The 115343-nt window shown below is 67.1% G+C and carries 90 protein-coding genes, 1 tRNA gene and 2 pseudogenes (2 of these 93 cut by a window edge); 44 read left to right on the top strand and 49 right to left on the bottom strand.

What is annotated here, in order from left to right:
* Positions 1 to 412, bottom strand: the beginning of a protein-coding gene (gene purB, locus FB461_RS08725; protein ID WP_142121187.1) for an adenylosuccinate lyase. The gene continues 1061 nt to the left of window position 1, outside the view; 412 of the gene's 1473 nt are visible here — the first part of the coding sequence; its start codon is at positions 410 to 412; its stop codon lies off the left edge, out of view.
* Between the two features lie 100 nt (positions 413 to 512).
* Here purB and FB461_RS08720 point away from each other — a divergent pair, with 100 nt between their 5' ends.
* The 8 genes from FB461_RS08720 (at position 513) to FB461_RS08685 (ending at position 11617) form a co-directional block, all read left to right on the top strand.
* Positions 513 to 2678 (top strand): MMPL family transporter, encoded by a 2166-nt coding sequence (locus FB461_RS08720; protein ID WP_142121184.1) that lies wholly within the window; start codon positions 513 to 515, stop codon positions 2676 to 2678.
* Positions 2675 to 3130: a pyrimidine dimer DNA glycosylase/endonuclease V gene (locus FB461_RS08715; protein ID WP_142121181.1), complete on the top strand. Its 456-nt coding sequence runs from the start codon at positions 2675 to 2677 to the stop codon at positions 3128 to 3130. Before FB461_RS08720 ends, FB461_RS08715 begins: the two co-directional genes overlap by 4 nt.
* Before the next feature lie 139 nt (positions 3131 to 3269).
* Positions 3270 to 3788, top strand: a complete 519-nt coding sequence (locus FB461_RS08710; RefSeq protein ID WP_142121178.1) for an FMN-binding protein — start codon at positions 3270 to 3272, stop codon at positions 3786 to 3788.
* Between the two features lie 8 nt (positions 3789 to 3796).
* Entirely contained in the window at positions 3797 to 4876 is a 1080-nt protein-coding gene (locus FB461_RS08705) for an FAD:protein FMN transferase (RefSeq protein WP_142121174.1), read from the top strand.
* On the top strand, positions 4873 to 6567 hold the full coding sequence (locus FB461_RS08700; RefSeq protein ID WP_142121171.1) for an FAD-dependent oxidoreductase: 1695 nt from the start codon (positions 4873 to 4875) through the stop codon (positions 6565 to 6567). The genes FB461_RS08705 and FB461_RS08700 overlap by 4 nt, the downstream gene beginning before the upstream one ends.
* Before the next feature lie 84 nt (positions 6568 to 6651).
* Entirely contained in the window at positions 6652 to 8952 is a 2301-nt protein-coding gene (locus FB461_RS08695; protein ID WP_142121169.1) for a heavy metal translocating P-type ATPase, read from the top strand.
* A 45-nt stretch (positions 8953 to 8997) separates the two neighbouring features.
* Complete coding sequence (locus FB461_RS08690) at positions 8998 to 11217, top strand: heavy metal translocating P-type ATPase (RefSeq protein WP_425466911.1); 2220 nt, start codon at positions 8998 to 9000, stop codon at positions 11215 to 11217.
* Entirely contained in the window at positions 11207 to 11617 is a 411-nt protein-coding gene (locus tag FB461_RS08685) for a metal-sensitive transcriptional regulator (protein WP_170222680.1), read from the top strand. The genes FB461_RS08690 and FB461_RS08685 overlap by 11 nt, the downstream gene beginning before the upstream one ends.
* Positions 11618 to 11685: 68 nt before the next feature.
* Here FB461_RS08685 and FB461_RS08680 read toward each other — a convergent pair whose 3' ends face one another.
* Positions 11686 to 14676, bottom strand: coding sequence for an ElyC/SanA/YdcF family protein (locus FB461_RS08680; RefSeq protein ID WP_170222679.1), 2991 nt, complete (start codon positions 14674 to 14676; stop codon positions 11686 to 11688).
* Positions 14677 to 15074: 398 nt separating this feature from the next.
* Positions 15075 to 15626 carry a helix-turn-helix domain-containing protein gene (locus tag FB461_RS08675; protein ID WP_246046159.1) on the bottom strand — a complete coding sequence of 184 codons (552 nt, stop codon included), beginning with the start codon at positions 15624 to 15626 and terminating at the stop codon, positions 15075 to 15077.
* 158 nt (positions 15627 to 15784) lie between these two features.
* Between FB461_RS08675 and FB461_RS08670 the strand changes: the two genes are divergently transcribed.
* On the top strand, positions 15785 to 16753 hold the full coding sequence (locus tag FB461_RS08670; protein WP_211349878.1) for a cation diffusion facilitator family transporter: 969 nt from the start codon (positions 15785 to 15787) through the stop codon (positions 16751 to 16753).
* Between the two features lie 111 nt (positions 16754 to 16864).
* Here FB461_RS08670 and FB461_RS12310 read toward each other — a convergent pair whose 3' ends face one another.
* The 3 genes from FB461_RS12310 to FB461_RS08650 form a co-directional block, all read right to left on the bottom strand.
* Entirely contained in the window at positions 16865 to 18355 is a 1491-nt protein-coding gene (locus FB461_RS12310; RefSeq protein WP_246046158.1) for a chromate transporter, read from the bottom strand.
* A 251-nt stretch (positions 18356 to 18606) separates the two neighbouring features.
* On the bottom strand, positions 18607 to 19209 hold the full coding sequence (locus FB461_RS08655) for a DNA-3-methyladenine glycosylase I (RefSeq protein WP_142121161.1): 603 nt from the start codon (positions 19207 to 19209) through the stop codon (positions 18607 to 18609).
* Between the two features lie 68 nt (positions 19210 to 19277).
* Positions 19278 to 19652, bottom strand: coding sequence for a VanZ family protein (locus FB461_RS08650; RefSeq protein WP_142121159.1), 375 nt, complete (start codon positions 19650 to 19652; stop codon positions 19278 to 19280).
* 95 nt (positions 19653 to 19747) lie between these two features.
* Between FB461_RS08650 and FB461_RS08645 the strand changes: the two genes are divergently transcribed.
* Complete coding sequence (locus FB461_RS08645) at positions 19748 to 20089, top strand: DUF4342 domain-containing protein (RefSeq protein WP_142121157.1); 342 nt, start codon at positions 19748 to 19750, stop codon at positions 20087 to 20089.
* A gap of 129 nt (positions 20090 to 20218) precedes the next feature.
* Here FB461_RS08645 and nhaA read toward each other — a convergent pair whose 3' ends face one another.
* Both nhaA and FB461_RS08635 read right to left on the bottom strand, forming a co-directional pair.
* A complete protein-coding gene (nhaA, locus tag FB461_RS08640) occupies positions 20219 to 21514 on the bottom strand; it encodes a Na+/H+ antiporter NhaA (RefSeq protein ID WP_170222678.1) in 1296 nt (431 codons plus the stop codon).
* A 187-nt stretch (positions 21515 to 21701) separates the two neighbouring features.
* Positions 21702 to 22106, bottom strand: a complete 405-nt coding sequence (locus FB461_RS08635; protein ID WP_142121151.1) for a hypothetical protein — start codon at positions 22104 to 22106, stop codon at positions 21702 to 21704.
* A gap of 148 nt (positions 22107 to 22254) precedes the next feature.
* On the opposite strand from FB461_RS08635, the gene FB461_RS08630 reads away from it, so the two are divergent.
* The 4 genes from FB461_RS08630 (at position 22255) to FB461_RS08615 (ending at position 34361) form a co-directional block, all read left to right on the top strand.
* Positions 22255 to 25236, top strand: coding sequence for a PD-(D/E)XK nuclease family protein (locus tag FB461_RS08630; protein WP_142121148.1), 2982 nt, complete (start codon positions 22255 to 22257; stop codon positions 25234 to 25236).
* On the top strand, positions 25233 to 28742 hold the full coding sequence (locus FB461_RS08625; protein WP_142121144.1) for a UvrD-helicase domain-containing protein: 3510 nt from the start codon (positions 25233 to 25235) through the stop codon (positions 28740 to 28742). Before FB461_RS08630 ends, FB461_RS08625 begins: the two co-directional genes overlap by 4 nt.
* 331 nt (positions 28743 to 29073) lie before the next feature.
* Positions 29074 to 32520, top strand: coding sequence for an amylo-alpha-1,6-glucosidase (locus FB461_RS08620; protein WP_142121142.1), 3447 nt, complete (start codon positions 29074 to 29076; stop codon positions 32518 to 32520).
* Positions 32517 to 34361, top strand: coding sequence for a hypothetical protein (locus tag FB461_RS08615; RefSeq protein ID WP_142121140.1), 1845 nt, complete (start codon positions 32517 to 32519; stop codon positions 34359 to 34361). Before FB461_RS08620 ends, FB461_RS08615 begins: the two co-directional genes overlap by 4 nt.
* Before the next feature lie 29 nt (positions 34362 to 34390).
* On the opposite strand, the gene FB461_RS08610 is transcribed toward FB461_RS08615, so the two are convergent.
* Both FB461_RS08610 and FB461_RS12135 read right to left on the bottom strand, forming a co-directional pair.
* Positions 34391 to 34918, bottom strand: coding sequence for a type 1 glutamine amidotransferase domain-containing protein (locus FB461_RS08610; RefSeq protein WP_142121138.1), 528 nt, complete (start codon positions 34916 to 34918; stop codon positions 34391 to 34393).
* Positions 34919 to 34965: 47 nt separating this feature from the next.
* Positions 34966 to 35562 carry a hypothetical protein gene (locus tag FB461_RS12135; RefSeq protein ID WP_211349877.1) on the bottom strand — a complete coding sequence of 199 codons (597 nt, stop codon included), beginning with the start codon at positions 35560 to 35562 and terminating at the stop codon, positions 34966 to 34968.
* 383 nt (positions 35563 to 35945) lie between these two features.
* On the opposite strand from FB461_RS12135, the gene FB461_RS08600 reads away from it, so the two are divergent.
* Together FB461_RS08600 and FB461_RS08595 are read left to right on the top strand one after the other, a co-directional pair.
* Positions 35946 to 38438 carry an Ig-like domain repeat protein gene (locus FB461_RS08600; protein WP_142121135.1) on the top strand — a complete coding sequence of 831 codons (2493 nt, stop codon included), beginning with the start codon at positions 35946 to 35948 and terminating at the stop codon, positions 38436 to 38438.
* Between the two features lie 336 nt (positions 38439 to 38774).
* Complete coding sequence (locus FB461_RS08595) at positions 38775 to 39578, top strand: alpha/beta fold hydrolase (protein ID WP_142121132.1); 804 nt, start codon at positions 38775 to 38777, stop codon at positions 39576 to 39578.
* 20 nt (positions 39579 to 39598) lie between these two features.
* On the opposite strand, the gene clpB is transcribed toward FB461_RS08595, so the two are convergent.
* Positions 39599 to 42181, bottom strand: a complete 2583-nt coding sequence (gene clpB / locus FB461_RS08590) for an ATP-dependent chaperone ClpB (RefSeq protein WP_142121129.1) — start codon at positions 42179 to 42181, stop codon at positions 39599 to 39601.
* A gap of 161 nt (positions 42182 to 42342) precedes the next feature.
* Here clpB and FB461_RS08585 point away from each other — a divergent pair, with 161 nt between their 5' ends.
* Positions 42343 to 43074, top strand: coding sequence for an Ig-like domain repeat protein (locus tag FB461_RS08585; RefSeq protein WP_142121127.1), 732 nt, complete (start codon positions 42343 to 42345; stop codon positions 43072 to 43074).
* 270 nt (positions 43075 to 43344) lie between these two features.
* Positions 43345 to 44349: an alpha/beta fold hydrolase gene (locus FB461_RS08580; protein ID WP_170222677.1), complete on the top strand. Its 1005-nt coding sequence runs from the start codon at positions 43345 to 43347 to the stop codon at positions 44347 to 44349.
* A 17-nt stretch (positions 44350 to 44366) separates the two neighbouring features.
* On the opposite strand, the gene FB461_RS08575 is transcribed toward FB461_RS08580, so the two are convergent.
* The 13 genes from FB461_RS08575 to FB461_RS08515 form a co-directional block, all read right to left on the bottom strand.
* On the bottom strand, positions 44367 to 45845 hold the full coding sequence (locus FB461_RS08575) for an endonuclease/exonuclease/phosphatase family protein (protein ID WP_142121122.1): 1479 nt from the start codon (positions 45843 to 45845) through the stop codon (positions 44367 to 44369).
* 151 nt (positions 45846 to 45996) lie between these two features.
* Positions 45997 to 46338 carry a hypothetical protein gene (locus FB461_RS08570; RefSeq protein ID WP_142121118.1) on the bottom strand — a complete coding sequence of 114 codons (342 nt, stop codon included), beginning with the start codon at positions 46336 to 46338 and terminating at the stop codon, positions 45997 to 45999.
* 13 nt (positions 46339 to 46351) lie between these two features.
* A complete protein-coding gene (locus FB461_RS08565) occupies positions 46352 to 48889 on the bottom strand; it encodes an ABC transporter permease (RefSeq protein WP_170222676.1) in 2538 nt (845 codons plus the stop codon).
* Positions 48890 to 48897: 8 nt separating this feature from the next.
* Positions 48898 to 49683, bottom strand: coding sequence for an ABC transporter ATP-binding protein (locus tag FB461_RS08560; protein ID WP_142121114.1), 786 nt, complete (start codon positions 49681 to 49683; stop codon positions 48898 to 48900).
* A 214-nt stretch (positions 49684 to 49897) separates the two neighbouring features.
* Positions 49898 to 50281: a monovalent cation/H(+) antiporter subunit G gene (gene mnhG, locus FB461_RS08555; protein ID WP_142121112.1), complete on the bottom strand. Its 384-nt coding sequence runs from the start codon at positions 50279 to 50281 to the stop codon at positions 49898 to 49900.
* Positions 50278 to 50694 (bottom strand): MrpF/PhaF family protein, encoded by a 417-nt coding sequence (locus FB461_RS08550; RefSeq protein WP_142121109.1) that lies wholly within the window; start codon positions 50692 to 50694, stop codon positions 50278 to 50280. Before FB461_RS08550 ends, mnhG begins: the two co-directional genes overlap by 4 nt.
* Complete coding sequence (locus FB461_RS08545; RefSeq protein WP_142121106.1) at positions 50691 to 51278, bottom strand: Na+/H+ antiporter subunit E; 588 nt, start codon at positions 51276 to 51278, stop codon at positions 50691 to 50693. Before FB461_RS08545 ends, FB461_RS08550 begins: the two co-directional genes overlap by 4 nt.
* Positions 51275 to 52774 carry a Na+/H+ antiporter subunit D gene (locus FB461_RS08540; protein ID WP_142121103.1) on the bottom strand — a complete coding sequence of 500 codons (1500 nt, stop codon included), beginning with the start codon at positions 52772 to 52774 and terminating at the stop codon, positions 51275 to 51277. The genes FB461_RS08545 and FB461_RS08540 overlap by 4 nt, the downstream gene beginning before the upstream one ends.
* Positions 52771 to 53247 carry a Na(+)/H(+) antiporter subunit C gene (locus tag FB461_RS08535; RefSeq protein ID WP_142121102.1) on the bottom strand — a complete coding sequence of 159 codons (477 nt, stop codon included), beginning with the start codon at positions 53245 to 53247 and terminating at the stop codon, positions 52771 to 52773. Before FB461_RS08535 ends, FB461_RS08540 begins: the two co-directional genes overlap by 4 nt.
* The gene (locus FB461_RS08530; RefSeq protein ID WP_142121099.1) at positions 53244 to 56180 is read right to left on the bottom strand and encodes a Na+/H+ antiporter subunit A; all 2937 of its coding nucleotides are present in this window, start codon (positions 56178 to 56180) and stop codon (positions 53244 to 53246) included. The genes FB461_RS08535 and FB461_RS08530 overlap by 4 nt, the downstream gene beginning before the upstream one ends.
* 69 nt (positions 56181 to 56249) lie before the next feature.
* Positions 56250 to 57281: a hypothetical protein gene (locus tag FB461_RS08525; RefSeq protein WP_142121096.1), complete on the bottom strand. Its 1032-nt coding sequence runs from the start codon at positions 57279 to 57281 to the stop codon at positions 56250 to 56252.
* 15 nt (positions 57282 to 57296) lie between these two features.
* Positions 57297 to 57872, bottom strand: a complete 576-nt coding sequence (gene dcd / locus FB461_RS08520; protein ID WP_142121094.1) for a dCTP deaminase — start codon at positions 57870 to 57872, stop codon at positions 57297 to 57299.
* Positions 57873 to 57971: 99 nt separating this feature from the next.
* Positions 57972 to 58487 (bottom strand): DUF4870 domain-containing protein, encoded by a 516-nt coding sequence (locus tag FB461_RS08515; protein ID WP_142121092.1) that lies wholly within the window; start codon positions 58485 to 58487, stop codon positions 57972 to 57974.
* Positions 58488 to 58547: 60 nt separating this feature from the next.
* On the opposite strand from FB461_RS08515, the gene FB461_RS08510 reads away from it, so the two are divergent.
* Positions 58548 to 58621 (top strand) — tRNA-Gly (locus tag FB461_RS08510).
* A 688-nt stretch (positions 58622 to 59309) separates the two neighbouring features.
* Positions 59310 to 59897: a TetR/AcrR family transcriptional regulator gene (locus FB461_RS08505; protein ID WP_142121089.1), complete on the top strand. Its 588-nt coding sequence runs from the start codon at positions 59310 to 59312 to the stop codon at positions 59895 to 59897.
* Positions 59898 to 59904: 7 nt separating this feature from the next.
* Here the strand turns inward: FB461_RS08505 and FB461_RS08500 are convergent, their stop codons facing one another.
* On the bottom strand, positions 59905 to 60861 hold the full coding sequence (locus FB461_RS08500; RefSeq protein WP_142121087.1) for a polysaccharide pyruvyl transferase family protein: 957 nt from the start codon (positions 60859 to 60861) through the stop codon (positions 59905 to 59907).
* Positions 60862 to 61086: 225 nt separating this feature from the next.
* On the opposite strand from FB461_RS08500, the gene FB461_RS08495 reads away from it, so the two are divergent.
* Complete coding sequence (locus tag FB461_RS08495) at positions 61087 to 61722, top strand: biliverdin-producing heme oxygenase (RefSeq protein ID WP_142121085.1); 636 nt, start codon at positions 61087 to 61089, stop codon at positions 61720 to 61722.
* A 501-nt stretch (positions 61723 to 62223) separates the two neighbouring features.
* The gene (locus FB461_RS08490) at positions 62224 to 62550 is read left to right on the top strand and encodes a hypothetical protein (RefSeq protein ID WP_142121082.1); all 327 of its coding nucleotides are present in this window, start codon (positions 62224 to 62226) and stop codon (positions 62548 to 62550) included.
* 53 nt (positions 62551 to 62603) lie between these two features.
* Here FB461_RS08490 and FB461_RS08485 read toward each other — a convergent pair whose 3' ends face one another.
* A complete protein-coding gene (locus FB461_RS08485; RefSeq protein ID WP_246046157.1) occupies positions 62604 to 64607 on the bottom strand; it encodes a bifunctional copper resistance protein CopD/cytochrome c oxidase assembly protein in 2004 nt (667 codons plus the stop codon).
* A 242-nt stretch (positions 64608 to 64849) separates the two neighbouring features.
* On the opposite strand from FB461_RS08485, the gene FB461_RS08480 reads away from it, so the two are divergent.
* From FB461_RS08480 to FB461_RS08450, 7 genes are all read left to right on the top strand, one after another.
* Complete coding sequence (locus FB461_RS08480; protein ID WP_142121077.1) at positions 64850 to 69217, top strand: Ig-like domain repeat protein; 4368 nt, start codon at positions 64850 to 64852, stop codon at positions 69215 to 69217.
* 336 nt (positions 69218 to 69553) lie between these two features.
* Positions 69554 to 70585, top strand: a complete 1032-nt coding sequence (locus tag FB461_RS08475) for an AAA family ATPase (protein WP_170222675.1) — start codon at positions 69554 to 69556, stop codon at positions 70583 to 70585.
* On the top strand, positions 70585 to 71478 hold the full coding sequence (locus FB461_RS08470) for a DUF58 domain-containing protein (RefSeq protein WP_246046156.1): 894 nt from the start codon (positions 70585 to 70587) through the stop codon (positions 71476 to 71478). Before FB461_RS08475 ends, FB461_RS08470 begins: the two co-directional genes overlap by 1 nt.
* Positions 71471 to 71953: a DUF4381 family protein gene (locus FB461_RS08465; protein ID WP_142121072.1), complete on the top strand. Its 483-nt coding sequence runs from the start codon at positions 71471 to 71473 to the stop codon at positions 71951 to 71953. The genes FB461_RS08470 and FB461_RS08465 overlap by 8 nt, the downstream gene beginning before the upstream one ends.
* The gene (locus FB461_RS08460) at positions 71947 to 72999 is read left to right on the top strand and encodes a vWA domain-containing protein (RefSeq protein ID WP_142121069.1); all 1053 of its coding nucleotides are present in this window, start codon (positions 71947 to 71949) and stop codon (positions 72997 to 72999) included. The genes FB461_RS08465 and FB461_RS08460 overlap by 7 nt, the downstream gene beginning before the upstream one ends.
* Positions 72996 to 74015 carry a vWA domain-containing protein gene (locus tag FB461_RS08455; RefSeq protein WP_142121067.1) on the top strand — a complete coding sequence of 340 codons (1020 nt, stop codon included), beginning with the start codon at positions 72996 to 72998 and terminating at the stop codon, positions 74013 to 74015. The genes FB461_RS08460 and FB461_RS08455 overlap by 4 nt, the downstream gene beginning before the upstream one ends.
* A gap of 25 nt (positions 74016 to 74040) precedes the next feature.
* Positions 74041 to 75081, top strand: a complete 1041-nt coding sequence (locus tag FB461_RS08450; protein WP_142121065.1) for a hypothetical protein — start codon at positions 74041 to 74043, stop codon at positions 75079 to 75081.
* Positions 75082 to 75171: 90 nt separating this feature from the next.
* Here the strand turns inward: FB461_RS08450 and FB461_RS08445 are convergent, their stop codons facing one another.
* The 3 genes from FB461_RS08445 to pdhA are packed head-to-tail and all read right to left on the bottom strand — an operon-like array spanning position 75172 to position 78806.
* Entirely contained in the window at positions 75172 to 76614 is a 1443-nt protein-coding gene (locus FB461_RS08445; protein ID WP_142121062.1) for a dihydrolipoamide acetyltransferase family protein, read from the bottom strand.
* 18 nt (positions 76615 to 76632) lie between these two features.
* Positions 76633 to 77661: an alpha-ketoacid dehydrogenase subunit beta gene (locus tag FB461_RS08440; RefSeq protein WP_142121060.1), complete on the bottom strand. Its 1029-nt coding sequence runs from the start codon at positions 77659 to 77661 to the stop codon at positions 76633 to 76635.
* A complete protein-coding gene (gene pdhA / locus FB461_RS08435; RefSeq protein WP_142121057.1) occupies positions 77658 to 78806 on the bottom strand; it encodes a pyruvate dehydrogenase (acetyl-transferring) E1 component subunit alpha in 1149 nt (382 codons plus the stop codon). Before pdhA ends, FB461_RS08440 begins: the two co-directional genes overlap by 4 nt.
* Positions 78807 to 79127: 321 nt before the next feature.
* Here pdhA and FB461_RS08430 point away from each other — a divergent pair, with 321 nt between their 5' ends.
* The 4 genes from FB461_RS08430 (at position 79128) to FB461_RS08415 (ending at position 83147) form a co-directional block, all read left to right on the top strand.
* Entirely contained in the window at positions 79128 to 79940 is an 813-nt protein-coding gene (locus FB461_RS08430) for an alpha/beta fold hydrolase (RefSeq protein WP_142121055.1), read from the top strand.
* 33 nt (positions 79941 to 79973) lie between these two features.
* Positions 79974 to 80747, top strand: coding sequence for an NAD-dependent protein deacylase (locus FB461_RS08425; RefSeq protein ID WP_142121053.1), 774 nt, complete (start codon positions 79974 to 79976; stop codon positions 80745 to 80747).
* A 37-nt stretch (positions 80748 to 80784) separates the two neighbouring features.
* Positions 80785 to 82080 carry a hypothetical protein gene (locus FB461_RS08420; protein WP_142121050.1) on the top strand — a complete coding sequence of 432 codons (1296 nt, stop codon included), beginning with the start codon at positions 80785 to 80787 and terminating at the stop codon, positions 82078 to 82080.
* A gap of 134 nt (positions 82081 to 82214) precedes the next feature.
* Positions 82215 to 83147 (top strand): hypothetical protein, encoded by a 933-nt coding sequence (locus FB461_RS08415; RefSeq protein WP_142121048.1) that lies wholly within the window; start codon positions 82215 to 82217, stop codon positions 83145 to 83147.
* A 24-nt stretch (positions 83148 to 83171) separates the two neighbouring features.
* Here FB461_RS08415 and hisC read toward each other — a convergent pair whose 3' ends face one another.
* Positions 83172 to 84272, bottom strand: coding sequence for a histidinol-phosphate transaminase (gene hisC, locus FB461_RS08410; RefSeq protein WP_142121046.1), 1101 nt, complete (start codon positions 84270 to 84272; stop codon positions 83172 to 83174).
* Between the two features lie 339 nt (positions 84273 to 84611).
* On the opposite strand from hisC, the gene FB461_RS08405 reads away from it, so the two are divergent.
* A complete protein-coding gene (locus FB461_RS08405; protein WP_142121044.1) occupies positions 84612 to 85016 on the top strand; it encodes a phage holin family protein in 405 nt (134 codons plus the stop codon).
* A 388-nt stretch (positions 85017 to 85404) separates the two neighbouring features.
* Positions 85405 to 85662, top strand: a complete 258-nt coding sequence (locus FB461_RS08400) for a hypothetical protein (protein ID WP_142121042.1) — start codon at positions 85405 to 85407, stop codon at positions 85660 to 85662.
* 104 nt (positions 85663 to 85766) lie between these two features.
* Here FB461_RS08400 and FB461_RS08395 read toward each other — a convergent pair whose 3' ends face one another.
* From FB461_RS08395 to FB461_RS08375, 5 genes and pseudogenes are all read right to left on the bottom strand, one after another.
* Positions 85767 to 86687, bottom strand: coding sequence for an ROK family protein (locus FB461_RS08395; protein ID WP_142121040.1), 921 nt, complete (start codon positions 86685 to 86687; stop codon positions 85767 to 85769).
* 11 nt (positions 86688 to 86698) lie between these two features.
* Positions 86699 to 87718 (bottom strand): SIS domain-containing protein, encoded by a 1020-nt coding sequence (locus tag FB461_RS08390; protein WP_142121038.1) that lies wholly within the window; start codon positions 87716 to 87718, stop codon positions 86699 to 86701.
* Positions 87719 to 88207: 489 nt separating this feature from the next.
* A pseudogene (locus tag FB461_RS12430) lies at positions 88208 to 88496 on the bottom strand (ATP-binding cassette domain-containing protein); the annotation flags it as partial.
* A gap of 485 nt (positions 88497 to 88981) precedes the next feature.
* Positions 88982 to 90142, bottom strand: a complete 1161-nt coding sequence (locus FB461_RS08380; RefSeq protein WP_142121033.1) for a winged helix DNA-binding domain-containing protein — start codon at positions 90140 to 90142, stop codon at positions 88982 to 88984.
* A gap of 41 nt (positions 90143 to 90183) precedes the next feature.
* Entirely contained in the window at positions 90184 to 90432 is a 249-nt protein-coding gene (locus FB461_RS08375; protein ID WP_142121031.1) for a hypothetical protein, read from the bottom strand.
* Between the two features lie 52 nt (positions 90433 to 90484).
* On the opposite strand from FB461_RS08375, the gene FB461_RS08370 reads away from it, so the two are divergent.
* From FB461_RS08370 to FB461_RS08360, 3 genes are all read left to right on the top strand, one after another.
* The gene (locus FB461_RS08370; protein WP_211349876.1) at positions 90485 to 90997 is read left to right on the top strand and encodes a GNAT family N-acetyltransferase; all 513 of its coding nucleotides are present in this window, start codon (positions 90485 to 90487) and stop codon (positions 90995 to 90997) included.
* An 82-nt stretch (positions 90998 to 91079) separates the two neighbouring features.
* The gene (locus FB461_RS08365; protein ID WP_142121029.1) at positions 91080 to 91442 is read left to right on the top strand and encodes a YidH family protein; all 363 of its coding nucleotides are present in this window, start codon (positions 91080 to 91082) and stop codon (positions 91440 to 91442) included.
* A gap of 144 nt (positions 91443 to 91586) precedes the next feature.
* A complete protein-coding gene (locus tag FB461_RS08360) occupies positions 91587 to 92522 on the top strand; it encodes an aldo/keto reductase (RefSeq protein ID WP_142121027.1) in 936 nt (311 codons plus the stop codon).
* A gap of 29 nt (positions 92523 to 92551) precedes the next feature.
* Here the strand turns inward: FB461_RS08360 and FB461_RS08355 are convergent, their stop codons facing one another.
* The 4 genes from FB461_RS08355 to ku form a co-directional block, all read right to left on the bottom strand.
* Positions 92552 to 94027 carry a hypothetical protein gene (locus tag FB461_RS08355; RefSeq protein ID WP_142121025.1) on the bottom strand — a complete coding sequence of 492 codons (1476 nt, stop codon included), beginning with the start codon at positions 94025 to 94027 and terminating at the stop codon, positions 92552 to 92554.
* A 96-nt stretch (positions 94028 to 94123) separates the two neighbouring features.
* The gene (locus tag FB461_RS08350) at positions 94124 to 96088 is read right to left on the bottom strand and encodes a hypothetical protein (RefSeq protein ID WP_142121023.1); all 1965 of its coding nucleotides are present in this window, start codon (positions 96086 to 96088) and stop codon (positions 94124 to 94126) included.
* 273 nt (positions 96089 to 96361) lie between these two features.
* Positions 96362 to 97243: an MFS transporter gene (locus FB461_RS08345; protein WP_246046175.1), complete on the bottom strand. Its 882-nt coding sequence runs from the start codon at positions 97241 to 97243 to the stop codon at positions 96362 to 96364.
* Between the two features lie 158 nt (positions 97244 to 97401).
* The gene (gene ku, locus FB461_RS08340) at positions 97402 to 98310 is read right to left on the bottom strand and encodes a non-homologous end joining protein Ku (RefSeq protein WP_142121019.1); all 909 of its coding nucleotides are present in this window, start codon (positions 98308 to 98310) and stop codon (positions 97402 to 97404) included.
* Positions 98311 to 98417: 107 nt separating this feature from the next.
* Between ku and FB461_RS08335 the strand changes: the two genes are divergently transcribed.
* Entirely contained in the window at positions 98418 to 100970 is a 2553-nt protein-coding gene (locus FB461_RS08335) for an ATP-dependent DNA ligase (protein WP_142121018.1), read from the top strand.
* Positions 100971 to 101170: 200 nt separating this feature from the next.
* On the opposite strand, the gene FB461_RS08330 is transcribed toward FB461_RS08335, so the two are convergent.
* The 3 genes from FB461_RS08330 to FB461_RS08320 are packed head-to-tail and all read right to left on the bottom strand — an operon-like array spanning position 101171 to position 104344.
* Positions 101171 to 102649, bottom strand: coding sequence for a phytoene desaturase family protein (locus FB461_RS08330; RefSeq protein ID WP_142121017.1), 1479 nt, complete (start codon positions 102647 to 102649; stop codon positions 101171 to 101173).
* Positions 102642 to 103145, bottom strand: a complete 504-nt coding sequence (locus tag FB461_RS08325; RefSeq protein WP_142121016.1) for an SRPBCC family protein — start codon at positions 103143 to 103145, stop codon at positions 102642 to 102644. The genes FB461_RS08330 and FB461_RS08325 overlap by 8 nt, the downstream gene beginning before the upstream one ends.
* Positions 103145 to 104344, bottom strand: coding sequence for an alcohol dehydrogenase catalytic domain-containing protein (locus tag FB461_RS08320; protein ID WP_142121014.1), 1200 nt, complete (start codon positions 104342 to 104344; stop codon positions 103145 to 103147). Before FB461_RS08320 ends, FB461_RS08325 begins: the two co-directional genes overlap by 1 nt.
* A 252-nt stretch (positions 104345 to 104596) precedes the next feature.
* Between FB461_RS08320 and FB461_RS08315 the strand changes: the two are divergent.
* Both FB461_RS08315 and FB461_RS08310 read left to right on the top strand, forming a co-directional pair.
* Positions 104597 to 104941, top strand: a pseudogene (locus FB461_RS08315) (DUF6766 family protein); the annotation flags it as partial.
* 63 nt (positions 104942 to 105004) lie between these two features.
* A complete protein-coding gene (locus FB461_RS08310) occupies positions 105005 to 105358 on the top strand; it encodes a VOC family protein (protein WP_142121013.1) in 354 nt (117 codons plus the stop codon).
* 180 nt (positions 105359 to 105538) lie between these two features.
* Here the strand turns inward: FB461_RS08310 and FB461_RS08305 are convergent, their stop codons facing one another.
* Both FB461_RS08305 and FB461_RS08300 read right to left on the bottom strand, forming a co-directional pair.
* Positions 105539 to 106216: a type 1 periplasmic-binding domain-containing protein gene (locus FB461_RS08305; RefSeq protein ID WP_142121011.1), complete on the bottom strand. Its 678-nt coding sequence runs from the start codon at positions 106214 to 106216 to the stop codon at positions 105539 to 105541.
* A 76-nt stretch (positions 106217 to 106292) separates the two neighbouring features.
* The gene (locus FB461_RS08300; protein ID WP_142121009.1) at positions 106293 to 109214 is read right to left on the bottom strand and encodes an immunoglobulin-like domain-containing protein; all 2922 of its coding nucleotides are present in this window, start codon (positions 109212 to 109214) and stop codon (positions 106293 to 106295) included.
* A 377-nt stretch (positions 109215 to 109591) separates the two neighbouring features.
* On the opposite strand from FB461_RS08300, the gene FB461_RS08295 reads away from it, so the two are divergent.
* The 3 genes from FB461_RS08295 (at position 109592) to FB461_RS08285 (ending at position 113873) form a co-directional block, all read left to right on the top strand.
* Positions 109592 to 110536, top strand: coding sequence for an ATP-binding cassette domain-containing protein (locus tag FB461_RS08295; protein ID WP_142121007.1), 945 nt, complete (start codon positions 109592 to 109594; stop codon positions 110534 to 110536).
* A 1-nt stretch (position 110537) separates the two neighbouring features.
* Positions 110538 to 113153 (top strand): YhgE/Pip domain-containing protein, encoded by a 2616-nt coding sequence (locus tag FB461_RS08290; protein WP_142121005.1) that lies wholly within the window; start codon positions 110538 to 110540, stop codon positions 113151 to 113153.
* A 162-nt stretch (positions 113154 to 113315) separates the two neighbouring features.
* On the top strand, positions 113316 to 113873 hold the full coding sequence (locus tag FB461_RS08285; protein ID WP_142121003.1) for a TetR/AcrR family transcriptional regulator: 558 nt from the start codon (positions 113316 to 113318) through the stop codon (positions 113871 to 113873).
* Between the two features lie 16 nt (positions 113874 to 113889).
* Here FB461_RS08285 and FB461_RS08280 read toward each other — a convergent pair whose 3' ends face one another.
* From FB461_RS08280 to FB461_RS08265, 5 genes are all read right to left on the bottom strand, one after another.
* On the bottom strand, positions 113890 to 114276 hold the full coding sequence (locus FB461_RS08280) for a type II toxin-antitoxin system VapC family toxin (protein WP_142121001.1): 387 nt from the start codon (positions 114274 to 114276) through the stop codon (positions 113890 to 113892).
* Entirely contained in the window at positions 114273 to 114536 is a 264-nt protein-coding gene (locus FB461_RS08275; RefSeq protein ID WP_142120999.1) for a ribbon-helix-helix domain-containing protein, read from the bottom strand. The genes FB461_RS08280 and FB461_RS08275 overlap by 4 nt, the downstream gene beginning before the upstream one ends.
* Before the next feature lie 120 nt (positions 114537 to 114656).
* Positions 114657 to 115037 carry a type II toxin-antitoxin system VapC family toxin gene (locus tag FB461_RS08270; RefSeq protein ID WP_170222674.1) on the bottom strand — a complete coding sequence of 127 codons (381 nt, stop codon included), beginning with the start codon at positions 115035 to 115037 and terminating at the stop codon, positions 114657 to 114659.
* A complete protein-coding gene (locus FB461_RS12010) occupies positions 115034 to 115189 on the bottom strand; it encodes a hypothetical protein (RefSeq protein WP_170222673.1) in 156 nt (51 codons plus the stop codon). Before FB461_RS12010 ends, FB461_RS08270 begins: the two co-directional genes overlap by 4 nt.
* Positions 115190 to 115235: 46 nt before the next feature.
* A protein-coding gene (locus tag FB461_RS08265; RefSeq protein WP_142120995.1) for a hypothetical protein crosses the window boundary here: on the bottom strand, positions 115236 to 115343 show its 3' end. 546 nt of this gene lie beyond the right edge of the window; 108 of the gene's 654 nt are visible here — the last part of the coding sequence; the start codon falls outside the window, past its right edge; its stop codon occupies positions 115236 to 115238.

Here is a 115343-nt window from a genome sequence, read left to right as displayed (position 1 = left end):
GCAGCGACGTGCCCTCGCCGAGGTGCTCGGGGGCGGCGGCCAGTCGCCGCTTGATGAAGTACTCGACGGCCTTGACGTCGTGCACGGTCTCTCGCTCGATCTCAGCCAGTTCCGCTATCTCACTGGCGCCGAAGGTGGCGGGGATCGCGCGCAGGTAGGCGATCTCGTCCTCGGTGAGGGTGGGAGCACCGGGTACGACGGGCTCGCCGCCGGTGATGGCCCCGGTCAGCGCGATGAGCCACTCGACCTCGACGTGGATCCGCTCACGGTTGAGAGCGGCCTCGGAAAGGTAGTCGACGAGGGGTGCGATGGTCGAACGGTAACGGCCGTCCAGGGGGCCGAGTGCGATGGCAGGTTCGGCGCTCGCAAGCGAGACGCGTTCAGGAGTCGATGCGGCTGAAGAATCGGGCATGACTGTATTCTCCCATGCGGCCATAAGGGCGATCGCGCCGCTGGGCCGAATGTCGGGGCCGCCGATACTATTGCCTGCAGGCTACTGAACGAGGCGGCGAATGACTCCCGGTGCAACACGAGGCAAGCGATGGCTGCGAACCATGATTCCGGCCCTGATCGTCGTGGCGTGGTTGACCGCGGCCGGCATCGGCGGACCGCTTTTCGGCAAAGTGTCGGAGGTCTCGTCCAACGATTCCACCGCCTACCTGCCCTCCTCAGCGGAATCCACCCAGGTCAGCCGGCATCTGACCGACTTCGCCGGGGATGGCGGCGTGCCCGCCGTCGTGGTGATCGCGGCCAGCGAGCCCCTCGCCGGCGCGGGACTGGCCGCGGCCGACAGCGCGCTCGCGGCAGCCGCCGAGGTGCCCGGCGTGCTGGCGGACTCCCCGGCGATCCCGTCCGAGGACGGGCGGGCAGTGCAGGCCTTCCTGTCCGTCGACTCCGATACGGAAGTCGCGACCGTGGTCGAGGCGATTCGTGCCGCACTGGAGCAGGATCTGCCCGCGGGGCTCGACGCGTACGTGACCGGACCGGCGGGCTTCGCCGCCGACCTCGGTGGGGCATTCGCGGGGATCGACGGCCTGCTCCTGCTCGTGGCGCTCGTGGCGGTGCTGGCGATCCTGCTTCTGGTCTACCGGTCGCTGCTGCTCCCCTTCGTAGTCCTGATCACCTCGGTCTTCGCGCTGTGCGCCGCGCTCGCGACCGTCTTCTACCTCGCCAAGGCGGACGTGATCCTGCTGAGCGGTCAGACGCAGGGCATCCTGTTCATCCTCGTGATCGGAGCCGCGACCGACTACTCGCTGCTCTATGTGGCGCGCTACCGCGAGGAGCTGCGCGAGGTGCGCGCGCCCCTGGCGGCAACCAGGCGCGCCTGGCGCGGCGTGGTGGAGCCGATCGCCGCATCCGGCGGGACGGTGATCGCGGGACTCCTGTGCCTGCTGCTGTCCGACCTGAAGTCGAACAGCACGCTCGGGCCGGTCGCCGCCATCGGCATCGTCGCGGCAATGATCTCCGCGCTCACCCTGCTGCCCTCGCTGACGTTGCTGCTCGGCCGGTTCGCGTTCTGGCCGCGCGTACCCCGGTTCGCCCCGACCGCGATTGGAGAGGGCGACGAGCACCTGCGCCGCGGCCTGTGGGTCAAGGTCGGACGACTGGTTGCGCGCCGCCCGCGCTTGACGTGGGCTGGCGTCACGGTGGTGCTCCTGCTCGGGGCGGTCGCCGCGACCGGCTTCCGCGCGAGCGGAGTCCCGCAGTCCGAGCTCGTGCTGACAGCATCGAGCGCGCGCGATGGGCAGGCCGCCTTGGGTGAGCACTTCGCGCCCGGGTCGGGATCCCCTGCGCTCGTGTTGGTTCCTGAGGACGAGTTTCCCGCCGTCGCCGCGGTACTGGCCGAATCGGCGGATGTCGCATCCGTGACTGCTGCGTCGTCAGATTCGCCCAGCGGGCAGGTTGCCCTCGACGCCGACGGCGCAGACGACCAACAAGGCGACGGTGCAGCAGCGACCGTCGTCGATGGGCGCATGCTGTTGCAGGCGACGCTTCGCCATGCGGCCGATTCCGCCGCGGCCGAACAGGCGGTACGCGATCTGCGCAGCGAGTTCCATCGCGTCGCGCCGGGGACACTCGTGGGCGGAGTGACCGCGGCGGCCCTCGACACGAACGATGCCGCGATCCGCGATCGGACCCTCATCATCCCCATCGTGCTGGTCGTGATCCTGCTGATCCTGATGCTCCTGCTGCGGGCGGTCCTGGCGCCGGTGCTGCTGATCATCACGACCGCGCTGTCGTTCGGGACGGCGATGGGCGTGTCCGCTCTGATGTTCAACCATGTCTTCGGCATGCCGGGCGCGGATCCCGCAGTGCCGCTCTTCGGATTCGTGTTCCTGGTCGCGCTCGGCATCGACTACAACATCTTCCTCATGACCCGCGTTCGCGAGGAATCGATCAGGCACGGCACGCGAGACGGCGTACTGCGCGGCCTCGCGGTCACCGGCGGCGTCATCACGTCGGCCGGGATCGTCCTGGCCGCCACCTTCGCCGCGCTCGCGGTCATCCCGATCCTGTTCCTGGCGCAACTCGCCTTCATCGTCGCGTTCGGGGTGCTTCTCGACACTTTCGTGGTGCGGACGTTACTTGTGCCGGCGCTGGCGTTGGACATCGGCTCGCGCATCTGGTGGCCGTCTCGGCTCATGCGCGAGCGGACCGCTGAAGGAGGGTCGGCATGAGGATGTGGAGCCTCGCCCCGGAGCTACTCGATCGGCAGGCGCTGGTGGCCTGCTGGCGCGAGGCGCTGCTGGCGCAGGCGGTATTGCTGGGCCGCACCCGGGGGTACACCAATCATCCGCAACTGATCCGCTTCAAGCTGCAAGCCGATCCGGCTGCGGCCGTGGGTGCGTACCTTCGCGGAATCCGGCTTGAGGCGGACCGGCGAGGCTACTCGTTCGACGATTCCCGCATAGAACGCGTCGCGCCGGACGTGAACATCGACGTCACGACCGATCAGTTGGCCTTCGAATGGACGCATCTCCAGGCGAAGCTGGCGGTTCGCAGCATCGACTGGCTGCCGGTCGCGACGGCGCGGGTGCACGAATCCGTCACGCAGGGACGCCCCCTACCGGTCCATCCGATCTTCACCGCGGTGCCGGGCGGTGTCGAACCCTGGGAACGCGCGGCATAGCCGCTTCACAGCGGACTCCACGGAAACTGTCCGCTTTGGTCGGTAACGTGACCGTTAGATCCTGAACGAGGGATCGGTCGGCCCACCCGCATCGCGCCGGTGAGGAGGGGCGGATCTCGCAGCGACCGGAAGGCCCACCATGCGCACGCCCACAGACCTCGTCCGCACGCGCCGCACGGCGGCCAAGACAACGGCCGTGGCGGCACTCGTCCTCACCGCCCTGAGCGCATGCTCCGACGGCGGCGAAAGTTCCTCGGCGCCCCAGGACCCCGCCAGCACCGCCCCGACGGATGAGGCGAGCACGCCGGACGATTCCCTCAGCGCCGGCGCCGAGGACCCCGCCGCAGACGGCTCGGCGGCATCCTCGGCGTCGGGAACCTACTCGGCGACCGGCGGCTATCGCAGCCCGGGTGGCCAGCAGGAGGTTGCGGTTTCCGTGACGCTCGATAACGGCGTGATCACCGCAGTCGAGGTCACGCCGCAAGCCTCGGACGCCACCTCGCAGGCCTTCCAGGAGGACTTCGCGGCCAACGTCGCCGATCAGGTGGTCGGCAAGGCGCTCGCCGACGCGAAGGTGTCGAAGGTTTCCGGCTCGTCCCTGACCTCGCAGGGCTTCAACGCCGCCCTCGACGAGATCGCCGCCGAGGCCGGCGCCTGAGGAACGCCGTGCACTCGCTGGGATTCGAAGCCATCGGCACGCGGTGGGAGCTGTCCACGCCGCGCCCGATCGCGCCCGAGATCCTGGCGCGCATCCACGCCGTCATCGACGAATACGACCGGACATTCTCCCGTTTCCGGCCCGATTCGGCCGTGACCGCGCTCGCGGCGGGCGCGGGCGAGATCGAGGTTCCGCCCTACGCGGGCGAGCTCTTCGAGCTCTATCACCGGCTCGGGGACCTGACGGGCGGGGCCGTCAATCCGCTGATCGGGCGCTCGCTTGAGGCTCTCGGGTACGACGCGCGGTACACGTTGCGGCCGGTCGGCGAACCCGTGGCGGCCCCGGCTTTCGCGGACTTCGTGGAGTTGGATGGACGAGTCCTCCGTAGCGAGCCCGGAGTGTTGATCGACGTGGGTGCCGCGGGCAAGGGCCAACTCGTTGACCTGGTCGCCGGCGTGCTGGCCTCGGCCGATTCCGACGCCGATGACGCCCCCCTTGCGGGCGGCGCGGTCGTCGACGCGGGCGGTGACATGCGGGTCGTCGGGTCGCTGGTACAGCCGCTCCGCGTGGGGCTGGAGGATCCCGCAGATACCGGTCGCGTGATCGGCGTTGTCGAGCTGAATGGCGGGGCTGGCCGTAGCGACGGCGAGTGGCCTGCACTGGCGGGCTCGGCGCCGAACCGGCGCCGCTGGGCAGGCGGCATGCACCATATTCTCGATGCGGCCACCGGGCTTCCCATTGGGGATCGCGCCGCAATGGCGGCAGGATCGTTCGGCGGAACTGTAGCGACGCTGCCCGCCGCCTCCGGCCTGACGCGGCCAAACGTGTCGACGAGATCGAGTGCGCGCCCGGCGAGCGTGGACGCCGGATCGCCACGCGTCGCAGGGTCACCGATGGTGAATGCGCGGCCACCCCTGGCCACCTGGGCGATGGCATCGTCGGCCATGATCGCCGACGGCGCGACGACGGCGCTCTTCTTCGCCGATCCGGCGCTCGTGGCCGCGGAGCTCGGCTGCGCCGCGATGAGTTTCGACGCGGACCGCCGAGCGATCTGGTCCGCCAACTTCACCGTGGAGGACTTGTCATGACTGAACTTGAGGCGGCCGACTCTCGCCCTGTCGCGGCGGCGGGCGCGGCACTCCCGTCTGACCGGCGACTCGCGGACGCGGGGCGACGTTGGCTGAGCGCCGCCGATGACCTCCTGGCTCGCCAGTCCATGCACCGGCTGACCCTGGTGCTCCTGGCCGCACTGGCGGCCATTGCCATCGCCCTGGCCGCCGCGGACGAGTTGCCGTTCGACCCGGTGGCGATGCTCGCAACGCTTGGTGTGCTGATCGTCGTCAGCGTGGCAGTGACTTGGCTGGGCGGCTTCGTCGTGCGACGTCGACCACTACCCGAATCCGCCCTTATCACCGCGCTTTTGCTGTTCTTCCTCTTCTGGCCTTCGACCGATCCCGCTACCCTCGCCTGGTACGCCGCTGGCGCGGCCATCGCTGCGGCCTCGAAGTACTTGGCTGTCTGGCGCGGGGCGCACATCTTCAACCCGGCAGCCGTGGGCGCCGTCGTGCTTGCGGTCACGGGCAAGGCTGCCGTGATCTGGTGGGTGGGATCGTCCATCCTCATCATCCCGGTGATTCTCGCGGCCCTGGCGGTGACGCGGCGCAGCGGGACGCTGCGGTTCGCCGCGTCGATGTGGCTCGCTGCGACCGCCGTGACAACGGTGACCCTGATCGGCGACGGCGTGGCGGTCCAGGAGGCCGCGCGCACGGCGCTGCTGTCCTATCCCTGGCTGTTCTGGGCCGCCTTCATGGTCACCGAGCCGATGACGGCACCCCGGCGCGTGTGGCACCGGTGGGTGGCGGGCACCGCGATGATTGCGGCGATTGCCCTCCCGGTACGCGTGGACCTGGGCGCGGTGCACATCGTCACCTCTCCCGAACTCGTGCTGATCGCCGGAAACGTCATCGCGTTCGCGCTGGGCAGGCCGCGCGCGACCTGGGCCCGCGTGGTGGCGCGATCCGGCGCGGCGGCCGACTCCGGTGCCGGTCGGGGCGTGCTGGGTGTAACGCTGCTGCCAGACCGGGACTTGGCACTCGATCCCGGTCAGTGGGTCGAGGTGCAACTCGCGCGCGGCGGATTCGATCGGCGGGGCGCCAGGCGCATTTTCACGCCGATCAGGGGCAGGATGACCGTGCCCGGCGATCGCGTTCCCCGCTACGGGGACAGCGCGCCTGGCGAGCTCACCGTCCTGACCAGGCTGCCAGCGCGCCCGAGCCGATTCAAGCGCGCGCTGGCCTCGTCCGAGGTCGGCACCCGGGTGCGAATCACGCGGGCGGGCGGATCGTTCACCCTGCCACTCGAGCGCGAGACGCCGTTGCTGCTGGTCGGCGGCGGCATCGGCATCACGCCGCTGCTGGCGTTCCTGGCGGACCTGGGCCCCTCCTGCGGCGGGCGGGACATCGTCGTGCTGTATCAGATCGGCTCGGCGGGCGTGGTGCTCGGCGAGGGTCTGCTCCGCGCGAGCGGAGTGCGGGTCGTGCTCGTCACGGATCCTGGATCTGGTCTCGACGGGGCGATGCTGGCGGAGAGATCCGATCCGACGTGGACGATCGTGGAGTCCCGCCGCATCACGAGCGACCTCCTCGCCGAGCACGTGGGCGATGTCGTCTGGCGCTCCGCCTTCGTGTCGGGCCCGCCCGCGATGGTGCGGTCGACGGCGCACGAACTGCGCCGTGCCGGTGTGGTGAGCGTGCGGCGGGACGAGTTCTTCGGCGCCTGACCCGAATCCCGGTTGATCCGCTCGCCGTAGACCTCGGGCCACCAGCCACCGGCTAAACATACCCCTAGGGGGTATGCTGGGTGCATGGCGCAACCGGCATTGCAGCATCTGACGTTCGACATCGGCGGCATGTCGTGTGCCTCCTGCGCCAACCGCATCGAGAAGAAACTCAACCGCGTGGACGGGGTCGAGGCCGCCGTCAACTACGCCACCGAGAAGGCCACTCTCACCGCCCCCGCCGAGATCGATCCAGCCGAGCTCATCAAGGTCGTCGAGGACACCGGCTACACGGCCACACTGCCGCCGGCTCCGCAGGTCGCGACGGAGAACTCGTCCGAAAATCCCCCCGCCAACGCTGCCGAACAGGCCCAGGACCGGGAACTCGCGGACCTCCGTCACCGCGTGATCGTCTCGGCCGCGCTCGCCATTCCCGTGATCGCGATGTCGATGATCCCCGCGCTGCAGTTCGACAACTGGCAGTGGCTTTCGCTGACGCTCGCCGCGCCGGTCGTCGTGTGGGCGGCGTGGCCTATTCACCGCGCGACCTGGATCAACCTGCGCCACGGCGCGGCGACCATGGACACGCTCATCTCGATGGGAACCCTCGCGGCATTCGTGTGGTCGCTGTACGCGCTGTTCTTCGGCATGGCTGGTGCGCCCGGTATGCGCCACGCCTTCTCGCTGACCGTGCAGCGCTCTGACGGCGCGGCGAACATTTACCTCGAGGTCGCCGCGGGTGTGACCACCTTCATCCTGCTCGGCCGCTACTTCGAGAAGCGCTCCAAGCGTCGGGCCGGGGCCGCGCTACGCGAATTGTTGGACCTCGGCGCCAAGCGGGTTTCGGTGCTGCGCGACGGGATCGAGACCCTCATCCCGACTGCGCAGCTCGCGGTCGGGGACGAGTTCATCGTCCGGCCCGGGGAGAAGATCGCGACCGACGGCATCGTGATCGCGGGAGGGTCGGCGGTGGACTCGTCCATGCTGACCGGCGAACCCGTGCCGGTCGACGTCGGGCCCGGCGACGCCGTTACCGGCGCCACCGTGAACGTATCGGGCAGGCTCGTGGTGCGCGCGGCGCGCGTGGGCGAGCACACGCAACTGGCCCAGATGGCGCGAATGGTCGAGCAGGCGCAATCCGGGAAGGCCGACATCCAGCGGCTCGCGGATCGCATCTCCGGCGTCTTCGTCCCCGTAGTGATGGGCATCGCTATCGTCACGCTCGTCGCGTGGCTCGCCGCCGGGTATCCGGCTGCCTCCGCCTTCACCGCTGCCGTCGCCGTGCTGATCATCGCGTGCCCCTGCGCGCTCGGCCTCGCAACCCCGACGGCGCTCCTGGTCGGCACGGGTCGCGGCGCCGGAATGGGCATCCTGATCAAGGGGCCCGAGGTGCTGGAATCGACCCGGCGTGTGGACACGATCGTGCTCGACAAGACCGGCACGGTGACGACCGGCCGCATGTCGGTGACGGACGAGTTCTCCGCCGCTGACGTGAACCGTACCGAATTGCTGCGAGTCGCCGGCGCGCTCGAGGCGGCGTCCGAGCACCCGATCGCGCAGGCGGTGGTGCATCGCGCCCGGGAGGCGCTGACGGAAGCGCAGGGCGAAGCGCAGGATCCGGGCGCAGACCCGCCGTCGCTCCCGCCCGTGTCCGACTTCCGCAATCTCGAAGGGCTGGGCGTGCGCGGCGTGGTCGAGGGACGCGCGGTGATCGTCGGGCGGCCGTCGCTCCTGGCTCAGGAGGGGATGGCGCTGCCCGGCGACCTTGGGGACAGGGCCCGGACCGCACAGGAGTTCGGATCTACCGTCATCGCAGTCGGCTGGGACGGCCGCGTGCGGGGCGTCATCGTGATTGCGGATGCCGTCAAGGAGACGAGCGGCGCGGCCATCGCCCGGTTGACGGGACTGGGGCTCACGCCGATCCTACTCACGGGCGACAACGACACCGTTGCCCGATCCGTGGCGGCGCAGGTGGGCATCGATGAGGTCATCGCCGACGTCCTGCCCGCCGGCAAGGTCGCCGTCATCGAGCGGCTCCAAGCCGAGGGGCACGTCGTCGCGATGATCGGCGACGGCATCAATGACGCGCCCGCACTGGCCACCGCCGACCTTGGCCTGGCCATGGGCACGGGTACGGACGCGGCTATCCACGCATCCGATCTGACCCTCGTGCGCGGGGACCTGCGCGTGGCCGCCGACGCGATCCGGCTCTCGCGCGCGACGCTTCGCACCATCAAGACGAACCTGTTCTGGGCCTTCGCCTACAACACCGCGGCCATTCCGCTGGCGGCGCTCGGACTGCTCAATCCGATGCTGGCGGGCGCCGCCATGGCTTTCTCCTCGGTGTTCGTCGTAGGAAATTCACTGCGGCTGCGCCGCTTCGAGTAGGGGTTGCTAGATATGAACGAGCATGAGGACGCCCAGCACGAGCACATGACACACGAATCCATGGGGCACATGCATCACGGCGATGGGCAGCATGGCGCCGATCACGATGTGATCGGCCGAGACGGCGCCGCCAACGACCGTGCGGACCCGGGCGAGGCGGGGCACGCCGACAGGGGGCACGGTTCGATGGGGCACGACGCGATGGATCACGCTGCAATGGGTCACGGTTCGATGGGCAACGGGCACATGGCGCATCACGCCGGGATGTTCAGGCGCTTGTTCATCCTGATGAGCATCGTCGCCGTGCCGGTGGTCGTCCTGTCCCCCATGTTCGCCGAACTCCTCGGCTACGACCTGCCGGATTCCGGGCCGTTCCTCTGGGTCTCACCGGTCCTCGGCACCGTCATGTACCTGTGGGGAGGCAGGCCATTCCTCACGGGAGCCGTCACCGAGATCCGGTCGCGCAAGCCCGGGATGATGCTGCTGATCGCAACCGCCATCACGGTCGCGTTCGGCTCGTCCTTGGGGGCCTCGCTCCACCTGCTCGACCACGGCCTCGACTTCTGGTGGGAGCTGGCGCTCCTCATCGTCATCATGCTTGCCGGTCACTGGCTCGAGATGCGGTCGCTCGCGCAGACGTCGGGCGCCCTCGATGCGCTTGAGGCACTGCTGCCGGATCGAGCCGAACGAGTGACGGAGTCGGGCAGCGAATACGTCCCGCCCGGCGAACTCGAAGTCGGCGACGAGGTCATCGTCAGGCCCGGCGGAAGGATCCCCGCGGACGGCGAGGTCACAGATGGTGCAGCGGCGGTGGACGAGGCAATGGTCACCGGCGAGTCCGTGCCGGTGCGCCGGGAGCGCGGCTCGCGCGTCGTTGCCGGGACGATCGCCACGGACTCCGGGCTTCGCATTAAGGTGACGGCGACCGGCGACGACACGGCGCTGGCCGGAATCGGCCGATTGGTGGCGCAGGCGCAGGAGTCATCGTCCCGCGCTCAACGACTGGCCGACCGGGCTGCGGGCTGGCTCTTCTGGTTCGCCCTCGCCGCCGCCGCGATCACGGCGATCATCTGGACGGCGGTCCACCAACCCGACGAGGCCGTTGTGCGCGCCATCACCGTACTGGTCATCGCCTGCCCGCACGCGCTCGGTCTGGCGATTCCGCTCGTCGTTTCCATCGCGACGCAGAAGGCGGCCCGCTCAGGGATTCTCGTCGCAGATCGGCTCGCCCTCGAACGCATGCGCCTGGTCGACGCGGTGGTCTTCGACAAGACCGGCACGCTGACCCGCGGCGAGCCAGAGGTCGTCGGGATATCCGCCGCCCGCGACTGGGACGAGGCGCGACTGCTCACCGTCGCTGCCGCGGCCGAGGCGCCGAGCGAGCACCCGCTCGCTCGCGCGCTCGTGCGCGCCGCCCGCGATCGTGGCCTCGAACTGCCGCCTGCGACCGAGTTCAACTCGTCACCCGCTCACGGGGTGACCGCGATCGTTGCGGGAAGCCGGATCGCCGTCGGCGGGCCCGCGATGCTTGCGGACGCCGGACTCCAGCGGCTCCAAGCGGCGCACCAGTGGGACGAGGGCGGTGCCACGATCCTCAGTGTGATAGCCGGCGGGGAGGTGATAGGGGCCATTGCCCTGGCCGATGCGATTCGCGACGAGTCGATCGCGGCCGTGCGTGAACTGCACGCGCGCGGCCTGGAAGTGATCATGATGACCGGCGATGCCGAGACGGTCGCGAGATCGGTGGCGGAACGCCTCGGCATCGACCGCTGGTACGCGCAGGTCAAGCCGGAGGACAAGGCGAGGCGAGTGGCGAAACTCGTCCACGAGGGCCGCGTCGTCGCGATGGTCGGCGACGGCGTCAACGACGCCCCGGCGCTGGCGGCCGCGAGCGTGGGAATCGCTATCGGGGCGGGTACGGACGTCGCCATCGCCTCTGCTGGCCTGATCCTCGCCAGCGACGACCCGCGCTCGGTGCTATCCCTGATCGACCTGTCTCGGGCCACCTACCGGAAGATGCGCCAGAACCTCGGGTGGGCGGCCGGATACAACCTTGTTTCGGTGCCGCTCGCCGCCGGAGTACTCGCCCCCCTCGGATTCGTGCTGCCGATGTCGGTCGGAGCGATTCTCATGTCCGCCTCGACCATCGTCGTCGCCGTGAATGCGCAACTGCTGAGACGCCAGGAATTCCGTCAGTCGAACTCGAATCCCCAGCCACACCCGTCAGGCGAACACCACCAAGGAACATCTAGCCATGACCACTGAAGCATCCCACCTGGATCCAGGCATGGGCGGATCTGCGGCGTCGGCGCGCGGCGCGGGGGCTTCCGTCGCGCCGATTCCTGCGGACGAGTCGCCCCACCACAGCGAGCCTGCCGATCATCACGGGCACGGCTACATCTCCGACAAGGATCGCTACCTCGCGCGCCTCAAGCGCATCGAGGGGCAGGCGCGCGGCATCCACCGGATGATCGACGAGGAGCAGTACTGCATCGACATCCTCACGCAGATCTCTGCGCTCACCTCCGCGCTGAAATCGGTGGCGGGCGGGCTACTCGACGACCACCTGCGGCACTGCGTGGCCGACGCGGCCCGCGAGGGGGGCGAGGTCGCCGAAGCGAAGTTCGCCGAGGTCAGCGCCGCCATCGGCCGGCTGATGCGCTGACCGGACGAGAAAAGGCCGGCACGGCGCGCCCGTTGCGGACGCGCCGTGCCGGCCGGCGTTCTCGATAACTACTTGATCTTGACCTTCGATGTCACAGTCTTCTTGGCATAGGTGGCGTTCCCGGTATAGCTGGCCTTCAGCTTTCCCTTGCGAGCAAGCTTCTTCGTCTTGATCGTCGCCTGACAGAACTTGCCCGACTTGCGGATCTTGGCTTTGCCGACCTTCTTCCCGCCGAGTGTGATCGTGACTGCCCCGCTGGGCGCGGCACCGGCAATGGCGGCGATACGGACCCGAAGTGTTACCCGGCTACCGCGCTTTGCCGTGCCCTTGGTCCGCTTCACGGTGATCTTCGGAGCGGCCTTGCCGATCGTGACCGTGCCAGCCCTCGGCACCACCGCGGGCAGCAAAGCGGTGCCCGCTACTGGGAAGTAGCGCACCGAAATCGGGTACTTGCCCACCTTCAGTTTCTTATCGAGCGAGATCGTCGCCTGCCCGGCGGTTATCTTCCCGGTACCGAGGACCTTGGCACCCGTCTGCACGGTCACTGTGCCCGCGGACACGGCCGCGCCGTTCGCCCGCGCCTTGACGGTCACCTTGGCGCCTGCGCCAAATCGGGCTGACGGGGCGGCGACGGTCAGCGTCGGGGCGATGGAGGTGATGGGCGGGGTGGCCGCCACGACGACGACGTCAAGGGTCGCGACCGCCGAGACGCGGCCCACGCTGTCCGTGGCTCGCGCACGGAACTGGTAGCCGCCGACCGGGAGGGTGACCGGTCCGCTGTATGCCTGCCAGGTTCCCGTGGTCGCGTATTCAATCGAGGCGACCGGTCGCTCCGCCAGCGCCGGGGTGGCCGTCACCGTGGCCGTGGCCCCCTGCGGGTAGGTTCCGTTGCCGTTCGCGGTTGTGAGCGTGACCTGTACCGTCGGGACCAATGCGACCAAGCCATCGAGCGCTGCCTGGACGGCGGTCCGTGCGTTCGCCACCTCTTCGCTGGTCGCCTGCAGATCGGCGATCACGGTGCTGGCGTTCGATACCGCCGCCGTGAGCGCGGCGTACGATTCCGCCGTGAAGTCGTCGGGGGTAATGGCGGCGGCCTCGTCCAGGGCGCTCGTCAGCGCATCCACGTTGGCCGCCCGCACTGTGACAGGTACCTGGGCCGACTTGGTGGTTCCGCGGTAGGTGTACGAGACTGCGATGTTCGCCGGTCCCGCCGCGGTGGTGCTCGGCAGCGTAAGCGTGGCGAGGTCCGTGACGTCGACGACCCGAACCGTGCCGTTGTCGAGCTTCGCTTGAACCTTCAGCCCCGTCGTGTCGATGGCGTCGCCGACGACGTATGCCGTCTTGACCGGCGGGGTCGCGGTTATCTCGGCCAGGGTGGAGAGCACCGGAGCCGGAGTGTTCCAGCTCGACAGATCGGACGCCGAGAAATCGAAGAGATCGTCCACGTTGTCGATGATCTGGTTGCGCTTGGTGGAATCGGGGAGGCTCGCGTCGCCGCTTCGGCCGGACAACGTCTCCACGATGTGCCCCGCCAACTCGATCTTCGTCGCTGAGCCCCACGCGTTGCGGCGCAGCATGTCTGCCACGGCGAAGAGCACCAGGGGCCGTCGAACGTAGTCGCCAGACGTGATGAGCGTGTATTTGCTGATGTTGCCCAGCGAGTACAAGGTGTTCATCGACTGGAAGGCTCCGGTCTGGGCGTTGCTCCCAGCCTGGGTGCGGACGATGCGAGAGGCGCTGATTCCCCGGCTGATCAGGCCGTTGTATCCGGCGTCGATCTCTGCCTGGTTGCCCGCCACGACGGCGATCGCGTTCGGGTACTGATTCAGCGCCGTGACGGCGACGTTCAGCCGTCCCGCCGTCGCGTTACCCGTCCCGCTGTCGGCTCCGAGGACGACGAACGCGTGTCCGCTGCCGTTCGATGGGAGGGTCGGTATCGACGGAGTGATGTCGAGCGGGCGCAGTGCAGCGTCCCAAGCTCGGTTCAGTTCGCCGAACTCGCGGCCGTATACCGACGAGACGTCGCCGAGATCGGCGATCGCCCGGCGCAGGTCGGCGGTGTTGTTGCGGGGTGCTGCATCATTCCCGGCGAAGCCCTCTCGCTGGAGGTACACGAACTTGGCGATCGCGCGGCGCAGTCCTCCCGTACCGGTGCGGAACGTCGAGAGTTCGCCGCCGTTGCCGTCACTGCCGCCAACGTTTACGCCGGCCACCTTCGCGACGTTTTGCGCAATCAGGTTGCGTTCGTTGCTGTTCGGGTAGCCGGGGGGATTGACGTAGTCGCCGTTCTGGCACGCGGAGGTGATGCACGCCGCACCGGCTTTGATCTCGATCAGGTGGTCGGCATTGTTGCGAGCCTGGGTCAGCCGCGAGGCGTACTGGTAGAGGATCGTTCCGCGCCGCATGTGCCAGCCCGCTGTGATCAGCGAAATGGAGTCCACCCGGTCGGCGCCGACCATGGTCGGACCGTAGAGGATCGCCATCGACATGGTCGAATTGTCCGGCGTATCTGAGGACTGGTTCTCCACGATGATGCGATTCTCGCTTATTCCGCCGCCGACGAGCAGGTCGTGCATCACCTGCCCCTCGGTGTGGCCGTTGCGCGGCTGACCGCCCGTGACCATGATGCGGGCGTTCGGATACTTCGCCGCCGCCGTCTTGGCTACCTCGACTCGATCGAGCAACTGTTGCTGGGGCGTGCCGTCGTTGTTGAGTACGTGGCCGAGCACTACGAAGACGTGCGAGCGCTGGTTGGGAAGCCCGTCAGGGATGCCAGATGCCTGGGTCGGATCGACGTTGCCCTGGATTTGGTAGTTCACGAGCGAGTTGTTCCAGAAATCGGTCGCAGCGGCGAACGCGACGCCCTCGGCCTGGTTGAAGGTTTTGATGTGCGCGAGTTGCTCCTGCACATCGTCCAGCAGACCGATGCGCTGGAACTCGATCGCGCGCGCCTCGGCCTGGGCGATGCTTGCGGGCGGAAGACTTGCAGCGTTGCTGCTCGGCGCGGCGGCTACGACGAGACCGGGGAGCAACGAGGCGGCGGCCGTCATTGCGATCATCGCTTGTCGTGCACGATGGCGTGACGAGATCATGAAAATCCTCTAAGGAACGAGTTCGCTGGGATATGCAGTCGGGCTGCTGCTGTGCAACCTCGACTATGACAGCGTTGTCAGATGGAATTGCTTAACACGATAAGACACTTCGGCGAACATCTCCACGACAATCCGGAATTCATCGATGAATTGACGCATATTTACGTCCGTAGGGACGTTAATATGCCTGGAAGTGCCGCGTTGATCGAGTTGATCATACCGCTCGACGAGCCCACGCAGTAGCAAAGCCCCGGCTAACATCGTTGTTAACTGGGGCTTCATCACCGAGGCTAGCGCACTAGATCGAGGCACGTCGGGGCTGAAACGCTTCGGCCGGGGAACTTCCTCGAATGTCCTTCATGTCGTCAAGGATTGACGTCGGGATGGATTGCCGTAAACAGCGAGATCGGCGTTCCATCTGGATCCGGAGCCCGTTCCTTGAACTCGTTCACCAGGGCGTAGAGCCGTTCCTCGAGTTCGACGAGATGCTCGTCGCTGAGTCGGAGACCGAGCCAGGAGACGCGCAACTCGTCCGGGTTGAGTCCTTCGATCTGCTGCAGGAATGTCTCAACGAGCAGATGTGACTGCTCGGGGAACGCAGTCCGCCAGGACAGGCCAGTCGCACGGTAGGGAACCTCGCGGGCGCCCTGCGCTCCTGTTCGCTCGCCCTCGGGAGCGAGGAAGCCGGTGCGGACGAGTGTGCGAACGTGGTGCAGCATGGTCCCCGGATTGACGCCGAGCAACTCAGCTAGCTCCTTGTTGGTGCGCGCCTCAAAGCGGCAGAGGCGAATGATCCGCAGCCGAATCGGTGAGCTCAGCGCCCGGGCGCGGGCCTGGATCTCGGCGTCGGTGGAGTCCGCACGCGCAACGATCCGGCCGTGGCGATCGCGCAGCGTCGAATCGGGAGTCTCGGACACACCACCACTTTAGCGCCGGGGCTTCGAGCGGCATCGGGCGCGGCCTGGGAGGCGGTTCCCCCGAACCAGTGCGGGGGGAACACGGCTGTGGGGAACGCCCAAAGTCAGCGGCTTCGCGAACCGGATTCGCACGGAATGCCGCGGGTAGGATCTGGGCCATGGGGATGGGGCATTCGCACGGGATCGACGGGCATGGGTCGGGGGGCCGTGGGTCAGGCGGCCATGGCGATGGCTACGACGCCGTCGATCATCGGCGACCGCTGATCATCGCCTTCTCCATTACAACCACGATCCTCATCGCGCAGGCGATCGGCTCGATCCTCACGGGATCGCTGGCTCTACTCACCGACACCGCCCACATGCTCACGGACGCGCTGGGGCTCGCTGTCGCGCTCACGGCCGCGAACCTGTCCCTGCGCCCGCCCACCGCGGCGCGCACCTGGGGTTACCGCCGCGTCGAGGTGCTCGCCGCCCTGGGGCAGGCGGCCGTGCTGCTGGCCGTCGGGGTTTACGTCGCCGTCGAGGGGGTCACTCGCCTGTTCTCGCCACCCGAGGTGCCAGCTGGCGAACTGCTGATCTTCGGCATTATCGGCCTGGTCGGGAACATCGTCTCGCTGCTAGTGATCGCGGCGCACCGCACCGCTTCGCTCAACATGCGCGCGGCCTTCCTTGAGGTGGCGAACGATGCGCTCGGTTCCGTTGGTGTCATCGTCGCCGCGATCGTCATCTGGGCGACGGGCTGGCAGCGCGCCGATTCCATTGCCGGTCTGTTCATCGCCGCGCTGATCGTGCCGCGGGCGCTGATTCTGCTCCGCGATGCCGCCAATGTTCTTCTCGAATCCACTCCCGCGCACCTGGATCTGGACGAGGTCCGCCGCCACATCCAGTCACTCGATCACGTTCGGGAAGTCCACGATCTGCACGCCTCCACGGTGGCTACGGGCCTTCCCGTCATTTCGGCGCACGTGGTGGTCGATGACGAGTGCTTCCGCACGGGGCATGCCCCAGAGATCCTGCAGCACCTCAAGGAGTGCGTCCAGGAGCACTTCGAGGTGCCGATCGAGCATTCGACCTTCCAACTGGAGAACCAGGCACTCGCATCGAGTGAGAAGCACAACCACGCGTGACGCGGGGGCACCCGAAATCCGGCTCGCCTAAATGCCTCGCCAAAGAACACAGCGGCCTATGGTCGACGCGCCGCGCAGTCTGCCGTCGCCGCGCGCAGTGAACCGAACGCGCTAGCGGAGGGCAAGCCCGGCTCCGGCCGCGCCAGCCACGATCAGCCAGACGGGCACTCGTCGCGAGACCAGCAGGACGAACGAGCCGAGGGCTATCGCCGCAGTGGTCCAGGACGTCACGCCCGTCACGATGACCGGGTCGTAGCAAGCCGCTGCCAGCAGTCCCACGACGGCGGCGCCGACGGCGGCGACCGCTCGCCCGGCGGCCGGATTCGCGCGCAGTCGTTCCCACAGCGGAATCGCCGCGATGACGAGCAGTGCGGACGGCAGGAAGATCGCGACGAGCGCGATCAGGCCACCCAGCGCGCCCCCTGGGCCGACGGTTGAGACCGTGCCGAGGTAGGCGGCGAAACTGAACAGCGGGCCGGGTAATGCCTGCGCCGTCCCGTAGCCGGCCATGAACGTGGACGAGTCCACCATTCCGCTGGGCACCGTCGCCGATTCGAGGAGCGGAAGCACCACGTGCCCACCGCCGAAGACGAGGCTTCCCGCCCGAAAGCACGCGTCGATCAACCGGACCGTGCCGTCGCCCGTAAGTCGCACCGCAATCGGGAGCGCGACCAGCAGAAACCCGAACATAGCCGCCGCGAGAGTGGCAAGGCGCGGCGACACGACGAGGCGGAACGAGCGCGTGCCATCCGGTGAGCCACTCGTCCGATCCAACGCCTCGGCTGAGCCGCTAACCGTTGCCCCTTCGGTCGTGTCGCCGGGTGCTGCCCCTTCGGTCGTGTCGCCGGGTGCTGCCCCTTCGGTCGTGTCGCCGGGTGCTGCCCCTTCGGTCGTGTCGCCGGGTGCTGCCCCTTCGGTCGTGTCGCCGGGTGCCGGCGAACCGATCGTTTCGCCGACTTCCACCGCCTCAGTGCTCGCCATCGAGGTGGACCTGGATCCAACCGGTGCATGACTGGGCGGCTTGCGGAGATTGCTGCGCTTGCGGAACCGGCGCACGGCCGCCCCACGGCGCTGGGGCAGGCCGCTGGCGAATCCGAGCAGTCCGCTGACGACGACGACGGCCACGTGGATCCAGGGAACGGGCCACAGGAGTACCAGGGCCGCAGCGCTCGCCGCAACGGCCAGCCGCTGGGCGTCGGGGGTGAGCACGCGTCCCATCTGGATGACGGCCTGCAGCACGACCGCGGCAGCCACCGCCTTGAGTCCCGAGATCGCACCCGCCACGGCACTGTTTTCGCTGGTCGCCCATGTCTGGCTCGCATAGCCCGCCCCGATCATCAATGCGGCCGAGGGCAACGTGAAGCCGATCCAGGCCGCAATCAGGCCCGTCATACCGCGGCGTCCCAGGCCGACGAGCATGCCGACCTGGCTTGAACTCGCGCCGGGGAGGAACTGGCTGAGGGCCACGGCACCGGCGAAATCCTCGTCCCGCAACCATCGCCTGCGTCCGACGAACTCCTCGCGGAAGTAGCCGAGATGGGCAATCGGTCCACCGAAACTGGTAAGTCCCAGTCGCAAGAAGACGCGAAAGACGCTGTTCATGCGCGCATCCTACGGTGCCCGGGCGAACGCGAGGAGAATAGGCTCGCTCACCTCACGCGCTAGGGCACGACGCCGCCGTCCGCGCGAATGCGGGAAGATCGTGTCCGCCCAGCTCGGGGTGCCGAAGTCGAAACGGCGACCGCGCGAGGATCCCTGCGCCTACGTCCGCGTCCGCCCTCGTGCCTGCGCCTACGCCTCCGCCTGCGATCACCGTCGCCCTTTTGCCCGCCCTCGTCGCCTGCGGTCTGCTTCTACGCGGGCCGCTTGTGCGATCCGATGAGGTTGGTATTGACCATCCCGATGGCTTCCATCAGCGCGAACATCGTGACCGGTCCGACGTGCCGGAATCCTGCCGCACGCAACGCGGCTGCGAGGGCTTCGGACTCGGGTGAACGGGTGGGGATCTCTGCCAGTGTGGCCGGCGCGTACTTCGTCGCGGGCCGAAACGACCAGACGAGCGCACTCAAGCCGCCAGTCGCGCGCAAGTCGACGGTGGCCTGGGCGCCGGCGATCGTCGCCTCGATCTTGCGTCGGTTGCGGACGATAGCGGCATCCGCCATGAGGCGCTCGATGTCCTCGTCCCCGAAGTCCGCGACGACCTCCGGGTCGAATCCGGCGAATGCCGAGCGGAAGGCGGGCCTCTTGGCAAGGATCGTGGACCAACTCAGCCCCGACTGGAAGATTTCGAGGCTGATGCGTTCGAACAGCCCGCGCTCGTCGCGTACGGGCTCGGACCATTCGTCGTCGTAGTAGTCCTGCAGGAGGCGATTCGCCGCCGCCCAGCGGGGCCGAATGAGCCCGTCCGGGCCGACCACGAGGTCGCTCGCTGCCCGGGTCAAAGGTGTCTGTGCCATCTACTGATTGTGGCCCTGCGCGGTGACAGTATCGCGGCGAATCAGGGGCTGTGGATAACTCTCGGGCGTCACTTCGGCGAGCGCGACGGAGAAATCGTCCACCGGGCGAGGGCCAACCCCGCCGCGATGCCAGCGGCATCGGCGAGGAAATCGACGGGGTCGCCGCTGCGATGGGGAAGGAATAACCCTTGCCAGATTTCGGAGATCGCGGCATTGATCAACAGGGCCGCAGCGATCAACCAAGGGCGGAACCCGAGCCAACCAGCGGTCAGTGCCACCGCGGCGAACATGGCGAAATGGCCGGCCTTGTCGAGGTGGGGAATGCCCGCGCCCGCGCTCGGCCCCGATGGCGAGTACAACGCAATCAACTGGACGATCCCCGCGCAGACGAACAGGATCCAGCGCATCCGAAGCGAGCCCGGTGGTATGGCGATCACGCCCAACAGTGTGGCATGCGAAGGGGCGGCAGCCGGTTCGGATTTTCAGCGTGCTTTGCGAATGGCGCCGATAATGGAAGGAACCGAGGAAAGGCGGAGCGATGGCGGGCAAGACCTGGTACGAGGAATTCAAGATCAGCGGCGATGCGGTTCTCGCGAAGGTGCGCGAACTCATTCAGGCGGGCAACGTGCGTCGCGTCTTTATCAAGAACGATCGCGGCGACACGCTCCTTGAACTGCCGCTCAACACGGGACTGGCCGTGACGGGCGTCGCCGCCCTCGTCGCACCGGCGCTCGTCGCGGTCGGTGCGGTGGCCGCTCTGCTCACGCAGGTGACGATCGGCGTCGAGCGGGAGGGCCGACCGGGCGAGGGGACCGTGTTCGACGGCGAGGTGAAGGATCCTGCGGCGCCTGCCGAATCGAGCGGGGACGAGTCCGCCTAACGTTCGCGAGTCCGCCTAGCGCAGACGGCGGACAACGCTCATCGCGGCGTCGTAGCGCTGAACACTCTCATGGCGCTTTGGGCGCGGGTGGCACGGCTACCGGTGGACTTGGCGCAGCCGAGGCCGACCTCATGACGCTTCGCGCGCTGGCGGCGCCAACCTGTAGTGGCGGCCGCGCAAGGCGAGCACGATTGCGCCGGCGGTCGCCGCCACGAGCGACGCGCCCAGCACGGCCAGCCGGGAATGATCGAGTGCGGGACTGCCTGGCGCGAAAGCGAGCTGGCTGACCAGTAGCGACACGGTGAAACCGATGCCGCTCAGCAACCCGAGCCCCAGCAGATCCGCCCAGGCCATGTTCAGCGTCAGACCGCGTCTGCCGCGAGTCGCGAGGAACGTCGCGGCCAGGATTCCGGCGGGCTTGCCGATCACCAGGGCGGCCGTCACGGCCAGCGTCACGGGATCGGTGAGAGCCGATGCCACACCGGCGCGTCCGCCGATCGCGACGCCCGCGGCGAAGAGTGCGAAGACCGGGACGGCAAGCCCTGCGGACAATGGCGAGAATCGGTGCTCAAACTGGTCCGCGAGGCTCGGTCCTGACCTCGCCGGGGTCGCGGCGCGGGCCTCGTCCTCAATCGGCTGCGCTGGTACGCACAGGCCCAGCAGGACCCCCGCGATCGTCGCGTGGATGCCGCTCGCGTGCATGAATGCCCAGGCGGCAACGCCGATCGGCGCGAGCAATGCCCATGCCGCCCAGCGACGGCGCGCCAACAGCCGGCGGAAACGGCGCGCCAGGACCCCGAACAACGTCACCAGGGCGAGCGAGATCGCCAGCGGAGCCACCCGGATCTGATCGGTGTAGACGAACGCGATGATCACGATCGCGATCAGATCGTCGACCACGGCAAGCGTCAGGAGGAAGACGCGTAGCGATCCCGGTAGCCACCGCCCCACCAGAGCGAGCACTGCAACGGCGAAGGCAATGTCGGTCGCCGTGGGGATTGCCCACCCGGCGCGCAGATCGTTCCCTGCGAGCAGCAGGTAGATCAGTGCGGGCACGGCGACACCGCCCGCAGCGGCGATGATCGGGGTGGCGGCGATGCGCGGATGGCGCAGTTCCCCGTTCGTGAATTCGCGCACGAGTTCCAGCCCGACGACGAAGAAGAATACCGTCAGCAGTCCGTCCGAGGCCCACTGGCCGACGCTCAGATCGAGATGCCACGGCGCGTAGCCTAACCGCGCGTCCCGCAGGGATTCGTAGGCCGCGGACCACGGCGAGTTCGCCCAGATCATCCCGAGCCCAGCAGCGAGGACGAGTAGCCCGCCGCCCACCACGTCCATGCGCAGAAGGCGGCTCAGCCTGGTGAGTGGGGAGGTGGGCGGTGTGCGCTCGCGGCGGGGTGCCGGTTGTGCTGACGTGTCTGGCATAGCGCATCCATGAGGGGTCGGCGACGGGATTCCGGCCCGATGGATCAGGGCCGAGTCGACCAGACTTCCCGACACGCCTGCGTCCATCCTAGGCGATGGCCTGCCCTAGACGGGGGCGAGGGTGCCTAACCGACGGGCGTGGCGGGATCGCCGCCCGTCAGTGTGGATGTGCTGGGGCGTGTTCGGCTCAGCCGAGCACCAGGAAGAATCCGAGGACCGCGGTCAGGGGCACCATGATCGAGAGGACAATCACGGTGAAGTTGAACTGACGCTGCGTCTGCCGTACCTGAATGATTCCCAGGACCAGCGGCACGATGGCCAAGGCGATGCCAGTCCCCAGTCCCGCCAAGCCGGCCACGAGGCCGGCCAGTGCACCGAGACCCTCCTCATCGCTGGCCGCCAGCTGCGATCGAAGGCCTATCAGCGACACGGCGACGACGATGTAGGCCACTGCGAGCACCGACACCGAGATCGTCGCGCGCGTCCGGTCTCGGCTGGTCGGCTCACGCAGTTGCGCGGGGTTGCCGATGGGGGTGCGCAGGAGGCCCGTGGGATCGGTCACGGGAGTTGTGGTAGCGGTTTCCTTGCTCATGCGGAGATAGTACTGGGGATTCCAAGAGTGCGCGCGCCGACTGTGGATAAGTCGGCGATGCCAGGATGCCGACCCTGGACGGGCACTATTCGCGGATGTGTCCGAGCCAGCGGCTACCCTCGTGAGGAGTCGGACAAAGGAGGCGAGGATGGGCGACGTTGCACGTGAAACAGGCGCGCGGTCGGTAGAAGACGATCGCGAGATCGCGCCGGGGTCCGTGCGCACGGACGTCGAACTCGTGGCCGCGCGCGTCCACCAACTTCGCGCGGTCGATCCGCTGGGACGCATCACCGTCATCGTCGATTCGCCCGCGGCCGGGCGGCATCTGCTCCGGGTCCTGGCCGCTAATGCGCCCATATTCAATGTCGAGCCGATCACGCTCGGCACGCTAGTCGAACGATTCTCGAGCGTCTCGGTCGCGCAGGACCAGGAGATCCTGCTTGCCGCCGCGCACACGTGCGGAGCCATCGAGGACTTCGGAGACGTGCGCCGTGAGGTCAGCACCGTCGCGGCGGTCGCGCGGGTCTTCCGCGAGCTTTCGCGGATTCCGGTGGACGAGTGGCCCGCAACCCAATCGGGGGTGAGTTCCATCGTGCTGACTGCCTGCCGGGAGATGGCAGGGTCGCTGTCGGGTGCCCTGGCCCATGACTGGATCGGGGATGCCTCGGTCCGTCTGCAGGGCGACAGCGCGCACGCGAGCTTGGGTTCGATCGTCGCGCACGAGGCGACTTTGCGGCATGGCACACGAGCCGGTTTCGGCCCCGTCATTGCCGCGCTTAACTCGCGCACAGAGGTCGTCGCTCTGGCCGAGTCCACCCAACGGATCCATACGGTGATCGAGGCGGCACATCCGCTTGCGGAGGCACTGGCGGTCATTCAGCGTGTCCTCGCCGCCGGGCCGGGTAGTGGTGGCATCGGTATCGCACTGAGTGACCCGAGCATCTACGCCCGCGAGGTAGCGCACCTCCTCGACGCGGCGGGCATCCCCTGGCACGGTCTCACTGGCCGCACCCTGCTGGAGACCCGCACTGCACGCACGGCGCTGGCGATGATCGCGGTGACACCGGACCTGCGCCGCGATCAGATCAGTGCCGTGGTCGAGCCGGGGCTGATCACCGTGAACGGCTTCCGGCTGCGGTTCGCGGCATTCGAGAACCTGACCCGGCGCACGGGATTCGACGACGGCGGGGTGGCCACACGCCGGTCTGCCGCTGTGGCTGGCGGGGACGACTGGACGCGCCTGAACCTGATCGAAGACGGCGCAGCGGACGAAGAACAGTGGCGCGTCGAGCAGCGTGATGCGACGGCAGAACTGGTCGGCACGTGCGCGCGTCTCGCTACCGCGGCTAGCGGTAACTACCGTCAACTCGGGGCGCAATTGCTGGCGGCCCTTGCGCTGGTGGCCCGCGACTCCGACCCTGCGGAGGCCGGCGCGCGAACGGTCATCGACACGCTAGCGCGGCAGTGGCGTGACCACGGCATGCCCCTGCCATCGTCCGCCCGCGGCGCAGCCGAACTACTTTCTCGCTCGCTGAACGTCGGCGTGAACGCCAATTCGGCTCCGCGCTCGCGCGTGGTCGTGGGTACCGTCGCGCAGATGCGGTCGCTGGACCTGGATCATCTGTTCGTTCTCGGAGCGGGCGAGGGTTCGTGCCCCACCGTGCCCGCGGAAGACCCCCTATTGCCCGACGCCGAACGGCAGCAGGTGACCGGCCTCAGTACGGTGTCCGATCGCATCGCCGAGCAGGGGGAGGACTGGCGCACCGCCCTGCGTGCCGCCCGCGCCGTCACTGTGAGTTACGCGCGCGATTCGCTTCGCTCCAACGTCGAGCAGTTCGCGAGCCGCTACCTCGATCGGGTTCCCGCCGCGAAGCCCGACAGGGTGGTGCGCGTGGGGGGCATCGCCCAGGTGATCCGGGAGGCAGCATCCGATGGGTCTCACGACGGATGGCTGGTGAACGAACACCACTTCCGACTCGCATCCGGGCTTGCGGGCAAGCGTCCCGGCACGGATCACGTCGAACGCTCGCGCGACTGCCGCAATGCGCGCGATGCCGGTCTTCTCAGCGAGTGGAACGGATACGTTCCGGAGGCGGGCCGTCGGTACGTCCGCGATCATTCGGGCGGGGTAGCGGACGAGTATTCCGCGTCCGCACTGGAGAACTACCTCACCTGCCCGCATGCCTACCTCGTGGAGAAGGTGGTGGGGGCCACGCGACTGGATCGCCCCGAGAACGCGGACGAGGTCAAGGCGAAGGACCGCGGGAGCCTCGTCCACAAGATCTTTGAGCTCGTTACGGCCGAATGGACGTCGGGCAGGATTCGGGACGTCGATGAGCTGCGCAGGTGCGCCTACGAGTTCGAGTCCGCATCGATCGCGTCCTTCGAGGCGTCCTTCGCCGTCGGTGACGGTTTTGCGTGGGAGGTGCTCAAGGAGCGCATCCATCACGCTGTGGACGAGTGGTGCCTCGATGTGTCGGCGATGCTGGGCGGAAGTGACGTGGCTGACGGCTCGCCCGGTCCGATCAGCGGGGAGCGAGCGTTCGGCCGCGCTGCCGGACGGCCGGTTTCCTACACCGTGCGCGAGTCGGGTCGCGCGCTGAACCTGCGCGGATCGATCGACCGCGTGGACGTTTACGACACTCCGGACGGTAGGGCCGCACGCGTGGTCGACTACAAGACGGCAAACCCGGACACGTATAAGGACTTCCGCGACCCGGCGCGTGCCGGGTCATTCGCCGACCTCACCGCAGGCGGAAAGCTGGTGCAACCGGGCATCTACCTCGCCGCCGTGCGCGCGGATGCCGATATCGCCGCGCTATGCCCCCGGTCTTGGACGATCGGCTACCACGTGTTCGACGCCCGCGGCGACCTGCGAAAGGCGGAGATGACGGTCACAGCGGATGCCGAAGAAGCATTCGACCAGTTGATGAACGAGATCGATGCCGGTTTCGCGGCCGGATTCTATGCGCCCATCGGCATTGGCGGGCGGTCGCATGCCTACTGCGCCGCATGCCACGTCGGAGTCTTCGATGCCGCGCAGGCGCATGCCGACGCTCTCGCGGAGGCATGGCTGGAGTTGCGCTCCGACGAGACCACCGATTTCAACCGCTCAGGAGTTGAATCATGACGCTGGGGAACGATGTCCGGAGCGGGCTCGCGGACGCGGACAATCGCCACGCTGCCGTGCACCCTGGCACGGCGACGGTCTTCTTGAACGCTGGTGCCGGTACGGGCAAGACGAAGACGCTGGTAGATGCCATCGTGGGACTGCTGGAGGACAACGAGGGCCTGCGGCTCCCCGAGATCGCGGCGGTCACCTTCACCGAAAAGGCCGCCGCCGAACTGAAAGGCCGGTTGCGACTCGAACTGGTGGCGAGGCGGGACCGGTCCCCCGATCGTGCACGGTGGGAAGCCGTGCTCGCCGACCTCGATCTGATGCGGATCGGTACGATCCACTCGTTCGCACTGTCCATCTTGCGCGAGTATCCGCTCGAGGCCGGTTGCCCGCCGGAGATCGACGTCATGGACGATGCCGCTCATGGCGCGATGATGTCCCGGCTGTGGACGGAGGCGATCAGCACGCTGACGACCGACGCGGTCGACTCGACGCTCGCACGCACGATGTACCGGACTTTGCGGAGCCGCGCGACACTGCGCGATGTTGTTGAAAGTCTGGTGACTCATCCCGCGGCACGGCTTCGCCCCGCCCCGGCCACCTGGTCGCATCCGGGTGCCGAAGAACTGCGGCGGGCATGGATCGAGCACTCTGCCAGGAAGTGGCGAGCGGCGCGCGACTACGGACTGGTGGTCGAGGCGCTGATCGAAGCGGAGTTCGACGAACTCGCCTGCCTTCCGATCCTGCTGGACATGGCGCGTCCTACCGATGCCATGCTGGACGGCGACAACCCGAGTCCGCTTGCACCCGTACTCGTGGACCTGCAGCAGTCGCTCTGCGACAGACTCCTGCGCCGCTGGCTGGCGCCCGTGGGGGAAGTGATCGACAGGTATCGCGCCGAGCGGATACGCACAGGACAGCTGATGTTCGATGACATCATCTCGCTGGCCCACGGCCTGCTTACCGACCCCGCAAAGGCCGATGTCCGCCGCCGGCTTCGCGCCAAGATCCGGCACATCTTCGTGGACGAGTTTCAGGACACCGACGCCCGCCAGGTCGGGATCGTGACGAATCTCCTCGCGGAGGAAGACGCGGAAGTCGTCCACCTCGCAGGGGGTGAGGACGTGCCTCGCGTTCGTCCCGGATCACTGTTCGTCGTCGGCGACCGCTTGCAGTCGATCTACGGGTTCCGCGGCGCCGACGTGCGCCAGTACGAGCGAGTTCGCGATGCCTGGGGCGCTCTGACCGGGACCGGTCAGGTACTCGACCTCACCACGAACTTCCGTTCCGAACCGGCGTTGGTGGACTGGTTCAACGACCTGTTCGCCACCTGGTTCTCGGACGCGAACCCCAATAATGGCGGTTACTGCGGGCTCACGTCACCGCCGGGCTGGCATTCCGCCGAGGTCAGCGAACCCGACTATGGCCCACTCGTCACGGCACTTCGCGTTGGTCCGGGAACCGACGCCGAAGATTGGGTACCGCAGCACGTAGACCTATCCGGCAAGATCTCGTCCGAGGTCGCGCGTGCTGCCGAGGCGGAGGCGATCGTCTCGGCTTTGGCGGCGGCCACGGGACTCGACGTATCCGATCAAGACCTGCCGGGCAGTGGCGCTCACGCACCGAGGGCCCTCCTGGCATCGCAGCCCTGGCGTGCCATAGTCGGCATCGATCGAGAAACCGGGGAGCCAATCCGCCGGCCGATCACGCCCGGCGATTGCGCCATCCTTGTTCCCGCCAAGACGGGTATCGCATCGCTGCTGCGGGAACTGCGCCGTCAGGGCTTGCCGTTCCGCGTGCAGGGTTCCGCGCTGCTGCATCAGACACCGCAGATCATCGAGGTCGCGAGGATCGTACGAGCGGTAGCCGATCCCACAGACGAGATCGCCCTGGTCGAGGCGCTGCGCACCAGCCTGCTCGCGTGCTCGGACGCCGACCTGTATGCGTGGAGCCAGTTGGTCGGCCGCTACCGCTGGAGCCCGGGCATCGACCTCGATGATTCCCTGCTGGAAGGCGGCGAGCGCATCGCCGTTCACCGGGTGCGAGATGCGCTCTCGACACTCGGCGCCTGGCGCGCTAGCGCCCACGACGCGGTGGCGCTCGTCGAGGCGATCCTGTTCCAGACCCCGGCACTCGATATCGCCGACGACTGGGATCAGGCGGGCGAGCAGTGGGGCGCCTACACGTTCCTGCTCGACGAGACCCGCGCCTGGCAGGACGCGACGGGTGGCGCGCTGTCCTCCTTCGCGGAGCACCTCGAGGCGCTCATCGACCCTGAATCGAAGGCCCCCGATACCAGCGTCATAGGCGAGGGTGACGCGATCGAGGTCATGACTATCCACCAGGCCAAGGGACTGACCTTCCCAGTGGTCGCTTTCTGGGGGCTGTCGAGCAGCAAATCGGTGAAATCTGACAGCGTGATCGCGAGCGCTGACGGCGACATCGAGCTGTCGATCAAGGCTCCGTTGCAGACGGCCGGGATCGCGGCGGCTCGCTCGGCGGCTGCCATCGCCTCCGACGCCGAACGAGAGCGTCTTTGGTACGTCGCGTTCACGCGAGCCAGATCACACGTCATCATGGCAGCGTGCGCGACTGGCCGCGACGGCTCGCTGAAGGCACAGGTCGGCGGCCCCGTCTTCGCGGCGCTCGCTGCGGCGCACGACCGGGGAGGGACGAGCGACGGTCGGTTCGGCTGGGCGACGAGAATCGTCCGCGGGGCGCCTTTGCCCCCGCCGCCGGGCGATGCGCTTCAGGACGAGACCTCCGTAGCATTTCCCACCGTTGATGAGTGGCGCGCGAGCCACGACGCGGCAATCGCTACCCTGCCCGCGCAGACCTACGAGGTCGTCACTGAGCGCGCCCACGCCCTGGGAAACGATGCCGCCATCCTCGGTGGGGGCGAGTCGGCATCGACGACGAGGGGAGAGGCGCCGATCGGTGACGCAGGCAACGACGTAGGCGCGAACAATTTGGGTGCAGGACTGGGTAGTGCCTTCGGCAGCGCCGTTCACCTGGCGCTGCAACTCGCTCATGCCGGTTTTAGTCCTGGACAGGCGGCGGCGAAGGCCGTGGCCGACACGGACCTGGAAGACGATGCAGCTCCCACTGTTGCTCGCTTCGCGGCTTCGTGCCAGGCGCGGCTGGACGAACTTGATCTGCAGCCTGCCAACTACTGGTTCGAGGCACCCGTGGCCGACTTCTCGTTCCGCGACAGCCTGAAAACATCGTCTGCCCACAATGTGCAGCAGAGTGCGGCTCGCTATGACGAATCAGGCGATCAAGCGACTCCGGCGGTTTCAGGGCTGATCGGCACCGCCGACTTCGTCTACGTGGCCGATGGTGCAGTGCACGTGCTCGATTTCAAGACGGACCGCGCGATCGCTCCCGAACAGAAGGCCGCCTACCTGCGACAGGTCGCGGCGTACCGCGACGTCATCGCGGCGGCTACCGGCCTTGCACCAGGCAGGGCACTGCTTTGCCATGCCAGGGCGAACGGTCCGGCGGACCTGATCGGATAGAGCCGATCACCGCCACGACCATAAATCACTTCGCGAAAGATCAATTGACACTCATAGTCTGCAGGTTTAGGCTCGATCCGGCAGATGGCAACGTTGTCAGATGCTGAGGTGAAGTCGCTGGGAGCAAAGTTGCTCCCAGGCGTGATTTCACGCGCATCAATCTGAATCGATACGACTCGGATCAGCGGCCCATCCCATGGAGCCGTACGGATCGAGCCGTTGGGACACCTTCGCGGGAAGCCGGGCACACATGCGATTTCAGCGGGCAGGCTCATCAGCCGCACACCTTCGTTCAAGAGCGAATGCCCGGGCGCGTAAGGTGACGGCGCTCATGGCCGCCACGGCGCTGGCCGTCAACGGCCTGGCGACTGCCGCTCCCCTCGCAGCTGCTGCCATCGACGCCTGTGCCACCCCGACGGGTGCCGCCACGTATGAGGACCCGAACGGGGGCACCGCGACGGTCACCATTGCCGCAACCGATCCAACGACGTGCCGCCGTACTTATCAGCTCGCGCGTATCGGCGGGACCGACACCATTGTCGAAGCGGCCGGTGACCCCATCGTGCGAACCGGATCTGCCCTGCTCGACGCAATGTACGCCATGGCTGTCGAAGAGGCGCACGAGGACAGCACTGACGCGGTCACGGACGGCGACTACGACAATAACAACCCGCAGAACTGTTCCGCAGACGGCAAGGGCTGCTATTACACGGGCAAGAACTGGAAGTACGTGTGGACACGCGATGTGTCCTATTCGGCAGCCCTCGGGCTCACCGCGGTGGATCCCGTGCGCATGCGCAACACCCTTGCTTTCAAGCTCTCGGAGCGCCGCTCCGGTTACTGGGACGACCTCAACGCCGACGGTACACCCGGCAGAGACCTGCAAATCATCCAGGACTCGGGAACCGGTGGTAGCTACCCTAACTCCACGGATCGCGTCAGTTGGTCTCTGGGCGCGGAGGAGATCATCAACTGGTTGCCGGACAGTTTCCGCCAGGCGTTCACGGACCGCGCCTATGAGGCCGTGCGGAACACGATCGAACACGATCGGCAGGTCATCTTCGATACGACGCACGGGCTGTACACCGGCGAGACGTCGTTCCTCGACTGGCGGTGGCAGACGTACCCGCAGTGGATCGGTCTCGACATGACGCAGATCGCACAGAGCATGTCCCTGTCGACAAATGTCACCCACTGGGTCGCGATCGATCAAGCCGCACGGCTGGCCGTCCAAGCTGGAGACGGCGAACGCGGCGCCAAGTACCGTGCCTGGGCTGACGACCTGGCCGAATCCATCCGGTCCAAGTTCTGGCTTGAGGACCGCAGCCAGTTCTCCGCAGTCCTCACCGGAACGCTCGACCCCGCTCCCGTGGAACGATATGACGCCTTGGGCACCGCGCTCGTGATCCTGACCGGAATCGCCACATCGGAACAGGCAAGCAAGGCGATCGCGAGCTATCCGCAATCGGTTTCCGGCCCGCCCACGATCTGGCCGCAACAGCCGACGATTCCGACCGGCACGTACCAGCCACAGTCTCAGACGAGCTATCACAATGAGGGCGCCTGGCCATTCGTGACCGCATTCATGCTGCTCGCCGCCTCTCGGGTCGGCAACGACACGGCTGCTGCGGCGCAGGTGAGCGCGATGGTCCGCACTCCGGCGCTCTATGGGTCCAACTACGAGAACGTCAACATCATGGATGGCGGCTTGGGTACCGCCATGAACTCCGAGCGGCAACTGTGGTCGGTCGCGGGAATGCTCGGCATGTACCAGCGAAGCTTCTTCGGTATCGAAGCGCAGTCGGACGGGATCACGATCAATCCCCGCCTGACCGCGCAGACCCGCACGAAGTACTTCGGTACGTCCGAATCGATCATCCTGGACGGCATCGGATACCGAGGACGAACGATCGACGTGGAGGTGAAGCTTCCGGTCGGCTCGTCTGCGGACGGTTTCTATCCCCTGGTGGGAACCACCGTCAACGGCACCTCGGTCCCGCCCGGCCAGACGCTCACGCCTGCGACGCTCGGCGCTGAAGGATCGCGCGTCAGCGTGGTCGTCACGCTCGGCACCCCGGCATCCTCCGTCGCGGCGGCGGCGCAGACGCCCGTGGACGTCTCCAACCACGAGCAGGTATACGCTCCCGAGGATCCGTCGCTGAACTCCGTCACTCGCAGCGGGCAGGACATCATACTGAGCATCGGCCTCGGCGGCACGCCCAGCGACGCCGTCAGCATGGACGTCCTGCGCGACGGCGAGCTCATCGTCGACGACATTCCGGCCGCGACCACCTATACCGACGCGGTACCCGCACTCGGCCGTAACTCCTACTGCTACTCGGTCCGGCTCACGTTCCGATCTTCGCGAAATACCTCTCAGCCCTCGAACTCGAAGTGTTACTGGGGCTCAGATGACGAACGGATCATCGTCCGCGACAGCTCCACGTTCCAGCACACCGGAGGCGAAGTCGGGACCAAGACCATCGAGGGTCGCGCGCGGACCTATCTCAAGAACTGGGGCAACGGGAAGACGGACACACTGACCTCGACTGTCACGGCCCCCGCAACCGGGACCTACTGGGCGCAGGTTCAGTACTCGGCCACCGCGTCCAGGTCCGTGACCCATGGCGTCTCCTCCGGCATCAAGATGATGACGGTCATCGACAAGGCGACGAACGCAGTTGTGGCGCGCAAGCCGCTCGTCCTTTCGAACCGGGCGACCTGGGATGCCATCAACGGCTCGACCTACCTGCCGGTGGACCTGCTGGGTGGGCACACGTACGACCTCGTCCTGAGTACCGACCGGCTTGCCGTCAACATGGGCTTCTTCGAGGCCAACGCGCGCTACAGCCGCTCGGACGAGAACCTGTATTCCGCACCGGTCGGCGCTAACGACATCTGGGAGATGAGGCTCTACCTCAAGGAGGCCGCGGATCTGTCCGTGACCTCCGCCGGGAACCATTCGCTGGATGCCGGGCAGGTGCTCTCCACTACCCTAGCCACCGCCTCGAGCGGTCTCGCGAACGATGCCGATGCCTTCACGGCTACGATCGCATGGGGAGACGGGGCGACTTCCACCGCGGTGGTCAATCAGGTCACTGCTGGAGGACCATCCGGAGCGGGATCGTTCTCTATCGGTGGTTCCCATACGTACAAGACGGCGGGCACCTACGCCGGAGTCGTGACCGTCTCAGACGGAACGGACACGAGCACCTCGACGTTCTCCGTCACCGTGCGCCGTACCGACGTGCTGAGCTCGAACCCGGCGATCACTGGAACCGCTCGCGTGGGCGGCAAGCTCACCGCTGTTCCCGGCACCTGGGAACCAGGTGCCGCCCTCGCATACGCGTGGTTTGCGAACGGCGCGGCAGTTCCCGGGGCGTCGAGAAGGTCCCTTTCCATCGGAGCGAACCTCGCCGGGAAGCGGATCTCGGTTTCGGTGACGGGAACCCTGACTGGAAAGTCTCCGATCACCCGAACCTCGAAGGCGACCACCGCCATTGCGAAGGGTCTGCTCGCCAAGCCGTCGGTTGTCATCAAGGGCAGCAAGAAACCCGGCAAGAAGCTCCGAGCGTCAGCGAAAAGGACATCGGCGGGAAGAGTGACGTATCAGTGGTACGTGGGCAAGAAAAAGGTGTCCAAGGCATCCGCCGTGAAGGTCAAGAAGGCCTGGCGCGGAAAGAAGGTTCGCGTCGCGATCAACGTGACCAAGCCCGGATACGTCACCGCGACGGCTACCTCCACAACAGTCAAGATCAAGAAGGCGGCAAAGCGATGACACGGATCCGGCGCAGTTCCAGGCTGGTGGCCGTGCTTGCCGCGGGAGCCCTCGTCCTTCCCCTGCTCACTACGGTGTCCGCGGCGCATGCGCACGAAGTCGACACCACGACGTCGAGCTGGCTCGCCTCCGACTTCAACGCGGCCGGCATCGGCGACCTTGGCGCGGCTAACGCCGACATCGATGGTGGCGGCTACTACCTGCTGCGAAGCGAAATGGCTGCGGCGGGAGCCCCTGCGAACACGGAGCTGACCGTGCCGGGGTCGGGCTTGAAGTTCACGCTGGGGGGCGGCGTGTCCGGAACCGCCGATCATGTGCGCGCTGTCGGGCAGCGCATCGAGACGGCGCACGCGCTCGGATCACAAGCCACCGGTCCGGCCACCAAGATCCAGCTGGTGGGTATGGGCGTCAATGGCGGACAGCAGAACGTACCACTGACGCTCGGCCTGAGCGGCGGCCCGGTCCAGACGACATTCAGCATCAGCGACTGGTGCTCATCGGCACCGCAATACTCCGACACGCTCTTCGGCACGCACCGGCACCGCTACTCCGGGTCCACGCAGTCCGCAGCCGTCTGCGGCTTGTTCGCGACGGCACCCATCAGCGTTCCAGCCGGCCAGAAGCTGGACTACTTGCGCCTCCCGGTCAACTCGAATGTGCGGATATTCGCCATTGCCTCGGATGCCACCACGACCGCCGCCGTGATCTCCGGATCGAGACACGTGATCCTCACGCCCGATGCCGTGGCGGGCGAACTGATGGGCGTGGAAGTCCTGGGCGTCACCGAGCAGGAATCCGTGCGGTACCAGTGGAGACGTAATGGTGTCGTCATGCGCGGCGTGACCGGCGAAACCTATCGGCCCAGCGGCTGGGACACAGGTGCAGCCATTCAGGTGCAGGCCGCCGTGATCCGATCCGGATTCCGGCCAGCCACGGCAGCGCCGAGTGCAGCTGTCATCGTCCGTGAGGGTCAGATCGAGGTCACCGCCGATCCAACCGTGAGTGGCATCGTCCGATATGGCGAAGAACTGGCCGTCGATCCCGGCAGATATCGGCCCGCGAACGCTTCCGTTGCTTACGAGTGGCTGGTGAATGGAGAGGCCATCCCTGGTGCCACCGGCGCGACATACGCGCCGGACGCCGCGACCGTGGGTCACTCTCTCTCGGTGAGGGTCACGGCCACCGCCGTCGGATACTCGTTGCACGACCAGATCGTTGACGTAGGAAAGGTCGCTGGTCGCCAGTGCGCCGTCCTGCAGGGCGCGCGTGTATCCGGAGCGAGCGTGGTGGGTGAAACGCTGACGGCCATCCCCGGGGTTTACAGCGCACCGCAAGCCTCGTCCACCACGACGTGGCTACGCGGCGGCACGCCCATCGCCGGAGCCACGACAACTTCATACCGGCTTACGACGACTGATGCGGGAAAGACCATCACGGCTCGCATCACCACTGTGGCTCCGGGCCACGATCCGATCGTCGAACTCGTTGCGGTCGGTACCGTCTTTTCCGCCGCCGCTGCGCCTTTACCCGCGTCATCGCCCTCGGTGAAGACGATCAAGATCAAGCGCAAACCGGCGCTATTCCACGGCAAGAAGACCCTCAAGAACCGTGCCAAACTGAAGCGTGGGACCGTCCTGAAGGTGCGCAAGCCCAAGGTCGATGCGAGGTCCGTGACGTACAAGTACACCTGGTACCGGGCCGGTAGGAAGGCCGCTGTCGGTCAGAAGTACAGGGTTTCGCCCAAGGACAACGGCAAGCGGATCAAGGTGACCGTCATCATGACGGCCACCGGCTACAAGTCCGCGAAGACCACCATCTCGAAGGTGATCCGCGTCTCGTAACAGAATGGCGCGGTGTACCGACGGATGAGTCAGACCGCCGCGATCGCCTCGATGAGTGCCTCGTTGAACGCCGGCAGATCGTCGGGCGTGCGACTGGAGACGAGTGATCCATCGACCACGACCTCCTGATCGACCCAGGTGGCGCCGGCATTCGTGAGATCCGTCTTGAGGCTCGGGTAGGAGGTGAGCGTCCGTCCGTTCAGGACATTGGCGTCGGCCAGGATCCAGCCGCCGTGGCAGATGACGCCGACGGGCTTGTCCTCACCGAAGAACGCCGATACGAACAGGACCGCGTCCGCATCGGTGCGGATGGTGTCGCCGTTGGCGACTCCGCCCGGCAGTACGAGCGCGTCCAAAGCGGACGCGACGGTGTCGAGGGTGGTGGAGTCGACAGTCTGCTCGTGGCCGTTCTTTCCGGTGATCGTGCCCGCGCGGGTCGACACGAGGGTCGCTTCGGCACCGTGCTCCGTGACGGCATTCCAAGGGCTGGTCAGCTCCGAGTCCTCAAAACCGTTCGTGGCCAGGAAGGCCACTTTCTTGCCCGTCAGATGTGACATGTTTCCTCCTGTGGTTGTCCTTCCCTTTCATCCTTGCGCGATCTGGTTCAGGTCGCGACTGGGCGGGGGATGTCCGACGCTGTCCTGAGACGCCGGGTGAGGCGGGTGGCATCCGCACGGATCTCGGGGATGGCCGTCGATTCCCACTGACTCCCGCGCCGGGCGGGACCTACCGCGTAGAAGGCTGCCGTGTAGCCGTCGGAGACCAGCGCGACCGCAGTCGCACTGGCTGCCGCAGTTCCTTCGGCTGGCCCTTGTGGGGGCATCGCTGGAGCGCGCAGCAGTTCCCCGACCTCGCTCACCGCAAGCCCGATTCCATGCGCATCAGGCGTGGTCAGACCGCTTGTGAGCAGGCTATCGACCACGGGGTTCCACCCGGCGGAAGCGAACGGGCGGGGGCCAGTGCAGTGCACCACGACATCGAATTCGTCGTCCGCGATAGGGCCGCGGCAGGCGCCGGTCGCGGCGGCGAGTTCGAGGTGACCGGCCACGAAGTCGGCTTGGAAGTGGGTCATGAGGACGCCGACGATGGTCAGGCCGCGCGCCCGGGCGCTGTCGAGGTAGCACTCCACATCACGCCGAGGGTCGATGACCACTGCCTGACGGGAACGGGGATCGGCAACGAGGTACGAGCCCTGGGACATCATGCTATCCCGATCTATTCGATAGGGAAACTCGATAACTTGCCGATCGAGCAATGCCGCAGAGGCGCTCGAATTCCGTGACGTCAAGCGCTTCGGGCCGAGTGGCCATTGCCCCACTTGGCGATTCCCCGCCCCGGCGAGTGGTCGTCTGCTTCGTGGTCGGACTCCCGGTTGACCACGTATGCGGCTCGCAGCGGCCGTTTCTCAACGTTATTCACTCAGGAAGGTCACAGTTCAATTCGTTGTTGCTTTGGCTTCACGCCGGTAGGGTGGAATGCGACTGGCAACGTTGTCAGCCAGCGGAAGGCGTTCGCGTTCCGTAACCAGGTGCGAGCAACGCAGCCCGCATACGAAATAGCCACCGATAGAGAGCAAGGCCCTCCATGTCTCAGATTCGTCGCGAATCGCGTGACATCCCGACGTCACGCAGAATCCTTTCCAAGACACTCGCATTCCTGGTTACCGGCGCGCTCGCCGCCGCCTCCGCGGGCGCCGCCGCTACCAGCGCCTCGGCGGCAACGCTGAGTGACGCTGTGCAGGGGACGGTGACCGGCGTCACCTCGAACTTCGGGAACACCGGCCACGCCACGGAGAACATCAATTCCCTCGCGGACCGCAACCCCGCCACGAAGTGGTACGCGACGCCGGGCGGGAACCCCTCGGTCGAAAATCCGATCTACGCGATCTATACGCTGAGCGCCCCGGTGGCGATCGACGCCTACCGCATCACGGCTGCCGGCGACAGCGCCTCATTCCCAGTTCGCGACCCCAAGAACTGGACGATCCTCGGCAGCAACAGCGCCGCGGCCGCGGCCGACGCCAACGACGCATCGTGGCAGGTCGTGGACACGCGCGCCAATCAGACCTTCGCCGCCAACTACTTCGCGCGCGACTACACGGTCAGCGCTCCGCAGAGCTACTCGTACTACCAGCTGCGCGTGACGGAGAAGCAGGGCACTTCGTCGAACCTGCAGATCGCCGACTGGACGCTACTCCAGCTGGTGGACGATTCCGGCGCGGTGTCGAAGAAGATCGAGTTCGATTCCATCTCGGCTAACAACGGCCTGCTGAACGCGAATGCCAGCCTCGTATCCGGCGTGGACTACCTGAACGGCACGGGCGGCCTGACGGAGGCCAACAACTACTTGAAGACGGAGACGCACAGTTCGGGAACACGCCAGCTTGCGGGCGTGACGAACGGGGCGTGGGTCCGCTACCCGTCGGTCGACCTCGGCACCCACCAGGCGCTGGCCGTGAAGGTCCGCTACGACGCCGCGGCCGATCGGGTCTTCAACGCGTCGATCTCGATTCACGTCGATTCGCTCGCCAACACCCCGGTCGTCACGGTCCCCCTGCCCAACACGGGCGCCTCCTGGGGAACCTACGGCACCGTGATCGCCGACCTCACGACGAGGTTCACCGGCTCGCACGATCTCTACGTCGTCTTCAACGCGACAACGGAGGGCACGCGCCAGTACGTCGGCAACCTCGACTACTTCGAACTGCTCTACACGATCGACAAGCAGGAACTGGGCGCCGTCGTGACGCAGTACCAGGCGCTGCTGCCCGATGCTGCGCTGTACCCCGCCGACGACTTCCAGGCGTTCGAGAACGCGCTGACCGCCGCCAGCGCCGTGCTCGCGGATGACGAGGCCTCCTACGCGGACGTCAGCGCTGCGCTCGCGGTGCTGAACCAGGCGGGTTCGGCCTTGCAATGGATCGTGATCGGCGAGGTGAGCGCTCTGGTCACGCTGGCGAACGGCGTATCGCAATCGAGCGTGACCGCCGCCTCGTGGACCGCGCTGCAGACGGCGCTCTCCTCGGCGTACGCACTCACGTCGGCTAGTTCTCACGCCGACTACGTGCAGGCGCGGGACGCCCTGCAGAGCGCGTACGACAATCGCGTAGCGGTGGTTGACACGACGACCACGATCACGTCGGCGCCCGAAACCATCGCCTGGGATGCCAGCGCGACCGTCAGCGTATCGGTGAGCGCCGGCGCGACCGGCACCGTCAACATCCTCGAGGGTGCCACCACGCTCGCGTCCGCGACGGTCGGTGAGGACGGGAACGCGCAGGCGGTCATCCCCGCCCTAACGTCGGGCTCGCACACCGTGTTCGCGTACTACCTCGGTGACGAGACGCACAAGTCGAGCACGTCGGCGGCGGTGACCATCGTGGTCGGGGAGAAGCCGGCCGATCCGACCGACCCCACCGATCCGACTGACCCGACCGACCCCGTGAACCCGGTGGTGCCGACGGTGACCGCGCCGGTGATCTCGTCCTCGATCCAGGTCTTCGGTGCGACGACCGGCCGGGTGACACTGTCGGCGTCCGTGACGGGGGCGACCTCTGGCACTGTGACCTTCCGTTCAGGCACGACGGTGCTGGGCACGGCGCCGGTGGTCAAGCAGGGATCGACCCACTGGGCGACCCTGGTCGTGCCAGCGACGCTCAAGGTGGGCACCTATGGCGCGCTCACCGCGACACTCAGCGCGGACGGCAAGACCGTCACGTCGGCCACCGCCGCCGGATCATTCAAGGTCGTCAAGGCTAAGCTCGCCACGCTGAAGGTCAAGGCGCCCAAGAAGGCCAAGAAGGGCAAGAAGACCAGCGTTAAGGTCAGTGCGTCCAAGCTGCTGACCAGCAAGGCGGCGGCCAGCGGCAAGGTGGTCGTCTACGTGGGTAAGAAGAAGGTCAAGACCCTGACCGTCGCGCAGATCGCCAAGAAGCGCGGCACGGTCAAGGTGACCATCGCCAAGAAGTACGTCAAGGGCAGGTCCTTGACTGTCAAGGCGACCTTTACCCCGGCCGCGGCCGCTAAGGCGGGCGTCGAGTCGAGCAGCGCGACGGCGAAGATCGCAGTCAAGAAGTAGCGACTTCGGTCACCGGAAGGGCCGTGGGGATGGCTTGGTCATCTCCCACGGCCCTTCCGCTTTGCGCGGCCGCGCCTGCGCGGGAGCGTGACGTCAGATCAGGTGGGAGAGCGGGACGTCAGATCAGGTGGGAGAGCGGGACGCCAGATCAGGCGGGAGAGCGGGACGTCAGATCAGGCGGGGGAGCGTGACGTCAGATCAGGTGGGAGAGCGAGCCACGCCTACGTGAGATCGGTGGAGGGAGGCTGCAGCATGCGCCCGCCGAGGCGCGAGGCGGCCGCCAAAGCGGGTCAATACGGCGGTGCGTAGCACCCGCCGGCGCGCGTCAGCGAGTGAGTGAGCCACACGAGTCTGGGACGACTTGCCGTGCGGCGATTCGGTCGGCCCGCCGGCCAGCCCACCGTGCTGTGGTCGTCGATGTTCGTCGACAGCCACACCTGGGACCGGATCCTGCCGCTCTTGCTCGACGCATCCCCGGAGCGCCTATATTTGTTGATCGATCCGCCCGGCCTGGGCCGCAGCGAGGAACTGCGCGGTCGCACCGGCATCGCCGATGCCGCGGTAGCCGCGCGCGAGGCGCTTGAGGCGCTGGGCATTCGAACGCCAGTGGACTGGGTCGGGAACGCATTCGGGGGTCACGTCGGCTACGAACTCGCCGTCTCGCCCGGCGTCCTGCGCTCCCTCGTCTCGATCAGCGCCCCCGTCGAGCCGATTACGCCCGCAATGCGCCGCCAGATCCGGTTGCTGGCGCCACTGCTGCGGTCGTTCGGCGCCGTCGGCGCGGTGCGTTCCGCCGTGATCAAGGCGATGCTGACGGACGAATCCGCGGCGAACGGGGAAATTCGTCGCATCGTTTTCGAGAGCCTGGCGCGCCCCACCAAGGCGAGCATGAGCCGCGCTCTGCAATCCTTCATCCTGGACCGCGGTGACGTATCCGCGCTGCTCCCCACCATCGCGGTCCCCAGTCTCTACCTCACCGGCGATGACCGCGGTGACTGGTCGCCGGCGTGTGCCAGTCGTGCCGCTTCGAGGACGCCCGCCGCCACGGCCGCTGCAATTCCCGGATCACGCACCCTCGTGCCGCTCGAACAGCCGCAGGCGACGGCGCGCGAACTCCTCGCATTCTGGCAAGGCCTCTAGCGCGGGGGCCTCGGCCCGCTTTAGGCGATGACGAGTCCGCCATCCCCGAGGTCCACGCGTACGGTGTCGCCGTCCGTAACCGTGCCCGAGAGGATGGCGCGGGCCAGCTTATCGCCGATCTCCCGCTGTACGAGGCGTCGCAGTGGTCGCGCACCGTAGGCCGGATCGAAGCCCTCGAGCGCCAGCCATTCCCGCGCCGCGGGCGTCACGTCTAGCGCGAGTCGCCGGTCCGCGAGTCGCTTCGCCATTCCGGACACCTGAATGTCCACGATGGATCCGAGCTGCTCGATGGTGAGCGGGTCGAACACGATCACGTCGTCGAGCCGATTCAGGAATTCGGGCTTGAAGGACGAGCGCACCGTCGCCATGACGCCCTCGCGCTTGGCCGCCTCGTCCAGGGCCGGGTCCACGAGGAACTGCGACCCGAGGTTGGAGGTGAGGACCAGGATGACGTTGCGGAAGTCCACGGTGCGTCCCTGGCCGTCGGTCAGTCGTCCGTCGTCGAGCACCTGCAGCAGGACGTCGAATACGTCCGGATGCGCCTTTTCCACCTCGTCCAGCAGCACGACCGAATACGGGCGGCGGCGCACGGCCTCGGTGAGCTGCCCACCCTCCTCGTACCCGACGTAGCCGGGGGGTGCGCCGACGAGGCGCGCCACCGAGTGCTTCTCGGCGTATTCAGACATGTCGATGCGCACCATGGCGCGCTCGTCGTCGAACAAGAACTCCGCGAGCGCCTTGGCAAGTTCGGTCTTGCCGACGCCAGTCGGGCCGAGGAACAGGAAAGAGCCGGTGGGCCGGTTGGGGTCGGCAATGCCTGCGCGCGTGCGGCGGACCGCGTCGGCGACCGAGTGCACTGCCGCTACCTGCCCGATGAGCCGCTTCCCGATGAAGTCCTCCATCTTGAGCAACTTCTCGGACTCACCCTGGAGCATGCGCCCAGCCGGGATGCCGGTCCAGGCGGAGACGACCTCGGCGATCTCGTCAGCCGAGACCTTGTCGCCGACCAGCGGCGCCTCGTGCTCATCCCGCGCATCCGATGCCTCGTTTGCCTCGGCCTCCGCGATCTTCTTGTTGATCTCGGGGATCTCGCCGTACTGGATGCGCCCCGCCGTCGCCAGGTCACCCTCGCGGACGGCGCGCTCTGCGGCGGTCGTGAGCTCGTCCAGTTTCTTCTTCAGGTCACCGACGACGTTCAGTCCGCTCTTCTCTCGCTCCCAACGGGCGTTAAGTGCTCCGAGCTGCTCCTTTTTATCGGCGAGTTCGGCCTGGAGGTGCTGCAGACGATCGCGGGTGGCGGAGTCGTCCGATCCCTTGAGCACGGCGGCCTCCATCTCGAGCCGCGTCACCGCCCGCTGGAGCTCATCGATCTCGACCGGTGACGAGTCCATCTCCATCCGAAGCCTGGACGCGGCCTCGTCCACCAGATCAATGGCCTTGTCCGGCAGCTGACGCCCGGAGATGTAGCGGCTCGATAGGGTCGCGGCGGCGACCAGCGCGGAATCCTCGATGGTGACCCCGTGATGGGCCTCGTATCGACCCTTGAGCCCGCGCAGGATGGCGACGGTGTCCTCCACGGACGGCTCGCCGACGAACACCTGCTGGAAACGGCGCTCCAGCGCCGGGTCCTTCTCGATGTGCTCGCGGTACTCGTCCAGCGTGGTGGCCCCCACCAGGCGTAGTTCACCGCGCGCGAGCATCGGCTTGAGCATATTGCCCGCATCCATCGCGCCCTCACCGCCAGCGCCGGCGCCCACCACGGTGTGCAGTTCGTCGATGAAGGTGATGACCTCCCCATCGGACTTCTTGATCTCCTCGAGCACGGCCTTCAGCCGCTCCTCGAATTCGCCGCGGTACTTGGCGCCGGCGACCATGGCCGCAAGGTCGAGCGAGATGATCCGGCGGTTCTTGAGGGAGTCGGGGACATCGCCCGCGACCACGCGCTGGGCCAAGCCCTCGACGACGGCGGTCTTGCCGACACCCGGCTCGCCGATCAGGACGGGGTTGTTCTTGGTGCGACGCGACAGCACCTGCACGACGCGGCGGATCTCAGAGTCGCGGCCGATGACCGGGTCGAGTTGGCCCTCGCGAGCAGCCTCTGTCAGGTCGACGCCATACTGTTCGAGCGCCTCGTAGGTGCCCTCAGGGTTGGCGGAAGTGATCGGGCCCGAGGTGCGAACGAGCGGCAGCGCCTTGCGTAGCGCGTCAGCGGTACCCCCGGCGTTGTGGAGGGCGACCGCGCCCGGATCGGAACCGGCAGCGATTCCGATCAGGAGCATCTCGGCGGAGATGTACTCGTCCTTCTCCTTGCCAGCCGAGCGCTGCGCTTCCTGCAGCGCCCTGCCAAGGGCGGCCGAAGCACGGGCCTCCGAGACGCTGGAGCCCGACACTTGCGGGAGCTGCATGAGCGCCGCACGGGTATTCCTGCCCACGGCCTGCGGGTCGACGCCCGCGGCCTGGAGCAGTGCCGTAGCCATGCCACCGCTCTCCACGAGCGCCGAGAGCAGGTGCACCGGCTCCGCGTAGGGGTTGTTCGCGGCAGTTGCCGATTGCAGGGCAGCCCCGATGGCTTCCTGGGCCTTGGTCGTGAACTTCGCTTCCATCAATCCTCCTAGCCCGTCGCGGGCTTTGGCTGGTCTCTCTTCTGTCAGAGATCAACGCCCACAAAGTTGAGTCTATTCCGCTCAAGTCTGTTTGGGTAGTCGAGGACGAGCGCTCCCGGCCTTCATGGTTCAGCAGGACGAGCTCCGAGGTCCCGTGGCAGGTGCTCGCAGAAGCCGGCACGTCCGGCACGTTCACTTTCACCGCCGCTGGACCCCTCAACGGCTCGCAGTTCCAGGTCAAGCTCTACGATGACGCGCACACCGTCGTCGCCGAGTCGGCACCTGTGACTCTCGTCGTAGAGGATCACGACTCGGTGGGACCGGTCGCACCCGCAAAGAGTGACTCCTCCATCACGGCTTCGGCCGCGAAGGCCGTTTACGGGCGCGCAGCCAGCGTCGCGGTGAAGGTTTCCGCTGGCGGACGCCCCGCAACGGGACAGATTCGCGTTACCGGCGGCGGCAAGACGGTAACGGCATCCCTGACGGCTGGCGCGGTCGCCGTGCGGCTGCCGGCCACGCTCGCGGCCGGACAGCGCACACTGACAATCGCCTACCTGGGATCAGCGGCGACGAACCCATCGTCCACCACACTGCGGCTTCAGGTGGCCAAGGCCACCACATCGATCAAGGTCGTTGCGAAGAACGCCACCGCGAACAAGCGGTTCAAGGCCACCGTGACTGTGCGCCTGACAGGCACCGCGACGAAGGCGCGTGGCAAGCTGCGCGTGACCATTGGCAAGAAGTCGGTGACCGCCAAACTCAAGAACGGGCGGGCGAGCGTCGCTCTGCCCGGCCCCACCAAGCCCGGCACGGTCACGCTGCGCGCGAAATTCCTCGGCAATCCCAATGCCAAGGCCGCCTCACAGACCATCAAGGTCAAGGTACGCCGATAGCGGCAAGCCCGAGGCAGTAGAGATAGCGGGCCGGGTCGAGGCGCGAGCTTCGGCCCGGCCCGTGCGATGTACCGGCGCGCGGGTCGCCTGGCGCAGGCCGGTTGGAAGGGCACACGCCAGCGGGCCACCGGGCACAGACGCGCTGGGCGTAGACCACCAGACCATGGCGAGCATGCGCCCATGGCACGGTGTAGAACGAGGCCACCGCCGAGGACTGCACTAGGCTGGCGGCATGGCCGACCACAGTGCTACCGGATCCCGTGTGCTCTCGTGAGCCCGCCTGTCGCCCCGCACGCATCGCCGTGGTCGCCGGACCCGCTCGGCCCTGACTGGTCGCAGGCGGTCCTGGATCTCACTCCCGATCTGCCGGGCGATACGAGCTCGATCGCCACCCTGATCCGGCGCGCACCGGCCTCCGCTCCGACCGCCTTCGCTCCTGACGCGCCAGCCATCCTCTACATCCACGGCTTCGCCGACTACTTCTTCCAGGCCCACGTCGGTGATCACTTCGCGGCGGCGGGTTTCGCGTTCTACGCGATCGACCTGCGCCGCTACGGCCGGTCGCTGCGAACCGGCGAGCCGGGCAACTACGTCGCCGATCTGTCCGTCTACCGAGAGGAACTGGATCTAGCCGCGCGTGCCATCCGCGGCGCGGCGGGGCACTCCCGCCTGACCGTACTAGGCCACTCGACGGGCGGGCTGATCGCCTCGCTCTGGGCCGCGCACCGCTGGCGCGCCGGAAGCGATCATGCGGTGGACGCCCTCGTCCTCAACAGCCCTTGGCTCGCCATGCAGGGCTCTTCGCCGTATCGCGCCGCGGCGGCCATCCTCTCCGGAGCCATCGCCCCCATAGCGCCAAGACTCGCGCTGGACGAACTCTCCGTGCACTATCGCGACGCGCTGCACGTCGACACGGGAGGAGAGTTCGACTTCGACCTCCGCCTGCGCCCTCGAAGAGGATTTCCCGCGCGCGCGGCCTGGCTACGAGCGATTCGTCGCGGGCAAGCCCAGGTCAGGCGCGGACTAGGCATCGGGGTGCCGATCCTGCTGTGCGCCGCTAGGGAATCGGGAAATCGGTTCCGGCCGCACGACCGCCTACTCACGACCGACAGCGTGCTCGACGCCCAGCGGCTCGTCGATCGAGCGGAGGACCTCGGTCCGGACGTCACGGTGGCCCGCTTCGAGGGCGCGCATGACCTGGCCTCGTCCCCCCGCGAGGCTCGCGAGGAGTACCTGAACACCGCCACTACGTGGCTCGCGCACCTGGCGCGGTGACCGAGCCTCCGGCCTCGTCAGGGAAGGCGGAACGTCACCTTGATGAGCGCGTGGTCGGAACCGCGCCGAGAATCCTTGCGGACCATCGTGTTTGTGTAGCGGGTGGCGCCTGCGACGCCCTTGGCGAGCAGGTAGTCGATGCGCGAGCCGAATCCTACGGTGCTCGCCTTGACCGTGGTGGCCCACTGTGACGAGGTCGGATACTTGACGCCTACCCGCTTCGTCGCCGATGCGCCATCGATGTAGCCACCCTTAAGGAACTTCGTCTGGGGGAGCGCACCCGTCCTCTGGTAGTTCTGCCATGAGTTCAGGTCCCCGCCGATGATGACGGGATACCCCGAGGTATTGATACTCTTCATCGTCGACACGACCGCCGTCGCCTGCTTGCCGCGGAGTTTGTCGAGTTTGAGAATCGACTTACTCGTCGTGCCTTCACGGTGTTCGAGGTGGACGGACACGAAGTAAAAGACCTTCCCCGTGGAGATCTGCTCGAACAGGGCGTAGGCGGCCCGGCGGCGATACCCTTCGCTATCGCCGCTGTTCAGTGGCAGCGGGAACGAGCAAGAGGGGCTGTAGGCATTCTTGCCCGTCTCTTCAGGGCAGTTCGACAGCAGTTTGTACTGTGTCGAGTCATACAGGATGCGGGCACCCTGGCTACCGCTGGTCTTGCCCGCCTGCACGTACGGAGTTGTGCGCACGAGCCGGTACTTGTCGCTGCCTACCTTGTCAGCGAGTGCGGCCACTAGGTCATCGGTGTGGCGTGGAAGGCCAGTGGACTTCACGGCGCCGCCGTCGACGATGTTGCCCGGCCCGACTTCCTGGAGGGCGACGAGGCCAGCACCGGAGCTTGCGATGATGCTTGCGACCTTTGCTCGGCGGCTGCTCCAGGGGGTTGCACCCTTCGTTTTGACCGCTGCCTTGATCGAGCCGACGTTGTAGGACGCCACGGTGAGATCTGTGGTCCCACCCGTGGCAGGCGGCGCTGTCGTGAACGCATGCAGGCCGGGATAGACGCGGACGATATTCTTCTTGCCCGCTGAGTTGACGGCATAGAACCGGAAGAAGATGTGGTTTCCGCTACCGATCGGCGCGCCCACCTTGGCCGCTAGCGCCGCTGACACGGTATATGACCGCGCGTTGCGGGGAATCTTGATGCTGTGGAAGTCCCGACCCCGGGTCGGCAGCGTTTTGTCGGACTTTGAGAACATGGTGCTCGCCAGATCGAGCTGGTAGTAGGAGGTCGTCTCGTTCGACGCCTTCCACTTCACGATCGCCGTGCCGGGCGCGCTTCCCGGGCCAGCCGTCACCTTGGCGACGCGGGCCGGCCAGGCGGAAGCCTTGACTTTCTTGGCCTGAGACTTCCACGTGGCGGCTTGCGCCGCGGGCGCAATGGCCGTCCCCAGGCCAGCGACGAGGCTCGCCACCAGGACGGCTATCGCGAGGGCTCTGAGCCGGGTCCGCGGGGCAGTGCCGAGGGCGAGAATGAAGGCACGCATGGGAACTATGGTATTCGGCACAAATCGCACATCTCAATGGTGGCGGGGCGATTCCTCTACCAGCGGACGATCACGGCGCCCGAACGGGTGGGCGAGAGGGCCGAGCCGCGCACGAAACGCGCGGACCAGCCCTCTCGTCGTGGCGTGCCGGTCAATCGGGTTCGGGAAGCGCCGTCCGGATGGTCCGCCAGCCGGCGAGGACGAGTTCGGCGTTGCGCTTCGCGCCGGATTTGCCTATGTCGGCGGAGGTGAATCGCCGCACCCGCACGGCCGTCCCGCCGCCCGGCCGGGCGAACACCTGCAGCCGAAACTTCACGTGCTGCTGGCGATCGCCCGCGAGCGGCCCGAGGATGACGGTAGCCCCCACTGACCCGCGTTCCGCGTCAGCGGTCCAGTGGTCCACCTTCGTGACCGTCCAGCCCTCGTTCCACAGTGCATCGTGGGCGAGGTCGCGGGCCTCGGCGGGAGCAAGCGCCGTGTAGATGTCCTCCATAGGGGCTATCTCATCACTCGTACGAGAGTGCGTCCAACACGGGCAGTCGCGCTGCGCGCACGGCCGGCCAGATCGCGGCCACGAGTCCCACGATCGCCGCCAACCCGATCATGGCTCCCAGCGCGCCCCAGGGTATCGCCAGCTGGTCGAATCCGCTGGTGTCGAAGACGGATGGCATCGCCGAGGCGACCCCCACTCCCACGGCCAGCCCGCCGATGGCACCGAACACCGAGATCAGGATGGACTCGGCCACAACCACGCCGGAGAGTTGCAGCCGCCCCATGCCGACGGCGCGCAGCAGCCCGATCTCCCGAGTCCGCTCCATGATCGAGAGCGCGAGCGTGTTGACGATCCCGAGGATGGCGATCACGATCGACAGACCGAGCAACGCGTACAGGATGACCAGCACCTGCTGGATCTGATCCGCGATGTACGTCGTCAGATCGTCCTTGTCCATGACCGTGAGAACAACGTACGGCTTCACGACCTCGGTCAGTTCCGCCCGCAATGCCGTCAGGTCCGTGCCCGCTTCCGCCCGAATGTAGACGGAGTCTATGATCCTGCTGCTCGCGGGAACGTTCGCGGTGAACCAGTCAGTGGTCACGAACACCGCGCCCCCGAGGGATCCCGCGTCGATGATCGCGGCGATCTTCACGGTTTCCTCGACGGGTTGATTGCTCGCGTCGAGGACCGATACCGGAATCCGCGTGCCCACCTGCCACCCCTTGTCCTTGGCGACATCCTCGAGGACGAGCGCTCCGTCGCCGGTGAAGCCGTCCAGGCTTCCCGAGATCACCGTCGTCTCAATGCTGTCTTGCACGAGAGTCCGGTCGAACGCCAGTACCTGACCGGATTCGCCGTCGACGTCGAAGAAACTGTAGTAGAGCGGGTCTGCCCCGGCCACGCCGGGCGCGGCGGCCAGTTTGTCCACCACCTCGCCGGGTACCCCGGCCATGTAGTCGGCCGAAACCACCACGAAGTCGGCCTTGAATCCGGTATCGACGAGCGAAGCCACGGACTTCTCGGCGGAGGCGGCGAGCACCGAGGCGGCACCCACGAGTGCGAGACCGATCATGAGCGCGCCGGCCGTCGCCGCGGTGCGCCGTGGATTGCGCATGACGTTGTCCGCCGCGAGCGGCCCAATGGGCCTGGACCAGTGCTTGAGCGGCAGGGCGAGGAGCCGCGTGACCGGCCGGGTGATGGCCGGGGCGACGACCAGCAGCCCGACCAGCAGGGCGGCACCACCGGCGCCCAGTAGCGAGCCACCGGAATCGACGCGCGTCGAGGCGACGACGGCGGCGACGCCCGCGACCATCAGCAGTCCGCCCAGGATGCCGCGCAGGCGAAGCGCCTTCTCTTTGATCGAGACGGATTCGCGCATCGCGTCCACCGGGGCCACGCGAGAGCCCTGCCGGGCCGGAATCGCAGCCGAGATCACGCACACCGCTACGCCCGTGACGATCGCGATCACCACTGTGCTCACGTCGAGTGGAACCTCCCCGGAAAGGTTCATGCCGAAGTTCCCCATGACCGCCCGCAGCCCGTAGACCAGTGCCACGCCGCCGCCGATGCCCAGCGCCGATCCGATGAGCCCGACGATCGCCGCCTGACCCACGACGGATGCGAACACCTGCACGGGCGAGGCGCCTATCGCGCGCAGGACCGCGATCTCGCGGAGCCGCTGGCGCACGATCATGGTGAACGTGTTCGCGATGATGAAGCCGCCCACAACGAGCGCGACCAGCGCGAACACGAGCAGGAATGTCGACACGAAGCCGAGCATCGTCTCGACGCTGGCGGTGGACTCGTCCCGCACCGTCTGCCCGGCGACGACCTCCACGCCATCGCCCGCGAGTGCTGACGTCACGGCGGCGACCGTGTCGGCCTCCGGCGAGGAACTGAAGACCGAGATAAGCGAGACCGTGCCGTCCGGGGCGAAGTACTGCGTGGCGGTGTCCAGGTCGAGTCCGACGAGGTTCGCGCCCGCCGACGCCGTGCCGAACTGCAGTTCGCCCGAGACGGTCACATCCTTCAGTTGCCCGCCGACGATGATCTGCGTTTTCGAGCCGACCTGCAGGGCCGTGCGTTCGAGGGTCTCGGTGTCGAGCGCGATCTCGTCCGGGCCGGATGGGCGCTTCCCGGCGCCGAGTTTCAGCGTGGGGTCGCGCGGGTCCAGCCCCAAGGCGAGGGTGGGCGAACCGCCCGCGGCCGCCGCCGTGCCGTCGGCCTTGATGAGGATGAGCGTGCCGCTCACATCCGGAATGGCGACGTCCACGCCGTCGATGGCGTCGATCGAGGTGGCCAGATCCATTGGCACCTTGGTGCGGCCAGCCGCGGGATCCATCATGGAATTCGCCGCGGCGGACTCGTCCACCAGCGTCCCGCGCACGTACGCCTGCCCCGCATAGGCCGAGTCGACGATGTTGCCGAACGTCGATGACATCATCGCGCGCAGGGAGAAGGTGCCGGTCACGAACGCGATGCCCAGCACCACGACGATCACCGACATGCCGAAGCGAACTGGGTGCTGGCGCACTGAGCGCCAGGCCATCTTCCCCATCATCGGGGTCCCGCCGATGCGCGCCGGGCGCGGGAGGCATCCGAGTGTGCCCGCAGCGCGTCGATCACGCGGTCCACGGTCGGGTCAGCCAGATCCCCCACGATCGCGCCGTCCGCCAGGAACAGCACGCGGTCGGCGAAGGCGGCCGTCGCCGGATCGTGGGTGACGATCACGACGGTCTGGCCGAACTCGTCCACGCTACGGCGCAGGAAGCTGAGGACCTCGTGCGAGGACACCGAGTCGAGGTTGCCGGTGGGCTCGTCCGCGAATACCACCGACGGCTGCGTGACGAGCGCGCGGGCGCACGCCACCCGCTGCTGCTGCCCGCCGGACAGTTCTGTCGGCTTGTGCGAGAGCCGATCGGCCAGGCCGACGGCCTCGATGACCTGCTCGAACCAGCCCTCGTTCACGCGGCCGCGGGCCAGCGAGACGGGCAGGATGATGTTCTCGCGCGCCGTCAGGGTCGGGATCAGGTTGAACGCTTGGAACACGAATCCCAGTCGCGTCCGGCGCAGTTTGGTCAGTTGGCGCTCGTTCATGGACGAGATCTCCGCCCCGTCCACCACGACGTTGCCTGCGGTCGGGCGGTCCAGGCCCGCCATGCAGTGCATGAGCGTGGACTTGCCGGAGCCCGACGGCCCCATGATCGCGGTGAACGAGCCGCGCGCGATGTCGACGTCGACGCTGTCGAGGGCGACGACCTCGGTCTGCGCGTGGCCGTACACCTTGCGCAAGCCCCTGGCCGAGGCTATCGCGGTATCCACGGTACTCGTGGGCGTGGGCATGACGGGTCTCCTTGCTGATCGGCGATCCGGTGGATCGACTCGGTACTCCCAGGTATTGCGTTTGCTGTGCCAGTCTTTCGCGGCATCGAGTTGCGGTAAATCGGGGGTGGCCCTGAGAGAACCCTGAGATTCACGTTAGTGCTAGGTCAGGGGCCGCGCTCGAAATCGCGCGGGCCCCGTGCGTCAGTACGCCGGCCCGGGGTGGCGGGGCCGGTCAATCGTCGTAGTGCGTCTCGTTCTTCTCGGCCTTGGCGGCCGCCGCCATGTCGTCGCGCAGGTCGTCCACCACCAGCAGATCCCTGTTGAGCTGGTCCGTGCGGTAGCCGCCGCGGGCGACCATGTGCGCGGCGACGGGGATCGTCAGGAACTGGAAGACGACCACGACTAGGAGCATGCCGAGGACCGGCCAACTCCGCACGCGCAGCGCCTCGGCCGTCAGCACGAGCAACAGTCCGAGCACCTGCGGCTTGGCGGCGGCGTGGATACGCGCGAGCAGGTCGGGGAAACGCGTGATGCCGACCCCGGCCGCGAGGGTCAGCGCGCACCCCGCGAACAGCAGGATCGCGGCAGCGGCATCGGCGACATGTGACCAGGTCATTGCTCCTCCCCTCGCGGAGTCGGAGTCGCCGCACCCTGCTGATCGAGCAGTCGCTGGTGCGCCAGGATCTCCGCCTCGTCCTGGGCGGCCTCCTCGGCAAGCCGGCGGGCGAGCTCGAGTTCCACCTCGGCGGCCGACTTGATGCGCCGGGCCTCGGCCGGTTCGACGGATGCGAAGCGCGCGAAGACAACCGACGAGATGAAGCCGACCATGGACAGCGTCACGAGTACCGGCAGGATGTCGACCCGCTTGGACCACGCGGCCTCGGTCGCGATGCCCGCCACGATCACCGTGGCGAACAGATCGAGCGCGACCGTGCGATCGAGCATGGACGGGCCGCGCTCGGCGCGCATGATCGCGAGAATGGCCGCGACCAGCAGCATGACGGCGCACGCGATGTACAGGTAGATCATGGCAGACGCTCCCCGGTGGTGCCGCTCGCGCTCGAAGCGCGGCTGGATCGAGTCAGGGAGAACTCGTCCAGGTCCTTGGTCGAGCCCATGGCACGCATCACGCGGGCCTCGAGCGTGAGCACGTCGGCGCGCACTTTGTCGGCGCCGCCCGCCACATCGATGTCGAGCACGTGCAGGTACAGGACGCCCGTCATACGATGCGCATCCACGACGAGCGTCCCGGGAAGGAGCGCGCTGATCTGCGCGACCGCCGTCATCGTCAGGTCATTCGCACGGCGTAGGCGCACCCCGATGATCGCGCCGCGGGGCGTCCTGCGCCGGAATGCGAGCGCCGCCACCTGGAATGACGCCCGGAGCAGATCCCAGTGGAACCAGACGAGCAGGACCAGCACGTACCAGGGCCGGACCTTGCCCGCGAAACCCACCCGGGTCAGGGGCAACGTCAGGACGATCACGATGGCCACCAGCAGTCCCGCGACGAGCGTTCCGGGCGCGAAGGTCCCCCACAGTAGCGCCCACATGAGGGTGAGCACCAGCACGCCGATGAGGGACGTCTTGCCGCCTCTGCGGTGCGGCGTCATCATGACGAACCTCCCAGCACCGATGACACGTATGCGTCCGGGGTGAGCAACTCGTCCGCCGCGCGCCCGGTGTAGTCGAACAGCGGGCCCGCAATGAAGGTGAGACCGACCATGACGACCAGCAGCATCGAGGTGGGGAACACCATCGTGCGCGGCAGCCGCTCGTTCGGCAGTTCCATCGCCGGGGCCTGCCAGAAGGCCTTGTTCCAGGCCTTGACCAGCGCGTAGAGAGTGAGCAGGGAGGTCAGCACCGAACCGACTACGAGCACGTAGGCCGTCGGCGTGCCACTTGCGACGCCGGCCTGCAGGAGGCCGAGTTTGCCGAGGAAGCCCGACAGCGGTGGGATGCCGGACAGCGACATCGCCGGTACGAAGAACAGGATCGCCAGGCCCGGGGATGCCTTCGCCAGCCCGCCGAGCCGTTCGAGGTTCGTCGTTCCGCCGCGGCGCTCTATCAGGCCCACCACGAGGAAGAGAACGGTCTGCACCGTGATGTGGTGAATGATGTAGAACACCGCGCTGGCCATGCCGATGCGCGACGAAAGGGCTATGCCGAACAGCAAGTAGCCGATGTGGCTGACCAGCGTGAAGGAGAGCAGACGCTTGATGTCGCTCTGCGCGACGGCCCCCAGGATGCCCAGCAGCATCGTGGCCAGAGCGAGCCACATCAGCATTTCGTCGAGCCGGCCACTGGGGAACAGGAGCGTCTGCGTGCGCATGATGGCGTAGATGCCGACTTTGGTCAGCAGGCCGGCGAAGACGGCCGTGACCGGCGCCGGGGCCGTCGGATAGGAGTCCGGCAGCCACGCCGACAGCGGGAAGATGGCCGCCTTGATGCCGAAGGCCAGGAGGAGGAGCAGCTGGATTGCGAGGCTGACGCCGGGATCTATCTCCGGTAGGCGCTGCGCCAGTTGGGCGAGGTTGACCGTGCCCGTTGCCGCGTAGGTGATGGCGAGCGCGGTGAGGAAGACGACGGACGACGCGAGCGCCACGACGACGTAGATCGCGCCAGCTCGGATCCGCTCACCGGTTCCCCCGAGGGTGAGCAGCACATAGCTCGCGACCAGGAGTATCTCGAAGCCGACATACATGTTGAACAGGTCCCCCGCGAGGAACGCGTTCGAGACTCCGGCCGCCAGAACGAGATAGGTCGGGTGATAGATCGAGACCGGCGCCTCGGCGGCGCCGTCGGCGACGTCCTGCCCGAGGGAGTAGAGCAAGACGCAGAGCAACACGAACGACGACACGGTCAGCATGAGCGCCGTGAGCCGGTCGGCGACCAGATCGATCCCGAGGGGCGCCTGCCAGCCGCCGATATGCATCACGAGGGTGCCGACGTCGACGTTCACGACGAGCATGAGGCCGACCACTACCATCGCGAGCAGCGCAGTGACGGACAGGACCCGCTGGAGTTTGGGGACCCGCCACAGGGCAAGGGTCAGGCCCGCCGTGAACAACGGGATCACGACGGGAAGCGGCAGCAGGTAGGTGGGCGTCATGATCTGGCGTCCTCCCCCGTCTCGTCACGCACGTCGGCCGCCTGATCGTCGAGGATGGTGCGGTCGGTCGTGTCCGTGTCCGTGTCGAAGAGTGCGGGTGCGTTGCGCGCCGCGAGGCGCGCGATACGCCGATCCTCAAGGTCGTCCTGCACCTCGTCGTGGCCGTGCAACTGCCACGAGCGGTAGGCCATCGCCAGCACGAATGCGACCAGACCGAGCGTGATGACGATCGCGGTCAGGACCATCGCCTGCGGGATCGGATCGGTCCACGTCGATTCGTCGGACTCGCCGACGATCGGGGCGAATCCCGCCCGGCCGGCAGCGATGAGGAACATGAGATTGACGCCGTTGCCCACCAGCACGAAGCCGAGCAGGACACGTGTCAGCGACCGCTCCAGCATCAGGTAGACGCCCGAGATCACGAACGCGCCGACGGCGACGACGAGGACCGCGGCCGGGATGGTGTCGATCATCGGGTGACCTCCCCTTGCTTGTCGATCTCAGCACCCAGGGAACGGAGGATGTCGAGCACGAGCCCCACGACGACGAGGAACACGCCGATATCGAAGAACAGGGACGAGACGATCTTGACGTCACCGAAGATCGGGAGGTGGAACTTCCATATCACTGACTCGAGCATCGTGCCCTTCGTGATCAGGGCAGCCAATCCAGTGCCGACAGCCAGGACGAGTCCGGAGCCGAGCAGCGAACCCGGCTGGACGGGCAAAGCCTCCGCCAGTTCATAGCGGCCGCCCGCGAGGTATCGGATGATGAGCGCGATGCCCACCACGAGCCCTGCGGCGAAGCCACCGCCCGGCTTGTTGTGCCCGGCAAACAGCAGGAATGCGCCGAACACGATGACGGGATGGAACACGATCCGCGTGATCACCTCGAAGATCAGGGAGCGCCGCTGCGGCGCGAGCGTGCGGCTCGCCTTGATCCACGTCGGCTTGTTGTCCGTGCGCACGGCGGGATCGGCGATGGCCTGGCGGCGCATGGGCGCGGCGGGATCCGGCGAGTTGCCCCACACGGACGTATCGGTCTTTTCGGAGTCGAGGTCGCCGACGCGTTCGATCGCCGACGTTCGGCGGCGCAGGAAGACGAGCGAGGCCACGCCGGTGGCTGCCACGAGGAGCACCGAGATCTCGCCCATGGTGTCCCACCCTCGGGTGTCCACGAGGATCACGTTGACGATGTTGCGCCCGCCGCCGTACTCGTAGACGAAGTCGCCGATCTTGTCCGAGATGGCCGCGTGGATGCGCGCGTTCGGAGCGATGACGGCCAGGCCCATGGCCCCCACGCCGGCGGCAATCGCGATGGTGAGCCGCGTCCAACGGCTGCGCGCGAGCGGTCGGTCGGAGAAGTAGGGCGGCAGTCTGCGCAGCACGAGTACCAGAACGACCAGCGTGACCGTCTCGACGAGCACCTGCGTGAGCGCAAGGTCGGGCGCGCCGTGCAGCACGAAGAGGGCAGCGACGGAGTAGCCGGCGAATCCGGCTAGGAGGACGGCTTTGAACCGGCGCCGCGATCGCACGACGAGCACGGTCGTGATGCAGATGACGGCAACGGGAAGGAGCTGGGCGGGAGAGTCCCACAGGCGAAGGCGCAGCGGCACGTTCGATGCGATGAAGGCCGATCCCGCCGCCAGTGCGAAGACCGAGAAGATCACGCCCAGGTAGAACGGCAGCGAACCGCGCTGCGTGAAACCGGTGACGTCGGCCGCGAAATCGTCGAGTTTGCGCATCATGCGGCGGTAGAGGTAATCGGCCTCGACCTTGCCACCGAACTTCTGCTGCGCGCCCTCGATGACGTCCTGGAACCGGAACAGCAGCAGGCCGAGCGCAATCGCGGCCACGGTGCCGACGAACGCGGGCGTGACGCCCGACCACAGTGCCAGGTGGCCCGCGTGCTCGCCGTGGAACAGGTCGGCGTAGGGCTCGAGCAACCGCTCACCCGTCGCCGGGAAGAGCCCCGCGACGAGCCCCGCGACCGCAAGGACGAGCGGCGGGGCGCTCAGCAGGTAGGAGGGCTTCTTGATCGTGGCGGGCTCGATGCACGCGAACTGCTCGGTCGCCGGGCTCGGATCGGACGTCTTGGTCGCGAACGCTCCCCACCAGAAGCGCAGTCCGTAGGCCACGGTGAGCATTGACCCGATCGCGAGGATGATGAATACCGCCGTGGCGATCCAGTCGGGCGCCGCCGGGATCCCCGCGTGCAGCACGCCGTCGAGCGCGGCCTCCTTGGCGACGTAGCCCGCGGTCGGCGCGAGCGCGATCATCGAGGCGGTGGCGAGTCCGCCCGCGACCGCGAGGCTCGGCACTCGTCGGCCCACTCCGGACAGCCTCCGCAGGTCGCGCGTTCCGGCGATGACGTCGACGGCGCCGGTGGTCAGGAAGAGCGCGGCCTTGAACATGGCGTGCGCACACAGCAGGGCGAGCCCGCCGAGCGCGGCCGCCTGGCTGCCGATCCCGAGCAGGGTGATCAGCATTCCGAGCTGGCTGACCGTGCCGTAGGCAAGGACGAGTTTGAGGTCGTGCTGCCGCAGCGCACGATAGCCGCCGAGCAGATAGGTGCCGAGCCCGAGGATCAGGATGAGCGAGATCCACACGGCGTTGCTCGCGAAGGCCGGGGCGAACCGGGCGATGAGGTAGACCCCCGCCTTGACCATCGCGGCGGCGTGCAGGTAGGAGCTGACCGGAGTCGGCGCCGCCATCGCTCCCGGCAGCCAGAAGTGCGTGGGAATGAGCGCGGACTTGCTCGCGGCGCCGGTGATGACGCACACGAGGGCCGCCGTCACGGCCGTCCCGCCCGAGGGTGCTGATACGAGCAGCGTCGACAGTTCGTATCCGCCGGGCACGGTCTCGCCGAGGATGATCAGGCCGACCAGCAGCGCCAGCCCGCCCGCGGTCGTGATGACGATCGCCTGCATGGCCGCGCGCCGGGACGCCTTACGGTCCGAATAGTGCCCGATCAGCAGGTAGGAGAATACGGTCGTCAGTTCCCAGAACACGAACAGGACGATCGTGTTGTCGGCCGCCGCGAGGCCCGCCATCGCCCCGGCGAACGCCACGAAGACCGCCCCGAATCTCCCGGAACCGGTTGCCGTCGCGGAGAAGTAGCCGGAGCAGTAGACCAGCACGATCGCGCCGATCGCCCCGACGATGAGCAGCATCACCCAACCGAGTGTGTCGATGCGGAAGCTCAGGTCGACGCCGAGTGCCGGCATCCATGTGACTCGCTCGGTGACCTGGCCGCCGTCCATGACGCGCGAGGTGAGCGTGAGCGCATAGCCGGCAACGGCGGCCGGTGCGATGGCAAGGACGCTGAAGCCGACGCGCCCCAGGTGACGCAGCAAGATGGGCGCCGCGAGCGCCATCACAGCATGAAGCGTCAACAACCAAAGCACGTATCCGATGTCCTGTCGTCAGTGTCCGACCGCTATGAGCTCGCGGATCGGGGGTTCACCTGGCGGCTTTCACAGTTTAACAACGCGCCCGCGGGGAAAACCGTCGTCATCGAGGACGTACCCGCCCGCTACCTCGCTGATCGCTTCCGCAAGGGCGGCGATGGTGCGCGCGGCGACCTCCTGCTCGACCGCCAGTTCGGCGGTGAGGTGGCCCCCGTGGACGAGCCCTGGGTCATCAGGCTCCCAGGCGATTCGATACTGCACGCAACCGTGAATGAGGTCGGCGCGCGAGCGCAGCGCGACCGGTAGCACCTCGACCGGTCCCGCCTCCACGACGATCAGGCCGCCGGTGGCGAGCCCGCTCGCCACCGCGTAACCGGCCAGCGAGTCGTCGCCTTGGAGCGCAGCGATGTCGTGAGCATCGACGATGGCGTGGAGGTCGACGCGCTCGTCCACTGACAGCTGCCTCCCTGGGACGATCACCGCGTCGGGCGACGGCCCCGGCCAGGCTCTCTCGCCGTCCAGCAATGCGCTGCCCGGCACCACCTGGCCGCACACGTGCTCGCCCGCGCGAGGCGTGAGCCACGTCGGGGAGTACACGGTCAGATTCATGGCGGCGCGCGGGTCCGGGATCGCGGCGGCGTACGACCGCTCCGCCTCGCGGCTGCCCGAGTCGACGATGACCGCCCCGTGCAGGCGCGCCGCCGCGGCGATCAGCCAGTCGAGGGTGCGCCGCTCCTGCCTGTCCGGCACGGTTTCGCCGAACAGATGCAGGACGCCGTGGCGGTCTGCGAGGGGGAAGTCGGGGCGCTCGGCACGCTCCCGTAGCGTAGCCGCGATCAGCACGCGCAGCGGGAAGCCGGAGGAGAGGCGGGCGGCGAAGGGCTCGTCCATCAGGAGCCCGACCGCGGTCGCCTGCGCTAGGTCCAGCGCGCCCGGCTCCGCCTCAGTCAGCGTCGCGTACCGCGATAGGCTGAGCGCCCACGGGCCGGGGCCGGGCTGGACGTGGGCGCCGCCGAAGCGCGCGTCGGCAAGCAGGACGAGTTCTTCGCGGCGAACCGCGGTCGGTATCGCGAGCAGGTGCTCGACCCGCTTGGCCATGGCGCTGGGTCGCTGCTAGACGTCTGTGCGGTGGAAGTTCTGCCAGGAGCGCGAGGCCGTCGGGCCGCGCTGACCCTGGTAGCGGGAGCCGTACTCTGCGGTGCCGTATGGGTTCAGCGCAGGCGAGGACAGGCGGAAGAAGCACATCTGGCCGATCTTCATGCCTGGCCACAGCGTGATGGGCAGCGTGGCGACATTCGATAGTTCGAGCGTGACGTGGCCGGTGAAGCCCGGGTCGATGAACCCCGCAGTCGAGTGGGTGAGGAGGCCGAGCCGTCCGAGTGAGGACTTGCCCTCGAGCCGCGCTGCGACGTCATCGGGCAGCGTGACCTGCTCGTAGGTGGAGGCTAGGACGAACTCGCCAGGATGCAGAACGAAGGACTCCTGGGTGCCGACCTCGACCAGGCGAGTCAGTTCGGGCTGTTCAGCGGCCGGGTCGATGAAGGGGTACTTGTGGTTGTCGAACAGGCGGAAGAACTTGTCGAGCCGGACGTCGATGCTCGACGGCTGGATCATGCTCGGTTCGTACGGGTCCAGTTGGACTCGGCCGGCTTCGATCTCGGCGAGGATGTCACGGTCTGAAAGCAGCACAGGTTCACTTTAGTCGTTAGGCGTGCGCGGCGGGCCGCGAAAGTCCATCGGCCCCGGTTTCGCAGGGAAACCGGGGCCGATGTCAGGTCATCGTGGCGCTTACTTGATGAACTGGATGTTGAACTTGTACTTGTAGGTCCCGCCCTGCGCGACGACGTCGGGTGCCTGAACCGCCGCGATGATCGCGAACACGAGCAGCACGATAAAGAGCGCCCAGCCGACGATCGGGATCCACACGACGAGGCCCGCGATGGTGCGGAGGATCTGGAAGTTGAGGTTCTCGCGGTGGATGTCCTTGACGTTGGCCGGGACGTCCTTCTGCGTGAGGAAGAAGATCAGGGCCGGGATCCAGGAGAAGAACACTGAGAGCCAGAGGTTGAGCTTGACCGTGCTCAGCGCGTCGTCGGTGACTGGGCCGCTGGCGTAGGCCGGCGTGGGCTGGCCATACCCGGGGGCGGGCTGCTGGTAACCGGTGGCGGGCTGCTCGTAACCGGGAGCCTGCTGCTGGTACGGACTGGCGCCCTCTGGCGGCACCTGGTTGAAGGTAGGCTCCGGGCCCTGTGCCCCGGGCGTGCCCTGCTGGTAAGGGTTCGTGGGGTCGGTCGGTGAAGTCATCTTGCCGTCCATTCGTTCGGGTATGATCTAGTGCGTGCCCTAGGTTATCTAAGGATGCACGCGGATGTAGTTCAATGGTAGAACTTCAGCTTCCCAAGCTGACAGCGCGGGTTCGATTCCCGTCATCCGCTCCACCATATCTTTGCAGGTCACGGGCGATTTTCTCCGCATGTGAGACATCGGGAGCATTGCGCCATTGTGGCCATTGCGACACGCCGGTCACGCCGCTACCGCTCACTATCGAACCGCGATTCACCCGCGCTGGTTCTCATTGTGGACCCATGCGAGCCGCGGCGCCAGCCCCCACTTTGCGTAGTCGGACCCTCGACACTCGCGCGGACGGACCCTCGACACGCAAAGGCCCCTCGGATCACGGTTCCGAGGGGCCTTGCGTACACCGCTTGGTCGTTCACGCCGTACCGGCTACGAGACGACACCCCCGTGACGAGTGGCTCCGGGCTTCCGCCCATGACTTGCGATGTGATCTCCCGGGCGCGGCACGTCTCCACAGCGTCACCTGCGGCACTTGTTAGGCGGCGACGGGCCGTTCTCCGATTGATCGAGTTCCATTCGCACCGGCAGCGTGGAGCGTCAGTGGCATTCGAACGGAACTACCTCCCCAGTTCTATCCCCACTTCGGAAGCCCATGCAAGTGGGGTTTTACTGAATTTTGTGCGGAATTTCGCGTATCCACAGCCATCCACAGCATGGTTGGCATGGAAACGTCGCTACCCACACGCATGTTCATAAAATCTGTGGATAACTTTTCGCGAGCCCGGGGCCGATTCTATGGAACCTGACGAATAGTGTCATGATGTCACCATGCCGAAAATCATTGGGGGCTCGCTGCGTGAGCATCGGGAGCAAACGCGGCATCGCCTCTTCGCGGCTCTCTCCACCTTGATGTCAGAACGCGGTTTCGATGCGATCTCGTTCGCCGACATCGCCGCCGCCGCAGGCGTCGGCCGCACCGCCGTGTACAACCACTTCGCGGACAAAGAGGCCCTGCTCATCGGCTTCATCGCACACGAGACCGAGCAGTACATGCAGACTCTGAACCGGGCATTGACGGATGCCGAGACGCCGCTCGTCCAACTCCAGACCTACGTGCGTGCGCAACTGGGGCTCAAACGCGTCTTCCATCTCGCACCCGGCACGGACCTGCGGACCATCCTGTCCCGGCCCTCCCAGCAACGGCTACGCGATCACGTGGTGGCGGTCGAGGCGCTGCTCACCTCGATTATCACCGCGGGCGTCGAGGACGGCACGTTCCCCGGTCAGGACATCCCCACCACGGTTTCCCTCGTCTCCAGTTGCCTCTCGGGCAAGCAGATCCCGGAGCGCGATCCTGAGCGGGGCATCGCCATCAAGGCGACAGAGGACTTCGTACTGCGGGCCGTCGGCGCCTGACCCCGCGCTAGGCCTTGCGCTCGAGGAACGGATTGGCATCGAGCAGTGCCTTGACGTCGAACTTAATCGGTCGACCATCGAAGACCAGGGAGCGCAGGACGCGCTTGACCGTCACCGGCTTTCGGGTCATGCCGAAGCGCTGGACGGTGCGGAACTTGCCGACCGTCGCAAAGTAGTCGTAGTACTTGAATTCGCCGCCCTTGGGCGTCTTGGATGCGATCCACGCGTTCGGTATGCCGTAGGCATCGGCGATGATGAGGCCGTGCAGCGACGATGTCACGATCCGCTTGCACTTGAGGAACGCCTCAATTGTTCCCTCGATGTCGGTGGTCTCGAGATTGATCGCCAGGACGCCGTCGCCGAAGTCCGCACCCTGGCGTGCGCGCTCCGACCAGCGCAGGACGACGCCCACCTCGTACTCGGGCTCCACTGACGGGTTGAACACCAGGGGGGACAGCAGCGCCGGATCGCCGTACACGGCCGGAACATCCGCCCCGAAGTGCTGGATGCGACTACGGGTGAGCGGCCCGCGTACTGCGCGGTAGTCGGCGCCGGCGGCGATCTCGTCCTCGCCCTCGGTCCCGAACGAGCCGGTGCCCCAGACGACGGAGTTGTCACGGGCGCGTCCGGCTATCGAACCGACCACGACGTAGTGCGGCTTCTTGCGGTCGGCGAAGACCGTCTCCCGCCCACTGAGCTTCTCGATGAGCCACGGCGATAGCAGGTCGCCGAAGTTGTCCGCCACGTCCCACCAGCGAACAGGCACCCGCCCTGCCGAGTCGGTGATCAGGTTCGCGACGCGGTATTTCGACAGCAGGCCGAGTTGTCCGCGCGTGTAGGGAGAATGGCGGCGACCGGTGAAACGCTGGCGCGCGTACCTGGTGGACGCGATCAGCCGCCCCTTCAGTCCACGACTAAATCGTGTGAGCCGAGATGCGGAGTGTGGCGGGTTTGACGTTGGCATTTATACCTCGGGCGACGGCACAAGTAGTGCTGAGAATGATGGAGCAGTGTACCAATATATAGGACTTATCCATACCGCAGTAGTCGAGTTTGGAAGCGTCCGCCGAGAGGTTTGGTCAACCTAACTCGATGCTTGATCTTCGCCACAAACCCTGGACTCCGGTTGGCGTTACATGACAAAATGTCAGGTCGATACTGACGATATGTCATCTACGAGAGGTTCCCTGTGCCCGCACAAACCGATGCGCTGTCCGCGCATCTGCGCACCAGCACTCGCACTGCACACGACACTGCCGAGACTACGGGCTTCATCACTCGGCTCATGGGCGGGGAACTCGGCGTCGACGCGTACGCGGACCTCGCGGCGCAGCAGCTTCCCGTGTACGAGGCGCTCGAGCGCGCCTCCGCGCGGCTGAGTGGGGACGCGCGCGTGAGGACGCTCATCTTCGACGAGCTCACGCGCACCCCTTCGATCCGCCAGGACCTCGAGTTCCTGTTCGGTCCCGAATGGAATGGGAGCATCGACATCCTGGACGAGGCCCGCGCCTACGCCCAGCGCATTGACGAGATCAACGACGTCCCGGAGTATGCGGCCCACGCCTACACGCGCTACCTGGGAGACCTGTCGGGCGGGCAGATCATCAAGCGCATGATGCAGCGCCACTACGGTATGGGCGACGAGGGCCTCGCCTTCTACCACTTCGAGGAGATCCCCAAGCCCAAGCCGTTCAAGGACATCTACCGCGAACGCCTCGACGGCCTAGGGCTCACGGGTGAGGAACTCGATCGCGCGGGACGCGAGGCGCAGCTCGCTTTCGAGCTCAACACCAAGCTCTTCACAGCGCTCGGCGCCCGCCACTGATCTTCGTTGCGCTGCGGCCATTCAGGGGAAGCCACCGCGCGCCGCTACCGCGGTTTGTTGGTGTAGAGTCACATGGAGTGGGGCTGCTTCTTTCTACGGTGTTGGCTTGAGTGCACAAACAGGCTGGTCTACAAAGGGAAAGCTAGTCGTCAAGTTCGCTAGTCGCAGTGGCAATTTGTGCGGATCTGGCGATTTTCCGGCAAACGCCAAGGCATATCAGATTGTCGCTAAGAAATGATATTGCCCAAGAAGCGCCCGCGAGGCGAGGTTAGAGTCATCACTTTCCTTGCCTGCGTCGTAACTCTTATCAGCGGATGCAGCGACTCCCCACGATCCGAGGGACCGCTTGTCGGCGTTCGTTCAGATGCCGGGGAATCCTCGGTCTGCGGCCCAGCGCCCGTCGTTGGGGAAACAGTTTTCGGGTCCAGGCTGACCAACGGCTCGAAGGAGCCTCTCACAATACTGACTGTCGGGACGCATGACAGTATTAACGTCGCCTCCGTGCAGTACCAGATTGACCCCAACCCCGAGCCTTTCACGTACTTCGGCACTCAGTTCGACCCCATCCCGTCAGGTTCGGAGCGCCCCGGTGCTCGCGAGTACCTTGCGAGACTGATCCCTGCCCAGGGAGGCGAAGTCGCCGCCGCGAGCGATGTCGTCCTCGCCAGCCGAATCACTGCGACCGACCCCAAGACCGTCGCCGCGATTTACCATCCCGTCATTACCTATGAGTCGCAAGGAAAGACCTACCGAGAAGAACTCTTCATGGACTTCGCCCTCACCCCCGGAGGCGACTGCTCCGATGGCGACCTCAGTTGGGACCACTGACCGAAGGATTCCGCGCGAATTTCGACGATGAGTGATGGCCGCGGTCACTGTCATCACTCATCGGACTCCGACAACCTCGCCAGCATCTCGTTGTAGTCGGTCAATTCGGCGTCGCCGGCTCGGTCGACCCGACGGTCTCGGCGCTTGGCGTCGCGCTCGTCCGAACTGGACCACCTGATCGCCACGATGACCGCCAGCAGGAACGTGGGCACCTCACCGATCCCCCAGGCGATCTCGCCGCCGGATTGCTGATCCGCCAGAGCGTTAGTGAGCCCGAGCCAGCCGAACCAGTTGGCGACGAGCAACTGCTCGGAACTCATCAGCGCAACCCCGAAGAACGCGTGGAATGCCATGGTCGCCAGGAGCAGCACGAGCCGCAGTGGGTAACTGGGCCGTTTGGTGCCGGGGTCGATACCGACGAGGGCGTTGGCGAACAGATAGCCCGCGAGCGAGAAGTGGACGACCATCAATGCATGCCCGAGCGACGTTCGCAGCGCATATTCGAAGGCCGGTGTGTAGTAGAAGACGATCATCGAGCCGGCGAAATTGACCGCGGCCACGATCGGGTTGGAGAAGAAGCCCGCCCACCTGGAGTGCAGCAGTGTCAGCAGCCACTCGCGCGGTCCCCGGCTGTCGTCCCGGCGGCCCGGCACTGCTCGTAGCGCGAGTGTCACCGGCGCGGCAGCGGACAGGAGCAGCGGGATGACCATCGCCATGATCATGTGCTGCAGCATGTGGGCGCTGAAGAACAGGTGGCCGTAGACCGCCGGCCCACCCGAGGTGACCCATGCGAACAGGATCATTGCGAGGATCCACGCCGCGGTCCGGCCGGCGGACCACCTGTCGCCCCTGGCGCGCAGCCGCAGCGCCCAGCGCAGATAAACGACCGCTCCGGCCACGGCCGCGAACCCGAACAGCACGTCTGGCGACCACTGCGTCAGGTAGGTGAGCGCGCTGGCGGGCGGGGGGGCGCTCTGCCCGGTGACCAGGTAGACGGCCGTGACATCGGGTACGGCGGTGGCGGCCGGTGGTGCGGTGCGACTCAGCGCGACGGCGAGACCGGAGACGACGCCCATGAGCAACAACTCCACCCCTGCAAGCCGCCAGAACCGCACGCCGGGAGCAGCACGCCCCGAATCGAGCCGGCCAGGCGCCAGCACGTATCGCCGGTGGGCGGCTCCTATCGCGCCGAGCAATGCGATCACCGCGACTTTCGCAAGCAGGATCGCCCCGTAGTGACTCCGCAGGTCCGCGAACGAGTTCAGCCGAATGACCGCGCTCGCGATACCCGAGACGGCGACGAGAACGTATGCCCAGGCCGCCAACGTCGAGTACCTGCGCAGGGTGGCGGTGAACTCGTCCCCGGACGCGACCCGGCGCAGCCACAGCACCGCGAGCGCGATGAGTGGACCGATCCACACGGCGGCCCCGAGGAGGTGGAGGAACATTGCGGTCAGCGCGGCGTGGTGCCCGCCTTCGGAGGACGAGTGGCCCAGCGTCGATTGCATGGCCGCCGCTACTCCGGTGGCAGCCAGCGCCCACCCCGCGCCCGTCGCCGTGCTGGAGGCGAGCGCCACGCAGGCGACGGCTGCCGCGAGGATCGGTATGAGGGCCATCGTGCGTCCGCCCTCGAGCTGGGTCGTGAAGACCTCGATCGTGGAACCGAACGAGGCGTCGCTGAGCGGCACGCCCATAGTGACCGACGCGGTCAAGATCACGCGCGCCGTGGCGAAGGCCGCCCATAGTCCCGCGCCGATCGCGCCGGTGACCAGCGCGGTGCGGCGCGCGGCCTGGCTGGGGACGAGCGCTGCGGCGAGGACGAGTCCGCCGATCGTCGTCGCGAACGCCAACTCCGCCAAAACCGTGACGATGGGCAGCCCGAATCGCGCCACCGGGCCCGCGTCGAGCAGGCTCGACGGATCGAGCGCTCCCGACCACCAGCCGGCAAGGAGGGTGACGACGACCGATAGGAGGAGCGTTGCCGCGAGGGCCGACAGGATCGACCGGCTCCGTTGCGCCGGTGCGCGACCGCGCACGCCCTTGGCTCCGTTGTTCACCTTCTCAGGGTAGCCGTGAACGCCTTGGTGAATCCGTCTCGACGAGTCGGTGAACGTTGACGAGGTCGGCCGGTTTTCGTCCCCGAGGGTCATTCTGGGGCGATACGCTCTGGACCGATGGCTCAAACCGGTTTAGGCTGGTGCGCGCGACCGGCATACTTGGTCGCGGTTTCGTGCCGACCATGGAGTCAGCGCGGAGCGTATCGCACCGTCGCGGACGCACTACAAGGAGTTCTAGCCCAATGCCCACTCAGGGAACCGTACCCACCGGCGGACCGCTGCCTCGCCGGTCCCCGCGCAGGATGCGCACATCGCTGCTCGCCGCCGTCGCAAGCGCCGCGCTCATCGCCACCATGGGGGTGACCGCCCCGCTGGCCGCTACTGCCGCGCCCACCCCCACCCCGGCGGCCGCGCCATCCGTCGCCGACCTTGGCATGACGGGCGCCGGACAGCAGCGCTGGCAATCGCTCGCCAAGTCCCGCATCGTGCTGAACCCGTTCGATCGCTACGCTAAGGGCGACACGAATCTGACGATGGCCGATCCGGAGACGTCGCAGAGCTGGGGTCCGGAACTTCCGTTGCGCGCCGCCTACTACGCCAACGACGAGGCACTGCGTTTCCCGGACCTACTCACGACTTATAGGAAGGCCGCCGCGGGCACCGCTCCCGCACCCGTGTCCACGGTGCTGCCCGGCCCCTACACCCCCGCGAACGGCTGGCAGGAGGACCGCGCCGCGGCAACGGCGACGGGTTCATCGACCCTGGCGACCGTCACCGCTGGCAACACGTTCGGCAAGATCTACAAGACCGTTTCAGTCAACCTCAACGAGACCCCGAACCTGACGCTCACCGTCGATGCGCTCGATGCGGGTTCTGCGTGGGCCTTCGAGGTGAACAGCATCAAGCTGATGCCCAACGACTCGACCATCAGCGGGACGTTCACGTACGATCTCGCGACCCTGACCGGGCTCAGCGGCCAGCAGAACCTCGAATTGCGAATCTGGGTCTCCGGCGGAGCGGGAAAGTCGGTGACGTTCAGCAACGTCACCCTGCACGGCGATGTCGCGAACCCGGCCCAGGACAAGAAGGTACTCGCCCGTGACGACATGTCCAGCGCGTCCGGCTGGACCAGCGCGAGCCAGGAGGCCAGCTTCACCTCGAACGGCGACCAGGGCATCGTCAAGATCGTGACCGGATCGCTGACCAGCACGTACGGCGCGGTGAAGAAGTCCTTCGGGAGCATCAACGTGACCGCCACGACCAAACTGGCGATCAAGGTCGACGTGGTGACCAACAAGTGGTACCTGAACGCTCTGGTGGACGGCAGCGGCACGCAGAAGACCCTAAGCGCCGTCGGCTCGAACACCGGCTGGATCGTCGTCGACAACTTCGCCACCCAGGTGGGAACCGGAACGCACTCGCTCGAACTGCGGCTCGCCACCGACGGCGGGCGCCCTTCGGCAGTCGCGTTCGACGACCTGATCATCTTCGATTCCGCGGTTTCGGAAACGTGGGCGGGGTCTAACCTCGAGGGCGCGCAGTCGTTCGACACGAGCTGGACCGCGAGCCAGGAGACCTTCACCGGCAACTACGGTGCCAACGGAACCATCACCGGCCGCGACGTATTCGCCTCGACCGATGCCGTCGTCCGAGAGGTCGACACGACCAGCGTCAGCGGCGATGTCGTGGTGGGCGGCAAACTTCAGGGCACTCCCGCGTGGAACGCGAGCACCAAGCAGCTCACCGTTACGGGAACCGGGTTCGTGCAGGTCTACCAGCTCCCCGACAGCGCGACCGTCGGCTTCGGCTCGGCGGTATCGAACGCCACGGGATCGACGGCCACCGGAGCGACCGCATGGTCGGCCACGCTGCCGAATGGCGGGGTGCACAAGATCGCCATCGCGTTCAAGCCGGTATCGACCTCGGCCACCTATGCGCCGGGCATGACTGCGGCGGCGGCGGCCTCGTCCGCGTCGACTGAGGCGGCCAGCGCGTATGCCCAGAACGTCTCGGCACGCGTCGGCGAGTTGGACGCCTACTGGGCGGACTACCTGGCCAAGGTGCCGGTTCCGCAGGACTTCTCGCTGCACTCCGTCCCGGCGTATGGTGCCTCCGCGCTGGACATCGAGAAGACGTACTACCGCGCGTGGATCAATCTCGAACAGAACGTGATCCCGGCCACGCCGGAGACCAACTCGCTCAAGGCTCAGCTCGGCACCGGAAAGGCCTCCATGTGGATGTCGGGCATCCCGGGCGCGAAGAACGTCGCGACCTGGGACACCCTCGTCGGCCTGCAGACCCTCGTGTACGCGGACCCCAGCCTCGCCTGGGAATCCTTCACCGGCATCATGGACTTCGTCCAGCCGAGCGGCAGCGCCTTCCCCGGGGAGATCACCAACGACCCGACCAAGGGCGGCGAGGTCCTGCCGTCGCGCAAGGCGCAGACCGCGTGGATCCTGTACAACGCTACGGGCGATGCATCGAAGCTGAACGACATCTATCCAGCGCTCAAGCGCGTGCTGGACTTCGGCGCGACCAACCTGCACTGGACGGTCAAGGATCGAGGGGTCTACAACTACACCCAGCGTGACTCCGAGTTCGTGACCTCGCTGATCATCGATCTCGGCTACGCGAAGAAGATCGCCGCCAAGGTCGGCGCGACCGCCGACATCGCGCACTGGGACTCGATCGAGCAGCACCTCTACTCGAAGTTCGACAGCTGGTTCGTGCGGACCGACGGCGTATTCCAGCAGAAGGTGACGCTGGCGTCCAACGACGACAACGCGGCGGTGACGACCGGCACTGGTGCCAACGGCGACAACTCCGTCGTGGTTGGTTCGCTCGTCCTGCCAGGACTGAGCGCGCGGGCGAAGACGGCCATCCTGGGCCGGTTCGCTGCGTTCAACGCGGACAAGCAGTGGGCAGGCTTCGGTGACAACCTCAAGGGACCGAACATCAACTACATCACCGCCGGACTGCTCGACAACGAGCACGTGACCGACGGCAAGGTGAAGGCCACGCAGTTCAGCGAGTCAGTCATCCGCGACGTGACGCGCTCGGGCTGGTTCGCCGAGGTATACAAGAAGAACGGCAACGAGCAGTCCGACAAGCCGCTGGTCGACGGCGTTCGGCCCTCGCTGTTCGGCATCGCCGCGTTCATCGACTCCGTGTGGATCAACAACGGGTTCCGCCTTTCGCTCGGCGATCCGTCGTTCGTCCGGCTCAGCGCCGGTCACGTCGGCGGCATCAGCGGCCTGACGGCAGGCGGCAATCCCCTGAACGTGGACCTGACCAGCCAGGGCATCGTACTGACGGGGGCGGCAGTCAACACCACGCCCGCCCAGTGCGAGGTGCTGGCAGGCGCGGCCGGGCAGACCATCCAGCTTCCCGGCGCGTGCGTCGGCAGCGGCGTGGTCCCCGCACCGCTCGCGGCGCAGGTCGGGCTCACGGTGAGCCCAGAATCAACGGCCGTCGCGGATGCGTCGCCCGCCGTGGCGACCATCGACGTCTCGCAGGCGGACCAGCCGTCGCGCAAGGCCATCGGCACGGTCACTCTGGTGGATGCCGACACGAACGCCACCTACGGCTCGGCGACGCTCGCGAACGGCACGGCGACCGTGAACCTGCCGACAGGACTTGGCGTGGGCATCCACCGCCTGCGCGCCACGTTCGCTCCAGCGAACGCGCAGACGTGGGCTCCGGGCACCTCGCAGATCGTGACGTACCGCATCACCGGGCAGGCGACCTCGACAACGCTGACGCTCAGCCAGGCATCGCAGGCCCTCGGCGAGGCCCCGGCCTCGGCGCAGGTCACCGTCACCGGCACGGGGGGTACGCCGACTGGGACGGTGCAGCTCGTGAACGCTGCCAACTCGTCGGTGCTCGCGACGGGAACGCTCGTGAACGGAAGCGTCGTCGTGACCCTCCCGAACACGCTGGCCGCCGGCACCTATCAGCTGCAGGCCCGGTATGTACCCACGGCAGGATCGACGTGGGAGGGCTCGTCCTCGGCGAACCAGACGCTCACCGTCACCGACAAGGCCAGCGCCACCCTGCAACTCGGCCTCGGCTCGACGTCGATCGTGGCGGGTGGCCAGCCCCAGGCGTCGGTGTCGATTACGACCACCGGACAGTGGACGGCCGGCGTTGTGACAATCCATCAGGGTAGCCGTCAGGTGGCACGGGTCACGGTAGGGGCCTCGAAGACCGCCCAGATCAAGCTCCCGCGTCAACTGACCGCCGGCAAGGTAACCCTGCAGGCGAGATTTGCGGGCAGCTCCACGGTCGCGGCCGCGACCAGCCCCAATGCCACACTGACGGTGACCAAGGCGGCGGCCAAGGTGAAGGTCAAGGCGAAGAAGACGGTCAAGAAGGGCAAGCGGCTCACGATCACCGTCACCGTGTCGGGGCCCGCTGGCCTCGCGAAGGCAGGCAAGGCCACGGTCAAACTCGGCAAGGCCAAGGCCAAGACCGTGAAGGTGAACGCCAAGGGCGTGGCCAAGGTCAAGATCAAGGCCGCCAAACGCGGCAAGCAGAAGATCGCGGTGGCCTACAAGGGCTCGGCGGCGCTGAGGGCCAAGAGTGCGACCGCGTCGGTCAAGGTGAAGTAGCCGGCGCCTCGCCCACGTAGCCGCGAGGCCACGTACCGACGAGGTCACGGGGTCGAGCTATTCCAAGTCGTCGTCTGCGGGTTTTTCATTCGTCCGCTCGACTCTCGAGCGGGCATGCGAATGAAAAACCCGCAGACGACGTGGACGCGCGGTTCACTGCGCAAGGGCGGTCCCCCTGCGAAGCAACAGTTCCCGCGCGGAGCAGCAGTTCCCCCGCGGAGCAGCAGTTCCCCCGCGGAGCAGCCGTTCCCCGGCGGAGCAGCAGTCCCCGCGGCAGGCGACCATTTCGGAGGATTCTTCCAGGCAGCGCCAGTCCCGTTTGGGATACTTGATCGCATGAGCGAGACCGACACGCCACCACGCGCAGCCATCGTCCCGGGCCGGGGGGCCATCCCGGACGCCGATATGGCCCGCGCGGCGCGCCATATCGGCGACATCGGCCGCTTCTTCTCTCAGCGAGTCGTTGGCCAGGAGCGCCTGCGCACCTCGCTGATCTCCACCCTGCTCGCGGGTGGGCACATCCTGCTCGAATCGGTCCCCGGCCTGGCGAAGACGACGGCGGCCGAGACCCTCGCCGCGTCGATCGGCGGCAGCTTCCACCGCATCCAGTGCACGCCGGACCTGATGCCGAACGACATCGTCGGCACGCAGATCTACAACTACGGCACCGGCTCGTTCACGACCCAGCTCGGCCCGGTTCACGCGAACCTCGTGCTGCTGGATGAGATCAACCGTTCGAGCGCCAAGACGCAGTCCGCGATGCTCGAGGCGATGCAGGAGCGCCAGACGTCGATCGGCGGCGAGGTGTTTCGACTTCCCCACCCGTTCATGGTGCTCGCCACCCAGAACCCGATCGAGGAGGAGGGCACGTACGTCCTCCCCGAGGCGCAGATGGACCGCTTCCTGATGAAGGAGGTCCTGACCTACCCGTCCCCGCAGCACGAGATCGAGGTCCTGGACCGCATCGCCAGCGGCCAGCAGAACGCGCCGCTGCCCGCCGCTCCCGTCAGCCTCGACGACATCGTATTCCTGCAGGAACTGGCTAACGGCGTTTACGTCGACACCGCGATCAAGCGCTACATCGTCGACATCATCAACACCTCACGCTTCTCGGGACCGCGCCCCGTGCCGGGCCTGCAGGACCAGTTGCGCGTGGGCGCGAGCCCACGCGGCGCGATCGCCCTGATGAAGGTGGGGCAGGCGCTGGCGCTGCAGGCGGGACGCGCCTTCGTCATCCCCGACGACATCAAGGCCGTGCGGCACGCCGTCCTGCGCCACCGCCTCGTGCGCACCTTCGACGCCCTCGCGAACGGCATCCAGCCCGAACAGATCATCGACGTCATCTTCGACTACGTTCCTGCTCCCTGATGAACCATCAACGACTGGCCGAGGTGCGAGCCAGGCTGGAGCTGCCGCTCCTGCGGCGCGCCGCCGGCCTGCTCGAGGGGCACCATCGGTCCATCTACAAGGGCCACGGGCAGGATTTCGACGACCTGTCGCTCTACAACCCTGGCGACGACATCGGCGACATCGACTGGAAATCGTCCGCTCGGGCGGGCATCCCGATCATCCGCCGCTTCGTGCGTCAGTCGAACCTGACGACGATCCTGGCGGTCGACACCGGGCGGCGCATGGGCGCGCTCGCGGCGAGCGGCACTGAGGCCAAATCGGCGGTCGCGACGTTCCTGGCCTCGATCATCTCCTATATCTCGCGTGACCGCGGCGACCGCGTGGCGCTCGTCGCGGGGGACGCGGAGCGCCTCGTCCAGCGCCCGCCGCGGGCGAGCACCCAGGATCTAGAGGCGATGCTGCATCAGCTCGAGTCCCTGTACGGCGCGACTGCGCCCGCCGCAGATCTGGTGCGCGTCCTCGATCGGGTCGAGGACGCTTTCCAGCGGCGCAGCCTGCTCATCGTGATGACGGACGAATCCGGACTGAGCGACGACACCCTGCCCGTCCTGCGCCGCCTGCGCATGCGCCACGAGGTGCTGGTCCTGTGCGTCGCCGATGCGAACCCGTTCGACCCGGCGGTCGGTGGCGAGGGCAACGATGTGCGGGACGTCGACGGCGGCCTCGATCTGCCCGCCTTCTTCCGCACCGATCCCTCGCTGCGCGATGAGACCGAAGCCCTCGTGAGCCACACCCGGGCCCAGACTTTGCAGTTCGCGACGCAGGCTGATGCCCGCCTCATGGTCACCTCGGGCATCGATGACGCCCTCGCCGATCTGATCCGGCTGCTGTCCAGGAGTCGCCATGGCTGACGAGATCCTCGGGCCTTTTCCCTACTCGTGGTGGGTGATAGCCGCCGGACTGACGCTGATCGTCGTCGTGATCGGTGGGTGGGTGTGGCTCTTCCGCGCCACCCGCGCGCCCCGTCGCGACCGGGGCACCACGGAGGCCTCGTCCTCTCCCGCGCCCACCGGCACTGATCCCTGGGCGCGCGCCCGGAAGGACGCGCTCGCGAGCATTGCGCGGATTCAGGACGAGCACTTGGCCGGCGGCCTTTCTCAGCGCGAGGTTCACCAGGAACTCGCCGCCGTGCTGCGCGCCTTCACGCATGCCCGCACGGGCGTGCGCGCGGAGTCGATGACCCTGTCGGACCTGCGGGCACACTCGGCGGCCACGCCGGCCGCCGAACTTATCGCTCAGCTCTACGCCCCCGAGTTCGCCACGCGCGCCCCGCTGAGCGCGGACGAGGGCATCGAGCGCTCACGCGAGGTCGTGGCGAAGTGGTAGAGAGCGTATCCACCACCCTGCTGTGGCCGTGGACCCTCGGGATCATCGCGGCCCTCGCCGTTGCGATCGTCATCGTGGTCGGGGCGCGCTCGTCGCGTCGCCGCGCGCGGGCCGAGCGGGGGAGCGGTGAGGTGCGCTGGGTCGCGAACTCGGCTCGGATCGCGCGCCTGCGCGCCCTAGGCTCGGCGATCAGGCGCTACCGCGTGTGGCAGTGGGCAGGAGTTGGCACGGTTGTCATCGCCCTGGTGGGGGTGTCCGTCGTGGCGGCCCGGCCAGCCACCGTCGAGGTGAAGCAATCGACGCTGGGAACGCGGGACATCGTGCTGTGCCTGGACATCTCGGGATCGATGCTCGAGTTCGACCGGCAGGTCGTGGACGTGTTCGGCACGCTCGTGGATTCGTTCTCGGGCGAGCGCATCGCGCTGTCGATCTTCAACGAGACCTCCCGCACGGTGTTCCCGCTGACCAACGACTATGACCTGGTCAAGGAGCAGCTCGACATCGCCTACGACGCGCTCGACCCGGCGGTCGTCGAGTACGCATCCAATGCGGCCATCGACCGGTACCTCGACTTCGTGACGGGCACGACGCTCACGGGCACGCAGTCCTCGCTCATCGGCGACGGACTGGCCAACTGCGCGCTGCTCTTCGACGATTCGGGTGGCACGGAACGTTCCCGCTCGATCATCTTCGCAACTGACAACGACCTGCGCGGCGAGCCGGTCTACCCGCTCGACGATGCGCTGGCCCTCGCGAGAGAACGCCGCATCGAGGTATCCGGCCTGTACGGCGCGTCAAGTAGCGTCTACGACCCGAATGTGGAGCGGAACTTCGAGCAGTCGATCACCGAAGCCGGCGGCTACTTCTACCGTGTCAATGACGCCGCCGCGGTGCGCGGCATCGTGGATCGCGTTCAGGAGCAGCAGGCGGTGGATCTCGAGGCGGCCCCGGAGGTCACCCAGACCGAGAGCCCGGGTCGCTGGCTCTTGCTCGCCCTCCTCGCCCTGGCGGCGGCGCTCGTGGTGCAGGGGAGGTTGCGCGAATGAGCTTCCAACCGTTCCTGCCCGTTTACTGGATCGTCGCGATCGCAGTGACGCTGCTCGCCGCCTGCGCGGGTGCCTGGCTGCTCGCGAAGAGGTCGGGTGCGGCGTCCGCGGCGGGCTCTGCGAACACGCTGCGCTGGCTTCGCCGCGCCGCGGTCGTGCTCGTCCTGACCTTCGTGGCCGCCGGCCCAGCGATCGAGCACGACGAGGTGACGACCTACGCCTCGGGCGTCGAGATCTATCTGGTCGTCGACCGGACCGGGTCGATGGCGGCGGAGGACTACGGCGACGGCGACACCCGCCTGAGCGGCGTACGCACAGATCTGCGCGCCCTCGCGGCGGAGAACACCGGCGCCAGGTTCTCGATCATCACCTTCGATTCGATCGCATCGCAGCAGTTGCCGCTGTCCAGCGACGTGCGTGCTGTGAACGCCTGGGCCGACACGCTCACGCAAGAGCTCTCCAGTTTGTCGACGGGCTCGCTGGTCGACAGGCCGCTGGACTCGCTCACCCGCGCGCTGCAGGACTCCGCCGAACAGGCACCCGATCACGAGCGGTACGTCTACTTCTTCTCGGACGGCGAGAACACGGCCAATGGCGTGCCGGGATCCTATGCGTCACTGAGTTCGCTGATCTCGGGCGGGGCGGTGCTCGGCTACGGCACAAAGGAGGGCGGTCGCATGAAGGTCAACGATCCGACCGGCACCACCTCGGGCTACATCAAGGATCCGACCCAGGACGGCGAACCGGATGCCATTTCGGTTTTGGACGAGGCCTCCTTGCAGTCGGTCGCACAGCAACTGGGCGTGCCGTACGTGTTGCGGTCGCCGGGCGTCCCGATAGGGAACGTGGTACCGGCGGTGAACTCGTCCGCAACCGCGCAGGCGACCACGCGGACGGTGCGCGTCTACCAGCCCCTGCTGTGGCCGTTTGCCCTCGTTGGCGCGGCGCTGCTGCTGTGGGAACTGGGCGCACTGGTGGCCCGCGCGACGAGGCCGGTGGGGGTGAACCGTGACTGAGGAGCGAGACGAAGCGAAAAATGCCATGCCGCCTGCGCAGCTGACGGGCAGTGGCTCGGCGGGTGACGGCGCGTTCGATGACGCTCGACCGAGCGCGGACCGGCGGCTCCAAACACCCGAGGATGTCGAGCGGCGCCGCAAGCGCGTGCGCTGGATGACGTTCTTCGCGACGCTCCCGGTCGCGGTCGCGCTGCTCGCAATCGGAGCCATCCTGACCGCAGTCGCCGGTCTGGGCTACGCAGCGACGCGCAACTATGACCGAGCCGACCACGCGACCGCCATCACCCAGTGGGGGTACACCGCGAAGCAGAACGTTATCCAGCGGTGGAAGGCGCCTTTCGGCATGGGCACGTCCTGGCTGGCTCGCGAGAACTACGACCAGGCGCAGGTGTACCTCGGGCGCGCCTACGCTGCGACCCCGCCGCTCGCGGACAAGCTGAAGGGCAAGCCCGAGGCAGCCGGTCAGCCCCGCTGCGTCGTGGCGCACAACTACGCGCTGTCCTTCGAGGGGACGGCTGATGCACTTCGCGACGAGGCCCGGCTGGTGGCCGAATCCGCCGACGAGGCCGACGACCCGGCCGCGACGCTCGACGATGCAATCAACCTGTACGAGCGGGCGATCGAGGACTACACCTCGGCGATGGATATCCGCACGATAGACGGTTGCCCCGACGACCCGACCGCGAACGACCGCGAGGAGACAAAGCGCCAGGAGGCGCAGGATGAACTCGACGCACTGCGCGATCCGCCGGAAAACGACCAGGCGCCGAATGACGATTCCGACCCGTCCCAGCCACCGCCGGACTCGGAGAACCCGGACGACGCGGACGATCAGGGCGATTCGAACACGGATCAGGACAACCCGGATGACAACCCTCAGTCCAACGATGACGAGGCCGGACCCGATGCCGAGCCGGACGCCGATAAGCAGGACGACTCCGCCTCGCCCGAGGATGAGAAGCGACAGCAGCAGCTGGAGGACCTGGCGGAGCGCCAGCGCCTGGCGCGCGAACGCGCTCAGTTGGAGCAGGGAGATGCGGGGATGCCGCCCACTCGGGGCTGGTAGAGGAAGCCGCCTACGGTGGCGTGAAATCGCGTCCGCTACACGCTCGAAGGACCCGAGCCGGGCTCGACCGGGGGCATGCTTTGGCCGCGGCTAGCCCCAGACCAGCGCGCGGGCAGGTTCCTCGAGCACCTTCGCGACGTCGGCCAGGACACGCGACCCGAGCTCTCCGTCCACGAGCCGGTGATCGAAGCTGAGCGCGAGCTGCGTCACGTGCCGCACCTTGATCTTCCCCTTGTGCACCCACGGCTGCTGCCGGATCGCGCCGAACGCCAGGATCGCCGCCTCGCCGGGGTTGAGGATGGGGGTTCCGGTGTCGATGCCGAACACTCCGACGTTGGTGATGGTGATCGTGCCATCGCTCATGTCGGCGGGCCGGGTCTTGCTCGCGCGGGCGTTCGCCGTCAGCTCGCCGAGCGAGCGGGCGAGCGAGAACAGGCCGAGCCGGTGAGCGTCCTTGATGTTGGGGACGATCAGGCCGCGCGGCGTGGCCGCGGCGATGCCGAGGTTGACGTAGTGCTTGTAGACGATCTGCTGACGGTCCTCATCCCACGAGGCGTTGATCTCGGGGTGGCGATCGATCGCGAGGAGGAGCGCCTTCATGGCGATCAGCAGCGGAGTGACGCGAACCCCGGAGAATTCGCGATCCTCGCGCAGCATCGAGACCAGTTTCATCGTGCGCGTCACGTCGACGGTGTGGAAGACCGTCACGTGGGGGGCGGAGAACGCGCTCGACACCATGGCCTCGGCCGTGCGCTTGCGTACGGAGCGGACGGGTACTCGCGTCTGTCGACCGTCCGGGGACACGTCGCCGTCGGCCAGCCACGGCTGATCGTCGCCTTCGTAGGTGGCGAGTTCGCGCGCCTGCACCTGGACCTGGTGGGCCAGCACGTCCTCGCGGGTGACGATGCCACCCGGCCCGGAGGGCGTCACGGTCGCCAGGTCAATGCCGAGGTCGCGGGCCAACCGGCGCACGGGTGGCTTGGCCAGCACGCGCAGCGTCGACGAGTCGCCCTGACCGGAGGGGGGCCGGTGGCGGCGCGACTCCTGCTCGCCCGCTGTGCCGTAGCCGACGAGCACCGCACCGCCTCCCGTGGCGGGCGCGGCTGGGGCTGCGGGTGCGGCTGGATCTGCTGCGGGAGCGTCGGATGCCGCGGCTCGACCGGGCGAGGCGCTATCGTTGTCGGCGCTTGAGCCGGCCTCGGCGGGCGCCGCGGATGAAGCGGACTCGACCGGTGTGCCGGGCTCGTGCGACGAACCGCGCTCGTCCGGCGAGCCGTGCTCGCCCTCGGGGTCGATGTCGATCACGATGATCGGGTCGCCAACGGCGGCGGTCTGACCGACGGGCACGACGATCTCAGCGACGACGCCGCTCCATGGAGACGGCAACTCGACCAGGGATTTCGCGGTCTCGATCTCGACGATGATCTGGTTCACCTCGACGGCGTCCCCCGGCGCGACGCGCCACTCGACGATGTCCGCCTCGGTGAGTCCCTCGCCCGCATCGGGCAGTTCAAAGCGTTGGTAGGTCGGCATCGGATGCTCCTCGGGCTACTAGAAGGACAAGGACCGGTCAACGGCGTCGAGGACGCGGTCGAGTCCAGGCAGGTATTCGTGCTCGATCTTGGCGGGCGGGTAGGGCGCATGGAACCCGCCGACTCGCAGGACGGGCGCCTCCAACTCATAAAAGCACTCCTCCGTGATCCGCGCAGCCAGTTCGGCGCCGGCACCGAAGAAGACGGGGGCCTCGTGCACGACGATCGCCCGCCCGGTCTTGCTCACGGACGAGTTCACCGTCGCCATGTCGAGCGGTGAGATTGCCCGCAGGTCCACGATCTCGATACTCGTACCCTCCGTCTCGGCGGCGGCGGCCGCCTTGAGCGCGGTCGCGACCGAGGGGCCGTACGCGATGAGCGTCACGTCATCGCCCTCGCGGGCGATCCGGGCCTTGTTCAGGGTGTCGAAGTGCTGCGGCGCAGCGGGATCGGCGGCCGAACCGTACGGGCCGGCCGCGAGGTCGACCTCTCCCTTGGTCCAGTACTGCCCCTTGGGCTCGAGGAAGATGACGGGATCGTCCGAGCGGATGGCCTCTTGGAGCATCACGTATGCGTCGGCGGGATTCGATGGGCTGACAACGCGCAGCCCGGCCGTGTGGGCGAACAGCGCCTCGGGGGACTCACTGTGATGCTCAACCGCACCGATGCCGCCGCCGAACGGGATGCGGATGACGACCGGAACTCGCAGCCGCCCGCGCGAGCGGGAGTGGAGCTTGGCGAGTTGCGTCGTGATCTGATCGAATGCTGGGAACACGAAGCCGTCGAACTGGATTTCCACCACCGGGCGGTAGCCGCGCAGCGCGAGTCCGATCGCGGTTCCCACGATGCCCGATTCCGCCAGCGGCGTGTCGACGACCCGGTCGGTGCCGAACTCCGCCTGGAGCCCGTCGGTGACGCGGAAGACGCCGCCGAGCGGGCCGATGTCCTCGCCCATCAGCACGACCTTGTCGTCGCCCGCGAGCGCGGCCCGCATCGCCTGGTTGAGAGCCTTGGCCAGCACGATCTGGCTCGATTGCGGCTGAGTCATCGCGATCCGCCCTTCTTGAAGCCTGCCTCGTACTGGCGCATCCATTCGCGTTCGCCCTCGTTGATCGCATGCGGGGTGGCGTAAACGTTGTCGAACATGGTCATCGGATCGGGCCTCCCCAGGCTGCGCACGTAGGTGCGGAGCTCGTCGGCGAACTCGTCCCCCTCCTCCTGCACGCGCGCGGCGAACGAGCCGCTCCAGGCGCCCTCCGCCTTCAGCAGGGCGACGATACGGTCGATGGGGTCGCGTTCGGCCCAGTACTTCTCCTCGACCTCGGAGCGGTAGCGAGTCGGATCGTCCGAGGTGGTGTGGGCGCCGCGGCGGAAGGTGACGGCCTCGATGAGCGTCGGACCGCCGCCCGCGCGCGCCGTGTCGAGGGCCGTCTTGGTGACCGCGTACACCGCGAGCGCGTCGTTGCCGTCCACGCGCACGCCGGGAACGCCGAAGCCCTCACCACGCTTGGACAGCGGGCCGCGGTACTGCAGGTCGCCGGGAACCGAGATGGCCCATTGGTTGTTCTGGCAGAAGAACACGACCGGCGCCTGGTTCACCGCCGCGAAATTGAATGCCTCGCTCACATCTCCCTGCGAGGTTGCGCCATCACCGAAGTAGACGGTGACGGCCTCGTCCTTGGTCGGATCCCCGGTGCCCACGAGCCCGTCGCGGCTCATCCCCATCGCGTATCCGGTGGCATGCAGGGCGTGCGAGCCGATCACGAGGGTGTTCAGGTGGACGCGATGCTTCTCGGTGTCCCACCCGCCGTGGTCGATGCCCCGGAAGAGGTGGAGTTCCTGGCGCAACGGGACGCCGCGCACCAGCAGGACGCCGTGCTCGCGATAGGCGGGGAACACCCAGTCCTGCGGTCGCATGGCTCGGGCTGACCCGATCTGCGCGGCCTCCTGGCCCTTGGACTGGGTGAAGAGGGCGAGCTCGCCCTGGCGCTGAAGCGAGGTGGCCTCCTCGTCGAAGCGCCGGGTGAGCGACATGTCACGGTAGAACGCGCGCAGCGCGTCCCCATCGAGCGCGCTCGCGAGGGCTTCGTAAGGGGCAGAGAGGTCATCGACCCGGCGGTTGCCGTCCTTGTCCACGAGTTGGACGAGTGGCTCCGCGGTCAGTGCGCTGGGTTGCCAGGGGGCTGCTGGCATGGGTTTTCCTCCAGTATCCGGGCGACAGATCCGTAACTTACGCTAGCGTAACCTACGCAAGCGTAGGTTTCCAGGTTTGAGGTGGAAGCGGACCGGGTTCGCCGGTATTGCAGCGAAAATCTTGTCGCTACGCGGGGGGGGTGAACGAAATTCTTCGGCGTGATCCGCCCCCCGAACCGGGATCCTCTCAGGCTTCCCGTCCGCAATCTTCAGATTCGTCTGCCAAAGTGATAAACCATTCGCAAGTCATCTCCCCAGGCATCCGCTCCTGGCCGCACCTCAAGGTCACCTTTGCCGCACACTTCCCCCAGCGCGACCACGATGACCGCCGCACCCGCGCCGGTTCGGAACGATCTCGCCGCCGTATTCGTGCACGGCACGCGCACCTCGGGCCGCATCTGGGACGAACAGGCCGCGGCGCTGAGCGGGCTCGGCATCACGGCGACGGCCATCGATCTTCCGGGCCACGGCAGCCGCATGAACGAGGACTTCGATCTCGCTTCCGCGCACGAGGCGATCCGTGAGGCCATCGCCGCCTCGCCTGCGGGAAGCAAGATCCTGCTCGTCGGACTGTCGCTCGGGGGCTATCTCTCCCTCGACTACGCGGCGGCGCATCCAGACAGGATCGCGGGCGTGGTGGCGGCGGGGTGCTCGTCCGAAACGAGCGGAAAGCCGTTGCGCCTCTACCGCGACCTCGCCCAGGGAGCCGACAATGCGCGCCGGGCGCTGTCGCGCATCGGGACTCGCGTGCGAGGGGGCGCCGTCGATCCGTGCGGCGATGGATCACAGCCACGGCGCGCGCCTGCGGCACGGGCAGTGCCGGATGCTCGCGGGGTGGCGGGCACGCCCATTGCGTCGGAGCGGCGACCCGACTGGCGGGTCGTCACCCAGATGCTCACCGCGCTGGCGGGGACGTCCGCGAGGAACAATCTGCGGGCCATTCCCGCCCCGGTGTGGCTGGTCAGCGGGGAGCGCTGCCCGCTGAGGTTCGAGGCCCGTCGCTTCCTGCGCGTGCGCGGCGACCTGACCCACACCGTGGTCCGAGGTGCTGGCCACGACGTCAACACCGAAGCGCCGGCGGCATTCAACGCTCTGCTGGCGGGCGTCGTAGTCGGCGGGAAACTGAGGACCTGAGATGCCCGCAGGTCGCAGTGGCACCATGGAGCGGTGAGCGAGGAATCCAGTCACGACGATGCGCGTGCGCTCCGCCGGATCATCGAGCGGTCCCGGAGCATCGTCTTCTTCGGTGGCGCAGGCGTATCGACGGAGTCGGGTATCCCCGACTTCCGTTCCGCGGCCGGGCTCTACAAGGCTCAGAGCGAATATGGGCACCGGCCGGAGACCATACTCTCGGCGGAGTTCTTCGCGACCGAGCCGGAGACGTTCTTCGACTATTACTTCGGGAACCTCGTCCACCCCGATGCCCAGCCGGGGCCCGCGCACCGGGCCCTGGCCGCCCTTGAGAACCGCGGCCAGCTCGCCTCCGTGGTGACGCAGAACATCGACGGCCTACACGGGCTGGCCGGGTCGCGGAACGTACTCGAGTTGCATGGCTCAGGGCAACGGAACCATTGCCTACAGTGCGGGCGGCGGTTTGGACTCGAGGCGGTGATGGCCCTGGCCGGAGTCTCTCCCGGTCGGCTCGCCGGTGCCAATGTACCGCGGTGCGAATGCGGCGGGATCGTGCGGCCCGACGTCGTACTGTACGGCGAACCGCTGCCGGGTGGCGTCACGGAGGGCGCGATCCGGGAGATCGCCGCGGCGGACACCCTCGTCATCGGCGGGACATCACTCGCGGTCTATCCCGCGGCCGGACTCATCCGCTACTTTCAGGGGGACTCACTAGTGCTGATCAACCTGACGCCGACCACTGCGGACGCTTCGGCGGACCTCGTGATCCATCAGCCGATCGGCGAGACGCTGGCGCCATTCATGCATTAACGGTCGCTTGGCGTTCCAGCGTGACACACTAATCCCCATGATCAATATCCGATGGCTCTCTGGCGGCTACGTGGGCGCACTCACCCTGTTCCTGGTCTGCCTCGGCGCGGTGTTTTCGGCCGACGTCGCGGACGATGGCGGCCTGGATTGGGCGGCGTATCTGTGGGCCATAGCCGTGGTAGCGGTACTGACGCTTGCGCGCATGGCCTTTTACGGTCTGACGGTGCGAAAGGCCCGGCCGGTGCGATTGATTGCGGGGATCGGCGCCGAGGTGTGGATCACCTACCTCACGTTCGGCGTCTTGAAGCCAGATGCCAGTTTCGGCTGGGGCTCCTACACGGATCCCGCGACGGAGATCATCTTCAATGCGATGCCGATCTTCGGCCTGGCGGTCGCACTGATACTCGCCGATGCCTGGCTGGCCGCCCGCGCGCGGAAGGCGCCGGCGACGGCCTCTGCCCCTGTGTCGGGAACTTCGGACTCCGCCGCACAGTCGATCTCCACTGTGGTTTCGGAGGCGGTGGCCGCTGACGCGGTGCCGTCAGAGGCGGTGGCCACGGAGGTGGTGGCCACGGAGGTGGTGGCCACGGAGGTGGTGCCGTCAGAGGCGGTGGCCACTGGCGCGGTGGCCACGGACGCGGTGCCGTTGACGATGACCGGATCCGCGCCGGCCGGGTCCGCGCCCGCCGACGCCGCACGTAGCGGCGGTGCGGGCAAGAGAACGGCCTCCGGCGACGGTGGATTCGTCAATCCCGCGCAGGCCGGGTCCGCGCCGGACACCGCGGGACGGGTGATCATCCGAACTGGTTTGATCGTCACCGCCGTCCACTTCGGTTACATGGTCGTGGCGTACGTAACAGCGATGGTCACGTCTTGGGGAGAAAACTTCGAGGCGTACGGCTCCGTGGCGAGCAGCAGCTGGGAAGTGGTTCAGTTTGCCCTCCTGATCGCAGGATTCGCTGCCGGAAGGTTCGGTTTCTACTGGCTGGCGGGCCGCGGGGTCACCCACCGCGCGGCGCTGTGGAGCATCCTCCTGGTCGAGATTGGCGCGCCCGTATTCGCCGCCGTCTATCTCCTGGTGCCTTCGGACGTCAACGCCCTGGACGCGGCAACGGCCATGTTCATCCCGGTTTACTTGGCGATGAGCACGCCTATCGGCATCTTCGCTTATCTCACCGGCGCCCTGACGGTCGCGATCCTAGGCGTGGTCCGGCTCGTCGAACGGTCCCGGCGTGGAGGCGGCGCGGAGGGCCGGCTCGAGATCGCGCGAACTGATTCTCCCCAGCCAGATGCTGACGCGATCCCCAAGGACATTCCTGGAAGCGCGCCGTGACGACGCCGAACGGCAGCGGCTGTCGCGCTGACGAGAGCCTTCCTCCACGACCGGATTCTCTTCCCTCATCGTTTCGCTGGACCGCGGCAGGCTATACGGCCGCAGTCACCCTGCTCCTCCTTGTTCTCACGGCGATGACCGCGCCAGGCGGTGCAGATTCCGCCACCGGCTACTTCGCGACATTGCTCACGGCCATCATGGTCAACGCCGCCCTGATGATTGGCCGGTTGTTCTACTACTTCGTGGCCGTGCCCGGCGCGGGTAACTTCGGCTACGTCACCGCTCTCGTGGCGGAGGTGTGGATCATGCTGCGGACCTTCGCTGTTATATCGCCCGAAGCCACATTCTCCTGGTCCTCGCCTCTGGGAATGTCGGGCGATCATGCCCACGCTGTCATGCCGGTCTTCGGGCTGGCAGTCGCCCTCATCGCGACCACATCGTGGTGGCGTTCGAGACGGCAGGGTGTTTCCGTCGCGACGGGGCCAACCGCGACGCCAGCCAGGCCTCCCGGTTCCCGAGGGCTCGCCTACGCAGGGGTCGCGTTGACGGTTCTGGCGGCCGTGTACTGGCTCTTCCCGAGTGCGCGGGAAGCGCAAGAGGCGGGCGGCCCCTACGGAATCGACGTGCCTGACGAGTTGATCCCGAGGGACGCCTGGACCTGGACGGTGGCCGTAACGGGTCCGGCCCTTCACGTCGCGGGCATGGTCGCAGGCAGATTCGGCTTCTACTGGCTGGCTGGTCGCAGACTGCGAGCCGCGGTATCGATCCCCCTCGTCCTGATCGCCGAGTTCCTCGCGCCAGTGGGGATCTTCCTGGCCAGTGGTTGGTCTCTCAGCTTCGAAAGCCTCAGAACGATCCTGTCGAATTCGGGCAGCTTCACCTGGCTGTCTAACGAGAGCGCCATCGAGCTGGGCTACGTGACCGGCGCGCTGGGCGTGGCACTACTGGCGGTCGCGCTGTGTGCCGACCGGCTATTCGATCGCCGTTCGCGGCGGAGCGGCGACTCATCGCTGCGCGACGATGTGCCGGTAGCACCGCCGGCGCTTCCGCATGACGCACCTCACTGACGAACGCGGTCTTCCCGGCAGGTGTCAGCGCCCCGCCAGCCATTGACGTGTGAAGGAGAGTAGCGCGTCGTTGTTCTCGCTGTCGCCGATGCTCACGCGCACTCCGTCGCCCGCGAAGGGGCGGACCAGGATGCCCGCTTCTCCTGCGGCTTTGGCAAAGGCGAGCGACTCCTCTCCCAGATCGAACCAGACGAAGTTCGCCTGCGTCTCCGGGAGTTGCCAGCCCTGCTTCGCCAGTGCGGCGACGACCCGGTCCCGCTCGGCGACGAGACCGTCGACGCGCGTCATCAGTTCATCGCGGGCGCCAAGCGATAGCACTCCGGCCCGCCCAGCCAACGACGAGACGCCGAACGGCGTGACGGTCGCCCGCACTCCCGCCATCACCTCTGGATGCCCGATCGCGTAGCCGACGCGCAGGCCGGCGAGGCCGTACGCCTTGGAGAAAGTGCGCAGGATGACGACGTTGGGGAACTCGTCCACGAGCGCCAGAGCCCGCACCGGATCGTCGCCGCGAACGAACTCAAGGTAGGCCTCGTCCACGAGCACCAGCACCTCGGGCGGCACCTGGCCGATGAGGCGAACCAGGTCGGAGTGCGTCACGGCCGTGCCGGTCGGGTTGTTGGGCGTGCAGACGATTAGGACACGGGTGCGATCGGTGACCGCCGCGACGAGCCCGTCCAGGTCCGTGTAACCATCGATCAGCGGGACGCGGACGCTGCGCCCGCCGACGATGTCCACGACGATCGGGTAGGCCTCGAAACTGCGCCACGGATAGATGACCTCGTCGCCCGGCCCGACGACGGCCTGCAGGATGTGCCCGAGCACCCCCACCGAGCCGGTGCCGACCGCCAAGTTCGCGGAAGTGATCCCGTGGTCGGCCTGAGCGTTGAGGAAATCCGCGAGCGCACCCAGCAAATCCGCATTGCCCATGTCCGGATAGCGGTTGATGCCGACGAGTTCCTCAGCGAGCTCCGCGGCCACTGAGGGCAACGGCGGGTACGGGTTCTCGTTGGATGCGAGGCGGTGAACCTTCACGCCAGGCTCCGGACGGGCGCCGGGCACGTATTCGGGCAGGGCCTTGATCTCGGGGCGGAGGGGGACGCGCGAGTGAGCTGCTTCAGCCATGGGTCAATTCTCGCACTCGGCAACACAGGGCTGCGCAGGTGGGGACGGCGGAAGGGCCGGTGCCGGACCGGGCTGGCGGCGCGCATAGAAGGACCCGCGGGCTTTGTGTGCGCAGTGGACAGTTGCGCGCCCGCGGGTCCCGGTGGTTCAGGTGGTTGGCGGTTAGCCCTGAGCCACCTCATAGCCCATCGACGAAATCATCGTCTGGATCACCTCCCTTCGTATGTGATTTCAACGGTACGCCTGACCATACGGAGGTGTCATTTCTTTATTTCGGACGAGTTCTCCGACGTCACATCCTCATCAGCGCCGCCAAGGCGCGCGTGGCACGATAGACGTATGGACTTCATTGTTCGGGTAATCATCAACGCTGTCGCCATCTGGCTCACCACCTTGGTGCTGGGCAACCGATTCGTGGTGGAAGGCGGTGAATCGGCGCCCGGCACGATCGGCGTCTATCTTGGCGTCGCACTGATCTTCGCCATTATCAACGCCCTACTGAAACCCGCGCTGCAGTTGATCTCGTTCCCGTTCTACGTGCTGACGCTCGGCCTGTTCGGGCTTGTGATCAACGCGGTCGTCCTGTTGCTCGTCGAGTGGTTCACGTCCGGTTTCGACTGGGGACTGCGCCTCGACGGGTTTTGGTGGGCAGTGCTCGCCGGAGTATTCGTCGCGATCCTGAACGGCATCCTGAATGGACTGTTCGGAGTGCGTAAGGCACCAGGTCAGGGAATCGCGCGGTAGTTGCTGCCCAAGATGGCCCGCCCGAGCCGTCGATTTCCGTGATATCGACGGCGTCGGGCATCTCGTGGGCTGTCATCGCGTCTCAGCGGAGTGACCCCGATACTTTCGCACGAGCGAGTCTCGGGTGGCGGTAGCGACACGCTGCGCGGAATGTGGCCAGCTACTGGGGGCATCTGAACTGGCCACGCGCGGCCGTGGCCGGCGCAAAGGCCAGGTAGCCGATAGGATTCCTGGGTGGATTCCGACGTGCCGGCCACGAGCCCAGGCATTCTGCGTCCGCGCCTTCAGGAGATTCTCCTCATGGCAGAACTCGATCTCCACACCACAGCCGATCCCGTAAACAGCGCGCAATCTCGCGTTCAACGCGTTCGCGGCGAATGGATCCACTGTGACGATCACAGGTGAGTATTCCGCGACCGTGGAATGCGGATCGAAGTCGTCGAGCATTGCATTCGGCGCGTTCGCGGGCAAGAGCAAGCCGCACGTGCGTTACGACATCTCCATTTTTCTCGGGGAGCAGGGCGGATCGGTGCTCCGCATGATTTCGACGACGTCCGGCATGGCGGCAGGCCTTATCGGCATGAATCGTGAGCGGAAGCTATTCGCGCAGTGGCGATCCATGCTGAACGCCGCGCTTCCCCACTGAGGGCTGGCACCGGTTCGTGCCTGATTTCACACCCGGGCTGACACCTGCGGGCACGATGGGCGTGCCACACCTCGCTCGCGTAAGAGGCTAGCGAAAACCAAGACTCATCGGGCCGTGCTTGCTTGGTAGGCGATGGCCGCCGCGCCGTGCAGTCCTGGTTCATCGAGCGCAGCCCGCACGATTCTGGTGCCGCCGGGCACTCCCATCTCGTCTGCCATGGGCCAATCGTGCCGCGGGCCGCCTCCGAACCATTCGTAGACGGGATCGCAGAATTGATCGAAACGGTCAGCGACTCCACCGCCGATCACGATCAGGTCAGGGCCGAAGGCGCGTGCGACGAACTGCAGGCCTCGCAGGACCGCCCGCCCGTAGCCGAGCCAGTCGATCTCGCCGGCGGGACTCGTCCAGAGCGAATGCAATGCCTCCCCGCTCGCCACCGATTCGAAGCAACCCCGGATTCCGCAATAGCAATCGGGTACGGACTGAATGCCGGCCGGGGGCAGGCCGATGGGGACGTGGCCACCTTCAGGGTGGCACCCACGCGTGCCCCGCATCGGACCGGTGGACGACGAGTGCACCGCCACTCCGATACCCGTTCCGAGCGTGACCATCGCCGCGACGTCAGCGCCTCTTGCGGCTCCCGCGCCCACCTCTCCGATCAACGCACCCATCGCATCATTCTCGATCGGCGTAGGTACGCCGAACCGATCACCGAGTTCGCCGAGCCACGGCACACCGGACCAATCCGGCAGCGTGAAGTCGTTGAGAATCACCCCGCTAGCCGCATCGATGGGTCCCGATGCCACGACCCCGATGGCCGCTATGCCCGTCGGGGCCCAAGAGCTGCCTGCGACCAGTTTGCGGATCAGCTGCTCGACGATGTCAGCGAGCGCTTTCGCATCACGCGACGTCCCCGGCCTGAGTCGCGAGGGAATCGTCTCACTTCGCACGAGCGACTTGCCCTCGAACAGGCCGGCACGCAGATTGGTGCCACCCAGATCGATTCCGATCACGTGAGTCGCCATAGCAGGTCTCCTTAGAGGTCCGTGGTCACCTTCTGGTTGTGGCGAAATTCGCCGGGGACGAGCCCTCGAATCTCGGCGAGCGGGATCGTCGCGAGTTCGATGGGCACGATCGCACCGAACTCCTCGTAGCCCGCTGGAGTCGCTGGTAACTCGATTTGGGGCACGCCGTCATACGCAGATCCCGAGGTAACGACGCGCGCGCCGTGACCGACCAGCTCTCGCACCATTTTCTCGTCCTGCTCCGCGGTTGCCGATCCACCGGTGAAGAGCCAGATGAGCAGACTCGGGTCGGCGAGGTCCAGCGGACCGTGGCGGAACTGTCCGGCGGACAAGGCCTCGTACTGGACCTTGGCGGCTTCCTTGATGATGAGGGCGCCCTGCAGTGCGGTGCCGATCGCGGCATCGCGGCCCACGACGATGCGAGATTTCGCTTCGCCATCGGCGGCGATGAGCGGAGCGATGGACGCGTGCCATGGACCATCCAGGTATGCCTCGATGCCGTCGGCGACCTGGACGAGTTCCTCTCGGGTGCTTGCGGGATCCTGCCCTGCGATGGCGTCGGCGATCAGCCGGCCGGCCGCGAGCGTGTTGAGGTACGTCTTTGTGCTGACCGTTTCCTCGGGACCGGCGACGATCTGGACACTCGCGCGCGCAGTGCCGAGCAGTTCGCGTGCCTCGGGATTGTTGGTCACGGCAAGGATGTCGATGTCACTGCGTCCCGCGTGGCGCTTCGCCCACGTTACGACCTCACCGCTTCCGCCGGACTGCGATACCGCGATCACCAGTGTCTGCTGACCAGCCGGCAGGTCGCCCCAGGACAGGAGTTCGTCGCTGGCGACCCACTGAGTGTCGATGCCCTGCGAGGCAAGCGCACGCCACAGGTAGTAGTTGGCGAAGTGCGATCCTCCCATGCCGGTGAGAATGATGCGGTCATATGCTGCTCGGGCGCCTGGGAGCGCGATCCGCTCCGTTCCTTGCACAAAGCGTCGCAACGCTGCGGGCTGTTCCTTGATGTCATCGAGGTAGCTCATGGCCCGACTATAGCCAGAACACGGCCGCTCCTGGTTATTTTGCCCATGTCGTGCCCCCTCACGCGCATCGCAACTGCAGATCGCCACCCACGCAGGTGTGCCCGTCCCGTGCAACAATCGCCCGGTGCTGACGCGGATTGAAGAAGCGCGAGGCCACACCAAGGGCGAGCACGCGACCCGACTCGTCCTGTTTCACTACCTGAGTGCCGCAATCGCAGGCGGACTGCTCGATCACCGATCGCGATACCGGTTCCCCGTCCATAGAACCCGCACGCCCGGCGGCACACCTGATGAATCACCCGCGATTGTAACGATCACCGCAGCTGGAGAGGCGAACTGATTGGACGATGCATACGCCGTGAGGATTGCGGCGAATATATCGGCACCGAGTTGGTCCAGGGAGCGCCGGTCATCGAGAGCCTCGTACTCCCTCACCACTGGAATCCGCGTAGGCAATCCAAGCCTGCCGAATACGTGGCAGTGTCACCCGAGGGGTCGGCTCGTCGAAGAGCAGGAGCTTCGGCTCGAGGGCCAACGCCCGCACGATCCCGACTCGCTGCTGTTGCCCACCGGAGAGTTGATGCGGGTAGACATCGCGCGTAGCGCGTAGCGCGTAGCGGTGATAGTCGGAGACGGGCTGCGCGAAGTCGAGTGACACGGCGCCCGGCACCTCGATCGTTCCGGCGTTCGGGGTTTCCAGGCCGTTGAGAGAACGCAGCACCGTCGTCTTTCCCGAACCGCTGGGACCGATGAGGCCAGGTTGTATTCGTCGGTGGATTTGTCATCGCCCGTCAGCTTTGGGACGAGGATCGCTGTCGCGATAGCGATCACCGCGACTGCGGCGATTCCGATCTAGAGGCCTTTGCGTGATTTCTCCGGTCGCACCGATCCAGGTACATTCGTCACCGCGCCTGTGGATGCGGCGTTGTCCTGTGTATTGTTCTCGGCCATGGTGAGCCCTCTTCCGTCAACGAGTAGTCACTGATGGATGGCTGGTTCCAGGTTCCTGCCGGAATGTTCCGCGTGCCATTGCAGGAACAGCCCGGGGTGGTGACTACATCGATGACGCAGTGTCGGCGAGTGGACTCCGCTGTCCACCACGGCGCCAAGGAGGACACCGCACCGAAGGGAGAAGACATCGCTCATGTCGTCACGTAACCAGCCGATGGTTAAACGTTCAAGTATCAGAACCGTTCGTCTCACAGTGCAGACGGACGGGGAGCCCTATCGCGACTTCGGCAAAGACTCAGGGCACCCCGCCGATCACGCCAACGTGATGTCGACCCCCAGGAATTCACTGTAGCGGGCGACGGCCACCGCGAGCCCGGCGCGGACGGCGCGCCCTTTCAGCACCTTGGCAGCCTTCGCATCGAACGGAGTGGCCTCGACCCTGGTCGCCGCCGCTCCCGTCTTCCCGGCCCGCCCCCAGGTGCCGACAGACACCCCACCGACTGCGACCGTGGGCTTGAACACGCCATTGCGTCCCGGCACGAGCGCCGCGAAATGGGGCGGATCGAGGTGGGCGCTCCGCTCGGTATAGCCGAGCAGATGCTCATCGAATGCGGGCAGGAGGTGGACGGTGGACTCGTCGGCGATCGACGCGAACTCAGCCGTATCGGCGAGCCCGGCTGGCATCAGGTACGCCTGGCCATCCGGGCCGGTGGCGCGCTCCATGGCGTCGCCCGCGGCGGCGATGCCTTGCCGGATGTCGCGCAACGGCAGTCCCGTCCACCAGGCCAGGTCCTTCTCGCCGACCGGCCCGCGCGCCCGCACGAATCCGAGCGCGAGCTCGCGGAGGGCCTCGTCCCGATCCAGGCGACGCGGCTCCGGAACCCACTCGTCCATCAGGACGAGCCCCTGATCGTTCCGGCCGCCGAGGAACGGCCCCAACCCGATAGTGCCGGTCTGCGCCAGATACCACACGACGTGGTACCGCTGCGGGCCGAGCACCTCGATGCCGCGCTGCGCGAGGGCGGCGAAGAATTCGTCCCTGGTCAGCGGATTTCGGACGAGCACTTCGGTCGCGATTTCGCGCGCCGATTCAATGGTGGCAAGTTCCAGCCCGATGGTCTCGCGACGGCGCTGCGCCTGCGAGCCGATGAGCCTGTCAGTGGTGAGGGATTGGATCCAGCCAACGTCCTCGCCGGCCATCGCGTGCACCGTGCCGCGCATCGGCCAGTTGCGGACCAGCCCGCCGGGACGGAAAGCGGAGCGGACCTCGTCCACCGTCGCGTTCGCGCGCTGCCCGATGGCCCAGAGAACGCCGATCTGGTCCTGTCCCTGCATCGCCAGCATGTGCCGGCTGACCGCGAGCGCCCGCTGCGTCCCGTCCTCGCCATGAATGGGCTCTCCGACCAGCCCCAGCGCGCGTAGCCGTAGGGCGCGAACCTGCGCCGTCGTCAGTTCCACTGTCTTCGATTCCACGGACCCACCCTACGGGCGACATACGACAGCGGGCCGAACGGTTACGCCTTCGGCGCGTTCTGCTCGGCCCACGTGGCGATCAAGGCGGGCCACTGCGCACGATCGAGTGCGCGTGCCCGCTTCGTGAGTTCGTCGAGCCAGAGTTTGAAGGACTCGTCCTCTCCCACCAGCACATAGCCGCGGTCGGGATTCTTCCCCACCGAGAACTCAAGGCCGCGCTTCATCAGCTGAGCGGCCGCCAGCACCATGACTCCGTCCTCGACGCTTTCGAGGTTGAGATCTGCATCCATACCCCTACGCTATCGCGACGGCCAGTACCGACCCGATCGATAAACTGGCACGATGACCGCACCCACCCAAGACCGACCCCTTACCGGCGGTGCCATCCTGCGCCCCGCCCGCCCCGGGGACGAGGAGGGGATACTCGTCCTCATCCAGGAACTCGCCGACTACGAACGCGAGCCCGATGCGGTGAAGAACACCCCCGCGATGCTGCGCGAGACCCTGTTCGAGGACGACCCGAAGGTGTTCGCACATGTCATCGAACTGGACGGCGAGATCGTCGGGACCGCCATCTGGTTCATCAACTACTCGACTTGGACGGGACGCGCGGGTATCTACCTCGAGGACTTCTACGTGCGGCCCGCCCATCGCGGGCGCGGCTACGGTAAGGCACTACTGCGCCAGCTGGCGAGCATCTGCGTCGAGCGCGGGTACACGCGCCTGAACTGGGCCGTCCTCAACTGGAACCAGCCCTCGATCGACATCTACAACGCGATCGGCGGCCACGGGCAGACGGACTGGACCACGTACGTGCTGGACGGTGAGCGCTTGGCGGTTCTGGCGCGGGGCTAGGCAGCGGACTCGGGGACGGGTGCGACTCACGCGCACCCGTCCCCGCCACCTCCCGTTCACCCGGGCCGCCTACGCTGGCCGCGTGACCGACCGCCGTTTTCCCGACTACGTCTACCGCGCGGGCGAGGACCCCGACCCGAGGTTCACGCTCGCGAACGAGCGCACCTTCCTCGCCTGGGCGCGCACCGCGCTCGCGCTGATCGCCGGCGGTGTGGCGCTGGAAACGATAGAGCTGCCGATGCCGCCCGGTCTGCAGTTCGCGGCCGCGCTCGTCTTGCTCATACTCGGCGTCGTTGCCGCCGCACTGGCCTTCGCGGGATGGATGCGGCGCGAGCGTGCGATGCGCCTAGGCGAGCCCCTGCCCGGCACTTTTGCGCTGGTGATGCTCGCCGGTGGAATCGTCGTCGCGGGAACGCTGATTGCCATCGGGGTGATGCTGGCGTGACACCCGGCCGCCTAGCCGCCAGCAGCCCTCTGCCGTGTCGTCGTTGCGGCACCAGCGCTGTCAACCTTCAGCCCAGAGACGTATCGTCAGTAGGGGACCGCGCGACGAGGCGTCGCGCACCGCATCGAGGAAGAGGAATCGACGATGAAGCGAATTACCCTGACCGGAACCGATATCACCGCGCCGAACGTGGTGCTCGGCGTGATGCGGATTCACGAGAAGACGGACGACGAAATCCGCGACCTGGTTCGCTCCGCGCGCGACAACGGCATCGACTTCTTCGACCACGCCGATGTCTACGGTCCGACGATTCACGGTTGCGAGGAACGCTTCGCCAAGGCGCTGCAACTCACCCCCGCCGAGCGCGCCGAGATCACACTCCAGACCAAGGCGGGCATCGTCCCGGACGGCCCCTATTTCGACTACTCCTATGAGCACCTGGTTCGCCAGGTCGAGGGCTCACTCACCGCCCTGAACACCGACTACATCGACATTCTGCTGCTCCACCGTCCGGACGCGCTGGTGGAGCCCGAGGAGGTCGCCCGCGCCTTCGCCGACCTCAAGGCGGCGGGCAAGGTGCGGGCATTCGGCGTCTCCAACCACACTCCGCGGCAGATCGACCTTCTTCGCAAGTTCGTGGACGAGCCCATCGTCGCCAATCAGGTCCAGTTGTCGATCACGCACTCGACGATCATCGCCCAGGGCGTGTCGATGAACATGGAGGCCGAGAGCCAGTCGATCACCCTCGATGGCGGCGGCATTGTGGACTACTGCCGCTTGCACGACATCACGCTGCAGGCGTGGTCGCCCTATCAGGCGGGCTTCTTCACCGGCCCGTTCATCGGTTCGCCGGACTACCCCGAGCTGAACGCGGAACTCCAGCGGCTCGCCGCTGAGTACGGAGTCACCCCGACCTCGATCGCGACTGCCTGGATCACCCGTCATCCCGCGAACATGCAGGTGGTACTGGGCACCACGCGCGCCGACCGCGTCGCCGAGGCCGCCGCCGGTTCCGAGATCCCGCTGACGCGCGCGCAGTGGTACGGCCTGTTCCGCGCCGCCGGGCACATCGTGCCGTAGACGAATCGACGTCGCAGGCAATGGACCCTTTAGTAGTAGTACTTGGTCCCGCCGAGCAGCAGCCCTTCGTAGCGCGGCGACGGCTTTTCGCGCGCGTCGGTGAAGACCGCGATGGTCCGTATGACCTTCTTGCCGTTGGCGTACTTCAGTTCGATGCGCCCGCCGCCGAGTATCCGGTACTTGCCCTTCGTGTCATTGCTGCCGACATACCAGCCGTCCGTGGGCACGCTCCAATTCGTCGTCGACTGGCTGGCCTCGCTGAACTTTCCGTTCTTGCCGAGGGTGAGGTACCAGGTATAGGTGTGGCAGATCTTGCCGAAGCCGTAGCCACAGCCGCTGGCCCCCTGGTGCCTCAGGGAGACGTGCAGGCGCGATCCCTTCTTCGGGGCCTGCGCCGGCCAGTAGTACTTGTTCGCCTTGTCGACCTTCAGGTTCAAGCCCTTAGAGTCGACAGTTCCCTTGGACTTGCCGACCTTGACCTTGCCTGTCTTGGCGTTGTACGTGTAGCGCTGGCACTCCTTCTTCTTCGTCTTGCACTTCTTCGGCAGCCCCTTGGCAGGCACGCCGACGTATGCCCATTTCTTGTTGACGAAGTACACGCCGCGCGGCTGCCAGGCCTGGTCCAGGCTCGAGTCGGCGCCCCAGAAGTAGCGGCCGGCCAGCGACTTGAGCGTGGTCGTCTTCTTGTAGCGCAGCACCTGAACCGAGGACGAATCCCCCACTCCGCCGGGCACGTTCGCCTTGATCTTGAGTTTGCGCGTCTTGTTTCCGGTCAGCCGCACCTTGATCGTCTTGGTCACGACTTTCCAGGGGCCGATCGACGAGAACTTGACCGTCTTGGCCGAGAGTTTCAACTTTGATCCGCTCAGTTTCACCGTCACGTTCTTGGCGGTCGCGCGCGAGGCGTTCTGCACCTTGACCTTCACCTTGGCCCATTTGCCGTTCTTGGCCGCGACTGTCGCGTCCGTCTGAATTGCCAGCTCGGGAATCTCGACGCTCTGTTCATCGAGCCGTTCCCACGATCCCGTCTGATACGACGTGCCTTCCTTCACCGTCACGAAATAGACGCAGGTCCATTTCGTGCTGCCGAGTTTTGCATTTCCCGACGCCCGCACCGTCGTCGTGGTCCCGCTCACGGTTATGGACGAGGTCACCGCCGTGCTCGGTAGGAACGCGGCGTGATGGCCGGACTGTCCCGGCCGGCCGGCCATGGCGAAACTCGCCCGGCATACCGTTCCGTCGAAGGTGCCGAAGTAGACCTGGGTGTCCGTGATGTCGCCCGAGGGCACCACCGTTTCGTATTTGATGGTCGAGGTCACGGTCGATGCCGTGACGTCCTGGCGCACCTGCACCGACTCAACTTTCGGCGATCCGACGGGCGGGTCGCCGTAGGAGAACGAGATCTCCGCAGTGCGCGCAACGACCACTTCCCTGGCCTGCGCGGTCCCGGCCATCGTCATGGAACTCAGCAGCATCACGCTGACGGCCAGACTCGCCGCTTTCATTCTTCTACCGAACGTCATGGTGCCCCTCCCGGCGTCGACACATCCGCTTGTTTCCCATGACGCTATGCGAGGGTCAAGGAGCTCGCATCCGGGATGCTAGCGCGCCGAGGGGCGGAAGGCCCCCTGCTGGACTCGTCCGTAGTAGGCGTCGTGAGCGGCTTCAGTGAGCTGCAGGGCGAGCCAGCGGGTCGGATCCATATCCTCGCCCGTGAGCAGGCCCAGGCCCTCGATGAGTTCCTCGACGATCGCGTCTAAATCGCGCTCAAGCCCGATCGCGGCCGACGGAATGAGACGGACTGCTGTTTCGTCGCCGCTTAGGGGCAGCTCGACCCAGACGCTGTCATCGCCCCACGATCCGCCGGCGAACTCGAGTCGCACCAGGCGCCTGCCACCGCTCACGTCGGTGTCGACGCGCCTCAGTTCGAATCCTGCGCCGCAGCCATCGGCCCAGTCGCGAAACACCTCGACCAGATCGGCGTGGAAGCATGTCTCCCACAATCCGCGCAGGAGCGTGCGAAACGGCCGGGCGGACTGGGGTTCGAGGTCGTTCAAGAAGATGCCCCCGGAATACTGATAGCCGAGCGGCTGCGGTGGATCGTCCTGCGCGCTGATGAATTCACGCACGATGCGGTGGACTCGCGTCGTCCCAGGCGCGACCGGTTCCTCGACCATGACCGTCACGACCCGGGTCAGACCCGCCAGCAGATTCACGTCTTCACCGACGCGAACAAAGTTGACGTCGGCGGGCTCGTCCGCGAAGAAGCATTGCAGGCCGAGCCAATGCCCGCTGCGCAACTCAATGCCGAGCGAGACCTGGCCGGGAAGCGAGGCATCCGTCGTCTCGATCGCGCGACCGGCGAATCCGATACCGCGTAGCGCCTCGCCCAGAGCGGCAGCCCGCGGCGAGAGCGTGCCCTGCAGATCGAAGAACCAGCCGTCCTTGTGCGGGGAGTCGTAGTTCGTGTCCCCGCGGACCTCTCGTTTCCGATGCAGGCGCACTTGATCCTCGAAGACCTGCGCGAGCGAATAACGGCGAGGCGTGTCCGGCGGCTCGCCGATGGCCCGGGATTCCGGTTCGAGAAAGCGGGGATCGGTGTGATCCCAGTCGTAGTCGGGGCGCTGAACGCTGCCCGTCGAATCGATGAAGCTGGCCGGTGGCAGCGGGCTGGCCCGGGATTCGAGAGAACTCACCTCGGCAAGAGCCGCGCGAAGAAGTCTGCTGCCGCCCGCGGCGCGCTGGCCGGTCAGATCCTGCCGGACCTTCGCGAGGTCTTCGTACCAATCCCGTCGCAGCACGACGCCGCGCAGTTCGTGCCATTCGTAGAAGTCGCCGATCAGCACGAAACGCCAGCCGGGCCAGTGCGTGGCGAACAGGCGATCGATCGACGAGAAGTGCTCGGCAGTCCAGAAGTAGACGGTCCGGGAGGACTCGTCCATATGCAGACCGCACCACAGCGTATAGTCCGGATGGCGCAGGTCCAGCCCCCACCCATCTCCCGTGCGATGCCGGTGATCCCGCGCGAAGTCGAGTATCGCCCCAGGGGGCAAGAGCGCGAGCTGGTCCGCTTCCAGCTCGGAACGCCACGACACAAAACCGTCCGCGAGGCTCACGCTGATCGGCATGGGCGAAACCGGATCTATGGCCGGACCCAGCAGATCTGCCACTCGCCAGCCGATCGGCTGGTCGTCGAGAACAGGTTCGGCGTCCAGCCCGAGTCGAGCCGCTATCGGACCGATCCCGAGTGGGGACCACACGGCCTGCCACCCCGGCCAGTTCAGTTCGAGCAGGTGATTCACGAGGCGCGGCAGCGACGAATCGAACGAGTAGTCGAACCAGATCACCTCGCGGCGCGGCACGTTGATCAGCAGGCAGCTCTCGGCGTGACGCAGGGCGGAGACGCAGTCCGAAAGTTCACCAAGATAAGCCCGGCTCTCTCGCATGTGCAGAGTGGTGCCCGCGGGGCCGTCCACGATCGCGTGGCTCACGCGCGCCTGCGAGTGGTCATCGAAGAACCGCACATGCGTGTCCGTCCTCATGATGATCAAGCCTGCGTGGCCCACGACGCCCTCCTTCGGGTCGGCGTCAGAATACGTGGAAAATCGCCATTCGTGAATCCCTATCGGCATACAGGGCTCTGACCTGGCCCAATAGGGAAATGGCGGGCTCGCTCCCCAAAGCGAACCCGCCACGTCCTGGTCACTCCTGCACCCAGTACGGCACCAGTGGCACCCGCGTGCACTCCCGGCGAGATCCCGCAGGAGGCGCCGCAGCACCTCGGGCTCACGGGAGGCGATCGGCAACGCCATCGGGAGGCGCGTCGCTAGCGCGGTGGTTTACGGAACAGCCGAAATCGACTTGCGCGAGCGCAAATTTGCCAGCGGGGAGTAGCGCGGCGCCCACCGCGCAAGACTGCCAGCCGCGCCGGCGCCCGCGAGCGCGGCGATCCAGATGCCCGCCGCCAGCGATCCGAGTGCCGTAGCGGCGGAGAGTACGAGCGGTCCAGCCGCCTCTCCGCTGTCCTGGCAGAGCCGCCACAGCGACAGGAATCGCGCCCGATTGTCCGGCGGTGCCACGTCGGCGCCGAGCGTCATGACGATGCCCGATCCGACTCCGTTGGCGAAGCCGAGGATCGCGGCGACTACCCCGAGGGCAACTGCAGTTCCGGTCAGCGGGATGGCCGCCGTCGCGCAAGCCATGAGAGTCATCGACGGCACGGCAACCCACAGACGTCCCAGCCGGTCCATCAGCTTGCCTGCCGGATAGAACAGCAGCATGTCGAGCCCACCCGCGATGCCGACGATCAGCGACGTGGTGCTCTCATGCAGTCCCAGGTGCTCGGCCCACAGCGGCACCACCGACTGGCGTGCGCCCCGCGCCGCGGACACGAGCATGATCGCCACGCCGAGTCGCGCGAACATGCCCCGGTAGCGAACGGCCAGTTCCCAGACGCTCAGCCCGGCTGTGGTCCGCGGGGCGGGGGCGGACTCGTCCATCACCGTGGACGAGCCCTCCCGACCCGCCTCGGAGCCCAGCAATGCGAGGAGGATCACCGTCCCCCCGGAACACGCGACACCCAGCCAAGGGACCGATTGAACCGAGCCGAGCATGATCACGGCCGCGCCCAGGAACGGCCCGATGAACAGGCCGATGCGGTGGAACCCGCCGAGCGTGGAAAGGACGCGAGCGCGGCGCAGGGGCGGCGTGATCTCGGTCAGGTAGGCCTGGCGCGCGAGGTTGTAGACGGCCGTTGCCGAGCCGAGCGTGAAGGCCGCGAATCCTCTGAGGCGGGCCTGCGCGAAAGAGCAGGCCCGCCTCTTCAGTGAGAGGGACGACGCTCTGGCGATAGTGGGCTCGAACTGCCGGTTCAGCGCCCCTACCCGGTTCGCTTCGGCTTGCTCGCCGCCTTGGACTTGCCCGCGCTCTTCCCCGTGCCCGCGCTCTTCGGCTTACCGGCGGCGCGATTCTTGGTTTTCGCCCCCTGGGCTCCGCGCGACTTCTCCACGCTGCGCTTCAGCGCTTCCATGAGGTCGATCACGCCCTCGGGGGCCCCGCCGCCGGAGTCCGCGGGCTCCGCCTCGCCGAAGGTGGCGGCGGTGTCCACGCTGTCGCCGCGTTCGAGCTTGGCGTCGATGAGTTCTTGCAATTGATCGCGGTATTCGTCCCGGAATTCCTCGGGCCGGAAGTCCGCCTCCAGGCTGTGCACCAGCGCGTCGGCCAGTTCCTGTTCCTTGGCGCTCACGCGCGGCGGGTCGTCGAGGGCGGGCAGGTCGATGTCGCGCAACTCGTCCGCCCACATGATCTGCTGCAGGACGAGCGCCCCCTCGCGCACTCGCAGCGCACCGAGGTGGGTCTTCTGGCGTAGCGCGAACCGGACGATCGCCGTCCGGTCGGTCCGCTCCAAGGTGCGTCGCAGCAGCACGTACGGCTTCACCCCGGATTTCTCCGGTTCGAGCACGTAACTGCGCTCGAAGGTGATCGGATCCACCTGATCGCTGGGCACGAACTCGATGACCTCGATGTCATCCCGGCTCGCCGCGGGCAACTCCGCTAGGTCCTCGTCCTCCAGGACGATCGTGCGCTGTCCCGCATCGTAGGCCCGCTCGATGTGCTCGAACTCGACGACCTTGCCGCACACCTCGCAGCGCCGCTCGTAGCGGATCCGCCCGTGATCCTCGTCATGCACCTGGTGCAGGGCGATGTCGTGGTCCTGCGTCGCGGTATAGATCTTGACCGGGACGCTCACCAATCCGAAGGAGATCGATCGTTTTCCAATGGCCCGCATCTGCCCATCGCACTGCAAGTCGGTGCGGGCCGCAACCCGAACCTGCCGGTGGCGAGTCGAAACGGGCCGGTCTAGCGTGACGAGTATCAGCCACCGCAGGGGGATTCATGGAAATCGACGGCAAGGACGTGCGGGTCACGCATCCCGAGAAGGTCCTCTACCCATCGACCGGCACGACCAAGGGCGACGTCATCGCCTACTACAACGAGGTCGCCCCGTACCTGATCGCCTACGCGGCGGACCGGCCCGCGACACGCAAGCGCTGGGTGCACGGGGTGGGCACGGAGGATGCCCCGGGCGAGGTGTTCTTCCAGAAGGAACTCGGCAATGCGCCCGACTGGATACCGCGCCAGGTCCAGCATCATAAGGACCACGACGTCACATACCCGCTCGTGAACGACGCCGCGACGCTCACGTGGCTGGCGCAGATGGCGGCCCTTGAGATCCACGTGCCGCAGTGGCGGTTCAATCCAGACGGGGAACCGGGCAACCCCGACCGCATGGTGTTCGACCTCGACCCGGGCGAGGGCGCCGGGCTGCCGGAATGCGTCGAGGTCGCTGGACTCGTCCGCAAGATCGTCGAGGGAATGGGCCTCGAACTCGTGCCCGTCACGTCCGGAAGCAAAGGCATTCACGTGTACGCGCCGCTCGATGGCTCGCACACGTCGGCGCAGATCAACGACCTAGCCCACGAGCTCGCCCGATCCATTGAGGCGGATTCGGATCTGGTGATCAGCACGATGCGGAAGGTGGATCGGCGCGGCAAGGTCCTGATCGACTGGAGCCAGAACAACGCCAACAAGACGACCATCGCCCCCTATTCGCTTCGCGGGCGCCGGCGCCCCACGGTCGCAATGCCGAGGACGTGGCGCGAGATCGGCTCCCCGCATCTGCGGCAGATCGAATTCAACGAGGTGGGGGGCATCCTGGCCCGGCGCGGGGATGCGGCGCGGCCGCTGCTGGGTAGGGACGAGGCCGCCGCCGCAGCGGGGGACGCAAACTTTTCCGGTGACGACAAGGAGGGCGAGCCAGACCGTTTGACCGTCTACCGGTCGATGCGCAGTGCGGCGGCAACACCCGAACCGGTGCCGGACCTGGTCGCCGCGCGCGAATCGGCCACGGCGCCCATCTTCGTCATCCAGAAGCACGCCGCCAGCCGCCTGCACTACGACTTCCGGCTCGAGCACGATGGCGTGCTCGTCAGCTGGGCCCTGCCCAAGGGCGTGCCCAGTGAGGGGAATCACCTGGCCGTGCACGTCGAGGACCACCCGATCGAGTACGCGACGTTCGCCGGCGACATCCCGAAGGGACAGTACGGAGCCGGCCACGTTGACGTGTGGGATCACGGCACGTTCGAGGGCGAATGGTCAGCCGGGGAGGTGGTGGCCACGTTGCACGGCCAACCGGACGGCGGGCTCGGCGGCGATCCCGTCAAGGTCGCCCTGATCAGCGCGCATCTCAGCGGCCAGGAGAAGAACTGGCTGATCCACCGGATGGAACCGGAAGGCGCCGGTGAACGGCCGACCGCTCGTCCGCCTCGAGACGCGACCGATCACCGGGCGGACGCTCGATCGGCGCGACCAGCGGGCGAACCGCGACCAGCGGAGACGCGACCGGCGGACGCTCGATCGGCGCGACCAGCGGGCGAACCGCGACCAGCGGAGACGCGACCGGCGGACGCTCGATCGGCGCGACCGGCGGCAACGGGATCACGGTCCGCGGGTGGCCGGGAGAACTCGTCCATCTCCCCGATGCTGGCCACGCTCGGCACGGCTGATCAACTGCGGCAGGTCGACGCGGATGCGGCCGATTGGGCGATCGAGATGAAGTGGGACGGCATTCGCGCGATCGCCGCGGTGGGTAAGGCCGTCGATCTTCGCAGCCGCAACGGAATCGAACTCGATTTTCCGGAGTTCGCCGACTTGCCGAGCCTGCTGGATGGCCGCACCGCCGTGCTGGACGGCGAGATCATCGCGCTGGATGCTCGCGGGTATCCGAGTTTCGGGCTTCTGCAGCGACGCTCGGATCCTGACCGGCCGCGGCCGCCGATCCGCTATGTCGTGTTCGATCTGCTCGCCCTCGATGGACAGGATCTGACCGATCTCCCGTACACAGAACGCCATTCCATGCTGCTGGAGCACGTGGCTACCTCGGCGAGCGTGCTGGTGCCCCCGGTGTTCGAAGGCAGCGCGAGGGAGGGAATGGACCGCGCTCGGGAGTTGCACCTGGAGGGCATCCTGGCGAAGAAGCGTGCCTCGGCCTATGCGGCGGGACGCCGGTCCAAGTCCTGGCTGAAGTTCAAGTTTCACCGGACGCAGGAGGTGGTGATCGTGGGCTGGCGACCCGGCAAGCGCAAGGTCGGCTCGCTGCTGCTCGGGGTGAACGACGGCGGGGCGCTGCGATACGTGGGGCGGGTCGGTACGGGATTCTCTGACGCCGACGCGGCCGATTTCGCGGCGCGCCTGCGGCCACTTGCCCGCAAGACCTCGCCCGCTGCCGACGTGCCTAAGGCTGACGCGAGCGACGCCAACTGGGTGAGTCCGCAGCTGGTCGGCGAGGTCGAGTTCGCCGAATGGACGGGGGACGGCCGGCTCAGGCAGGCGTCATGGCGCGGCTGGCGACCCGACAAAGACCCTGAAGACGTGGTGCGCGAGGAGTGATCGCGAGCGCTCCGCTTGCCCGCGGGGCTCCGCCCGGGTGCGGTGGGTGCTGGCACGGCCCGGGTGCGAGGTGGCCGGGTGCGAGGGGACTGGACGCGAGGTGGCCGGGTGCGGTAGATGCGAGAGGGCGCGGTGCGGCGGGTGCGAGCACGGAGGGAGCGGCGGGTGCCGCCACGAGTTTGGCTCGGCAGATGCGCAGGCTAGTGCGCCGGATCGCGAGACAGGTCGGGCGCGGTGCGCTCCCCGAACTCGTGCTTGAGCGCGCTGAGGGCCGCGTTCCACCCGGCCAGCCCGTGCACGCCCGGACCGGGCGAGGTGGACGCCGAGCACAGGTACACGCCAGCCAGCGGAGTGCGCCACGGGTCGGGTCTCGCGACGGGACGGCGCAGCAGCTGGCGCACGTCCGGCGTCCCGGCCGCGATGTCCCCGCCCGGATAGTTGGGGTTGCCTCGCGCCACCTCGATCGCCGACCGGGATGCGCTCGCGAGGATCGTGTCGCGGAACCCCGGGGCGAACCGCTCGATCTGGGCGATGATCGCCTCCTCGCGGTCCACCGGCGAGTCCGCGGGAACGTGCGTGTACGTCCACAGGGTGTGCTTGCCCGCCGGTGCCCGAGTCGGATCGAAGAGCGACGGCTGAGAGACGAGCACATACGGGTTCCTTGGATGCCGCCCGCGCGCCACGGCGCGCTCGGCTCCCTTGATCTGGGCTCGACTGCCGCCCACGTGCACGGTCCCGGCCTCGCGCAGTTCGGCGTCGCGCCAGGGAACGGGCTCGCTCAATGCGAAGTCGACCTTGGCCACGGCACTGCCGTAGCGGAATCTGGTGAGGGCCCGCCGATAGGACGCGGGCAACTCGTCCTCGATCATCGTCAGGAACGCGCGCGGGGTCACGTCGAGTAGCACCGCGCGCGAGCGGGGCAACTGGTCGAGCGTGCTCACGTGGACTCCGGTCGTCAGTGCCCCGCCGTGCGCCTTGAGGTCATCGACCATGGCGTCGATGATGGCCTGGCTCCCACCCCGCGGAATCGGCCAGCCGCGCGCATGGGCGTAGGCGGCGAGCGCCAGGCCGGACCCGGCGGCCGCCAGTCCCGGCAACCGCAGGATGGAGTGCGCCATCACGCCCGTGAGCATTGCGGGTGCCACCGGCTCGCGAAAGCGCGCGCCCCACGCCGGGGTGCCCTGCTCCAGCGTCTTCATTCCGAAGCGCGCGGCCATTGCCAGGTCGGGGGGGATGCGGACGAGTGGCCCGCCGGTGAACTCCGCGACGGCGCTCGTGTGCGCGGCGAGCGATCCCATGAGCCGGGCGTAAGCATCGCCATCCGCGCCGAGCCGAGCGCGCGTTCGGCCGAGGTCGCGGTACGCCAGGCCGGGCGGCCGATCGTCGAGCGGGTGCGCGAACGAGAGCTCGGGGACGGCGAACTCAACTCGGCGAGGAAGCTCGAAGGCACGGAAGAAGGCGGATTCGAACGCCAGCGGGTGCACGGCCGAGCACACGTCGTGACGGAAGCCCGGCAATGTCAGCTCGCGCGTCCCGGCACCTCCCCCGGGAAGCTGTTCGCGTTCGAAGACGTGTACCTTCAGTCCGGCCCGGGCCAGGGTCACTGCGGCGGCCAGCCCGTTCGGTCCGGCGCCGACGACGACGGCGTCTACCTCGAAGGGGCCCTGTCGCTCACGCATGGTCGAACCTTCTCACATGCTTGCCTCGTCCGAGGTCCTCAGCGATCGAGTCCTCGGCACCGGCGGCTATCCCCTCCGCGATGAAGGCGAGTCTGCGCAGGGTCTCGGTGTTGCGCCAGCCCAGCGCGAGCGTCATGAGGGGGCGAGGGATGAACTTCGCGGGTCCGCTCACGACGTCCTCCACGATACGCACCAGGCAGCCCTTCTTCGAGGCCTTGGCCTCGATCGTGACGGTCGCGATCCCCACCGGCCACGCGCGAGCATTCAGTACCATGCGTCGCGGCTCGTGCCATTCGATGCTGGTGGTGGAATCGTTCAGTAGCAACGGCCAGACTCCGACCGAATGGCGCAGTTCCGTCCCTGGCTCCGGCCAGGCCGCGTCGACGTCGCGCATGCGAGAGGCGCCCACCACCCAGACGGGGAACAGCCAGCCGTCGCGCAGCACCCGGAAGACGGTCTCCGGAGCGCAGTGCATCTCCCGGACTATGGTCGACATCAGGCTCCCGCGGGATCGGTGGCATGCGGATCGAGCACTACCTTGACGCACCCGTCGGTCTTCCGCTGAAACACGTCATACAGCCGGGCTGCCGCCGCGAGCGGCGCTCGATGGGTGACGAGGTCGTCGATGCCGAACGGATCGGCTGGGTCCTCCACGAGTGGCAGCAGGTCGTCCGTCCATCTCTTCACGTTGCACTGTCCCATGCGCAGCGCGATCTGCTTGTCGAAGAGTGTCTTCATCGGCAGCGGGTCGGCCATCCCGGCGTAGACGCCGCTCAGGGAGATGGTCCCGCCGCGTCGCACGATTTCTATGGCGAGCGACAACGCCGCGAGGCGATCCACTCCAGCGTGTTCCATGAGTGGCCGGGAAAGCGCGTCGGGCAGCGATCCGATGGCGTGCTGAGCCACCTTGACACCAGGGTTCCCGTGCGCCTCCATGCCGACGGCGTCGATCACCGCATCGGCGCCGCGGCCGTCGGTGAGGTCGATCACCTGCTCGGCGATGTCGTCCGTGAGATCGAACGAGTCGATGCCGTGACGGGTGGCCATCGCCCTGCGAGCCGCCTCCGGTTCGATGGCGAGCACCCGATAGCCGCGCCAGGCGGCCACGCGGGCGACGAGTTGCCCGACCGGTCCGAGGCCTATCACGGCGACCGTCCCGCCCGGAGGAACGGCGGCGTACTCCACGCCCTGCCAGGCAGTGGGCAGGATGTCGCTCAGGAACAGGTACCGGTGATCGGGCAGATCCTTCCCCACCTTGACGTGGTTGTAGTCGGCCAAGGGAACCCGGAGCAGTTCGGCCTGCCCGCCTGGCACCTGTCCATACAGTTTCGTGTACCCGAACAGCGCGGCTCCGCTGCCGTAATCGCGCACCTGGGTGGTCTCGCACTGGGATTGAAGTCCCTGCCCGCACATGAAGCAGTCGCCGCAGGAGATGTTGAAGGGGATGACGACTCGATCGCCGACCTGCAGTCGATGGATGTCCGCGCCGGTCTCGACGACGGTGCCCATGGTTTCATGTCCAAGAATGTCTCCCTGGTCCAGGAAGGGCCCTAGGATCTCGTACAGATGCAGGTCGGAACCGCAGATCGCGGTTGAACTGACCTCGATGATCGCGTCCGTCGGCTTTAGGATCCGCGGGTCGGGCACCTCCTGCACCTCGACATTGCGCCTGCCCTGCCATGTCACCGCTTTCATCGTCGCCCCCTGGCTTTAGATCGGGATTCCGCCATGTGCGCGCCCCGCTCCTTCCATCCTTGCCTCATCCGCGCGGAACGGCGCGGCGAACGTATCCGTGCTGGTCGCGGCGGCGACGCGATTCGGCTCAGGTCGCGAGCACTGAGGTTTGCGCGCATTCTGACGGCATGGGCAACACAGCGAAGTCGCGCAGGTCCGGAAGCATGCTCTTCTCGTTCTGGTCGTGGATGACCATCATCGTCCGCCCGCCCCGACTCGCCCGCGTGGGCGCGCGTCCGAGGGATCAGGCTGTGGCTGTATTCGAACTCCCTGCTCATCGTGATGGGCGCGATATTCCTGCTTTCGTGGTTCGCGCAATCCGTTGCCGGACGCGTCGTGGCGAACGAGCAGAACGCGCTACACGGTCAGGCGCCGCAGTCGTGGCTCGACTACGTGATGTCTCCCGAGTTCTGGAACCGCACCCTGCAGAACTGGCAGTCGGAGTTCCTGGCGGTCGGCGCCATGGTCGCCTTCTCGATCTACCTGCGGCAGCGCGGTTCCAGCGAATCGAAGCCAGTGGGGTTGCCGAACCACAAGACGGCCATCGAGTCGGAGTAGCGCTACGGGATGGTCATCGAGTCATCCTTCAGCGGGGGAGCAGGCGGGTGTAGCGTGAGTCACATGGGACTTCGACTGGGCATGATCACCATCGACACGACGGACGCGAACAGCCTCGCGCGCTGGTGGGCAGATCAGTTCGATGGGGAGATCGTCGCCGACAACGACGGCTGGTACGTGATGGTGCGCATTGGCGACGGTTCCCCGATCCTGAGTTTCCAGAAAGTGACGGACCCGACGCCGGGCAAGAACCGCATGCACCTCGACCTCACCGCCCCGGATATCGATGCGGAGGTCGCGCGTCTGGTCGAGGCCGGTGCAAGCGTCGTAGGCACGCACACGATGGACGAGGGCTTCACGTGGACAGTCCTCGCCGACCCCGACGGCAACCAGTTCTGCGTGGCACCGGAGCACTAGGCCCCTCGGCCCTCCTCGACTGGGACGCCGACTCGCCAGGCCTGCCAAACCTCTTCTCGAGATTCCACTGGCCGTGGCGACAGGGGCGAAACGGGCCTTCAAGACCGCCGGTCGTGCACGCCCCCTGGATCACCCGACACCTGCTCCTGGTCTCGGCGTTCGTGAGGCGTTTGTAAAACGTCAGCCGGTGTATTCGACGGCCGATAGCAGGATCGTGCCGGGCCGTTCGGCGACCTGAACCAGGGCGGTTTCCAGGGCCTCGGTGAGGTCGAAGGCATTGTTCTCGGTGAGGATCTCCGGATCGAAGATGTCGGCGCGCGTCACGCACGCGGCCCCGGCGGGGCACCCGGACTGGTCGAAGAGCAGAGTCGTGAGGTTCTCGGTGGGCTCGGGCGGCTGGCCGTCGATGAGCAGGAACTGCTGCGCCAGGTTCTCGGCCGCGGTGAAACTGATCTCCTCCTGCGCGGCGGGCGTTGCTCCGATGATCAGCTGCGGTCCGGCGGCCACGGCGGCCGTGACGGAGTCGCTCAGACCGCTGGCATCGTCCGCCCGGAGCACGGTCAAGACGGCGCCGCTATCGCGCGCCAGGGCCGACAGCGCATCGCCGAGACTGGTCACGAATGGCTGGTCCGCCGCGGGTGCGATGAGGTACCAGGACGCGGGCGTCCCCGGCTCGTTGCCTGCAGTCGAGGAGTGTGCCGCAGGAGGACTCGTCCCCCCATCCGGCGCGGCTACCGCGCCCGACCCCGCCGATGCCGGGCCGCCCGGCGCGCCCTTGTCCGCGGATGAGCACCCGGCCAGCGCCAACCCGACGGCGATCACCGCCGCAAAGAACCTCAAGCCGTGTCGATACTTCACGCGACGAACTCCTCGGGAATGAGTCGTCGTGGGCGGCACCCGCGCGGATGCCGCCCACGACGCGCCAGCGGACTGGCTACTTCTTGACCGGCTTCTTGCCGACCTTCTTGGTCGCCTTCGAGGTCACGGTCTTGGTCGCGTAACCCGGCTGAGAGCCGGTCACCTTCACCGTGATCTTCTTGGCCCGAACCGACTTGCCGAGCTTGAGGCTCGCTTTTGTTGCTCCCTTGATCGCCTTGCCGTTGGCATACCAGCGGTACGTGAGCTTGGTCCCGGCGGACCACTTACCGGTCTTGACCTTGAGCGTCTTGCCGACCTTCACGATGCCGGCGATCTTCGGCGTGGCCGACTTCAGCGCGGCCTTCGCGACCGAGGTCGGTGCCGTGGACACGACCGCGTCGAGGTACCCGTCCAGGACACCCGTGACACTCACCCGCACTGCCTTGCCCGCGAGCGCGGGCGTCAGCTTGAGCGTGGCACCAGTACCGCCGGCGATGGCCGCGCCGTTCGCCGTCCACGTGTAGCGCAACGCCGCTGCGGCGGGCCAGCCGGTCGCCTTGGCCGTGAGCGTGGCACCCACTTTGGACGAGCCCTCCACGGTGACCTTGCCGGGGACGAGCACCCCGGCGGAAACGACAATCGGATCGGAGGTCTGCGTCACGGTGGTGTGACCCGCGAGCGTCCCGGTGATCGCAACGGCGACACTCTTGCCGATCAGGTCCTTGGTGACGGGGAGCGTGGCCGACGCTGGACCCGGGATCGCCGCGTTGTCGGCGGTCCAGGCATAGGTCAGCGCGGCGCCCTGCGACCAGGTGCCCGGCTGCGCCGTCAACGACTCTCCGACGCGCGCTTGACCTGCGATGACGGGCTTGGCGGACGTCAGCGGCGCTCGCACGACGGTGACCGTGCGGGTCTGGGTGGCCTCGTTCCCTGCCGCATCGGACACCGTGTAGGTGAGCGTGTATTCACCGAGCTGGGCGGTGTTCACCGATCCGGTGACCGTGATCGCCGAGGTCAGGTTGCCGTCGACGGCGTCGGTGGCCGTGACTCCGGCCAGCGCGTCGAACGAGGAGCCGTATGCGACCTCAGCGGCCGCCGGCACATTGAGGACAGGGGCGGTCACGTCCGCGCGCTTGAGCACGACCTTGTCCACCACGGTGTTGTCCTCACTGCGGTACGTGGTCACCGTGATCGATGCGTCCGTCACCTCGACGTTGGAGTAGTTGCGCTTGTTCTCCTGGTTGATCACCGCGGCGAAGGGTGCGTTCGGCGCCTTGACGGCGTAGTACTTGCTGCCGGAAGCCGAGTTGGCGGTCACGTACAGGACGTCACCGGGCTTGGCGCTGACCTGCTCCTGCGCGGTGCCGCCGACCTCGACGGGCACGCCGTCGTTCATCAGCCAGCTGCGCGTGTAGCTGTGGTCGTGGCCCATGAGCACTAGGTCGAAGCCGAGGTCCGAGATCGTCTCCGGCATGTTGGCGCGGCGGTCGATGATGTCGGAATCGTCGGTGTGGGAGGCCACCGAGTAGATGGAGTGGTGGAACCCGAGCACCTTCCACTTCACGTCACCGCCCTGCTCCTGGACGATCTTCTCCATATACGCCTTGTGACTCGCGTGGTCGCGACTGTTGGAGTTCAAGATGACGTAGAGGGTGTCGTTGTACTTGAACCAGTAGTTGCCGCCGGATGAGGACGAGGATGACGCCGCACCATACGACGGGTCCCAGTTCGGGGTGTTGAAGTGCTGCTCGTACGCCTTGGATCCGACGTCGTGATTGCCGTTGATGGGGGCGAGCGGCAGGCGGCGGAGCTGTTCGGGGGCGAGGAACGCCTCGTACTGGGACTCGTTCGGTGCGTTCTCGACCTGGTCACCGGCGGAGAAGATGAACTCCGAGCCGGGGAACCGCTGCTCCGCGGTGTTCAGCGTGTTGATCCAGCCGGTTCGGTCATTCCCGACGTTGCCGGAGGCGCCGATCTGCGGGTCGCCCACGAAGATGAAGTTGTAGTCCCCGGTCAGGGCGCCCGTCGTGAACGAGTAGGTGCCGGACCAGCCCTGCGAGTCGCTGCCGACGCGGTACAGGTACTCGGTGCTCGCCTCGAGACCCGTGATCGTGGTGCGCTGCGAGAACTGGCCGTCCGTCGTCGCGCCGCGCGTGGCCGTGAACGTCTGGACCCCCGCGGTCGGGAATTCGGCGGGAGCGCCGGCCGGCTTCTTGGCGACCTGCGCGACCTGCGGCACGTCGATGTCCGTGTACCAGACCAGGTTGCGCTCCTTCTCGCTGGAGCCGATGTTCAGCGCCAAGTCCGTGATCGTCGCGGCGTCTGGCAGGAACTTCGCCACGAGCGAGCTCAGGTTGAAGAAGATATCCGAGCTGCCCGAATCGCACTGGTAGAGCGCGACGGCGATCGTATTCGTGCCGGGTTGCAGCACGCTCGGCGCGACCGAGAAGGTCGACGTGTCGGGGTCGGCTCCGTTGCTGCCGCCGTACTGGAGGTTCTGGGTGATGTTGCCGTCCTCGTACCCGGCGACCTTCTGCCCGTTGACGAAGATGCGCAGCCCGTGGTCGTAGGTCACCGTGCCCTGGAGCTGGTTGAGGTGGTCGATCTGCTCCTGGGTGATCGTGAAAGTGCTGCGGAAGAAGTAGGTCTGCACGTTGAGCGTCTGGCCGGGGATGTACCGGGTCAGCAGCGTGTTGATCGCGTGGCCGCCGCCCATGCCCGAGGTCGTCCCGTTCTTGTGGCCGAAGCTACCCGTGCCCGTATTCCAGGCCGAGTCATCGAATCCCGTCTTGGCCCACACCAGGGTGTCCTGGTTGGTGCCTGCCGGGTCGGTGTTGTTGTCCAGATACTTCCAGTTGGTGGTTCCCGAAGTGATGAGCGGGACATCGGCTGGGGTCGCCGCCTGCGCGACCGGAGCGGCGATCCCGCCTCCGAGTAGCAGCGCGATCGCCGTGGTGACCAACGCTGCGCGAGCGCCGAATCTTGTGGACAGAGCCATGGTTTCCTCTCGATGCGGAATCGACCTGATGGTGGTCGATATCCACTCAAACGGCCCAGCCTGTCGTTGTAGTTGCCTGCGCGGGGCCGTTTCGGAAACTCTTGGTGAGCAACCGGTGGCGGCGTGTCTCGAAGATATAGACGAGCAAGGACGGCGGCTCTACCGCGTTAGATTCCGGTTCACCCCCGGATTTTTCAGTTCGCGAGGCGAAATACATGCGCCCCAACTGAAATTTCATGGTGCGAACCGGGCGAGAGCCCAGCACGCGGCGGAAGTGCGCGCCACCGCGGTGTCTGCAAAGTCACACCACTCCCGGTTTCCCTCACTCGCCCACCGTCCTAGACTTGTACTGACCAGTCAGTATGAAAAGAGGATGAATGTCACCCGACACCACAGCGATCGACCCCGCCGCCAGCGCGGTCATCGCGCGGAACCTGACCCTCACTGGAAAGCGCGGCTACGTATTCGGGCCGCTCGACCTCGACATCGCGCCCGGCACGCTCACGGTCCTGCAGGGGCCGCAGGGCAGCGGCCGTACTGCTCTCCTCCTCACGCTCGCGGGTCGCATGAAGCCCGATCGCGCCACCGAGGACCTATGGGTCCTCGGCCACGCGCTTCCGGACGAGCGCACGAAGGTCCAGCACCTCGCCGCCATCGCAGGTTTCGACGGCATCGACCAGCTGGATGGCTCGGTCACGGTCGGCGATGTCCTGCACGAGCGCATCGGCCTGCTCACCCCCTGGTACAAGCGCCAGCCCAAACTCACGCCTCGCCGCTATGCGCAGCTCGCCGCCCCCGTGTTCGGCGGTCGCCCACTCCCGGCTCTCGGGACCATCGTGTGGGACTTGGACGAGGTCGACGCCCTCCTCCTGCGCATCACCATCGCGCTGCTACAACGGCCCCGACTGCTCGTGGTCGACGACCTGGATCAGGTGCACGATGCCGCGGGTCGCGCCTTCGTCTGGCAGCGACTCGAGGCACTCGCGCGGTCGAGCGAGGCGGCGCCAGCGGAGAACTCGTCCGAAAATCCCGAGCCGACCCCGGCCGGCGAAAACGGCGCGAGCGATGGACCTCCCCCCGCCGGTGAGCAGTCCCAGGCCGGCGAACACGAGCCCGCCGGCGAACAACACCGCGCGGTCGACGATCACGCATCCGGGCTGGGCCTGGCCACCGGGTCGCTCGCGGTGATCGCGGCCGTCGCCTCGGCCACGGAGCCGGCAACCATCGCCTGGGCGAACGGTGCCCCCGCCGTCGTCGCCATCGAGCGCTCGGCCTCCTACGCCGAGCGCATCAAACCGAACTCTCCCTCGGAAGGGAACTGAAATGTCCGTCGCCGCCACCGGCACAGAACTCCGCCGCTTCCGCCGCGGCACCGTCCCGAAGCTGGCCATTCTCGCCCTGATCCTGATACCGCTGCTCTACGGCGCGCTGTACCTGTGGGCATTCTGGGATCCGACGGGCAGGATGGATCAGCTCCCCGTTGCGATCGTCAATGCGGACGAGGGCTCCGTCGTCGGCGACCAACCGCTGAACGCCGGGCAGCAGGTCACCGATGAGCTGGTGTCCTCCGCCGACCTCGATTGGAAAGTGACCACCGCGGCAGACGCCGACCAGGGCGTCCGGGACGGCACCTACTACTTCGCGGTGACCCTGCCGGCGGACTTCTCGCGTTCCATCGCCTCGGCGGCGGGCGACGACCCGCAGGGCGCGAACATGTACGTCACCTACAACGACGCGAACTCGTTCCTGGCCTCCACGCTGGGCCGCAGCGCAATGGAGCAGGTGCAGACCGCCGTGCGGGCGAAGATCTCCGACCAGGCGGTCGAGAAGGTGCTGGTCGGGCTAGGTTCGGCTCGCGACGGGTTCGCGCAGGCCTCCGACGGCGCCGTGAAGCTCACCGATGGGCTGACGGATGCCAAGAGCGGGGCATCGAGCCTTGCCGATGGCGCGTCGAGCGCTGCTGAGGGAGCCTCCGCGCTCGCCGATGGCGCCCAGCAGCTCGATGATGGCGCGCAGGAACTCAAGACCGGGACCGGTTCACTGAGCACTGGCGCGTCCTCGCTGGCCACGGGTGCCGGATCGGTCAGTGCGGGCGCCGACACGTTGCACTCGTCGCTGGGCAAGCTCAGCGCCGGCGGGGTGAAGGTCAACGACGGCGCCGCCACGCTGGCCAAGGGAAGCAAGACGCTCGCGGCGGGCGCTACGCAGGCCTCGTCCGGCGCCTCCGACCTGGCGGACGGCAGCAAGAAACTGGCCACCGGCGCCACATCCTTGCAGGACGGCGCGGTCAAGACGCAGCAGGGCGCCGAGCAGTTGCGCAAGGCCACCGCGACCCTGTCCGGCGCGTTCACCGCGAAGTCGGGCATCCTCGCCGGAGCCGATAGTGCGGCCGCGGGCGCTCAGCAGCTCGCGACGGGGCTCGCCGCCGCGCAGGATCAGGTGGACGCGCTGCCGGACACGATCAGCGACCTCGCACAACTCATCGCGGCGAACGATCAGGCACTCGCGCAGGCCGGGTTGCCAGCCGCCCACCCGCTGCGCGTGAAGAACGCCGCGGCACTGACGGAGTTGCAGCAGATGGCCGGATCCGACCTGGCGGACAACTACGACCAGGCCGTCGCTGGCGCGCAGGCGCTGGCCAGTAAGGACAGCGGCCTGCCATATCTGGCTGCCGCGCTGCACACCGCGTCGGATGGGGTGGAGGCCGTCGAGGCGCAGCTGACCCCCAGCGGGGGCGCGGCGAACTCGTCCACGCCGGCGTCACCCACACCGGCGTCACCCACGCTGCGCGACGGCATCGACGGTGTCGCGGACGGCGCAACCACGCTGGCCGAGGGCACAACGACGCTGTCCAGTGGGGCGAAGAGCCTGGCCGCCGGAACCTCGAAGGTCGCGGACGGCGCGGACAGTGTCAGCAGCGGCGCGAGCACGCTGAAGTCGGGAACCAAGTCGCTGGCCAGTGGCGCGAAGAAGGCGACGACCGGCGCGGGTGACCTGGCCGACGGAGCCAGCAAGGTCGCGGACGGCGCGGGGACGCTTAAATCGGGCTCTGCGAAGCTCGACAGCGGCGCGAAGAAGCTGGCGGACGGCACCGCGAGCGCGACAGACGGCGCGGGCCAGCTCGCGGACGGAACCAAGCAGCTCGCCGATGGTGCTGGCACGCTGAGCAGCGGGCTGACCGATGCCACCGACGGCGCGGGGACCCTCGCGAAGAAACTCAGCGAGGGCGCCGACCAGATCCCGGCCGACGACGCTACCCTGCGCGCGCAACGGGCCACGGCGATCGCCGCGCCAGTGACCGTGAACAGCAATGACATCGCGCAGGCCGAGGGGTTCGGCGAGGGATTCGCGCCGTTCTTCATCTCGCTCGCCCTGTTCGTCGGGTCGCTCATCACCTGGCTGCTGCTGCGGCCGGTGCCGCCGCGCATGCTCGCCGCCCCGGTCAGTGGGTGGCGCATCGCATTCGGCGGGTACCTGCCCGCCGCCGCGATCGGCCTGGCGCAGGTGCTAGTAATGCTGACGGTGATCCACTTCGGGCTCGGGCTGGAGATGGCGAACGCCGTGGGCGTGGTGGCGTTCACTGCGCTGATAGCGGCCGCGTTCGTCGCGCTGCAGCAGATGTTCATCGCGCTCGCCGGGCCCGCCGTCGGCAAGGTGATCATCCTGGCGTTCCTCATGTTGCAGCTTGCCTCCTCCGGCGGCACGTACCCGGTCCAGACGACCGCCGGGTTCTTCCAGGTGCTCCACCCGTGGCTGCCCATGAGCTATTCGGTCACCGGCCTGCGGCAACTGATCACAGGCGGGGCGGATGGCCGATTGGTCACCTCGGTGATCTACCTGGCAGGCTTGCTCCTGGTTTCGCTCGCCGTGACCGCGTGGCGTAGCGGCCGCATGCGGACCTGGTCGCTCGAACGGCTGCACCCGGCGATCTCTATGTGAGTCGGTGAGGCAGCCGTGGCTGGGAGGTGCGGCTGCCGCTCGCGCGGGCTTGGTTTGATGGACGAGTCCTCCGTTCGTCGTTTGGAATGCGGCGACTGGAATGCGGCGACGGAGGGCTCGTCCGCACCGGCCCGGCACGGGAACTAACGAAAGGGAAGGTCAATGGCCAAGGAATCGACGCAGGTCGAGATCCTCGACGCGGCGGCGGCGCTCATTGCCGAGCGCGGGTATACCGCGACGTCCGTGGACGATATCGCGCTGCGCGCGGGCGTCGCCAAGGGCTCGGTGTACTACAACTTCGGGTCGAAGGCGGACATTCTCGAGGCGATCCTGCAGCGCGGGGTGGGCCGGCTGTCAGAGCTGATGTCGTCGGCGCGCGAGGGGCGCGAAGGACTGGACGCGCTTGAGCACATGGCGGCCGCCGCGATCGAGGTGATCCGCGACCGGACCGACTTCGCGAAGATCCTGGCCGCCGAGGTGTTTCGCGTCGGGCGGCAGTGGGAGGAGTCCATTGGAGCCGTGCGCGAGGCCGCGATCAGCCAGTTCGCCGAGGTCATCGCGCCCATGCGGCCCGACCTGGACGCGCACCTGGCAGGCGGCGCTGTGTTCGGATCCGTGCTCGTCGCCGGGCTGGAGTGGATGGTGTTCGAGTCCGACCGGCCGTTCGAGGACGTGCTCGCCGTGGTGAAGGCGCTGCTGGGCGGGCTGGTTAAGGCTTAGGCGGCGGATTGTCTCGTCAGCCGCGCGGCAATCTGAACGCTGCGCGCAGGTCGTCAATCATCGGATAGTGCTTGACGTTGATCGTCGCAAGATCCTCACCGTGCCATTGGCAGGTGGCGGCGATCAGATAGTCGCCTAACGAGATCCCGCTGTGCGCTCCGTGCCACATGCGTCGCAGTTCTCCGGCTAGGCGCGCGATCGGTTCGTCCACTGGAACGATGTCGAAGATTCCCAGCAGTCGATTCGTGATCGCCACTTCCTTTGGTCGCATACCCCCTGTCAGTTCGGCGACACTCACGGCGCTGACGCGTAAGGACTGGGCAGGGCTCACCGAAGTGAACCAGTCGCGCGCCGCGTCAACGCCACGCAAGTGCGCGATGAGGATATCGGTATCAACGATCACGTCAGCGGGTCCTGCCACAGCCCGCCAAGGTACGCGGCACGATCGCCGTCTTCGCGATCCGCCCACTCAATCTCAAATCCGGACAGCGCGCCAAACGTGAAATCGATGACTTCCCTACGTTGCGCGGACTCTCCGTCCCCCGCGAATGATCGATCGATGATGCGCCGGATGATCTCGGCTCGTGACGTGTGCTGAGCGCGCGCGAGTTCGTCGAGTCGGCGAGTCTGCTCCTCGTCCAAGTAGATGTTCGTGCGCTGCATACACCAGAATATACACCGTGGGAATTTGGATGTCTCGTGACGCCGCTTGCCAACGGGGAACCAGAAGCGCCCGGCCGCGCATCCCCTGCAGACCTTGCTTGAACTCGGGTCGCCCCACGGTCAGATGGTACGAACGTGCGCCGCGGCGGCTGCAGTTGCCAACTTCTCGTCGAACGTGGCGAGACTTGCGCCAGTGCTGATTGCTGCGGCCAGCACGCAACACTCGGGCATCTTGAGCCGCGTGGCCGCTCGGACCTCCGCCATGCTCAACGCCTCGGCCGCACCTTGAGGCACGACTTCCAAGCCGGTAGCCAGCAACTCGTCCATGATGCGCGCCGCCCTCCCGAACCGCGCAGGCCCAACCAGCACCTCCGCCAGCGTTAGGGGATGGATGAGCACGCGGCCTTCAAAGACCTTGCGGAGGATCGCGACTGCTCGACCGTGGTGCGCGTCGGATGATTCAAGGAAGGCGAACAGCACGGATGCGTCGAGGACGATCACGTGGACCACTCCTCGCGCAGGTCAGCCAGATAGTCATCACCGAACATGCCCGATCCTGCGCCCGCAAGAGAGTCGAGCCGTTCCAGGATGAGGGCGTTCGTGCGCTGTTCGTCCGCGTGTAACGCATCGGCCCCGACTTGGACGAGCCGCACAAGCAACCGCGACCTGGACTCTCCCGGCCACCGGCACGACACCTGGCTATCCCCATGACATTTCCCCTGTTGACCAGTTGATGACCGCTTCCAACTCGTAACCGCTATTTGTACCGTCCTCGTTTTCCGAAGTCACAGCCAGGCACGAAAACGT

The sequence above is a fragment of the Rarobacter faecitabidus genome, from assembly GCF_006716265.1.
Taxonomy (GTDB): domain Bacteria; phylum Actinomycetota; class Actinomycetes; order Actinomycetales; family Cellulomonadaceae; genus Rarobacter; species Rarobacter faecitabidus.
This window is presented reverse-complemented; position numbering and strand designations above follow the sequence as displayed.

Bases quoted from the DNA above. Each gene is read 5' to 3' on its own strand.
- FB461_RS08720 (WP_142121184.1), top strand. From the start codon at position 513: ATGACTCCCGGTGCAACACGAGGCAAGCGATGGCTGCGAACCATGATT.
- FB461_RS08715 (WP_142121181.1), top strand. From the start codon at position 2,675: ATGAGGATGTGGAGCCTCGCCCCGGAGCTACTCGATCGGCAGGCGCTG.
- FB461_RS08710 (WP_142121178.1), top strand. From the start codon at position 3,270: ATGCGCACGCCCACAGACCTCGTCCGCACGCGCCGCACGGCGGCCAAG.
- FB461_RS08700 (WP_142121171.1), top strand. From the start codon at position 4,873: ATGACTGAACTTGAGGCGGCCGACTCTCGCCCTGTCGCGGCGGCGGGC.
- FB461_RS08695 (WP_142121169.1), top strand. From the start codon at position 6,652: ATGGCGCAACCGGCATTGCAGCATCTGACGTTCGACATCGGCGGCATG.
- FB461_RS08690 (WP_425466911.1), top strand. From the start codon at position 8,998: ATGACACACGAATCCATGGGGCACATGCATCACGGCGATGGGCAGCAT.
- FB461_RS08685 (WP_170222680.1), top strand. From the start codon at position 11,207: ATGACCACTGAAGCATCCCACCTGGATCCAGGCATGGGCGGATCTGCG.
- FB461_RS08680 (WP_170222679.1), bottom strand. From the start codon at position 14,676: ATGATCGCAATGACGGCCGCCGCCTCGTTGCTCCCCGGTCTCGTCGTA.
- FB461_RS08670 (WP_211349878.1), top strand. From the start codon at position 15,785: ATGGGGATGGGGCATTCGCACGGGATCGACGGGCATGGGTCGGGGGGC.
- FB461_RS12310 (WP_246046158.1), bottom strand. From the start codon at position 18,355: ATGAACAGCGTCTTTCGCGTCTTCTTGCGACTGGGACTTACCAGTTTC.
- FB461_RS08655 (WP_142121161.1), bottom strand. From the start codon at position 19,209: ATGGCACAGACACCTTTGACCCGGGCAGCGAGCGACCTCGTGGTCGGC.
- FB461_RS08645 (WP_142121157.1), top strand. From the start codon at position 19,748: ATGGCGGGCAAGACCTGGTACGAGGAATTCAAGATCAGCGGCGATGCG.
- nhaA (WP_170222678.1), bottom strand. From the start codon at position 21,514: ATGCCAGACACGTCAGCACAACCGGCACCCCGCCGCGAGCGCACACCG.
- FB461_RS08635 (WP_142121151.1), bottom strand. From the start codon at position 22,106: ATGAGCAAGGAAACCGCTACCACAACTCCCGTGACCGATCCCACGGGC.
- FB461_RS08630 (WP_142121148.1), top strand. From the start codon at position 22,255: ATGGGCGACGTTGCACGTGAAACAGGCGCGCGGTCGGTAGAAGACGAT.
- FB461_RS08625 (WP_142121144.1), top strand. From the start codon at position 25,233: ATGACGCTGGGGAACGATGTCCGGAGCGGGCTCGCGGACGCGGACAAT.
- FB461_RS08620 (WP_142121142.1), top strand. From the start codon at position 29,074: ATGGCCGCCACGGCGCTGGCCGTCAACGGCCTGGCGACTGCCGCTCCC.
- FB461_RS08615 (WP_142121140.1), top strand. From the start codon at position 32,517: ATGACACGGATCCGGCGCAGTTCCAGGCTGGTGGCCGTGCTTGCCGCG.
- FB461_RS08610 (WP_142121138.1), bottom strand. From the start codon at position 34,918: ATGTCACATCTGACGGGCAAGAAAGTGGCCTTCCTGGCCACGAACGGT.
- FB461_RS12135 (WP_211349877.1), bottom strand. From the start codon at position 35,562: ATGTCCCAGGGCTCGTACCTCGTTGCCGATCCCCGTTCCCGTCAGGCA.
- FB461_RS08600 (WP_142121135.1), top strand. From the start codon at position 35,946: ATGTCTCAGATTCGTCGCGAATCGCGTGACATCCCGACGTCACGCAGA.
- clpB (WP_142121129.1), bottom strand. From the start codon at position 42,181: ATGGAAGCGAAGTTCACGACCAAGGCCCAGGAAGCCATCGGGGCTGCC.
- FB461_RS08575 (WP_142121122.1), bottom strand. From the start codon at position 45,845: ATGCGTGCCTTCATTCTCGCCCTCGGCACTGCCCCGCGGACCCGGCTC.
- FB461_RS08570 (WP_142121118.1), bottom strand. From the start codon at position 46,338: ATGGAGGACATCTACACGGCGCTTGCTCCCGCCGAGGCCCGCGACCTC.
- FB461_RS08565 (WP_170222676.1), bottom strand. From the start codon at position 48,889: ATGGCCTGGCGCTCAGTGCGCCAGCACCCAGTTCGCTTCGGCATGTCG.
- FB461_RS08560 (WP_142121114.1), bottom strand. From the start codon at position 49,683: ATGCCCACGCCCACGAGTACCGTGGATACCGCGATAGCCTCGGCCAGG.
- mnhG (WP_142121112.1), bottom strand. From the start codon at position 50,281: ATGACCTGGTCACATGTCGCCGATGCCGCTGCCGCGATCCTGCTGTTC.
- FB461_RS08550 (WP_142121109.1), bottom strand. From the start codon at position 50,694: ATGATCTACCTGTACATCGCGTGCGCCGTCATGCTGCTGGTCGCGGCC.
- FB461_RS08545 (WP_142121106.1), bottom strand. From the start codon at position 51,278: ATGATGACGCCGCACCGCAGAGGCGGCAAGACGTCCCTCATCGGCGTG.
- FB461_RS08540 (WP_142121103.1), bottom strand. From the start codon at position 52,774: ATGACGCCCACCTACCTGCTGCCGCTTCCCGTCGTGATCCCGTTGTTC.
- FB461_RS08535 (WP_142121102.1), bottom strand. From the start codon at position 53,247: ATGATCGACACCATCCCGGCCGCGGTCCTCGTCGTCGCCGTCGGCGCG.
- FB461_RS08525 (WP_142121096.1), bottom strand. From the start codon at position 57,281: ATGGCCAAGCGGGTCGAGCACCTGCTCGCGATACCGACCGCGGTTCGC.
- FB461_RS08515 (WP_142121092.1), bottom strand. From the start codon at position 58,487: ATGACTTCACCGACCGACCCCACGAACCCTTACCAGCAGGGCACGCCC.
- FB461_RS08505 (WP_142121089.1), top strand. From the start codon at position 59,310: ATGCCGAAAATCATTGGGGGCTCGCTGCGTGAGCATCGGGAGCAAACG.
- FB461_RS08500 (WP_142121087.1), bottom strand. From the start codon at position 60,861: ATGCCAACGTCAAACCCGCCACACTCCGCATCTCGGCTCACACGATTT.
- FB461_RS08480 (WP_142121077.1), top strand. From the start codon at position 64,850: ATGCCCACTCAGGGAACCGTACCCACCGGCGGACCGCTGCCTCGCCGG.
- FB461_RS08475 (WP_170222675.1), top strand. From the start codon at position 69,554: ATGAGCGAGACCGACACGCCACCACGCGCAGCCATCGTCCCGGGCCGG.
- FB461_RS08470 (WP_246046156.1), top strand. From the start codon at position 70,585: ATGAACCATCAACGACTGGCCGAGGTGCGAGCCAGGCTGGAGCTGCCG.
- FB461_RS08465 (WP_142121072.1), top strand. From the start codon at position 71,471: ATGGCTGACGAGATCCTCGGGCCTTTTCCCTACTCGTGGTGGGTGATA.
- FB461_RS08455 (WP_142121067.1), top strand. From the start codon at position 72,996: ATGAGCTTCCAACCGTTCCTGCCCGTTTACTGGATCGTCGCGATCGCA.
- FB461_RS08450 (WP_142121065.1), top strand. From the start codon at position 74,041: ATGCCGCCTGCGCAGCTGACGGGCAGTGGCTCGGCGGGTGACGGCGCG.
- FB461_RS08445 (WP_142121062.1), bottom strand. From the start codon at position 76,614: ATGCCGACCTACCAACGCTTTGAACTGCCCGATGCGGGCGAGGGACTC.
- FB461_RS08440 (WP_142121060.1), bottom strand. From the start codon at position 77,661: ATGACTCAGCCGCAATCGAGCCAGATCGTGCTGGCCAAGGCTCTCAAC.
- pdhA (WP_142121057.1), bottom strand. From the start codon at position 78,806: ATGCCAGCAGCCCCCTGGCAACCCAGCGCACTGACCGCGGAGCCACTC.
- FB461_RS08430 (WP_142121055.1), top strand. From the start codon at position 79,128: ATGACCGCCGCACCCGCGCCGGTTCGGAACGATCTCGCCGCCGTATTC.
- FB461_RS08420 (WP_142121050.1), top strand. From the start codon at position 80,785: ATGATCAATATCCGATGGCTCTCTGGCGGCTACGTGGGCGCACTCACC.
- FB461_RS08415 (WP_142121048.1), top strand. From the start codon at position 82,215: ATGACCGCGCCAGGCGGTGCAGATTCCGCCACCGGCTACTTCGCGACA.
- hisC (WP_142121046.1), bottom strand. From the start codon at position 84,272: ATGGCTGAAGCAGCTCACTCGCGCGTCCCCCTCCGCCCCGAGATCAAG.
- FB461_RS08405 (WP_142121044.1), top strand. From the start codon at position 84,612: ATGGACTTCATTGTTCGGGTAATCATCAACGCTGTCGCCATCTGGCTC.
- FB461_RS08395 (WP_142121040.1), bottom strand. From the start codon at position 86,687: ATGGCGACTCACGTGATCGGAATCGATCTGGGTGGCACCAATCTGCGT.
- FB461_RS08390 (WP_142121038.1), bottom strand. From the start codon at position 87,718: ATGAGCTACCTCGATGACATCAAGGAACAGCCCGCAGCGTTGCGACGC.
- FB461_RS08375 (WP_142121031.1), bottom strand. From the start codon at position 90,432: ATGGATGCAGATCTCAACCTCGAAAGCGTCGAGGACGGAGTCATGGTG.
- FB461_RS08370 (WP_211349876.1), top strand. From the start codon at position 90,485: ATGACCGCACCCACCCAAGACCGACCCCTTACCGGCGGTGCCATCCTG.
- FB461_RS08360 (WP_142121027.1), top strand. From the start codon at position 91,587: ATGAAGCGAATTACCCTGACCGGAACCGATATCACCGCGCCGAACGTG.
- FB461_RS08355 (WP_142121025.1), bottom strand. From the start codon at position 94,027: ATGAAAGCGGCGAGTCTGGCCGTCAGCGTGATGCTGCTGAGTTCCATG.
- ku (WP_142121019.1), bottom strand. From the start codon at position 98,310: ATGCGGGCCATTGGAAAACGATCGATCTCCTTCGGATTGGTGAGCGTC.
- FB461_RS08335 (WP_142121018.1), top strand. From the start codon at position 98,418: ATGGAAATCGACGGCAAGGACGTGCGGGTCACGCATCCCGAGAAGGTC.
- FB461_RS08330 (WP_142121017.1), bottom strand. From the start codon at position 102,649: ATGCGTGAGCGACAGGGCCCCTTCGAGGTAGACGCCGTCGTCGTCGGC.
- FB461_RS08325 (WP_142121016.1), bottom strand. From the start codon at position 103,145: ATGTCGACCATAGTCCGGGAGATGCACTGCGCTCCGGAGACCGTCTTC.
- FB461_RS08320 (WP_142121014.1), bottom strand. From the start codon at position 104,344: ATGAAAGCGGTGACATGGCAGGGCAGGCGCAATGTCGAGGTGCAGGAG.
- FB461_RS08310 (WP_142121013.1), top strand. From the start codon at position 105,005: ATGGGACTTCGACTGGGCATGATCACCATCGACACGACGGACGCGAAC.
- FB461_RS08300 (WP_142121009.1), bottom strand. From the start codon at position 109,214: ATGGCTCTGTCCACAAGATTCGGCGCTCGCGCAGCGTTGGTCACCACG.
- FB461_RS08295 (WP_142121007.1), top strand. From the start codon at position 109,592: ATGTCACCCGACACCACAGCGATCGACCCCGCCGCCAGCGCGGTCATC.
- FB461_RS08290 (WP_142121005.1), top strand. From the start codon at position 110,538: ATGTCCGTCGCCGCCACCGGCACAGAACTCCGCCGCTTCCGCCGCGGC.
- FB461_RS08285 (WP_142121003.1), top strand. From the start codon at position 113,316: ATGGCCAAGGAATCGACGCAGGTCGAGATCCTCGACGCGGCGGCGGCG.
- FB461_RS08275 (WP_142120999.1), bottom strand. From the start codon at position 114,536: ATGCAGCGCACGAACATCTACTTGGACGAGGAGCAGACTCGCCGACTC.